At 71.8% G+C, this 115343-nt stretch carries 99 protein-coding genes and 1 pseudogene (2 of these 100 running past the window's edge); 50 read left to right on the forward strand and 50 right to left on the reverse strand.

Annotation, left to right across the window (positions count from 1 at the left end; genetic code table 11):
- Positions 1–58 carry the 5' end (the start) of a helix-turn-helix domain-containing protein gene (locus tag RLT59_RS25570; RefSeq protein ID WP_311305561.1) on the reverse strand. It extends 1178 nt beyond the left edge of the window, so only the first 58 of its 1236 coding nucleotides appear in the window; its start codon is at positions 56–58; the stop codon falls past the left edge of the window.
- A gap of 1077 nt (positions 59–1135) precedes the next feature.
- Between RLT59_RS25570 and RLT59_RS25575 the strand changes: the two genes are divergently transcribed.
- Complete coding sequence (locus tag RLT59_RS25575; RefSeq protein WP_311305562.1) at positions 1136–1657, forward strand: universal stress protein; 522 nt, start codon at positions 1136–1138, stop codon at positions 1655–1657.
- Between the two features lie 282 nt (positions 1658–1939).
- On the opposite strand, the gene glmS is transcribed toward RLT59_RS25575, so the two are convergent.
- Together glmS and RLT59_RS25585 are read right to left on the reverse strand one after the other, a co-directional pair.
- Positions 1940–3769 (reverse strand): glutamine--fructose-6-phosphate transaminase (isomerizing), encoded by a 1830-nt coding sequence (gene glmS, locus RLT59_RS25580; RefSeq protein WP_311305563.1) that lies wholly within the window; start codon positions 3767–3769, stop codon positions 1940–1942.
- 91 nt (positions 3770–3860) lie between these two features.
- Complete coding sequence (locus RLT59_RS25585) at positions 3861–4136, reverse strand: hypothetical protein (RefSeq protein WP_311305564.1); 276 nt, start codon at positions 4134–4136, stop codon at positions 3861–3863.
- Positions 4137–4483: 347 nt separating this feature from the next.
- Here RLT59_RS25585 and RLT59_RS25590 point away from each other — a divergent pair, with 347 nt between their 5' ends.
- Complete coding sequence (locus tag RLT59_RS25590) at positions 4484–6142, forward strand: beta-N-acetylhexosaminidase (RefSeq protein WP_311305565.1); 1659 nt, start codon at positions 4484–4486, stop codon at positions 6140–6142.
- Positions 6143–6242: 100 nt separating this feature from the next.
- Here the strand turns inward: RLT59_RS25590 and RLT59_RS25595 are convergent, their stop codons facing one another.
- The 4 genes from RLT59_RS25595 to RLT59_RS25610 all read right to left on the reverse strand — a co-directional run bounded on the left by RLT59_RS25595 (position 6243) and on the right by RLT59_RS25610 (position 9289).
- Positions 6243–7238 (reverse strand): ABC transporter substrate-binding protein, encoded by a 996-nt coding sequence (locus RLT59_RS25595; protein WP_311307854.1) that lies wholly within the window; start codon positions 7236–7238, stop codon positions 6243–6245.
- A gap of 204 nt (positions 7239–7442) precedes the next feature.
- On the reverse strand, positions 7443–8084 hold the full coding sequence (locus RLT59_RS25600) for a GNAT family N-acetyltransferase (RefSeq protein ID WP_311305566.1): 642 nt from the start codon (positions 8082–8084) through the stop codon (positions 7443–7445).
- Between the two features lie 82 nt (positions 8085–8166).
- A complete protein-coding gene (locus RLT59_RS25605) occupies positions 8167–8835 on the reverse strand; it encodes a YdcF family protein (protein ID WP_311305567.1) in 669 nt (222 codons plus the stop codon).
- A 37-nt stretch (positions 8836–8872) separates the two neighbouring features.
- Positions 8873–9289, reverse strand: coding sequence for an NUDIX hydrolase (locus RLT59_RS25610; protein WP_311305568.1), 417 nt, complete (start codon positions 9287–9289; stop codon positions 8873–8875).
- A gap of 145 nt (positions 9290–9434) precedes the next feature.
- Between RLT59_RS25610 and RLT59_RS39430 the strand changes: the two genes are divergently transcribed.
- On the forward strand, positions 9435–10133 hold the full coding sequence (locus tag RLT59_RS39430; RefSeq protein ID WP_399126967.1) for a GntR family transcriptional regulator: 699 nt from the start codon (positions 9435–9437) through the stop codon (positions 10131–10133).
- On the opposite strand, the gene RLT59_RS25620 is transcribed toward RLT59_RS39430, so the two are convergent.
- The gene (locus RLT59_RS25620) at positions 10015–11181 is read right to left on the reverse strand and encodes an acyl-CoA dehydrogenase family protein (protein WP_311305569.1); all 1167 of its coding nucleotides are present in this window, start codon (positions 11179–11181) and stop codon (positions 10015–10017) included. The genes RLT59_RS39430 and RLT59_RS25620 overlap by 119 nt on opposite strands.
- A gap of 152 nt (positions 11182–11333) precedes the next feature.
- Between RLT59_RS25620 and RLT59_RS25625 the strand changes: the two genes are divergently transcribed.
- Positions 11334–12557 (forward strand): RNA-guided endonuclease InsQ/TnpB family protein, encoded by a 1224-nt coding sequence (locus RLT59_RS25625; RefSeq protein WP_311305570.1) that lies wholly within the window; start codon positions 11334–11336, stop codon positions 12555–12557.
- A gap of 35 nt (positions 12558–12592) precedes the next feature.
- Here the strand turns inward: RLT59_RS25625 and RLT59_RS25630 are convergent, their stop codons facing one another.
- From RLT59_RS25630 to RLT59_RS25640, 3 genes are read right to left on the reverse strand one after another with little or no spacing between them, the layout of a single operon-like run.
- Positions 12593–13552, reverse strand: a complete 960-nt coding sequence (locus RLT59_RS25630; protein WP_311305571.1) for a hydroxymethylglutaryl-CoA lyase — start codon at positions 13550–13552, stop codon at positions 12593–12595.
- A complete protein-coding gene (locus RLT59_RS25635; RefSeq protein ID WP_311305572.1) occupies positions 13549–15636 on the reverse strand; it encodes an ATP-binding protein in 2088 nt (695 codons plus the stop codon). The genes RLT59_RS25630 and RLT59_RS25635 overlap by 4 nt, the downstream gene beginning before the upstream one ends.
- A 7-nt stretch (positions 15637–15643) precedes the next feature.
- Complete coding sequence (locus RLT59_RS25640; protein ID WP_311305573.1) at positions 15644–17266, reverse strand: carboxyl transferase domain-containing protein; 1623 nt, start codon at positions 17264–17266, stop codon at positions 15644–15646.
- A 96-nt stretch (positions 17267–17362) separates the two neighbouring features.
- Between RLT59_RS25640 and RLT59_RS25645 the strand changes: the two genes are divergently transcribed.
- The 5 genes and pseudogenes from RLT59_RS25645 to RLT59_RS25660 all read left to right on the forward strand — a co-directional run bounded on the left by RLT59_RS25645 (position 17363) and on the right by RLT59_RS25660 (position 21094).
- The gene (locus RLT59_RS25645; RefSeq protein WP_311305574.1) at positions 17363–18088 is read left to right on the forward strand and encodes an SACE_7040 family transcriptional regulator; all 726 of its coding nucleotides are present in this window, start codon (positions 17363–17365) and stop codon (positions 18086–18088) included.
- 141 nt (positions 18089–18229) lie between these two features.
- Positions 18230–18889, forward strand: a complete 660-nt coding sequence (locus RLT59_RS39435; protein WP_399126080.1) for a glycosyltransferase family 2 protein — start codon at positions 18230–18232, stop codon at positions 18887–18889.
- 50 nt (positions 18890–18939) lie between these two features.
- Complete coding sequence (locus tag RLT59_RS39440; RefSeq protein WP_399126082.1) at positions 18940–19665, forward strand: GtrA family protein; 726 nt, start codon at positions 18940–18942, stop codon at positions 19663–19665.
- A 314-nt stretch (positions 19666–19979) separates the two neighbouring features.
- Positions 19980–20894 (forward strand): annotated as a pseudogene (locus tag RLT59_RS25655) (DUF6056 family protein); the annotation flags it as partial.
- A gap of 14 nt (positions 20895–20908) precedes the next feature.
- The gene (locus RLT59_RS25660; RefSeq protein ID WP_311305575.1) at positions 20909–21094 is read left to right on the forward strand and encodes a hypothetical protein; all 186 of its coding nucleotides are present in this window, start codon (positions 20909–20911) and stop codon (positions 21092–21094) included.
- Here RLT59_RS25660 and RLT59_RS25665 read toward each other — a convergent pair.
- Positions 21054–24008: an acyltransferase family protein gene (locus tag RLT59_RS25665; RefSeq protein WP_311305576.1), complete on the reverse strand. Its 2955-nt coding sequence runs from the start codon at positions 24006–24008 to the stop codon at positions 21054–21056. The two genes, RLT59_RS25660 and RLT59_RS25665, sit on opposite strands and share 41 nt — an antisense overlap.
- A 13-nt stretch (positions 24009–24021) precedes the next feature.
- Positions 24022–25695, reverse strand: a complete 1674-nt coding sequence (locus RLT59_RS25670; RefSeq protein ID WP_311305577.1) for a glycosyltransferase family 2 protein — start codon at positions 25693–25695, stop codon at positions 24022–24024.
- Between the two features lie 352 nt (positions 25696–26047).
- Here RLT59_RS25670 and RLT59_RS25675 point away from each other — a divergent pair, with 352 nt between their 5' ends.
- Positions 26048–26827, forward strand: a complete 780-nt coding sequence (locus RLT59_RS25675) for a phosphatase (protein WP_311305578.1) — start codon at positions 26048–26050, stop codon at positions 26825–26827.
- 17 nt (positions 26828–26844) lie between these two features.
- Here RLT59_RS25675 and RLT59_RS25680 read toward each other — a convergent pair whose 3' ends face one another.
- The 4 genes from RLT59_RS25680 to RLT59_RS25695 all read right to left on the reverse strand — a co-directional run bounded on the left by RLT59_RS25680 (position 26845) and on the right by RLT59_RS25695 (position 30956).
- On the reverse strand, positions 26845–27885 hold the full coding sequence (locus tag RLT59_RS25680) for a cation diffusion facilitator family transporter (RefSeq protein ID WP_311305579.1): 1041 nt from the start codon (positions 27883–27885) through the stop codon (positions 26845–26847).
- 81 nt (positions 27886–27966) lie between these two features.
- Positions 27967–28854, reverse strand: a complete 888-nt coding sequence (locus RLT59_RS25685) for an acyl-CoA thioesterase (RefSeq protein ID WP_311305580.1) — start codon at positions 28852–28854, stop codon at positions 27967–27969.
- An 18-nt stretch (positions 28855–28872) separates the two neighbouring features.
- Positions 28873–30030 (reverse strand): acyl-CoA dehydrogenase family protein, encoded by a 1158-nt coding sequence (locus tag RLT59_RS25690; RefSeq protein WP_311305581.1) that lies wholly within the window; start codon positions 30028–30030, stop codon positions 28873–28875.
- Positions 30031–30206: 176 nt separating this feature from the next.
- Positions 30207–30956 (reverse strand): TetR/AcrR family transcriptional regulator, encoded by a 750-nt coding sequence (locus tag RLT59_RS25695; protein WP_311305582.1) that lies wholly within the window; start codon positions 30954–30956, stop codon positions 30207–30209.
- A 126-nt stretch (positions 30957–31082) separates the two neighbouring features.
- On the opposite strand from RLT59_RS25695, the gene RLT59_RS25700 reads away from it, so the two are divergent.
- Entirely contained in the window at positions 31083–31679 is a 597-nt protein-coding gene (locus RLT59_RS25700) for an NADPH-dependent FMN reductase (RefSeq protein WP_311305583.1), read from the forward strand.
- A 125-nt stretch (positions 31680–31804) separates the two neighbouring features.
- Complete coding sequence (locus tag RLT59_RS25705; protein ID WP_311307855.1) at positions 31805–33013, forward strand: MDR family MFS transporter; 1209 nt, start codon at positions 31805–31807, stop codon at positions 33011–33013.
- Between the two features lie 109 nt (positions 33014–33122).
- Here the strand turns inward: RLT59_RS25705 and RLT59_RS25710 are convergent, their stop codons facing one another.
- Positions 33123–34577: a PucR family transcriptional regulator ligand-binding domain-containing protein gene (locus RLT59_RS25710; RefSeq protein ID WP_311305584.1), complete on the reverse strand. Its 1455-nt coding sequence runs from the start codon at positions 34575–34577 to the stop codon at positions 33123–33125.
- Between the two features lie 133 nt (positions 34578–34710).
- Here RLT59_RS25710 and RLT59_RS25715 point away from each other — a divergent pair, with 133 nt between their 5' ends.
- Complete coding sequence (locus tag RLT59_RS25715; protein WP_311305585.1) at positions 34711–36186, forward strand: sodium:solute symporter family protein; 1476 nt, start codon at positions 34711–34713, stop codon at positions 36184–36186.
- A 6-nt stretch (positions 36187–36192) separates the two neighbouring features.
- On the opposite strand, the gene RLT59_RS25720 is transcribed toward RLT59_RS25715, so the two are convergent.
- Together RLT59_RS25720 and RLT59_RS25725 are read right to left on the reverse strand one after the other, a co-directional pair.
- On the reverse strand, positions 36193–36435 hold the full coding sequence (locus RLT59_RS25720; RefSeq protein ID WP_311305586.1) for a hypothetical protein: 243 nt from the start codon (positions 36433–36435) through the stop codon (positions 36193–36195).
- The gene (locus tag RLT59_RS25725) at positions 36404–36859 is read right to left on the reverse strand and encodes a TMEM175 family protein (protein WP_311305587.1); all 456 of its coding nucleotides are present in this window, start codon (positions 36857–36859) and stop codon (positions 36404–36406) included. The genes RLT59_RS25720 and RLT59_RS25725 overlap by 32 nt, the downstream gene beginning before the upstream one ends.
- A 317-nt stretch (positions 36860–37176) precedes the next feature.
- On the opposite strand from RLT59_RS25725, the gene speB reads away from it, so the two are divergent.
- The 3 genes from speB to RLT59_RS25740 all read left to right on the forward strand — a co-directional run bounded on the left by speB (position 37177) and on the right by RLT59_RS25740 (position 40819).
- Positions 37177–38145 carry an agmatinase gene (gene speB / locus RLT59_RS25730; RefSeq protein WP_311305588.1) on the forward strand — a complete coding sequence of 323 codons (969 nt, stop codon included), beginning with the start codon at positions 37177–37179 and terminating at the stop codon, positions 38143–38145.
- Entirely contained in the window at positions 38142–39827 is a 1686-nt protein-coding gene (locus tag RLT59_RS25735; protein ID WP_311305589.1) for a thiamine pyrophosphate-binding protein, read from the forward strand. Before speB ends, RLT59_RS25735 begins: the two co-directional genes overlap by 4 nt.
- Before the next feature lie 104 nt (positions 39828–39931).
- Positions 39932–40819: a serine hydrolase gene (locus RLT59_RS25740; RefSeq protein WP_311305590.1), complete on the forward strand. Its 888-nt coding sequence runs from the start codon at positions 39932–39934 to the stop codon at positions 40817–40819.
- Positions 40820–40831: 12 nt separating this feature from the next.
- Here RLT59_RS25740 and RLT59_RS25745 read toward each other — a convergent pair whose 3' ends face one another.
- On the reverse strand, positions 40832–41479 hold the full coding sequence (locus tag RLT59_RS25745) for a TetR/AcrR family transcriptional regulator (RefSeq protein WP_311307856.1): 648 nt from the start codon (positions 41477–41479) through the stop codon (positions 40832–40834).
- Positions 41480–41658: 179 nt separating this feature from the next.
- On the opposite strand from RLT59_RS25745, the gene RLT59_RS25750 reads away from it, so the two are divergent.
- From RLT59_RS25750 to RLT59_RS25765, 4 genes are all read left to right on the forward strand, one after another.
- Positions 41659–43116 (forward strand): MFS transporter, encoded by a 1458-nt coding sequence (locus RLT59_RS25750; RefSeq protein ID WP_311305591.1) that lies wholly within the window; start codon positions 41659–41661, stop codon positions 43114–43116.
- A gap of 137 nt (positions 43117–43253) precedes the next feature.
- Entirely contained in the window at positions 43254–46994 is a 3741-nt protein-coding gene (locus RLT59_RS25755; protein ID WP_311305592.1) for an ABC transporter ATP-binding protein, read from the forward strand.
- A gap of 502 nt (positions 46995–47496) precedes the next feature.
- Entirely contained in the window at positions 47497–47913 is a 417-nt protein-coding gene (locus RLT59_RS25760) for a hypothetical protein (RefSeq protein WP_311305593.1), read from the forward strand.
- Between the two features lie 100 nt (positions 47914–48013).
- Positions 48014–49489 carry a S28 family serine protease gene (locus RLT59_RS25765; RefSeq protein WP_311305594.1) on the forward strand — a complete coding sequence of 492 codons (1476 nt, stop codon included), beginning with the start codon at positions 48014–48016 and terminating at the stop codon, positions 49487–49489.
- Positions 49490–49544: 55 nt separating this feature from the next.
- On the opposite strand, the gene RLT59_RS25770 is transcribed toward RLT59_RS25765, so the two are convergent.
- On the reverse strand, positions 49545–51404 hold the full coding sequence (locus RLT59_RS25770; RefSeq protein WP_311305595.1) for a glycoside hydrolase family 3 protein: 1860 nt from the start codon (positions 51402–51404) through the stop codon (positions 49545–49547).
- A gap of 150 nt (positions 51405–51554) precedes the next feature.
- A complete protein-coding gene (locus RLT59_RS25775) occupies positions 51555–52463 on the reverse strand; it encodes a LysR family transcriptional regulator (protein ID WP_311305596.1) in 909 nt (302 codons plus the stop codon).
- A gap of 117 nt (positions 52464–52580) precedes the next feature.
- Here RLT59_RS25775 and RLT59_RS25780 point away from each other — a divergent pair, with 117 nt between their 5' ends.
- Positions 52581–53495 (forward strand): EamA family transporter, encoded by a 915-nt coding sequence (locus RLT59_RS25780; RefSeq protein ID WP_311305597.1) that lies wholly within the window; start codon positions 52581–52583, stop codon positions 53493–53495.
- Between the two features lie 5 nt (positions 53496–53500).
- Here RLT59_RS25780 and RLT59_RS25785 read toward each other — a convergent pair whose 3' ends face one another.
- The 7 genes from RLT59_RS25785 to RLT59_RS25815 form a co-directional block, all read right to left on the reverse strand.
- Positions 53501–54289: a sugar phosphate isomerase/epimerase family protein gene (locus RLT59_RS25785; RefSeq protein ID WP_311305598.1), complete on the reverse strand. Its 789-nt coding sequence runs from the start codon at positions 54287–54289 to the stop codon at positions 53501–53503.
- A 49-nt stretch (positions 54290–54338) separates the two neighbouring features.
- The gene (locus RLT59_RS25790) at positions 54339–54944 is read right to left on the reverse strand and encodes a GAF domain-containing protein (protein ID WP_311305599.1); all 606 of its coding nucleotides are present in this window, start codon (positions 54942–54944) and stop codon (positions 54339–54341) included.
- On the reverse strand, positions 54928–55803 hold the full coding sequence (locus RLT59_RS25795) for a S8 family peptidase (protein ID WP_311305600.1): 876 nt from the start codon (positions 55801–55803) through the stop codon (positions 54928–54930). Before RLT59_RS25795 ends, RLT59_RS25790 begins: the two co-directional genes overlap by 17 nt.
- Before the next feature lie 3 nt (positions 55804–55806).
- On the reverse strand, positions 55807–59004 hold the full coding sequence (locus tag RLT59_RS25800) for an adenylate/guanylate cyclase domain-containing protein (protein ID WP_311305601.1): 3198 nt from the start codon (positions 59002–59004) through the stop codon (positions 55807–55809).
- Between the two features lie 108 nt (positions 59005–59112).
- Entirely contained in the window at positions 59113–59313 is a 201-nt protein-coding gene (locus tag RLT59_RS25805; protein ID WP_311305602.1) for an aroma-sacti cluster domain-containing protein, read from the reverse strand.
- The gene (locus tag RLT59_RS25810) at positions 59310–60029 is read right to left on the reverse strand and encodes an iron-containing redox enzyme family protein (RefSeq protein ID WP_311307857.1); all 720 of its coding nucleotides are present in this window, start codon (positions 60027–60029) and stop codon (positions 59310–59312) included. Before RLT59_RS25810 ends, RLT59_RS25805 begins: the two co-directional genes overlap by 4 nt.
- A gap of 68 nt (positions 60030–60097) precedes the next feature.
- Complete coding sequence (locus RLT59_RS25815; RefSeq protein WP_311305603.1) at positions 60098–61204, reverse strand: radical SAM protein; 1107 nt, start codon at positions 61202–61204, stop codon at positions 60098–60100.
- Between the two features lie 351 nt (positions 61205–61555).
- Here RLT59_RS25815 and RLT59_RS25820 point away from each other — a divergent pair, with 351 nt between their 5' ends.
- The 3 genes from RLT59_RS25820 to lanKC all read left to right on the forward strand — a co-directional run bounded on the left by RLT59_RS25820 (position 61556) and on the right by lanKC (position 65730).
- Positions 61556–61714 carry a hypothetical protein gene (locus RLT59_RS25820; RefSeq protein ID WP_311305604.1) on the forward strand — a complete coding sequence of 53 codons (159 nt, stop codon included), beginning with the start codon at positions 61556–61558 and terminating at the stop codon, positions 61712–61714.
- A 161-nt stretch (positions 61715–61875) separates the two neighbouring features.
- Positions 61876–63141, forward strand: coding sequence for an MFS transporter (locus RLT59_RS25825; RefSeq protein ID WP_311305605.1), 1266 nt, complete (start codon positions 61876–61878; stop codon positions 63139–63141).
- A 24-nt stretch (positions 63142–63165) separates the two neighbouring features.
- The gene (gene lanKC / locus RLT59_RS25830) at positions 63166–65730 is read left to right on the forward strand and encodes a class III lanthionine synthetase LanKC (RefSeq protein ID WP_311305606.1); all 2565 of its coding nucleotides are present in this window, start codon (positions 63166–63168) and stop codon (positions 65728–65730) included.
- Between the two features lie 88 nt (positions 65731–65818).
- Here the strand turns inward: lanKC and RLT59_RS25835 are convergent, their stop codons facing one another.
- The 5 genes from RLT59_RS25835 to RLT59_RS25855 form a co-directional block, all read right to left on the reverse strand.
- Entirely contained in the window at positions 65819–67738 is a 1920-nt protein-coding gene (locus tag RLT59_RS25835) for an AfsR/SARP family transcriptional regulator (RefSeq protein ID WP_311305607.1), read from the reverse strand.
- 267 nt (positions 67739–68005) lie between these two features.
- Positions 68006–70924: a helix-turn-helix transcriptional regulator gene (locus RLT59_RS25840; RefSeq protein WP_311305608.1), complete on the reverse strand. Its 2919-nt coding sequence runs from the start codon at positions 70922–70924 to the stop codon at positions 68006–68008.
- A gap of 70 nt (positions 70925–70994) precedes the next feature.
- On the reverse strand, positions 70995–71192 hold the full coding sequence (locus RLT59_RS25845; protein WP_311305609.1) for a hypothetical protein: 198 nt from the start codon (positions 71190–71192) through the stop codon (positions 70995–70997).
- Positions 71193–71290: 98 nt separating this feature from the next.
- Entirely contained in the window at positions 71291–74317 is a 3027-nt protein-coding gene (locus RLT59_RS25850; protein ID WP_399126095.1) for a type 2 lanthipeptide synthetase LanM family protein, read from the reverse strand.
- A 109-nt stretch (positions 74318–74426) separates the two neighbouring features.
- A complete protein-coding gene (locus RLT59_RS25855) occupies positions 74427–75539 on the reverse strand; it encodes a LacI family DNA-binding transcriptional regulator (RefSeq protein ID WP_311305610.1) in 1113 nt (370 codons plus the stop codon).
- A gap of 129 nt (positions 75540–75668) precedes the next feature.
- Here RLT59_RS25855 and RLT59_RS25860 point away from each other — a divergent pair, with 129 nt between their 5' ends.
- The 7 genes from RLT59_RS25860 to RLT59_RS25890 all read left to right on the forward strand — a co-directional run bounded on the left by RLT59_RS25860 (position 75669) and on the right by RLT59_RS25890 (position 82423).
- Positions 75669–76820 carry a Gfo/Idh/MocA family protein gene (locus RLT59_RS25860; RefSeq protein WP_311305611.1) on the forward strand — a complete coding sequence of 384 codons (1152 nt, stop codon included), beginning with the start codon at positions 75669–75671 and terminating at the stop codon, positions 76818–76820.
- Positions 76817–77962 (forward strand): dihydrodipicolinate synthase family protein, encoded by a 1146-nt coding sequence (locus tag RLT59_RS25865; protein ID WP_311305612.1) that lies wholly within the window; start codon positions 76817–76819, stop codon positions 77960–77962. The genes RLT59_RS25860 and RLT59_RS25865 overlap by 4 nt, the downstream gene beginning before the upstream one ends.
- Positions 77959–78786, forward strand: coding sequence for a sugar phosphate isomerase/epimerase family protein (locus RLT59_RS25870; protein WP_311305613.1), 828 nt, complete (start codon positions 77959–77961; stop codon positions 78784–78786). Before RLT59_RS25865 ends, RLT59_RS25870 begins: the two co-directional genes overlap by 4 nt.
- 276 nt (positions 78787–79062) lie before the next feature.
- Positions 79063–80538 (forward strand): glycoside hydrolase family 76 protein, encoded by a 1476-nt coding sequence (locus tag RLT59_RS25875; protein WP_311305614.1) that lies wholly within the window; start codon positions 79063–79065, stop codon positions 80536–80538.
- A 50-nt stretch (positions 80539–80588) separates the two neighbouring features.
- Positions 80589–81374, forward strand: a complete 786-nt coding sequence (locus RLT59_RS25880) for an NPP1 family protein (RefSeq protein WP_311305615.1) — start codon at positions 80589–80591, stop codon at positions 81372–81374.
- A gap of 103 nt (positions 81375–81477) precedes the next feature.
- Positions 81478–82035 carry an AAA family ATPase gene (locus RLT59_RS25885; RefSeq protein WP_311307858.1) on the forward strand — a complete coding sequence of 186 codons (558 nt, stop codon included), beginning with the start codon at positions 81478–81480 and terminating at the stop codon, positions 82033–82035.
- 130 nt (positions 82036–82165) lie between these two features.
- Positions 82166–82423: a hypothetical protein gene (locus tag RLT59_RS25890; protein WP_311305616.1), complete on the forward strand. Its 258-nt coding sequence runs from the start codon at positions 82166–82168 to the stop codon at positions 82421–82423.
- A gap of 59 nt (positions 82424–82482) precedes the next feature.
- Here the strand turns inward: RLT59_RS25890 and RLT59_RS25895 are convergent, their stop codons facing one another.
- Positions 82483–82707, reverse strand: a complete 225-nt coding sequence (locus RLT59_RS25895; protein ID WP_311305617.1) for a DUF397 domain-containing protein — start codon at positions 82705–82707, stop codon at positions 82483–82485.
- The gene (locus tag RLT59_RS25900; protein ID WP_311305618.1) at positions 82694–83518 is read right to left on the reverse strand and encodes a helix-turn-helix domain-containing protein; all 825 of its coding nucleotides are present in this window, start codon (positions 83516–83518) and stop codon (positions 82694–82696) included. The genes RLT59_RS25895 and RLT59_RS25900 overlap by 14 nt, the downstream gene beginning before the upstream one ends.
- Positions 83519–83709: 191 nt before the next feature.
- Here RLT59_RS25900 and RLT59_RS25905 point away from each other — a divergent pair, with 191 nt between their 5' ends.
- The 3 genes from RLT59_RS25905 (at position 83710) to RLT59_RS25915 (ending at position 85157) form a co-directional block, all read left to right on the forward strand.
- Positions 83710–84033 (forward strand): hypothetical protein, encoded by a 324-nt coding sequence (locus RLT59_RS25905; RefSeq protein WP_311305619.1) that lies wholly within the window; start codon positions 83710–83712, stop codon positions 84031–84033.
- Positions 84030–84398: a hypothetical protein gene (locus RLT59_RS25910; RefSeq protein WP_311305620.1), complete on the forward strand. Its 369-nt coding sequence runs from the start codon at positions 84030–84032 to the stop codon at positions 84396–84398. The genes RLT59_RS25905 and RLT59_RS25910 overlap by 4 nt, the downstream gene beginning before the upstream one ends.
- A 99-nt stretch (positions 84399–84497) precedes the next feature.
- Complete coding sequence (locus tag RLT59_RS25915) at positions 84498–85157, forward strand: hypothetical protein (protein WP_311305621.1); 660 nt, start codon at positions 84498–84500, stop codon at positions 85155–85157.
- Positions 85158–85633: 476 nt separating this feature from the next.
- Here the strand turns inward: RLT59_RS25915 and RLT59_RS25920 are convergent, their stop codons facing one another.
- Positions 85634–86179, reverse strand: coding sequence for a hypothetical protein (locus RLT59_RS25920; RefSeq protein ID WP_311305622.1), 546 nt, complete (start codon positions 86177–86179; stop codon positions 85634–85636).
- Positions 86176–86322 carry a hypothetical protein gene (locus RLT59_RS25925; RefSeq protein WP_311305623.1) on the reverse strand — a complete coding sequence of 49 codons (147 nt, stop codon included), beginning with the start codon at positions 86320–86322 and terminating at the stop codon, positions 86176–86178. Before RLT59_RS25925 ends, RLT59_RS25920 begins: the two co-directional genes overlap by 4 nt.
- Between RLT59_RS25925 and RLT59_RS25930 the strand changes: the two genes are divergently transcribed.
- Positions 86321–88648 (forward strand): SF1B family DNA helicase RecD2, encoded by a 2328-nt coding sequence (locus RLT59_RS25930; RefSeq protein ID WP_311305624.1) that lies wholly within the window; start codon positions 86321–86323, stop codon positions 88646–88648. The two genes, RLT59_RS25925 and RLT59_RS25930, sit on opposite strands and share 2 nt — an antisense overlap.
- 129 nt (positions 88649–88777) lie before the next feature.
- Positions 88778–90067, forward strand: coding sequence for a citrate synthase (locus RLT59_RS25935; protein ID WP_311305625.1), 1290 nt, complete (start codon positions 88778–88780; stop codon positions 90065–90067).
- A gap of 517 nt (positions 90068–90584) precedes the next feature.
- On the opposite strand, the gene RLT59_RS25940 is transcribed toward RLT59_RS25935, so the two are convergent.
- From RLT59_RS25940 to RLT59_RS25950, 3 genes are all read right to left on the reverse strand, one after another.
- Entirely contained in the window at positions 90585–92957 is a 2373-nt protein-coding gene (locus RLT59_RS25940; RefSeq protein WP_311305626.1) for a heavy metal translocating P-type ATPase, read from the reverse strand.
- 111 nt (positions 92958–93068) lie between these two features.
- The gene (locus RLT59_RS25945; RefSeq protein ID WP_311305627.1) at positions 93069–93377 is read right to left on the reverse strand and encodes a heavy-metal-associated domain-containing protein; all 309 of its coding nucleotides are present in this window, start codon (positions 93375–93377) and stop codon (positions 93069–93071) included.
- A gap of 139 nt (positions 93378–93516) precedes the next feature.
- Entirely contained in the window at positions 93517–93714 is a 198-nt protein-coding gene (locus RLT59_RS25950) for a helix-turn-helix transcriptional regulator (RefSeq protein WP_311305628.1), read from the reverse strand.
- Positions 93715–93974: 260 nt separating this feature from the next.
- On the opposite strand from RLT59_RS25950, the gene RLT59_RS25955 reads away from it, so the two are divergent.
- Both RLT59_RS25955 and RLT59_RS25960 read left to right on the forward strand, forming a co-directional pair.
- Positions 93975–94340 (forward strand): hypothetical protein, encoded by a 366-nt coding sequence (locus tag RLT59_RS25955; protein ID WP_311305629.1) that lies wholly within the window; start codon positions 93975–93977, stop codon positions 94338–94340.
- Between the two features lie 160 nt (positions 94341–94500).
- Entirely contained in the window at positions 94501–95307 is an 807-nt protein-coding gene (locus RLT59_RS25960) for a DUF3626 domain-containing protein (RefSeq protein WP_311307859.1), read from the forward strand.
- 24 nt (positions 95308–95331) lie between these two features.
- Here RLT59_RS25960 and RLT59_RS25965 read toward each other — a convergent pair whose 3' ends face one another.
- Positions 95332–96270, reverse strand: a complete 939-nt coding sequence (locus RLT59_RS25965; protein ID WP_311305630.1) for a sugar phosphate isomerase/epimerase family protein — start codon at positions 96268–96270, stop codon at positions 95332–95334.
- Positions 96271–96417: 147 nt separating this feature from the next.
- Here RLT59_RS25965 and iolC point away from each other — a divergent pair, with 147 nt between their 5' ends.
- The 5 genes from iolC to mmsA are packed head-to-tail and all read left to right on the forward strand — an operon-like array spanning position 96418 to position 102737.
- Entirely contained in the window at positions 96418–97524 is a 1107-nt protein-coding gene (gene iolC / locus RLT59_RS25970) for a 5-dehydro-2-deoxygluconokinase (protein ID WP_311305631.1), read from the forward strand.
- Positions 97521–98438: a Cgl0159 family (beta/alpha)8-fold protein gene (locus RLT59_RS25975; protein ID WP_311305632.1), complete on the forward strand. Its 918-nt coding sequence runs from the start codon at positions 97521–97523 to the stop codon at positions 98436–98438. Before iolC ends, RLT59_RS25975 begins: the two co-directional genes overlap by 4 nt.
- A 2-nt stretch (positions 98439–98440) precedes the next feature.
- On the forward strand, positions 98441–99352 hold the full coding sequence (gene iolB, locus RLT59_RS25980; RefSeq protein WP_311305633.1) for a 5-deoxy-glucuronate isomerase: 912 nt from the start codon (positions 98441–98443) through the stop codon (positions 99350–99352).
- Positions 99349–101226, forward strand: coding sequence for a 3D-(3,5/4)-trihydroxycyclohexane-1,2-dione acylhydrolase (decyclizing) (gene iolD, locus RLT59_RS25985; RefSeq protein ID WP_311305634.1), 1878 nt, complete (start codon positions 99349–99351; stop codon positions 101224–101226). Before iolB ends, iolD begins: the two co-directional genes overlap by 4 nt.
- Positions 101227–101237: 11 nt before the next feature.
- Positions 101238–102737 carry a CoA-acylating methylmalonate-semialdehyde dehydrogenase gene (gene mmsA / locus RLT59_RS25990; protein WP_311305635.1) on the forward strand — a complete coding sequence of 500 codons (1500 nt, stop codon included), beginning with the start codon at positions 101238–101240 and terminating at the stop codon, positions 102735–102737.
- Positions 102738–102821: 84 nt separating this feature from the next.
- On the opposite strand, the gene RLT59_RS25995 is transcribed toward mmsA, so the two are convergent.
- Positions 102822–103454: a VC0807 family protein gene (locus RLT59_RS25995; protein ID WP_311305636.1), complete on the reverse strand. Its 633-nt coding sequence runs from the start codon at positions 103452–103454 to the stop codon at positions 102822–102824.
- A gap of 223 nt (positions 103455–103677) precedes the next feature.
- On the opposite strand from RLT59_RS25995, the gene RLT59_RS26000 reads away from it, so the two are divergent.
- The 5 genes from RLT59_RS26000 (at position 103678) to RLT59_RS26020 (ending at position 109466) form a co-directional block, all read left to right on the forward strand.
- Complete coding sequence (locus RLT59_RS26000; RefSeq protein WP_311305637.1) at positions 103678–104283, forward strand: DUF4291 domain-containing protein; 606 nt, start codon at positions 103678–103680, stop codon at positions 104281–104283.
- A 50-nt stretch (positions 104284–104333) separates the two neighbouring features.
- On the forward strand, positions 104334–105110 hold the full coding sequence (locus tag RLT59_RS26005; protein WP_311305638.1) for an alpha/beta fold hydrolase: 777 nt from the start codon (positions 104334–104336) through the stop codon (positions 105108–105110).
- 220 nt (positions 105111–105330) lie between these two features.
- A complete protein-coding gene (locus RLT59_RS26010) occupies positions 105331–107901 on the forward strand; it encodes an alpha/beta fold hydrolase (RefSeq protein WP_399126971.1) in 2571 nt (856 codons plus the stop codon).
- On the forward strand, positions 107898–108776 hold the full coding sequence (locus RLT59_RS26015; RefSeq protein ID WP_311305640.1) for an ABC transporter permease: 879 nt from the start codon (positions 107898–107900) through the stop codon (positions 108774–108776). The genes RLT59_RS26010 and RLT59_RS26015 overlap by 4 nt, the downstream gene beginning before the upstream one ends.
- A 168-nt stretch (positions 108777–108944) precedes the next feature.
- A complete protein-coding gene (locus tag RLT59_RS26020; RefSeq protein ID WP_311305641.1) occupies positions 108945–109466 on the forward strand; it encodes an anthrone oxygenase family protein in 522 nt (173 codons plus the stop codon).
- On the opposite strand, the gene RLT59_RS26025 is transcribed toward RLT59_RS26020, so the two are convergent.
- Positions 109450–110331 carry a helix-turn-helix transcriptional regulator gene (locus tag RLT59_RS26025; protein WP_311305642.1) on the reverse strand — a complete coding sequence of 294 codons (882 nt, stop codon included), beginning with the start codon at positions 110329–110331 and terminating at the stop codon, positions 109450–109452. The genes RLT59_RS26020 and RLT59_RS26025 overlap by 17 nt on opposite strands.
- Positions 110332–110515: 184 nt before the next feature.
- Between RLT59_RS26025 and RLT59_RS26030 the strand changes: the two genes are divergently transcribed.
- Positions 110516–111310 (forward strand): SDR family oxidoreductase, encoded by a 795-nt coding sequence (locus RLT59_RS26030; RefSeq protein ID WP_311305643.1) that lies wholly within the window; start codon positions 110516–110518, stop codon positions 111308–111310.
- 64 nt (positions 111311–111374) lie between these two features.
- On the opposite strand, the gene RLT59_RS26035 is transcribed toward RLT59_RS26030, so the two are convergent.
- The gene (locus RLT59_RS26035; RefSeq protein ID WP_311305644.1) at positions 111375–111614 is read right to left on the reverse strand and encodes a hypothetical protein; all 240 of its coding nucleotides are present in this window, start codon (positions 111612–111614) and stop codon (positions 111375–111377) included.
- 96 nt (positions 111615–111710) lie between these two features.
- Here RLT59_RS26035 and RLT59_RS26040 point away from each other — a divergent pair, with 96 nt between their 5' ends.
- Complete coding sequence (locus RLT59_RS26040) at positions 111711–112004, forward strand: hypothetical protein (RefSeq protein WP_311305645.1); 294 nt, start codon at positions 111711–111713, stop codon at positions 112002–112004.
- Between the two features lie 252 nt (positions 112005–112256).
- On the opposite strand, the gene RLT59_RS26045 is transcribed toward RLT59_RS26040, so the two are convergent.
- The 4 genes in view from RLT59_RS26045 to RLT59_RS26060 are tightly spaced (at most 40 nt apart) and all read right to left on the reverse strand, a layout consistent with a single transcriptional unit that may run on beyond the window.
- Positions 112257–112571: an L-rhamnose mutarotase gene (locus RLT59_RS26045; RefSeq protein WP_311305646.1), complete on the reverse strand. Its 315-nt coding sequence runs from the start codon at positions 112569–112571 to the stop codon at positions 112257–112259.
- Positions 112572–112604: 33 nt separating this feature from the next.
- Entirely contained in the window at positions 112605–113690 is a 1086-nt protein-coding gene (gene rhaS, locus RLT59_RS26050; protein ID WP_311305647.1) for a rhamnose ABC transporter substrate-binding protein, read from the reverse strand.
- Between the two features lie 40 nt (positions 113691–113730).
- A complete protein-coding gene (locus RLT59_RS26055; protein WP_311305648.1) occupies positions 113731–114783 on the reverse strand; it encodes an ABC transporter permease in 1053 nt (350 codons plus the stop codon).
- A protein-coding gene (locus RLT59_RS26060; RefSeq protein ID WP_311305649.1) for an ABC transporter permease crosses the window boundary here: on the reverse strand, positions 114767–115343 show its 3' portion. 479 nt of this gene lie beyond the right edge of the window; the window shows 577 of its 1056 coding nt (coding positions 480–1056); its start codon lies off the right edge, out of view; the stop codon is at positions 114767–114769. The genes RLT59_RS26055 and RLT59_RS26060 overlap by 17 nt, the downstream gene beginning before the upstream one ends.

Consider the following 115343-nt stretch of genomic DNA (forward strand, 5'->3'; position numbering starts at 1 on the left):
GCCGGCGCCCGCTCAGCTTCCGTACAGCCTCCGTTGCGGTGGCGGAGTCCTGGCTCATGACGCTAAGCCCCCCTCGGTGTTCGCGTCTTCCTGGTCCTTACGGGCCTGTCGCACCTGCACTTGTCCCCTCGGTCGTGCACGAGTCCCCAGCCTTCGACACCCAAGATCGAATCTACTGCGTCCCGTGGTGCCGTCGTGACAAGTTCACCAACCGGCTTTATGTCGACAAGGCAACCTGGCGGGAAGCATTCGATCACGAAGCGTTTCACTCGTGAGTCGTGCAGGGAAGTGCGCCTGGCGTTCATGGCCCGTCCCCGTTGGGTGGAAGCGTACCGCGCGGTCTCCTTCTGCCTGCTGGCAAGGGGGTTGATCGGCCATTTCGGCAAGGGATTGGCTGAGGAGTGAAGTTGGCTGAAAACATACGGTCGCGTGTGCGGAAATCATTCGTTCAACCGGCGCACGCCCCGTAGGGGCGGCCGCCTCCATGCGCCCCCTCGGCCGGTCCGGAGGGGGTGGGCGGTGCCGTTGGGGGTGCCCGGATGCCGATCCGGGGGGTGTGCGGGCGCGCCGGCTGTGCGGCGGGTTCCGGACGGGCGGGGCCGGACGTCTCCGGACGCGGCATCGCCTCCCGGTCCGCCGGGCGGCGCGGAGGTCGGTACCGAGCGGTCGGACGCCCCGCCGACACCCCGACGGCATTCCGCCGACACCCCGACGAGTCCTCGACGGCATCCCGAGGAGCCCTCGACCGCACCCCGACGCCGGATCGACGGCGACCCGACATCCGGCGTCAGGTGTCAGGCGTCCGGCGTCCAGGCAGGCAGGCAGGCGTCCGTCCGGCGTCCGTCCGGTCCGCCGGTCGCCGATCGTGGCCTCCTGGCTCCCGCGACGTCGGTGTACGGCGCAACCGGCATTGCCATACGGGGCGGTCTCGGGCATGCTCCGTGAAACGTCGCGCGCGCTTTGCGCGGGTCTGGGCCGTGGAGGAGTGGCGCCGTACCCTTGGGGGTAAGGGGTTGGGAAGATGATTCCCGGACACCGCCACACCGCCCACTGACGCAGCTCTCACACAGCTCTGACGCAGCTCCCCAAGTCGCTAGTCGCTCTCCTCACGAGGACTCTCTTCGCCGAGACACCGATGGCCGGTCACGAAATCCCTGAACCCGCGGACCGCAAGCAGGTAGCCGACCCCGAGTCGGGCCCGCAGGCGGTCGAAGAAACACGTCATTCCTGCGATCCCGCGTTCCGGCACGGGGTCGTCGTCGGCTTCGACGGCTCGACCTCCAGCGAACGAGCCCTCGCCTACGCCATCGGCATGGCCCGAAGATCAGGCTCCGGCCTGATCATCGTCCATGTCGCCAACCGGCTGCCGACCACCGTCTGGGCAGGCTGCGAGCCGCCCGTCTTCGTCGATGTGCCCGATCACCGGACCGAGGTCCTCGGCCTGGAGCTCGCCTGCGCGGACTACCTCACCGAGGTCTCGTGGGTGCTCGTCGAGCGCGGCGGGGACATCTGCCACGAGCTGGAGGAGGTCGGCCGCGAGTACTCGGCCGACGCGATCGTGGTGGGCTCGACCCAGGGCATCGTCGGCCGGATCTTCGGCTCCGTGGCGGGTCGGCTGGCGCGGCGCGCACAGCGCCCGGTCGTCGTCATCCCGTAGCGGTCCCGGCTCTCCCGCTCCCTCGCTCGCTCGTTCGAGTGCACCCGTCGGCCGTCCGACCGTCCTCCGGGCTTTCCGGGCGGCCGGTCTCGTTCCGGACGCCCGGCCCGGCTCATGGCGTCAACTCGACTACCAAAACAGGGGGGTGAAACAAACCGCCAAGCCGAAAAAGTGGATTGTGCGGTTGTGAGGGGTGCATAAGAGCCGCTGGGAAAAGGTGCGATTGCATGCGAACGGGGCCGCCCCCGGCCGGGGCGGCCCCTGCCGGGGGCGGCGGCGCGGCTACTCGACGGTGACGGACTTCGCCAGGTTGCGCGGCTTGTCGATGTCCCGGCCCATGGCCAGCGCCGTGTGGTAGGCGAAGAGCTGGAGCGGGATGCCCATCAGGATCGGGTCCAGCTCGTTCTCGTTCTTCGGTACGACGATGGTGTGGTCGGCCTTGTCCTGCGCCTGGTGCGCGATGGCGAGGATGCGGCCGCTGCGGGCCTTGATCTCCTCCATCGCGGCGCGGTTCTTCTCCAGCAGGTCGTCGTCCGGCACGATCGCCACGGTCGGCATCGCGGGCTCGATCAGCGCGAGCGGCCCGTGCTTCAGCTCGGAGGCCGGGTAAGCCTCCGCGTGGATGTACGAGACCTCCTTGAGCTTCAGCGAGGCCTCGCGGGCGACGGGGTAGCCGCGCACCCGGCCGATGAACATCATCGACTTCGCGTCCGCGTACTCCGCGGCCAGCTTCTTGATCTCGTCCTCGGTCTCCAGGATCTCGCTGATCTGGGCGGGCAGCCTGCGCAGGCCCTCGATGATCCGCTTGCCGTCGGCGACCGACAGGTCCCGGATGCGTCCCAGGTGCAGGGCGAGCAGCGCGAACGCGACGACGGTGTTGGTGAAGCACTTCGTCGAGACGACACACACCTCGGGACCGGCGTGCACGTACGTACCGCCGTCCGCCTCCCGGGCGATCGCGGAACCCACCACGTTGACCACCCCGAGCACCCGCGCGCCTTTGCGCTTGAGCTCCTGGACGGCCGCCAGCACGTCGTACGTCTCGCCCGACTGGGAGACCGCGACGTACAGCGTGTCCGGGTCCACCACCGGGTTGCGGTAGCGGAACTCGGAGGCCGGCTCGGCGTCCGCGGGGATGCGGGCGAGCTCCTCGATCAGCTGGGCGCCGATCTGGCCCGCGTGGTACGAGGTGCCGCAGCCGAGGATCTTGATCCGGCGGACCCCGCGCGCCTCACGGGCGTCCAGGTTGAGACCGCCCAGGTGCACGGTGGCGAACCGGTCGTCGATCCGGCCGCGCAGCACCCGGTCGACGGCCTCTGCCTGCTCCGAGATCTCCTTGTGCATGTACGTGTCGTGGCCGCCCATGTCGTACGACTCGGCCTCCCACTCCACGGTGGTCGGCGTGGCCGTCGTGGTCGAGCCCTCCGTCGTGTACGTACGGAAGTCGTCGGCCTTGAGGGTGGCCATCTCGCCGTCGTCGAGGGTGACGACCTGGCGGGTGTGGGTGACCAGGGCGGCGACGTCGGAGGCGACGAACATCTCCTTCTCGCCGATGCCGAGGACGACCGGGGAGCCGTTGCGGGCGACGACGATGCGGTCGTTGAAGTCGGCGTGCATCACGGCGATGCCGTACGTGCCCTCGATCGAGCGCAGCGCCTCGCGGACCTTCTCCTCCAGGGTGTCCGCCTCCGAGCGGGCGATCAGGTGGACCAGCACCTCGGTGTCGGTCTCGGAGAGGAAGACGACGCCCTCCGCTTCGAGCCGGGGGCGCAGTTCGGAGGCGTTGTCGATGATCCCGTTGTGGACGACGGCCACCTTGCCGGCGGCGTCCAGGTGCGGGTGGGCGTTCTCGTCGCTCGGGGCGCCGTGGGTGGCCCAGCGGGTGTGGGCGATGCCGGTGGTGCCGGTGAACCGCTTGGGGACCCGGGCCTCCAGCTCGCGGACCCGGCCCTTGGCCTTGACCATCTTCAGCGTGGCGGGCTTCCCGGCCGCCGGCTTGCCGGTGATCACGATGCCCGCGGAGTCGTAACCCCGGTACTCCAGCCGCTGTAGTCCCTCCAGCAGCAGCGGAGCCACGTCACGCTTTCCGATATAACCGACGATTCCGCACATGGCGTCCCTGCCCCTCCGTCAATCCATCGACGTACAAGTAGACGTACACACAAGACGTGCACGTAAGTGGTTGCCCGGCACCGGGCAGGTCTCAGCCGTAGACGATGCGGCGCAGCTGGCGGAGCGACAGCTCCGGCGGTGCGACCGCCCGGTGCGGCAGTTCGGCCGCGATCCGTTCGAAGATCTCCGCGTTGACCAGGCCACCGGACTGCAGTTCGCGGTGGCGGCGGCGGACGAAGTCCTCGGCCGTCTCGTCGAAGTACGCCAGCACGTCGAGGATCACCCGGGAGGCCTCGCCGCGCTGGAGCGCGGTGCTGCGCACCAGGTGGTCAATGAGGTCGTCGTACGACGAGCGGCGTTCAAGCACTCGTCGATACTGCGATGGAAGGGGCTCCAGCGCAACAATTCTGCCCGATATCGGGCAGGGCTTGGGGTGAATGGCTCCGATTCCGTGATCGGTGGAGGTGTCCGGTGCCTCCAGCCGGTCCGCTGTGACACCCGCTCGTCCGTGTGACGGACGGGGCCGCCGGGATGAATTCGGCTATAAGCCGCGGGACGTCGGCCACGTTCCGGCACGGGCAACGCGGGGAAGTGGTCTACACCTTGACCATCCATTGGGTAAGCGGTACGCATGGCGACGGTTCGGTTGGTCAGGAGACCCGCAGATGTGACCCCGCAGAAGCAGATGTGACCCCGTAGAAAGGGACCCGGCTTGTGAGACTGCACACCGCGCGACGCAGTGCTCTTCCCCGTGCTCTACCCCGTCTCCTCGGCTCGCTGCTGCTCATCGGCGCGGCCGGTGTCTCCACCGCGTGCGCGGCGCCCACGGCGTCCGCGGCGGGCAGCGAGGCGGTCCTGGCGCCGAGACCCCTCGGCCAGCTCGTGCCCGTTCCCGCCTCCGTGCGACCGGGCGGCTCCCCGTACTCCCTGAACGACGGCACCCGGATCCGGGTCGGCGGCTCGTCCGGCGAGGCCCGCAGGATCGGCGAGTACCTGGCGGGCGTGCTGCGTCCGTCCACGGGTTACGCTCTGCCGGTCACCACCAAGGACGGCGCCGACGGCATTCGGCTCCGGCTCGGCTCCAGCGACGGCAAGCTGGGCGCGGAGGGGTACACCCTGACCTCCGGGCGGGGCTCCGTCACCATCACCGCCCGGAAGCCGGCAGGGCTCTTCCACGGCGTCCAGACGCTGCGTCAGCTGCTGCCGGCCCGGATCGAGTCGGACAGCCGCCAGAAGGGCCCCTGGAGCGTCGCGGGCGGCAGTGTGACCGACACGCCGCGCTACGGCTACCGGGGCGCGATGCTCGACGTCTCGCGGCACTTCTTCTCGGTCACCGAGGTCAAGCGGTACATCGACCAGCTCGCGCTGTACAAGATCAACACGTTCCATCTGCACCTCTCCGACGACCAGGGCTGGCGGATCGCCATCGACTCCTGGCCGAAGCTGGCCACGTACGGCGGCTCGACGGAGGTCGGCGGCGGGACCGGCGGCTACTACACCAAGGCCCAGTACAAGGAGATCGTGAACTACGCGGCCTCCCGCTACCTGGAGGTGGTGCCGGAGATCGACATGCCGAGCCACACCAACGCGGCTCTCGCCTCGTACGCCGAGCTGAACTGCGACGGTGTCGCGCCGCCGCTCTACACGGGCATCGAGGTCGGCTTCAGCTCGCTGTGCGCGGGCAAGGACGTCACGTACGACTTCATCGACGACGTCATCGGCGAAGTGGCCGCGCTGACCCCCGGCAGGTACCTCCACATCGGCGGTGACGAGGCGCATTCCACCAGCCACGAGGACTACGCCAAGATCATGAACCACGCGCAGGCCACCGTCGGCAAGTACGGCAGGACCGTGATGGGCTGGCACCAGATCACCGGGGCCACGCCGGTCAAGGGCGCGGTCGCCCAGTACTGGGGCTACGACAAGACGTCCGCCGCGGACCGGCAGCAAGTGGTGGACGCCGCGAAGAAGGGCACCAGGCTGGTGCTGTCCCCGGCGGACCGGGTGTACCTGGACATGAAGTACAACGACCAGACCGTACTGGGCCTGAAGTGGGCCGGTCTGGTCGAGGTCCAGCGCTCCTACGACTGGGACCCGGCGACGTATCTCGCCGGTGCTCCGGCGGACGCGGTGCTGGGCGTCGAGGCGCCGATCTGGGCGGAGACCCTGACGGACAGCGACGACATCGACGCGATGGCGTTCCCCCGGCTGCCCGGGGCGGCGGAGCTGGGCTGGTCCCCGGCGGCGACGCACGACTGGGACACGTACAAGCTGCGGCTGGCGGCGCTCGGGCCGCGGTTCACGGCGATGGGGATCGACTACTACCGGTCGCCGCAGGTGCCGTGGCCGGCGGAGTCGGCTTCGGCGGGCTGACACGAGGTGACCGACCGTCCGGCGGTGGAGGTGCTGTCCTCCACCGCCGGACGGGCGAAACCCGCACCCCCGTTGTCGACCGGAGTGCCCGATTCCGGGGTCAGGCGGCCTTCTTGGTGACCTTCTTCGCGTCCTCGATGGCCTTCGCGAGGTCTTCGAGGATCGGCGCGCACTTGTCGTAGCTGTAGATCGGCTCGGTGGTGCGCGGGACGACCTGGCCGGCCTTGACGGCGGGCAGCTGGGTCCAGGTGGGCTTGGAGGCCAGGGCGTCGGGCTGCAGGGCCGAGGACCGGTTGTCCATCATGATGATGTCGGCCTCGTACTTGCCGACGTTCTCCCAGCTCAGCTCCTCGAAGAAGCCCGCCTTGTTCACCTTCGGCTCGACGAACTTCACGCCCAGCTCCTGGAAGTACAGGGTGTCCGCGGAGGTCTTGGCGAGCGAGACGTAGAACAGGTCCTGGCTGGCCGAGCCGACCATCACCTTGATGTCCGGCTTGGACTTCACGGCGGCGCGCAGCCGGGCCGCGGCCTTCTCGAAGCGGGCCTTGGCGTCCGTGACCGCCTTCGCCTTGAGGTCGGCGCCGAGCGACGCGGCGAGGTCCTCGTGGCGCTGGATGGCCTTCGGGATGGTGGTCTGGGCGGCCCACAGGGCGACGCTCGGGGCCAGCTTCAGGATCTTGTCCTTGGACTGGTCCGGTACGTACCAGAGGGCGTCCTTCTCCCACATCGCGGTGACCAGCAGCTCCGGGCCGAGCGCCGCGTACTTCTCGACGTTGAACTCGCCCCAGACGTTGCCGAGGATCTCGACCTTGCTGACGTCCAGGTCGCCGGCCTGCACATCGGCCTTGCCGTCCTTGGTCTTCGTCGGGCCGAAGACGGCCTTGACCTCGACGCCGTAGTCGTGGAGCGCGGCGGCGACCCCGGTGAAGGCGACGATGTTCTTCGGGACCGACTTGGCCTCGGCGGTCTTCCCCCGGTCGTCCTTGAAGCTCCACGGCCCGGCGTCGGCGCTCTTGGAGCCGCCGGAGCCGCCTTCCTTCCCGTCGCTGTCGCCACAGGCGGCGAGGACGGCGCCGAGACCTACGGCGCCGCCCATGGCCAGCAGGCCACGGCGGGTGGGGTGGGACGGTCGGGCAGTGCGCATGACAGGTTCCACTTTCGTACGGGCCGGGGACCGGCCTTGAACCGGTCCGGAGGAAGGTTAGCCTAACCTTCTGGGCATTCCGGCCCTGCCCGGGGCTCCGCCCCGGCGGCCCGACCGGCGGCTTCCCCGGCCGCAGCCCCCGCCCCCCCGCCGCTCTCACCCGCCGAACTCCGCACGGCACCCGTCGAGCCCCTCCACCGTGACGTCGACGGCGCGGCGCTCCTCCCACCGCTCGCGCTCCAGCCGCAGCTGTTGCAGCGTCACGGGGGCGCCGCGCAGAGCGGCGGTCTCCAGCCCGTCCGGGAGGTAGCCGAGCCGCCGCGAGACACCGAGCGAGCGCGGGTTGTCCGTCATCGCGGCCGAGACCGCCGTACGGGCCCCGAGACCGGCGAAGGCGAGATGGAGCGCGGCGGCCCGCATCTCGGTGCCGATGCCCCGCCCCTGGTACGCGAGCCCCAGCCAGGACCCGGTGCTCACCTCACCGGTCACCGCGAAGTCCGTCGCCATCACGTCCTGCCGCCCGACCACCCGGCCCTCGTGCAGCACCGCGAGGCTCAACGACCAGTCCCGCTCCGACCAGTTGGCGACGGAGGCCAGCACGTGCTGGAACACCGCCCGGCCGCGCCCTGCGGGTGAGCCGTCGGTCCAGGGAACGGTGAACGGCATGGTGTCCGGGGCGTGCACCCCGTCGGCGGCGACCGAGGCCAGCTCGTCCAGCAGCTCCAGGTCCGGGAGGCGGAGCTCCAGTCGGGGAGTGCGGATGCGGAGCCCGTACAGGGGCCAGTGCTGCGGCTTCATGGACGAACATTGCCGGGGCGGGGCGGTTGGTGTCGAACGGTTTGCGGTGCGAGCGGGAGTCGCCCGGCCGGCCGGTGCGGCTTCAGCGGCGGGCGCCGTCCCCGTCCGCGACGAGCCGGCTCGTGAACCCCGCCAGGCGCAGACGCTCGTAGGCGGCCGCCACCGCATCGGGAACGGGATCGCGGACCATGAAGCCCTGGGCGGGGTAGATCATCAGGCGCTGCAACGCGCCGACCAGCATGTCGATGACCATGCGGTCGTCCTGGATGGAGGCCAGGTACTCCTCGAACGTGGTCGGTTCCGACGCGCTCACGAACTCGACGCCCGGCCACAGCTTGCGTGCCGTGGCGTTGGCGCGCCGTTCCTCGTACGGCTTGCTGATCAGCAGCACGGACGAGAGGTCCACACCGGCCTCTTCGAGCAGGACCCGGGAGAAGCGGATGTTCTCGCCCGTGTTGCGGGCGCGTGGTTCGGTGAGCACGGCGCTGTCGGGGACGCCGAGTTCGAGTGCCCGCTCCCGGTAGTGCACGGCTTCGCCCCGGGGCATGCGCGCACGCGTGGTGCGGCTGCTCGCGCCCGTGAAGACGATGAGGGGCGCCATGCCGCGCCGGTAGAGGCTGACCGCCGCATCGGCCACCCCCAGGTCATGACTCCCGAGACCGATTGCCACCGAGCAGGGGCGGGGATCGTGGTGCATGATGTGGTAGTTCCACAACCGCCGGGCATCCGACCGCGCCTGCGTGGAGATCACTGTGACTCGCCTCCGGTTCGCATCGAGTCCCGGCCGGCTACTTGAGCCGATGTCCGTCGTGCACGCGCACAGGCGGTGCGGTGCTGTCGAGTGCGTCGAGTACGCGCACGGCGTACGCCTCGACCATTCGGCTCCGGACTTCCTCGCGAGTGAACCAGCGAACCTCGGACGTCTCGGCCGAGGTCTGCTCCGCGCCGCCGATCGGCCGGCACAGGAAGACCAGCGCCACGATCGCGCGCTCCATGTTCTTGTACACACCGCTCAGGCGCACGGGGTCGACCTTCACCCCGGTCTCCTCCACCACTTCCCGGCAGACGCCGTCCTCCGGCCGTTCGTCGAGCTCCAGCACGCCACCCGGAGCCTCCCAGGCTCCGTTGTCGGCCCGGCGGATCACCAGTACGCGGCCGTCCTCGCGGACGACGACGCCGGCTACGGAGACCGAGTGAAGCGACATGCGGATACCTTCCTGGGTAGCGTACTTATGCAGAGGAGCATAGGAGGGAAGGAAAAGCATGGCGACCACGGCGCCCAGGGACTCCGGCAAGCCCCGGTACCTGCGGATTGCCGACGATCTGGCACAGCAGATCAGGGCTGGGGCGATGGCGCCGGGGGACAAGGTGCCCAGCGAATCGGTGCTGATGGCCCGCTATGCGGTTTCGCAGGGAACAGCGCGCAAGGCGGTAGCCGAACTGCGGCCGATGGGTCTGATCGATACGCATCACGGCAAGGGTTCGTTCGTGAAGAGTCGGCCGCCGGTGCTTCGTAAGTCCTCGGACCGGTTCCGGCGTTCGCACCGCAGGGCGGGTAAAGCCGCATACCTTGCCGAATCCGAACAGGCGGGCAGAGCCCCTGCGGTAGCGGTCCTCTTCATCGGCCCGGTGGAAGCACCCGGTGATATTTCGGATCGGCTGGGCCTGGCCCCGGGGAGTCAGGTCCTTGCGCGCCGTCGTCTGTATCTCAGCGACAGGACGCCCACGGAGGTGGCGGTCTCCTATCTGCCGTGGGACCTCGCGAAGGACATTCCGGAACTGTTCGCTGGCCGCCGTGCGAGTGCGGGCACTCGCTGTGCCCCGACTACGTGCTTCCGGAGGGCGAGGAGTGAAGGTCCGGCCGGGGCTTCCGGGCTCCGGGCGGGGCGAGCCCGGGGCTGCCCCGGCCGGAGCCCGGAAGCCCCCCGTCTCAGCCCGGCAACCCCAGCTCCCGTGCGATCAGCATGCGCTGGACCTCGCTGGTGCCCTCGCCGATCTCCAGGATCTTGGAGTCGCGCCACATCCGGGCCACCGGGTACTCGTTCATGAAGCCGTAGCCGCCGTGGATCTGGGTCGCCTCGCGGGCGTTGTCCACCGCGACGGTCGAGGAGTACAGCTTGGCGATCGCCGCCTCCTTCTTGAACGGCTCGTCCGCCAGCAGCCGGGAGGCCGCGTCGCGCCAGCCGATGCGGGCCATGTGTGCCCGCATCTCCATGTCCGCGATCTTGAACTGGATCGCCTGGTTGGCGCCGATCGGCTTTCCGAAGGCGTGCCGCTCTGCGGCGTACTTCACCGACTCGTCCACACAGCCCTGCGCGAGGCCCGTGGACAGGGCCGCGATGGCGATCCGGCCCTCGTCCAGGATCCGCAGGAACTGCGCGTAGCCGCGGCCCTCCTCGCCCAGGAGGTTCGCCGCCGGGACGCGGACGTCGGTGAAGGACAGCTCGCGGGTGTCCGAGGCGTTCCAGCCGACCTTGGAGTAGGGGGCGGCGACCGTGAAGCCGGGGGTGCCGGACGGGACGATGATCGCGGAGATGCGGGGGCGGCCGTCCTCCTTGCGGCCCGTCACCGCCGTCACCGTGACCAGCTCGGTGATGTCCGTGCCCGAGTTCGTGATGAAGCACTTGGAGCCGTTGATCACCCACTCGTCTCTGGACTCGTCCAGCACCGCCGTCGTCCGGGTGCCGCCCGCGTCGGAGCCCCCGTCCGGCTCGGTCAGGCCGAACGCGCCGAGCGCCTCGCCCGCGCAGAGCCTCGGCAGCCACTGCCGCTTCTGCTCCTCCGTACCGAAGCGGAACACCGGCATCGCACCGAGTGAGACCCCGGCCTCCAGGGTGATCGCCACCGAGGAGTCGACCCGGGCCAGCTCCTCCAGGGCGATCCCGAGCGCGAGGTAGTCGCCGCCCATCCCGCCGTACTCCTCCGGGAACGGCAGCCCGAACAGGCCCATCCGCCCCATCTCCCGCACGATCTCGTACGGGAACTCATGGCGCTCGTAGAAGTCACCGATCTTCGGAGCGACCACGTCGTGCGCGAACTCCTCGACGGTGCGGCGCAGTTCCTCGTGCTCGGCGGTCAGCCGGTGGTCCAGGGACATGGATTTCACCTTGATTCTCGCAGGATCCCCGCACTTCAGGGCGGGGAGGAATGGGTCCTCGGTGCGGAGCAGCGAAGTGGCGGAGTTCGCTGCACATTGGTCTTGAACTGCACTTTCTTTCGTTGTCAGTGAGGGCTGTTAGGTTGCGAACCATGGCGACGAAAGCAGCGGCAGGGCAGGGGGCCGGACGTGCCCGGCGCACCTACCGGTTGCGTGTGTCGTCGACCGCACGGGCGGGTCTTGATGCGGAGTGGGCGCGGTGTAGGTGGGTGTGGAACGAGTGCGTGGCCATGTCCCGCAAGGTTCACGCCGCAAACCGTGACGCGGCTGACAAGACGACGTGCGGTCCTGGGCAGCTCGATAAGCTGCTGACCGAGGCCCGGCGGTCGATGGCATGGCTGCGGGAGGGGGCGAGCGTTCCGCAGCAGCAAACCATCCGAGACTTCGCCACGTCCCGCGCCAAGGCGGTCAAGGACATCAGGGCGAGGGCGCCGGTGCGGCGGCGGGCCGGGATGCCCCGGATGAAGCGCAAGCGGGATGCGCTGCTCACGCTGAACTACACCCAGCGCGGATTCCGTCTCAAGGACGGCCGCCTGCACCTCGCGGGCGGCGTCGTCCTGACGGTCGTCTGGTCCCGCGAGTTGCCGTCCCTGCCTTCCTCGGTGCGTGTGTACCGGGACAGTCCGGGGCACTGGTACGCGTCGTTCGTCGTTGCCACCGAGACCCAGCCGTTTCCTGCAACAGGGCGTGCGCTCGGCGTGGACTGGGGCGTCAAGGAGACCGCCACCACTACATCCGACGCCCACGACCTCCCTCACCCTGAACACGGGAAGAACGCGGCGCGGAAGCTGGGGCGCTATCAGCGGATGATGGCCCGTCGCCGCCCCGTGCACGGACAGGCCGCATCCAAGGGATACCGCAACGCCCGTCGGCAGGCCGTGAAGCTGCACAAGAAGGTTGCCCGGCAGCGGCAGGACACCGCCCGCAAGTGGGCCAAGTCCGTGGTCCGCGATCACGACGCCGTCGCTGTAGAGGACTTCCGCCCGAAGTTCCTGGCGAAGACCACCATGGCCCGCAAGGCCGCCGACGCCGCGATCGGCGCCACCAAGACAGCTCTCATCGAAATGGGCCGTAAGCACGCCCGGGACATCCGACTCGTGCATCCGGCGCACACCACCATGGACTGCGCGTCGTGCGGTGCAAGAACCAAGCACGCACTTCCCCTTTCGGAACGTACCTACACCTGCACCGCGTGCGGAGTCGTATCCCCCAGGGACAAGAACTCCGCATGCGTGATGCTGGTCCGGGCTGGTCTCAACCCGGCTGGTGCTGATCGTGTAAGAGCCGGCGGACCGCTGGTCCCCGGGCCGACGTGAGCCAGGAATCCCCGCCCTTCGGGGCGGGGAGGATGTCAATGCTCCTTGTGGGACAGGGCGCGGACGGTGCGGGACGGGCTGGGTCGGCCCAGTTGTTCGGCGAGCCACACGCTGGTGGCGGTGAGCGCGTCGAGGTCGACCCCGGTTTCGATGCCGAGGCCGTCGAGCATCCACACGAGATCCTCGGTGGCGAGGTTTCCGGTCGCGCTCTTCGCGTACGGGCAGCCGCCGAGGCCGCCCGCGGAGGCGTCCACGGTGGTGACGCCGTGCCGGAGGGCGGCCAGGGTGTTGGACAGGGCCTGCCCGTAGGTGTCGTGGAAGTGCACCCCGATCGTGTCCGTGGGCACCCCCGCCACGTTCAGCGCGGACAGCAGCGCCCGTACGTGGCCCGGCGTCGCGACGCCGATGGTGTCCCCGAGCGACAGCTCGTCGCAGCCGAGGTCCAGCAGCGCCCTGGCCACCCGGACGACCTGGGGGACCGGTACGGCTCCCTCCCACGGGTCACCGAAGCACATCGACAGGTAGCCGCGCACATGCACCCGGTCCGCCTTGGCGCGGGCCACGACGGGCTCGAACATGGCGAGCGACTCGTCGACGGTGCGGTTGAGGTTGCGGGCCGCGAACGTCTCCGTCGCGGAGCCGAAGACGGCGATCCGGCGGGCGCCGAGCGCGAGTGCACGGTCCAGCCCCCGTTCGTTCGGCACCAGGACGGGAAGTGCCACGTCGCCCACGTCCGCGATGTCGCCGAGGAGGGGGAAGAGATTCTCGGCGTCGGCCAGTTGGGGTACCCACTTGGGGTGGACGAAGCTCGTCGCCTCGATCGTGGAGAGCCCGGCGACCGCGAGCCGGCGGATGAACTCCGCCTTCACCTCGGTCGGCACGACGCCCTTCTCGTTCTGGAGTCCGTCGCGGGCGCCGACCTCGTGGATCCTGATCCGGGCGGGCAGGCCCGGATCGGGGACGGTCATCGGCAGGGCGCGGGTGGTCGTCGTCATGCTTCCTCCCCGGTGGCGGCCACGGGGGTGACCACGGCCAGTACCTGGTCCATGGCGACCGTGGTTCCGGCCGTGACGTCGAGTTCGGTGACGGTGCCGGCGTGCGGGGCCGAGATGACGTGCTCCATCTTCATCGCCTCCACCACCAGCAGGCTCTGCCCGGCCGCGACCTCGTCCCCGACGGCCACCTTCACCACCGTGACGGTGCCGGGCATCGGTGCGGCCAGGGTGTCGGCCCCGGAGCGGGCGGCGCCGGTCAGCGACGCCTCCACCGGGTCGTGGTCCCGGACGTGCCAGGTGTCGCCGTCCCGGCCGAGCCAGTGGCCCTCGGTGGAGGCGGCGTACGCGAACGAGTGGGTCACGCCCGCGAGTTCGAGCGTGATCCGGCCTCCGGTCACCGTCAGCGTCCTGGCCGTCTCCGCGCTGCCGGGCAGCGGGCCCAGCGGGCCGCAGCTGCCCGAGTCGGGGGCCGGCGGTCGCGCGCCCTCACCGATGTGGCCGAAGGTCAGTTCGGTGGCCCCGCCGCGCGGGCGCAGGCCCACCTGCACGGGTTCGTGGCCGGGGATGTGGAAGTGGTGCGGCGTCCGCGCCGGGGTGCCGCCCAGGCGCCAGCCGTCCCCGGCCGAGAACGGGTCGGCCCAGGTGCGCGGGCCGGGGGCGGGTGCGGGGGAGTGCTGCCGCAGCAGCGCGGCGGCCGCGTACACCTCCTCCGGCACCCCGTCCGGCACCAGCGTGTCCACCTCGCGCTCCACCAGGCCGGTGTCGAGGTCGCCCGCCACCACCGCCGGGTGGCCGAGGAGGCGGCGCAGGAAGCCCGCGTTGGTCGGGACACCCAGCACCACCGTGTCCGCGAGCGCCGCCCGCAGCCGGCGCAGGGCGGTGGCCCGGTCGGGGCCGTACGCGATCACCTTCGACAGCATCGGGTCGTACAGGCTGCCGACCTCGCCGCCCTCGACGAGCCCCGAGTCCGTCCGCACCCCGCCGCCCCGCGGCTCGTCCAGCGCCAGCACCGTGCCGCCCGAGGGCAGGAAGCCGCGGGCCGGGTCCTCTGCGCAGACCCGGGCCTCGACCGCGTGCCCGGTGAGGGTGACGTCCTGCTGTGCGTACGGGAGCCGCTCGCCCGAGGCGACACGCAGCTGCCACTCCACCAGGTCGAGGCCGGTGATCAGCTCGGTCACCGGGTGCTCCACCTGGAGGCGGGTGTTCATCTCCATGAAGCAGTACGCGGCCGGGTCGCCGCCCGGCACGATGAACTCCACCGTGCCCGCGCCGACATAGCCGCAGGAGCGGGCGGCCCGCACGGCCGCCTCGCCCATCGCCGCCCGGGTGGCCTCGTCGAGCAGGACGGAGGGCGCCTCCTCGATGATCTTCTGGTGGCGGCGCTGGAGCGAGCACTCGCGCTCCCCGAGGTGCACGACGTTGCCGTGCCCGTCCGCCAGGACCTGGATCTCGATGTGGCGCGGCCGGTCGATCCACCGCTCCACGAGCAGGGTGTCGTCCCCGAAGGAGGCGCGGGCCTCGCGCCGGGCCGCCGCGATCTCCTCGGTGAGCAGCGTCGCGTCGTGGACCAGCCGCATGCCCTTGCCGCCGCCGCCCGCCGAGGGCTTCAGCAGCACCGGCATGCCGATCTCGCGTGCCGCGTCGGCCAGTTGGCCGTCGGTCAGGGCGCTTCCGGTGGAGCCGGGGACGACCGGGACGCCGGCCGCCGTGACCGTCTCCTTGGCCCGGATCTTGTCGCCCATCAGAGCGATGGCGGCGGCGGGCGGCCCGATGAAGACCAGGCCCGCGTCTGCGCACGCCTGGGCGAAGCCCGCGTTCTCCGCGAGGAAGCCGTAGCCGGGGTGGACGGCCTGCGCGCCGGAGCGGCGGGCGGCCTCCAGCAGCCGGTCCACGCTCAGGTAGCTCTCGGACGCCGGGGCGGGGCCGATCCGTACCGCCGTATCCGCCTCCCGCACGTGCCGGGCGTCCGCGTCGGCGTCGCTGAAGACGGCGACCGAGCGCACCCCGAGCTCGCGCAGCGTCCGGATGACCCGGACCGCGATCTCGCCGCGGTTGGCGACGAGGACAGTGTCGAACATGGTCATCTCTTCCTCACATCCGGAAGACGCCGAAACCGGGCTGCGTCTGATCCTTCTGGCCCAGCGGGGCGTTGGCGCAGGCGGTCAGGGCGAGCCCCAGCACCTGCCGGGTCTCCATCGGGTCGATCACACCGTCGTCCCAGAGCCGGGCGGTGGCGTAGTACGCGTTGCCCTGGGTCTCGTACTGCTCGCGGATCGGGGCCTTGAAGGACTCCTCGTCCTCGGCGCTCCAGTCGTCGCCCAGCTGGTCGCGCTTGACCGTGGCGAGGACGGACGCGGCCTGCTCGCCGCCCATGACCGAGATCTTGGCGTTGGGCCACATCCAAAGGAACCGGGGGCTGTAGGCCCGGCCGCACATCGAGTAGTTGCCCGCGCCGTAGGAGCCGCCGACCACCACGGTCAGCTTCGGGACCCGGGTGCAGGCGACGGCGGTGACCATCTTCGCGCCGTGCTTGGCGATGCCGCCGGCCTCGTAGTCGCGGCCGACCATGAAGCCGGAGATGTTCTGGAGGAAGACGAGGGGGATGCCGCGCTGGTCGCACAGCTCGATGAAGTGCGCGCCCTTCTGGGCGGACTCGGAGAACAGGATGCCGTTGTTGGCGACGATCCCGACCGGGTGGCCGTGGATGTGCGCGAAGCCGGTGATCAGCGTCGTCCCGTACTCGGCCTTGAACTCCGCGAACCGCGAGCCGTCGACGACCCGGGCGATCACCTCCCGTACGTCGTACGGGGTGCGGGAGTCGACCGGGACGGCCCCGTACAGACCGGCGGGGTCCACCTTCGGCTCGTCGGCCGGCTGGACGGACCAGGGCAGCGCGCCCCGGTCCGGCAGGGTGGCCACGATGTTCCGGACGATCCGCAGCGCGTGCGCGTCGTCCTCCGCGAGGTGGTCGGTGACCCCGGACGTACGGGAGTGGACCTCGCCGCCGCCCAGCTCCTCCGCCGTCACGACCTCGCCGGTCGCCGCCTTCACCAGCGGGGGCCCGCCCAGGAAGATCGTGCCCTGGTTCCGGACGATCACGGCCTCGTCGCTCATCGCGGGGACGTACGCGCCGCCGGCCGTGCAGGAGCCGAGCACCGCGGCGATCTGCGGAATCCCGGCCCCTGACATCCGGGCCTGGTTGTAGAAGATCCGCCCGAAGTGGTCCCGGTCCGGGAACACCTCGTCCTGCATCGGCAGGAAGGCGCCGCCCGAATCCACCAGGTAGAGGCAGGGCAGCCGGTTCTCCAGCGCCACCTCCTGGGCCCGCAGGTGCTTCTTCACGGTCATCGGGTAGTACGTGCCGCCCTTGACGGTCGCGTCATTGGCGACGATCACGCACTCCCGGCCGCTGACCCGGCCGATTCCGGCGATCACCCCGGCGGCGGGCGCCGCGCCCCCGTACAGCCCCTCGGCCGCCAGCGGGGCCAGCTCAAGGAAGGGTGAGCCCGGATCGAGCAGGGTGTCCACCCGCTCCCGGGGCAGCAGCTTGCCGCGCGCCACATGCCGGGCGCGGGCCTTCTCACCCCCGCCGAGCCTGGCCGTGGCGAGCCGCTTGCGCAGCTCGTCGGTGAGCGCGTGATGCGCCGCCTCGTTGGCCTGCCAGGCCTCGGAGGCGGGATCGGCCGCGCTCGCCAGCACCGGTGCCTGCTGCATCCTGTCGAGCCCCCTTGCCCGTACCGCTGTGTTAGTGAGCGTTAACGTCAGCCACAGGTTAACGACCGCTAACGCGCCTGTCTAGAATGATTGGTCATGAGCACCCATGCCGCCGCCCGCGTCGCGGCTCCCACCCGCCGTGAGCAGATCCTCAAGGAGGCCGCGCGCCTCTTTGCCGAGCGCGGCTTCCACGGTGTCGGCGTCGACGAGATAGGCGCCGCCGTCGGTATCAGCGGCCCCGGCCTCTACCGCCACTTCCCCGGCAAGGACGCGATGCTCGCCGAACTGCTGGTCGGCATCAGTGAGCGGCTGCTGGCCGGCGGGGAGCTGCGCGTCTCCGAGGACGCCGCCTCCCACGACGGTTCGCACGAGGCGCTGCTGGACGCGCTCATCGCGGGCCACATCGACTTCGCCCTCGACGACCGCCCCCTGATCACCCTCCACGACCGGGAGCTGGACCGGCTGCGGGACGCCGACCGCAAGCGGGTGCGCCGGCTCCAGCGGCAGTACGTCGAGGTGTGGGTCGGCGTCGTCCGCGGCCTCTACCCGGACCTCCCCGAGCACGAGGCGCGCGCCGCCGTGCACGCCGTCTTCGGCCTGCTGAACTCCACCCCGCACCTGGGTCCTGTGCGGAGTTCCAGCGCGGGAGAAGGAGCGGTGCCAGACGCCGCGACGCCGCGGGGGGACTCCGCGCAGGACCTGAGCCGCCCCGGCGCGCTGCCCGACCGTACGGACACCGCGGCGCTGCTGCACCGGCTGGCCCGGGGCGCCTTCGACGCGGCGGGCGGGGCGCTGCCGTCGCGCGGCGATATCCCGGAATAGGCCGCCGGAAAGCGTGACCCGGGCCCGCCGGTCGCGAATCCGTGCCGACTTTTCCCCACGACTCCCATTCGTCTGAGTTGTTTCTGCCGGGTGCGGACATAGGCTTCGGAGCGGTCGGGTCCGCGCCTGATGGGGAATTGAATGAAAAACTGCCAGGTATCGATCGTCGTCCCCTGTTATAACGAGGAAGAGGCCGTCACGGCGTTTCACCGCGCACTGGTCACCGTCCTCGAACCGACCGGGAAGAGTTTCGAGGTCTGCTATGTCGACGACGGCAGCGAGGATCTCACCCGTGCCGAACTGATCCGCCTGGCAGCCGTCGACGAACGGGTCCGGTACACCGCCTTCAGCCGTAATTTCGGCAAGGAGGCCGCCATGCTCGCCGGACTCCGCATGTCCTGCGGGGACTCGGTGGTGCTCATGGACGCCGACCTCCAGCACCCGCCCGAACTCCTGCCCCGCATGATGGAGTTGAGCCGGCACGGATACGACCAGGTGATCGCCAGGCGCGACCGCGAGGGCGAGGGGCTCCTGCGCTCGTACGCGAGCCGTTGCTACTACCGCGCCACGGGGCACTTCATGGACGTCTCTGTGGTCGACGGCGAGGGTGATTTCCGGCTGCTGTCCCGCCGTGCGGTCGACAGCGTCCTCGCGCTCCCCGAGTCCAACCGGTTCTCCAAGGGGATCTTCTCCTGGATCGGCTTCGACACCACCAGCTTCACCTACCACAACGCCCAGCGGGTGGCCGGCGCTCGAAGTGGGGCAGGAGGCGGCTGCTCAACTACGGCATCGACGGACTGATCTCGTTCAACAACCGCCCCCTGCGCCTCGCCGTCTACGCCGGGCTCCCCATGGCCCTGGCCGCGACGGGCTACGCCCTGTGGATCATCGTGGAGGTGGCCCGGCACGGGGTGGGGGTCCCCGGATGCGCCTCCCTGCTCACCGCCGTCGTGGCGCTCGGCGGGATCCAGCTGGCCACGCTCGGCATCGTCGGTGAGTACGTCGGCCGGATCTACTGCGAGACGAAGAACCGCCCGCACTACCTGATCCGGGAGACCAGCGAACAGCCCGCCCCCGCCGCCCCCGCCGCACCGGAGCGGCCGTTACGGGTGAGAGGCGGCGGCGCGAGCGCCTTCGGCAGCGGACGTTCACGGACCGTGCGCCAGTTCATCACCTTCGCCATGATCGGCGTCGTCGATACCGCGGTCCATCTGAGCGTCTACGCGACACTCAACCACTGGATTCCCTATCTGACCGCCCATGTCATCGGCTATTGCGTCAGCATTGTCGGTTCCTTCCTGCTCAACTCCTACATCACCTGCCGGACGAGTCCGACGTGGCGGGCCTTCGTCCGCTTTCCGCTGTCGAGCCTCGTCAATCTCGTCCTTTCCGGGGCGCTGCTCCATGTCGGAGTGAGCCATCTGGGCATGGGAAAGAACATCGCCGCGCTGACCGCCGGAATTCTCGCCACCCCGTTCTCCTTCCTGATCGCGCGGTGGGCCATCACCTCCGGCGCGGCCGTCTCCCGGCAGCCGGAACCGATGCCCGGCGGCCGCACCGGCCGCCCCGGCGACTGACCCCGCACACAGCGCGCGCTCCACGGCCCCGTACACAGCGGCACCGCACGAAGGGAACCGGCACATCCATGACCGCGGAACCACCGGGAACGGCGGACACCCCACCCGCGACACCGAAGCCCCGGCTGCCGCTCTGGGCGGCCGTGCTCACCGTGTTCCCGCTGGCCCTGCTCGCCGCGTCCTTCTGGATCGGCCGGCTGGTGCGGCCGGCCGGCGACGACTGGTGCTTCCTGCCCGTCCTGCGCGACGACGGCGTCTCCGGCATGATCGGGAAGTTCTACCTGGACGACAACGGGCGCGTCGCCAACGCCCTGATGGTCGCGCTCTACGGGGCCGGCGGCGTGCCGGGCCACCAGTGGTACGCCACCCTCAGCGGACTGCTGATCCTCGCAGTGCTGTGGGCTCTGATCCCGGCCGCACTGCACAGCGCCGGGCGGACCGCGCCGCGCGGAGTGCCGCTGCTGCGGGCCCGGTCGCGCCGGGGGCGGATCCTCGCGCCGGGCGTCGCCGCCGTGGCCGGGCTGTTCATCGGGACCCTCTCGGAGGGGACGTCGATCGTCGCGGGCGTCCTGCTCTGCACCGCGCTGCTGCTCAGCCTCCGGTCGCGGCCGGGACCCGGCCGCGACCGCACCCGGCTCTGGTGCGGCGTCGCGCTGGCCGCCCTGGTGGCGGGGCTGGCCATCATCTACACCTCGCCGGGCTCCCGGCACCGCCGGGAACGGTTCGGCACCGGCGCCACGTCCGTCGTCGACACCGGATCGCTGACCGACGCGCTACGGACCTACGGCGACATCCTGGGGACCGTCCTCACCACCTGGACCTACCTCGGCGCGCTCGCCGTCGGCGTCCTGCTGGGCCTGCTGCTGCGCCGGAGCGGCCCGGACGCCGACGGGCCCCTGCGCGGGCGGCCGCTGCTCCCGGCCCTGGCGGCGGTGGCGGCGTTCCTGGTGTCCGGGTACCTCTGCACGCTCGTCACCCTCCCGGCCTTCGAGCACAACATGATGTCGTACGGCACCCGCACCTGGAACGACTACCTCTTCCTGCTCGTGCTGCTCCTCGCCGGACTCGGTGCCCTGGCCGGCGCCGCCCTGCGCACCCGCGCGCGGGGCAGCGCCGCCGTTCCCCTCGTCACGGGAGCGGCGGCACTGCTCTGCGCGGCGGTCTGCGTGGGGCTGTTCGTGCCGCTGACGGACCTGGCCCACGACATGGATGTACGGGCCCGGCACTGGGACCGGCAGGACCGGTGGCTGCGCCAGGAGGCGGCGGGGGCGCGGAGGTCCTGCCGTACGCATCCGCCTCCGTGGGGCAGATGCGCGACCCGTTCGGGAACCACGGGCGCAGCGCCTGGCCGGCCGTCTGCACGGCGCGGTACTACCACCTGGAGCGGATCACCTACTCGACCCGGCCGGTCCCCGCGCCGACACGCTGACCTCCGCCACCCGCATCGGGTGATCGGGCTCCGTCGCGGGGCCCGGCGCGGCGCCGTCGGCGGCCGGCAGCGCCCCGCCCATCGCCACGTTCAGGATCAGGAACTGGCCCCGCGTCACCGCCCGCTCCCAGGTGGCCGCGTCCATGGCGGACGCCTTGACCCGGTGGTAGACCCGGCCGTCCAGATACCAGCGGACCTCCCGCGCGCCGGGCGCGGTGTCGACCTCCACGGCGTACGAGTGGAACGCGCCTCGGCAGCCGGAGCACTTCTGGCGGGGCGAGCTGAGCCCCCTCGGCTCCTCGCACGGACCGCCGTCCAGGGTGCCGCAGTGCATGGTGCCGAAGACGGCGTCCCGGCCGTTGACGGACTCCATCACGTCGAGCTCGCCGATGCCGGGCCAGCCCGTGTACCCGTCGCGCAGCCCGGCGCCCAGGGTCCAGAAGGCCGGCCAGTAGCCGCCCGCCGCCGGGCCCGTGACGTCCGGCAGGGCGATCGACGCCTCGATCCGCAGGACGCCCCCGGGCGGCGGGGCGAAATCGGAGCGCCGGGACTCGATACGGCCCGAGTACCAGCGGCCCTCGCGCCGGGTGGGCACGATCTCCAGCGCCCCCTTTCCGTCGAGGCGGACGTTGTCCGTGGAGTCCGTCATCGTCTCGGTCTCCCCGGTGCCCCACCGCGGGGCCGGGCAGCCCGGATAGCAGGTGCCCCGGTCGTACCTCCAGCGGGACGTGGCCGGGCGGCTGCCCGCGGGGCCGTCGAACTCCTCGTGCAGCAGCCGGGTCCAGCCGCCCGCCGCCGGTGCGCCGGCCCCCATGAGCAGCCGTTCGAGGCGGGGGGCCAGCACCACGGCCGCGGCATCGGTCAGATGGGCGTCGTCCCGGTAGAGCAGGATCCGGTCCAGGACCGCCGGGCAGACGGGCCGCGCGGCCGGGCACAGCACCGAGTTCACCTCCACGGTCCGCACCCCGGGCAGCGCGCCGGCCGCCGCCCCGCGCGCCAGCGGGTCGGGCCACCGCGCCTTCCGGGCGTCGAAGGCGCAGGCCGCCGGGTCCGTGAGGTGCCCCGAGACGCACGCCGGGACATCGGTACCCGGCACCGGGGTGTCCTCGATGTAGACCACCGGAACCCCGAGCGCGCGCAGCGGCTTCAGGGTCTTCTCCCAGCCCCTGAGCAGCAGCCGCTGGTCATCGGTGTACCGGTTCAGCGAGCCGATGACTATCAGCTCGGGCTTCGGCCCCTCGCGGAGCCGGGCCAGGCTGTCGGCCCGCCAGCTGTCGCACTCGTGGTACGTACGCCCCAACTGCGGGTTGACCACCGAGATTTCGGGCAGCGGGCAGCCCTGCTTCACCAGCTCCTGGAGTGCCCAGCCGCGCTTGGCCGCGAGACTGAGCAGCGGCGAGAACCACTGCCCGGCGTGCGAGTCACCGAGCAGGACGACCCGGTGCGCGCTGTCCGCCGCCCCGAACAGGCAGGGCGGGCTGCTCGTCACGGGTGGCGCCACCTCGCACGCCCCGTCCGGCGGGAAGCTCTGGCGGGCCTGCACGGGGCTCGGCACCACGGGCCCGCCGGTGAGCGGTGTGCCGGTCCGGGCCAGCAGCGTGGGGCCGGCGGCCGCTCCCGGCGGCAGCCCCTTCACGTCGACCGGCGCGGCCGGGCCCAGCAGACGCAGCGTGGTGGTGCCCACGACCAGCGCCAGGACCACCGGCATGACCACGGCGGCGAGCCCCAGCGACAGCCCCCGCCGGGGCAGTTCGAAGAGCGTGCGGCTGTGCCTCAGCGGCCGCTCCACCCAGCGCGCGGTCGCCGCGGCCGGCAGCACGCAGGCCAGCGTCAGAGCCGTCCTCGCGGGCCAGCCGAGGTGACCGAAGCGGGCCTCGGCCAGGACGAGCACCGGCCAGTGCCAGAGGTACAGGGTGTACGAGAGCCGGCCGACCGCCCCGGGGGCCCGCATCGTCAGCAGCCGCCCGACCCCGGCCTCCTTCTCCGGTCGCCGCCCCGGGGTGCCGGACAGGATGACGGCGGCCGTGGCCAGGGTCGGGACGAGCGCCGCGTATCCGGGGTACGGCGTCGAGGCGTCGTAGCGCAGTACGCACCACACGAGCGCCGCCGCCCCCGCCCACCCGCACAGCAGCCGCAGCGCGCGCGGCCCGCGCAGCAGGTGCCACGGCAGCAGCGCCAGCAGCGCGCCCGTACCGAACTGCCAGACGCGCGAGGGCGTTCCGAGGTACGCCAGGGAGACGGAGTCACCCGTCCAGCCCAGCGAGAGGACGAAGCTGCCGAGCGTCAGCAGGGCGGTGAGGGCGAGCGCCGCCGGCCGCAGCGCACGTCCCCGGCGGGCCGCACGCGCGGCGAGGACCGCGAGCAGGGCCAGCAGCGGGGCCCAGCACAGATAGAACTGCTCCTCCACCGCGAGCGACCAGAAGTGCAGCAGCGGGCTCTCGTCCTGCCCGGCGGCGAGATAGTCGGTCCGCTGCTGGACGAACCGCCAGTTGGCCACGGACAGGGCCGCCGCCACCACGTCGTTCTCCAGGTCCGTGCGGCGCAGCGGGACGGCCAGCCACGCCCCGGCCACCGCGACGGCGACCAGCACCACGGCGGCCGAGGGCAGCAGCCGGCGGGCCCGGCGCGCGAAGAACTCGCCCAGCCGGATCCGGCCGGTGGTGACGGCCTCCCGCACCAGCAGCCCGGTGATCAGGTAGCCGGATATGACGAAGAAGACGTCCACGCCGACGAAGCCGCCGGCCAGGGCGGGCACGGACGCGTGGAAGGCGAGGACCGACAGGACGGCGAAGGCGCGCAGCCCCTCGATATCGGGACGGAACGCGGGCCGGCCGGGGCCCGTGCCGCCGGGCGGCGGAGCGGGGGCGGCGCCGCTGCTCAGGGCCCGGGGGGCGGAAGGGGCGAGGGTGGGCATCGTTCGAGGCCTTTCAGCTCAGCCAGGGCAGCATCGGATCGACCCAGCCGGACGCGAGCAGGGCGGTGAGCAGGAGCGTGACCGTCACGGCCAGCGTTTCGGGCCAGCGTCTGGGCAGTACGGAGCGGCCGCGCCGCCGGGCCGGTGCGATCTCTCTGGCGGTGGCAGCGGGGCGTAGCTCCCGCACCAGGTCCCTGATCAGGGGCACGTTGATCTGGAGCTGCACCAGCAGATAGAGGCCGAGCCCCCAGTTGGGCTCCCAGCCGTTGCGGGCGACGGCCAGGGCGAGGCCGCCCGCCGCCGCCCCGGTGGAGCAGCAGAGCCAGCCGAGCGAGACGAGGACCACCCGTCGCGCCATCGTGCCCGGTTTCCCGCCGCCTGCCCCGGTGGGCACCCACGCCGCGCTGTGGCCGCGCAGGGTGTGCAGGAACGCGGCCCCGGCGGCGACGCTCATGAGGACGTTGGCCCGGATCACCTCGATCCGCCAGCGGGTCCGGCTGATCCGGGGCAGCAGCACGTGCCACAGCCACAGCGGCGCGAGCAGCGGCAGCACGTGCCAGGGCCGGATGTCGTCCGGGTACCAGAACATCATCACCAGCGGCGGCAGCGGGGCCGCGAAGGTGTTCACCACCGTCGTCAGATAGCCGACGACGCCCTCGTGGAAGCAGAGCCGCATCCGCCACGGGGCTCCGATCCGCTTCAGGACCGGGGTCCCGGTCAGATGCAGGTTGCCCATCGCCCAGCGGTACTGCTGGTTGAGGTAGGAGGCCAGGTTGTCCGGCGAGGTGCCCTTGGCCACCAGCACCGGCACGTACAGGGTCCGGAACCCCTGCTCGTACAGGGCGAGTCCGGTGTACAGGTCCTCGCTGTGGTCGAGCTGGGCGAAGCCGCCGGCCAGATCGATGGCGCTGCGCCGGTAGACCGCGTTGCTGCCGCAGCAGATGGCCGCGTCGCTCGCGTCCCGGGACGGCTGGATCCAGCGGAAGAACCACTCCTGGGCCGATCCGGCGGCGCGCTGGATCCACTCCATCGTTCCGTCGGTGTCGAAGCACTGCGGACTCTGCACGATGCCGACACCCGGGTCGGCCAGGTAGGGCACGAGGTGGCGCAGGAAGTCCGGCCGGGGCGCGAAGTCGGCGTCCAGGATGGCGATGTACTCCGCGCCGCTCAGGGTGAGCGCGTGGTTGAGGTTGCCCGCCTTCTTCAGCTTCCCCCGGTCGGGCCGTACGACGTAGCGGTAGCCGAACCGGGCCGCCAGCGCGGCCACCTCGGGGCTGTCCGCGTCGTCCAGCACCCAGACGGTCAGCGCGCCGGGCCAGTCCAGGTCCGTGACGGCCCGGTAGGCGTTCTCCAGGACCGGGAGCGGTTCCCCGCAGGTCGGCAGGTAGAGGTCGACGCCCGGCAGCTCGGCCGGGGCCCAGGCGTGCACGAGCACTTCGTGCGAGCGCCTGGTGAGCCGGCGCTGGCGCAGGCTGTTGACGGAGGAGAGCGCCAGGGCGACGACGTTCAGGGAGAGCACCGCGAGAAAGGCCCACAGGGCGGGGGTGCGCAGGGCGAAGGTGAGCATGGTCGCCGCCGTGAGCACGAAGGCGAGCGAGGAGCTGATGAGTACCCAGCGGCGCTGCGGCCCGAAGTACCAGTAGAGCTCTTCGTCGGACGGAGGTTGAGGTAAGTGATGCACGGTCATAAAGCCCCCACAGCTGTGCATGTCCCGGTATCGGGGGACCCACCCTAGCGCCAAAGGTATAGACCACTTGCTCATGATCGAAGAGTGAGACGTCGGTCCGGCGCGGAGGGGGGCCGTGAAACTTCCGGGAGTGGTCTGGACCTATTTCATGATCCCGCCCGGATGGAGCGGAAAGCTCCAGGTCACGCATGGGTTAACAGTCACCCGACATCCCGGGAGGGCCGTGCGGAGGCTGCGGAACGGCGCTCCCGGCGGGCTGTTAGCCCCCTGCGGGCGGCGCGATACCCCCTGTCGGCGGCGTGATGCTTCATGCGAACGGCACACTGCGCACACCTGACGGCACAATGGGTTCATGCCGATACCCAGCCGCGCCGCCCTCGTCGAACAACTCGTCCGTACGCGTATAGCCGGAGACGTCGCCACCCCCCGCGACAACAACCTCTCCCACTACCGCAAGCTAGCCAACGGCGACCGCCACTACTGGCTGGGCCTGGAGCTGGGCGACCGGTGGCGCGACGAGCAGGACGTGCTGGCTGTGATGGCCGAGCGGTGCGGGGTCAGTGACGACCCGGAGCACCGGTTCGGGCAGGACACCATCGACCCCGAGCTCACCGTCGCCGCCCTGGACCGGGCGGCGGCCAGGCTGCGCAAGGCGGCCGACGGCTCGGAGCGGGTGCTGTTCGCCACCGGTCACCCGGGCGGGCTCCTGGACGTCCACCGGCAGACGGCGGCCGCCCTGCGGGCCGCGGGCTGCGAGATCGTCCGGATCCCCTCCGGGCTGATGGCGGACGAGGGCATGGTCTTCCAGTTCGCCGACGTCGCCGTCCAGGAGCGCGGCGCGACGCTCTGGCACACCCACTCCCCGGCCCCGATGGCGGCGATCCTGGACGGACTGGAGCGTGAGGGGCGCCCCATGCCCGACCTGGTCGTCGCCGACCACGGCTGGGCCGGATGCGCGGCGCAGCGCGGGCTCGATGCCATCGGCTACGCGGACTGCAACGACCCGGCGCTGTTCCTGGGGGAGGCCGAGGGCACCCTCCAGGTGGCCGTCCCGCTGGACGACCACGTGCTGGACCCGCGGTTCTACGACCCGATGACGGAGTACCTGCTGGACGCGGCCGGACTGCTCTGACGGTCCGACGGCGGAGCTCAGTCCTCCTCCAGGCGGTCGGTGAACAGCCCCCCGCCGTCCCCGTTGCCTTCCCCGTCGCCGGGCCCGACCACCGGATTCCCCCCGGCGGTACGGGCCCGGCGGCGCTGTGCCGCCCCCGGTGTCGGGTCCAGATAGACGCGCCGGATCGACGGATACCGCTCCCGCAACTGCTGCTCCGCCTCCTCACAGGCCCACTCCACCTGCTCGGCACTGGCCACGTCCCGGAAGTCGACCTTCGCGGCGACCAGGATCTCGGTCGGCCCCTGGATGAGGGTGGTCAGCTCCAGCACCTCGATGATGTGCGGCACCGAGAGCAGTTCCTCCCGCATCCCGGTCCGCATCGACTGCGGGACCGGACGACCGATCAGCAGCTGGGCGTTCGAACGGCCGAGCACCCAGGCCACGTACACGAGCAGTACACCGATCAGTACCGACGCGACCCCGTCCCACACACCCGAGCCGGACAGCTGACCGCCGAGCAGTCCGCCCGCGGCCAGCAGCAGTCCGGCCAGGGCCGCCGAGTCCTCCATCACCACGGCCTTGACCGCGGTGTCGGGCGTGCGGCGGAAGTAGCGGGCCGGGGCGGCTCCCAGCCGGGCCGCCTCGCCGCGCACCTGGCGCAGCCCGGTACGCAACGAGAAGCCCTCCAGCAGGAAGGCGATGGCGAGCACGATGTACGAGACGAGCGGATCGCCGAGGTCCTCGCCCGCGACCAGGGTGTGCACACCGTCGTAGATCGAGAAGACCGCGCCGCCGACGAAGGTGGCGACGGAGGCGAGCATCGCCCAGATGTACCGTTCGGGGCCGTACCCCAAGGGGTGTTCCTCGTCGGCGGGCTTCTCGCTGCGCTTGAGCGCGGTGAGCAGCAGCACCTCGGTGACGGTGTCGGCGACCGAGTGCGCCGCCTCGGAGAGCATCGCGCTCGATCCGCTGATCAGCCCCGCGACGGCCTTCGCCACGGCGATGCCGAGGTTGGCCAACGCGGCGACGATGACCGTGAACGTGGACTCCCCACCCGCTGATTTCTCGTCACTCATGGTGGGGAGTATGTCCGCAGCCGGGCCGGGCATGTCCGACGCACGGCCGTGCGGCCGGTTCAGGACCTCCCGGGGGACCGTTCAGTCCTTCCGGGGGACCCGGATGACGCCCTCCTGGATGACGGTGATCGCGAGGCGGCCGTCCTGTGTGTAGATACGGGCCTGGCCCAGCCCGCGCCCGCCGGACGCGGACGGCGACTCCTGGTCGTACAGCAGCCATTCGTCGGCCCGGAACGGCCGGTGGAACCACATCGCGTGGTCCAGGCTCGCGCCCACCACGTCACCGACCGCCCAGCCGCCGCGCCCGTGGGCCAGGAGCACCGAGTCGAGCAGCGTCATGTCGGAGACGTACGTGGCCATGCAGACGTGCAGCAGCGGATCGTCCGCCAGCTTGCCGTTGGTGCGGAACCACACCTGCGAGCGGGGCTCGCGCGACTCCCCGACGGTGCCGAACGGCGGGGCGTCCACGTACCGCAGGTCGACCGCGGCCCGCGCCTCGATCAGCCGGTCCACGACACCGGGGCCGCTGAACCGGTCCGCGTAGCGCGGCAGCATCTCGGCGGCCGTGGGCAGCGTCTCCGGGTCCGGCGCGACCGGCATGGCCGCCTGGTGCTCCAGGCCCGCCTCGTACGTCTGGAAGGACGCGGAGAGGTGGAAGATCGGCTGCCCGTGCTGGACGGCGACGACCCGCCGGGTGGTGAAGGAGCGCCCGTCCCGGATGCGGTCGACGCTGTAGACGATCGGCGCGCCGGGGTCGCCCGCCCGCAGGAAGTACGAGTGCAGCGAGTGGGCGCTCCGGTCGGCGGGGACGGTGCGGCCCGCGGCGACCAGCGCCTGGGCCGCGACCTGTCCGCCGAAGACCCGGGGCACGAGCGCCGAACGGCTCGTGCCCCGGAAGATGTCCCGCTCGATCTGTTCCAGGTCGAGCAGCTGGAGCAGATCGTGCAGGGGGTCGTGTGCGGTGCTCATGGAGAGAACGTAGCCGCTCTACAGGCCCATGGACTTGGCGATGATCGACTTCATGACCTCGCTGGTGCCGCCGTAGATCCGGTTGACCCGGTTGTCCGCGTACAGGCGGGCGATCGGGTACTCGTTCATGAAGCCGTAGCCGCCGTGCAGCTGGAGGCAGCGGTCGATCACGCGGTGCGCGACCTCGGTGCAGAACAGCTTCGCGGAGGCGGCCTCCGCGGCGGTCAGCTCACCGGCGTCCAGCGCCTCCAGCGCGCGGTCGGCGACGGCCTGGGCCGCGTCCACCTCGGCCTGGCAGGCGGCCAGCTCGAACTTGGTGTTCTGGAACGAGGCGACGGTCTTGCCGAAGACGGTGCGGTCGAGCACGTACTCCTTGGCGAACCGGACGGCCGCCGCGGCCTGTGCGTACGCCCCGAAGGCGATGCCCCAGCGCTCAGAGGCCAGGTTGGTGCCGAGGTAGCCGAAGCCCTTGTTCTCCTCACCGAGGAGGTCCTCTGCGGGGACCTTGACGTCGACGAACGCCAGCTCCGCGGTGTCGGAGACCTTCAGGCCCAGCTTGTCGAGCTTGCGGCCGACCGAGTAGCCCTCGGACTTGGTGTCGACGGCGAACAGCGAGATGCCGAAGCGGCGGTCGTCCTCGCGCGGGGCGGAGGTGCGGGCACAGACGATGACCCGGTCGGCGTGCACACCGCCGGTGATGAAGGTCTTGGCGCCGTTGAGGACGTAGTGCGTGCCGTCCTCGGAGAGCTTGGCGGTGGTCTTCATGCCCGCGATGTCGGAACCGGTGCCCGGCTCGGTCATCGCGAGGGCCCACATCTCCTCGCCGGTGGTGAACTTCGGCAGCCAGCGCTTCTTCTGCTCGCCGGTGGCGAGCATCTTGATGTAGGGCAGGCCGAGCAGCGTGTGCACCCCGGAGCCGCCGAAGGACACGCCCGCGCGGGCGGTCTCCTCGTAGATGACGGCCTCGTACTTGTGCGAGTCGATGCCCGCGCCGTCGTACTCCTCGTCCACGTTGATCCCGAAGACGCCCAGCTCGCCGAGCTTGAGGTAGAAGTCGCGCGGCGCCTGGCCGGCCGCGAACCACTCGTCGTACACCGGCACGACCTCGGCCGCGATGAAGGCGCGGATGGTCTCCCGGAACGCCTCGTGGTCCTCGTTGAATACCGTACGGCGCACGGGGTGCCTCCCTGGTCGGCTTCGCTCGGCTCGGCTAAGCGCTTGCTCAGCCCTGGTTAGAAGTTACCCGGCGGTCACCGGCACTGTCCAGGGTGATGCTGAGCACGCCGACGGAGAGTGCGCCGCCCGCCCGCCCTGGGCCCGCCCCGCTGCTTACTCGCCGTTCGCGGGTCTCCTCAGATGCCGAGCCGGGCGGCGATCCCGTCCAGCACGCAGTCCAGGCCCCTCTCGAACGCCCAGGTGGCGTCGTCCTTGCGGGTCGCCCGCAGTCCGTAGCGCCGGTAGGTGGGATAGCGCCCGGTGTCCATCAGGTACTTCATCTGCGGCGCGAGACCCATTCGCGTCTCGTCGCCGGACGACCAGCCCGCGGACTCCGTCCACTCCCGCAGGGCCACCTCCGACTGGCCGGCGCCATGGGCGAAGGCGCTCACAGTGCGGAAGGCGACCATCATCGAGTCCTCGTCGAGGCCGAGCCCGTCGAGTGCCGACAGCTGCCGTTCCGCGATGGCCAGCCGGCCGGGAGTGAGTGCGAAGAGATGGGTCGGCAGCTGCCCGACCCAGGGGTGCCGCAGCATCATGTCCCGGGTCAGCAGACCGAAGGTGCGCAGCACCTCGCGCCATTCGGTGACCGCGTCCGGGATCCGCATCTCCGCGGTCACCCGCTCGGACATCAGGGCCCACAGGTCGTCCTTGCCGGAGACGTGGCGGTAGGCGGCCATGGGGGCGACGCCCAGTTCCGTGGCGAGCCTGCGCATGGTGACGGCGGCGAGGCCCTCCGCGTCCGCGATCTCCACGGCGACGGCCCCGATCCGCTCCAGGGTCAGCGAGGCCCGGGGTGCGGCCGCCTGCTGCTCCAGCCGCTGCCAGAGGGAGGTGTCCGGCCCGACTGCGGCGCCCTTGCCGCTGTCCTTCTTCCGGCCGGCCACGGACGGGCTCCTCTCGACGGGGTCGTCAGCGTACAACGTATCCGGCAGCAGACAGCGTGCACATCGATGGATACGTTGTACGCACATCAATACGTTGTACGCATTCGCTGCCTCCAGGGGGTACCCATGCCCAGCACCCGCCCGCAGCTCCGCGTCGCCGTCGTCGTCGGCAGCACCCGCGAGGGCCGCTTCGCACCCTTCGTCACCCAGTGGCTGAACGGGCACCTGTCCCGGCGCGACGACATGACGGCGGATGTCGTCGACCTCACCGAGACCCCGCTGCCCACGGTCATGCCCGCGTTCGGACAGCCCCCGGCGCCGGGTACGGAAGAGGCCCTAGCCCTGGTGTCACCGCGCCTCGCGGCGGCCGACGCGTTCGTCTTCGTCACCCCGGAGTACAACCACAGCTTTCCCGCGTCGCTGAAGAACGCCATCGACTGGCACAACGAGCAGTGGCACGCCAAGCCGGTCGCCTTCGTCTCGTACGGCGGCCTCTCCGGCGGACTGCGCGCCGTCGAACAGCTCCGCGTCGTCATGGCCGAGCTCAACGCCACGACCATCCGCAACACCGTCAGCTTCCACAACGCCTACGGCCGGTTCGGTGAGGACGGTGCCGTCGACGACTCCGCGGTCGACGCGGCGGCCAAGGCCCTGCTGGACCAGCTCGCCTGGTGGGGGCATGCCCTGCGGGACGCCAGGTCCATCCGCCCGTACGCGGCCTGACCTCACCTCACATCGCCCGGGGGCACTCATGAGCGAGCGAGCGCACGAACGACACGAACACCGCACGGACGCCGGACACCGGACGGCCACCCGCCGACGACGGGAGCGGCCCGTCGAAGCTGGTCCTGTTCGGACTCCTCCTCGGGCTGATGCTCGGTCTGCTCGACGGCACGATCGTGGGCACCGCCCTGCCGACGATCGTCGGTGACCTGGGCGGTCTCGACCACCTGTCCTGGGTGGTGACGGCCTATCTGCTCACCGCCTCCGTCTCCACCCCCATCTGGGGCAAACTCGGTGACCTGTACGGGCGCAAAGGCAGCTTCATCTGCTCGATCACGGTGTTCCTCGCGGGCTCCGTGCTCTCCGGGTTCGCCCAGGACATGGACCAGCTCATCGCCTTCCGCGCCGCCCAGGGGCTCGGTGCGGGCGGCCTCATGGTCGGCGCCGTCTCCATCATCGGCGTCATGCTGCCGCCCTCCCAGGCCGGCCGCTCGCAGGCGATGATCGGGGCCTTGATGCCCGTCGCCCTGGTGGGCGGCCCGCTGCTCGGCGGCTTCCTCACCGACCAGCTGAACTGGCGCTGGGTCTTCTACGTCAACATCCCCCTCGGTGCGGTCGCCCTGCTCGTCATCGGCCTCCGCCTGAACCTGCGCACCGAGCGGATCAGGGCGCGGATCGACTACGCGGGGGCCGGACTGCTCTGCGCCGCCATGGTGGGGGCATTCACCTATCTGCCGCAGTACATGCAGTTCGTACGCGGGGCGTCCGCGACGGCCAGCGGCATGCTGCTGCTCCCCCTGATGGCGGGGATGTTCGGCGCGCAGCTCCTGGCCGGGCGGCTCCTCGCGGGCGGCGGCCGCTACCGCCCGTACCCCATCGCCGGCGGCGCGCTGACGGCCGCGGGCGCGCTCGTCCTGCTGACGACGGCCACCGGTACCCCCACGGCGCTGACCTCCGCGCTGACCCTCGTGCTGGGCATCGGCCTGGGCCTGCTGGTGCAGAGCACCCTGCTCGTCACCATCAACAGCGCCACACCGCGCGACATGGGCGCCGCCACGGGAACGGCCACCCTCGTCCGTACGATCGGCAGCTCACTGGGCATCGCGGTGCTCGGCGCCGTCTACACGAGCCGGCTCCACGCGGACGGCATCCCCGAGGGCGGCACAGCCTGGACACCGGAGGCGGTACGCGGGATGCCGGACGAGATCCGGAACACGGTGCGGACAGCGGTCACCGAAGGCCTGCACGGGGTGCTCCTGGGTACCGTCCTGCTGGGCGCCGTGATCTTCCTGGCGGCCTGGCTGATGCGGGAGGTTCCGTTGCGGAAGGAGTGACCGGCGGAGGGGAGGGGCCCGGATCCCGACGCGGTCGGACCCGGGCCCACCGTGCGCCGGCGTCCCGCCGGAACCGGCCTCCGCCGCGCCTCCGCATCCGCGCCGCCGGTCACCTCTGCCGGAGCGCGAACCACAGCTCCGTCCGTACGTCCATGTCGTCCAGGTCCGCCCCCAGCAGCACCGCGCACCGCCCGATGCGCTGGCGGACCGTGTTGCGGTGGACGCGGAGGGCGGTCGCCGTGCGGTCCCAGCTGCCGTGCAGACTCAGCCAGCAGCGCAGCGTCTCGGCGAGGGGTTCGGTGAGCGGGGCCAGCAGGGCGCGGGCATGGGCCTGGGCGGCTTCCCGGGGGACCAGGGCGGCGAGGCGGGTGACCGGCGCGTCCACCGCCAGCGGGGTGCGGGTCGCCTCCGCGCGGCCGAGGGCGCGTGCGGCCTGGGCGTCGGCCGTGTCCAGTGCGGTGATCGCGGCGGGGGCGGAGGCGCCGAGGGTCCAGCCGGGCTGGGGGGTGAGCCGGTCGTCGCCGGGCACCAGCACCCGTACGGCGGCGCCGCCCCGGCCCGCGTCGACCAGCGCGGAGCCCAGGGCCGCGCCGAGCGCCCCGGCCGTGAGCGGGTCCACCGGGTCGCCGCCGCCCCGGCGCGCGTGCACCACCGTCCACCGCTCCGCGCCGCCCAGGAGCGGGGCGACGGCCGCCGGGTCCGCGCCCAGCAGCAGCCTGACCAGCGCGGCGGAGCGGCCGGCGGCGTCGGCGCCCTGGTGCGGGGCGGCCAGCAGGGAGAGCAGGACGACCGCGACCCCCGCGAGGGTGTGGTCGCCCGCCTCGCGCCGGTCCGTCGCCAGGGTCAGGACGAGGCCCTGCCCGCCGCCCAGCGCGTACGCGGCGAGATGGGTGGTGCCCAGGGTGTCGGTGGCCGAGGCGGGCGCGGGGCGTACGACCGGCGCGACGACCCGGGAGAGCCGGGTGAGCGCGGCCCGCACCTCGGCGGCCGGGGTCCGGCCGGCCGCGTGCAGTTCCTCGCCCTCGGCCGTGAGCAGTACCGCCCGCCCCTCCAGCTGGACGGCCAGCTGGTGCAGCACGGCCGGCACCGGATCGGTCCTGGCCGCCGCTGTCGCCAGGGCCTGCTGGGCGCGCGTCACCCGGCGCAGCTCGCGCACCCGGGCCTGGGCCATCAGCTGCCACACCGCGCGGGCGATCGCCGTGAACGGGGTCTCGGGCGGCACCTCGATCAGCGGCAGCCCGTACCGTTCGCACGCCGCGATCAGCTCCGCGGGCACCGTGTCGTGCACCGGCCGCACTCCGAAGCCGAGCGCCGCCGCCCCCGCCTCCACCAGCCGTGACACATAGATGTCCGGGTCCGTGAGCAGCACCCCGGCGCTCAGCAGCAGCTCACCGCCGAGCAGATACGGATACGGGTCGGCCATCTCGGAGGTGTGCACCCACAGCAGCTCCGCCTCCGCGGGCCCCGCGATCCGGCGCAGCCCGAGCCCCTCCCTGGCCAGCAGCTCGGTCAGCGGGATGGGCGGGGTCGGCGGGGCGGCCGGTGCGGCGGGGGATTCCGGCATGGAGGGTTCATCCGTTCGGTGCGTCGAGAATGGATGAAACGTACACTTCAGCGCCGTTCCCCGGCCACCTACCGTCTTCACCACGCCCGGACCGCAAACCCCGGACCTTGCGCAACGAGACGGAGGGAAGCCCATGGCAGTCGACTACGCCGTGATCGTCGTCTATCTGGCCGGCATGCTCGCCATGGGCTGGTGGGGCATGCGCCGCGCCAAGTCCAAGAGCGAGTTCCTGGTGGCGGGCCGCCGGCTCGGCCCCTGGATGTACTCCGGCACCATGGCCGCCATCGTCCTCGGCGGCGCCTCCACGATCGGCGGGGTCGGCCTCGGCTACCAGTACGGACTCTCCGGCGCCTGGATGGTCTTCACCATCGGACTCGGGCTGCTCGCCCTCTCCGTGTTCTTCTCCGCCCGCATCGCGCGGCTGAAGGTCTACACCGTCTCCGAGATGCTCGACCTGCGCTACGGCGGCCGGGCCGGGCTCATCTCCGGCATCGTCATGTGGGCGTACACGCTGATGCTCGCGGTCACCTCGACCATCGCGTACGCCACCATCTTCGACGTCCTCTTCGACATGAACCGGACCGTCGCGATCATCCTCGGCGGCACCATCGTCGTCGCGTACTCGACGCTCGGCGGCATGTGGTCGATCACGCTCACGGACATGGTCCAGTTCGTCGTCAAGACCATCGGGGTGCTGCTGCTCCTGCTGCCCATCGCGGTGATCAAGGCGGGCGGCTTCGGCGAGATGAAGGCCAAGCTGCCCACCGAGTACTTCGACCCGCTGGGCATCGGCGGCGAGACGATCTTCACGTACGTGCTGATCTACACCTTCGGCATGCTGATCGGCCAGGACATCTGGCAGCGGGTGTTCACCGCTCGCAGCGACCGCGTGGCCCGGCTGGGAGGGACGGTCGCCGGTACGTACTGCCTGGTGTACGCGGTCGCGGGTGCGGTCATCGGTACGGCGGCCAAGGTCATGTACCCGCAGCTGCCCACCGCGGACGCCGCCTTCGCGACCATCGTCAAGGACGAACTCCCGGTGGGCGTACGCGGACTCGTCCTGGCCGCCGCGCTCGCCGCGGTGATGTCCACCTCCTCCGGCGCGCTGATCGCCTGCGCGACGGTGGCCAACAACGACATCTGGTCCCGGTTCGAGGGCGCGGTCACCCGGAGCGGGGACAGCGCGGAACACGACGAGGTGAAGGGCAACCGCGCCTTCATCCTGATCATGGGCATCGCGGTGATCCTCATCGCCATCGCGCTGAACAACGTGGTCGAGGCCCTGACCGTCGCCTACAACCTGCTCGTCGGCGGACTGCTGGTGCCGATCCTCGGCGGTCTGCTGTGGCGCAGGGGCACGGCGGCCGGGGCGCTGGCCGCCGTGGCGGTGGGCGGCCTCGCGGTGATCGGCCTGATGGCGGGGTACGGAATCCTCGCGAACGAGCCGGTCTACTACGGGCTGCTGGCCTCGCTCGCCGTCTACGTCATTGTTTCGCTGGCCACGAAGCCGACGGACGCGGCGGTCCTGACCGCCTGGCGCGAGCGGCTGGCGGGGCGCGGCGGGGAGCCGGAGCCGGGCGAGCGCGTGGCGGAAGTGGCGGCGGGCTGACCCGGGTCAGCCGTCCTCGCGCCGTCCGCCCTCGCCGTGCGGGGCCGGGCGGCGGGCGCGCAGCCGGGTGACGAGCGTTCCGCCGTACCCCGCGGCCGGCGGCGCGAGGAACCAGAGGAGATAGGCGTAGGAGAACTCCCACGCGAGGCCGAGGCTCAGGGTGAACCAGAGGGCCACCGCCCAGGAGGCGTTGGCGTGCCGCCGGGCCCGAGCCACGTCACCGATGACGAGACCGGCGTCGGCCGACACCTCCTTCAGCGCGACCTCGCAGAAGCAGGATGCCCGCCATCGTGCCGGCGAACAGGGTCTGCGCCATCGGATTGGTGATCGCGGAACCGATGACGGCCGTCGGGAAGGGCAGGAACGCCACCAGCAGCAGGAACGGCGCGTGCCAGAAGGCGAAGGTCTTCGACAGCACGCGGATCCGGTCCATCAGCTGGTGATGGCGGCGCCAGACCGACCAGAGCAGGGCGAACGACAGCGCGAACGCGAGGTAGGAGCTCCGCTGGTCCACCAGGAAACGGCCCAGCGAACGGGCCGACACCAGTTCCGCCTTGTCCGGGCGCTCCAGCTCGACAGCCAGCAGCGTCATGGCGATGGCGAAGATCGCGTCCGTGAAGAAGTTCAGCCGCTCCGTCGAGAGGCCGGGCTCCGGCCGCGCGTCATCGCTCATCCGAACTCCCGGTGGTCATGATCGTGGCCCGATCCTAGGGAGCGCCGGACCATGCGTTGCCGAGCTCGCCGGAGTGCGCCCCGCACACAAGCCGAATGTCGGCAGTGACGAACCCGCGTATGGATATTTCATCCTTTCCGATCAGTGAAGATGGATGAAGCGAACACTTCAGGCGGGCTTCCCCGCCGCCTACCGTCATCCACGGACCCGTGCAGACCGAAGAAGCAACCCGAAGCAGACCGAAGAAGCAGCGCGTTGCCGCAGGAATCACAGGAATCACAGGAATCACAGGCATCACAGGAAAGGCCACCCACCCCATGAGCAGCACCGAAACGCCGCGCGGCCCCGTCGACTCCTCCCGCGTCCCCCGGTACGCCGGGCCCGCGACGTTCGCCCGGCTGCCCCGCCTCGACGAGGTCGGGACGACGGACGTCGCCGTCGTCGGGGTGCCCTTCGACACCGGGGTCTCCTACCGGCCCGGTGCCCGCTTCGGCGGCAACGCGATCCGGGAGGCCTCGCGGCTGCTGCGTCCGTACAACCCGGCCCAGGACGCCTCCCCGTTCGCCCTCGCGCAGGTCGCGGACGCCGGTGACATCGCGGCCAACCCGTTCAACATCAGCGAGGCCGTCGAGACGATCGAGGCCGCGGCCGACGATCTGCTCTCCACCGGCGCCCGCCTGATGACGCTCGGCGGCGACCACACCATCGCGCTGCCGCTGCTGCGCTCCGTCGCCAAGAAGCACGGCCCCGTCGCGCTGCTCCACTTCGACGCGCACCTGGACACCTGGGACACCTACTTCGGCGCCGAGTACACCCACGGCACCCCGTTCCGCCGGGCCGTAGAGGAGGGCATCCTCGACACCTCCGCGCTCTCCCACGTCGGCACCCGAGGCCCGCTGTACGGCAAGCAGGACCTCACCGACGACGCCAAGATGGGCTTCGGGATCGTGACCTCCGCCGACGTCATGCGGCGCGGCGTCGACGAGATCGCCGACCAGCTCCGGCAGCGCATCGGTGACCGCCCGCTCTACATCTCCATCGACATCGACGTCCTCGACCCGGCGCACGCCCCCGGCACCGGCACCCCGGAGGCCGGTGGCCTCACCTCCCGCGAGCTGCTCGAAATCGTGCGTGGGCTCTCCTCCTGCAACCTGGTCTCCGCCGACCTGGTCGAGGTCGCCCCCGCGTACGATCACGCCGAGATCACCTCCGTCGCCGCCTCCCACACCGCGTACGAGCTGACGACGATCATGACCCGCCAGATTGCAGAGGCACGGACGAAGTGAGCCACGACCACCACGACGAGCGTCCCGAGCTCACCCCCGAGCAGATCGCCGCCGCGCTGAAACCCCCGCCAGGACGCAACGGCGGCGACCTCGTCGTCGAGACCCTCCAGGGCCTCGGCGCGACCACCGTCTTCGGGCTGCCCGGACAGCACGCGCTCGGCATGTTCGACGCGCTGCGCCGCTCCTCCCTCGGCTACATCGGCCTGCGCGTCGAGAACAACGCGGGCTTCGCCGCCGACGCCTACGGCCGCGTCACCGGCGAGGTCGCCCCGCTCCTGCTGTCCACCGGCCCCGGCGCGCTCACCTCGCTCGCCGCGCTCCAGGAGGCGGCCGCGGCCTCCGCCCCCGTGCTCGCGATCTCCAGCCAGATCCCGGCGGCGGGACTCGGCGGCGGCCGCCACGGCTACCTGCACGAACTGCGCGACCAGAAGGCGTCGTTCCGCGACATCGTGAAGTCCGTGCACACCGCGCGTACGGCCTCGCAGATCCCGTCCGCGATCGCGGCCGCCTGGGAGTCCGCGCTGACGGCCCCGCACGGACCGGTCTGGGTCGAGATCCCGCAGGACGTGCTCCTCGCCGGGACGACGCTGCCCGTCGTCACCGCGATGGACGCGACCCCGCGCGAGGTGCACGCCCGGCCCGAACTCATCGCGGTCGCCGCCCACCTGCTGTCGAACGCCGAGCGGCCCGCGATCATCGCGGGCGGCGGAGTCGTACGCTCCGACGCCTCCGGCAAGCTGCGCGCCCTCGCGGAGAAGATCAGCGCCCCGGTCGTCACCACCTTCGGGGGCAAGGGCGCCTTCCCGTGGGAGCACCCGCTCTCGCTCCAGTCCTGGCTGGAGGACCGGCACACGACGGACTTCCTGGAGGACGCCGACGTCCTGCTGGTCGTCGGCTCCGGACTCGGTGAACTCTCCTCGAACTACTACACGTTCGCCCCGCGCGGCCGGGTCGTCCAGATCGAGGCCGACGCCGGGAAGCTGGAGTCCAACCACCCGGCGCTCGGCATCCACGCGGATGCCAGGGACGCCCTGGCAGAGCTCCTCGAAGCGGTCACCCCGCGCGAGGAGCCGACCGCCGCAGAGCGCGTCCGGGAGGTGCTCGGCCGGGTACGGGACAGGATCGACGCCCAGGAACGCACCCTGGAGCAGCACCTCCTCGGCGAGATCCGGTCGGCCCTGCCCGACACGTCCCCCAGCTTCTGGGACATGACGATCCTCGCCTACTGGGCCTGGTCCGCCTTCGACGCCCGCCACCCCAACACCATGCACTCCGCCCAGGGCGCGGGCGGCCTCGGCTACGGACTCCCGGCGGCCATCGGCGCGGCCGCCGCCGACCGCACCAAGCCCGTCCTCGCGGTCTCCGGTGACGGCGGCGCGATGTACTCCCTCGCGGAGCTGGCCACGGCCCGCCAGTACGACCTCCCGGTCACCTGGCTGATCGTGGACGACGGCGGGTACGGCATCCTGCGGGAGTACATGACCGACGCGTTCGGTGAGACCACCGGCACCGAGCTGTCCCGCCCGGACTTCGTCGCCCTGGCCGAGTCCTTCGGCGTCCCGGCGGTCCGGACGAGCCCGGAGACGCTCGCCGCCGACCTGGCCAAGTCCTTCGCGCAGCCGGGCCCCTCGGTCGTGGTGCTCCCGGCCCTGCTCAGGATGTTCGAGCCGACGCACCTCTGAGGAAGCCGAACCTCTGAGGAGGCCGCGCCTCTTCTGAGGAGGCCGAACGCGACGCGCCCGGGACCGTAACGGCTCCAGGCGCGTCGCGTTGATCCGGGCACACCATGACCGCATTCCGCGTATCTTGCCGTGCCCGGCCCGCTGCCGCGCTGGCCGTCACCGTGCTCGCCGCCGTCGCGCTCGGCGCGGCGCCCGCCACCGCGACGACGCCCGCGGTGAGCTGCGCCTCCGGCAGGCCCGGACTCGCCGCCAGGCTGTCGAAGGACATCACCGCGGCGCTCAAGGGGCGCGGTTCGACCACCGCGTTGGCGCTCCACGACCGGACCACCGGCACCACGTGCGCGCTGCGGTCCACGTCCACGTACGACTCCGCCAGCGTCGTGAAGGCGACCGTGCTGGCCGCGCTGCTCCGGGACAGCGCCACGCACCACCGCCACCTGACGCGGCGCGAGAGCGACCTCAGCACCGCCATGATCACCAAGTCCGACAACGACGCCACCACCAGCCTGTGGAAGCAGCTCGGTGCCACCAAGGTCAGGGCCTTCCTGAAGGCGGCCGGGATGACGCACACGACACCCGGGTCCGGCGGCTACTGGGGGCTCACGCAGATCACCGCGCAGGACGAGCAGCGGCTGCCGGCCCTGCTCACCACGGAGAACCCGGTGCTCAGCGACAGGGCCCGCGCCTACGAGCTGGGGCTGATGGGCAAGGTCGTCTCCTCGCAACGCTGGGGAACACCCGCCGGGGTCCCCGCCTCCGCCACCGTCCAGCTCAAGAACGGCTGGCTCCGGCGGGCCACCCACGGCTGGCGGGTGCACAGCATCGGCGCCTTCACGGGCCGGGGCCACGACTACGCGCTCTCGGTGCTCACCCAGGACAACAGGACGATGAACGACGGCGTCGACACCATCCAGGCGGTGGCGCGGGCCGTGCACAAGGACCTGAACGCGCGCTACGCGAGCCACCTGGACGCCGCCGCGCTGAACCGCTGAGCCAGTGAGCAGTCAGACCCCGGCCTGGAGGCGCAGGCCCGACAGCGTCAGCTCCAGCCCGGCGAGGAACTGCTCCTTGTCGTCGTGCCCGTCGAACTCGTCGACGATGTCGTGCAGGAACGGGTACTTCCCGGCGTCGAGCGTGCGCCACGTCGCGGCGTAGCGGCCGAGGAACTCCTCACGGCCCACGAGTCCGTCGACCACCTCCTGGGGAGGCTCCTGCCCCATGTCGGCGGCGTTGGCGACCACGACGCCCACGATCGCCGTCACGGCGTGGAACCGCTGCCGGGGCGTCAGGCCGAGCCGGAGCGTCTGCTGCCCCAGCTCCTCGTAGAGCCGCAACGCGTTGCCCTCGACGTCGATGTTCCGCATGAAGTGCGCACCCAGCCACGGCCGGTCCACGACCGCGTCGAACAGGGTGACGGCCATCACGCGCAGGTCGTCGATCGGGTCGCCGCTGCTGCGCTGCCGCTCGACGGTCGTCAGCACCCCGCCGAGCACATGGTCGATGGCGCGGTCGAGCAGATCGTCCTTGCCCGAGACGTACCAGTAGATGCTGCCGACGCCCGTGCCGAGCCGGGCCGCGAGGGCGCGGAGGGTCAGCGCCGGCTCGCCCGCCTCGTCGAGCAGGGCCACGGCCGCCGAGAGAACGGCCTCGATGGAGTGCGATCCACGCTGACGTCCTCGGGAAGGGCGATCGGCGGGTCGTGGTCGCGGGCCTGTCATGTCACCCATCCAATCACAGCTTGCGCATTTATCGAACTACGTTCTATGGTCGAACCGCGTTCTATTGTAGAACGTCGTTCGATACTCGGAGTCGTTCCGGAAGGAGGCCCGTCATGACCACCACCGCCGCCGCGCCCAGCGCGCCACGCACCTATCCGTCCCTGCGCGCCGCATGGATACCCCTGGCCGCGCTCTGTCTGGCCTTCTTCGTCGAAATGGTCGACAACACCCTGCTCTCGATCGCGCTGCCCACGATCGGCCGGGACCTCGACAGCGGCACGACCGCGCTGCAGTGGGTCACCGGCGCCTACTCGCTGACGTTCGGCGGCCTGCTGCTGACAGCGGGCTCCATGGCCGACCGGCTCGGCCGCCGACGGGTGCTGCTGGTCGGCCTCGCGGTGTTCGGCCTGCTCAGCCTGGGCGTCGCTGCCGTCTCCACCGCGGGGCAGCTCATCACCCTGCGGGCCGGCCTCGGCATCGCGGCCGCCGCCATGGCCCCCATCACCAACTCGCTGGTCTTCCGGCTCTTCGAGGACAAGGCGCTGCGGATGCGCGCCATGACCCTGATGATCATCGTGGGCATGTCCGGCTTCGTCCTCGGCCCGCTGCTGGGCGGCACCGCCCTCGCCCATGTGCGGTGGCAGTGGCTGCTGCTCGTCAACGCCCCGATCGCCCTGATCGCGGCCATCGGCGTCCGCCTCGGCGTCCCGGCCGACCGGCCGCAGGACCTGACCCGCGACAAGCTGGACCTGCCGGGCGCCGTCCTGAGCGTCGCCACCATCGGCCTCGCCTGCTACTCGCTGACCAGCGGCGTCGAGCACGGCTGGCTCTCCGCGGCCACCCTCGCCTCGCTCCTCGGCGCCCTCGTCGCGGGTCCGGCCTTCGTGTGGCACGAGCGCCGCAGCGCGGCGCCGACGCTGGACCTGCGCCTCTTCTCCAACGGCACCGTACGGGGCGCCGCCATCGCCCAGATCGGCACGGCCGTCGCGATGGCCGCCGTGATGTTCGGCCTGATCCTCCACTTCCAGTACGCCTACGGGTGGAGCCCCGTACGGGCCGGACTGGCGAACCTGCCGCTCATCGTGACCATGATCCTCGCGACCCCGCTGTCCGAATGGCTCGCGGCACGGTTCGGCCACCGCGTCGCCTGCCTGGTCGGCGCCGCCTGCCTGGCCGGTTCGCTGGCCGGACTGTCCTGGGGCGTCGACCACGGGTACGGCGTCATAGCGCTCTGCATGGTCGTGATGACCATCGGGCTGCGCACCGTCATGACGATCTGCGCCATCGCGCTCGTCGACGCGATGCCGTCCAACCGCACCTCGATCGGAACGGCGCTCAACGACACCGCCCAGGAGGTCGGCAGCAGCATCGGCACCGCCGTGGTCGGCACCCTGATCGCCGTACTGGTCACCACCCGGCTGCCCGCCGGCACCTGGAGCGACGCCCTGGTGGCGTCGTTCTTCCACGGCGAGCGGATCACCTACGCGATACTCGCGGCCGTCGTCGGCCTGATCGCGGCCGGAGGCGCACTCTCCCTCACCAACTCCCGCGTCACCGAGGAAGCGCACTGAGACGACAGGCTCGGGTCCTCGGGTCCTCGGGTCCTCGGGTCCTAGGCCGCAGGGCGGGTATTTGTTGCGGAGGGATGAAATCCGCCACCCGCCCTGTTGGTGCCTTCCGGAAGAGCAGGTCGGACGGGAGGCACCGGGTGACGGACGCAGGGGAGACAGACGACGGGCAGCGGCCCCGGGGCTGGGCGCGCAGGCTGAGCGGTTACGCCTGGCGGTACCGGCGCAACGTGCTGCTGTCGCTCGGCTCGTCGCTCGCCGGAATGGCGGTGATGGCCCTGGTCCCGCTGATCACCAAGGTGATCATCGACGATGTGGTCGGCAACCACACCCGTTCCCTGGCCGTCTGGACCGGACTGCTGATCGGGGCCGCCGCACTCGTGTACGTCTCCACGTACATCCGCCGCTACTACGGCGGCCGGCTCGCCCTGGACGTCCAGCACGACCTGCGGACCGAGATCTACGGGACGATCACCCGCCTCGACGGGAAGCGGCAGGACGAGCTGTCCACCGGACAGGTCGTCGGGCGCGCCACCAGCGACCTCCAGCTGATCCAGGGGCTGCTGTTCATGCTCCCGATGACCATCGGGAACGTGCTGCTCTTCCTGCTCTCCCTGGTCATCATGGCGTCGCTCTCGCCACTGCTGACCCTCGTCGCCGTGGCCGTCGCCCCAGCCCTCTGGTACATCGCCCGCCGCTCCCGCACCCGGCTCTTCCCCGCCACCTGGTACGCCCAGTCGCAGGCCGCGGCCGTGGCCGGAGTCGTCGACGGGACCGTCTCCGGCGTCCGCGTCGTCAAGGGCTTCGGGCAGGAGGACCAGGAGACCGGCAAGCTGCGCGAGGTCGGACGCCGGCTCTTCGCCGGGCGGCTGCGCACCATCCGGCTGAACTCCCGCTACACCCCCGCCCTCCAGGCCGTCCCCGCGCTCGGCCAGGTCGCCATGCTGGCCCTCGGCGGCTGGCTCGCCACCCGGGGCGAGATCACCCTCGGCACGTTCGTCGCGTTCTCCACCTACCTCGCCCAGCTCGTCGGCCCGGTCCGGATGCTCGCCATGGTCCTCACCGTGGGACAGCAGGCCCGCGCCGGAGTGGAACGCGTACTCGAACTCATCGACACCGAGCCGACGATGCGGGACGGCACCAAGCAGCTCCCCACCGACGCACGGGCCGGCGTCGAGTTCGAGGACGTCCGGTTCGGCTACGACGAGGACCGCCCCGTCCTCGACGGCTTCTCGCTCACCGTCGAACCCGGCGAGACCGTCGCCGTCGTCGGCGCGTCCGGCAGCGGCAAGTCCACCGTCTCGATGCTCCTGCCGCGCTTCTACGACGTGACGCACGGCGCGGTCCTGGTCGGCGGCCACGACGTCCGCGAGCTCACCCTCGACTCGCTGCGGGCCGCCATCGGCCTCGTACCGGAGGACAGCTTCCTGTTCTCCGACACCATCCGCGCCAACATCGCCTACGGGCTCCCGGACGCCACCGACGAGCAGATCGAACGGGCCGCCCGCGCCGCCCAGGCCCACCGGTTCATCTCCGAACTGCCCAAGGCGTACGAGACCGAGGTCGGCGAGCACGGCCTGATGCTCTCCGGCGGCCAGCGCCAGCGCGTCGCGCTCGCCCGCGCCATCCTCACCGACCCCCGGCTCCTCCTCCTGGACGACGCCACCTCCGCCGTCGACGCCCGGGTCGAGCACGAGATCCACGAGGCGCTGCGCGGCGCGATGGCGGGCCGCACGACGCTGCTGATCGCCCACCGCCGCTCCACCCTCAACCTCGCGGACCGGATCGCCGTCCTGGAGAACGGCCGGCTCGCGGACATCGGCACGCACGAGGAGCTGGAGCGCCGCTCCGCGCTCTACCGGCGGCTGCTCACCGACCCGGACGAGCTGGGCTCCACCTCGCCCGGACACCGGCCGGCCCGCCCCGCCGCGGAGCCGGAGGACGACCGCGCCCTCCAGGAGGAGCTGGACGCCGAATTCGACGCGGAGCGCGGCATCACCCCCCAGCTGTGGGTGCGCAAGGAGGAGGTCAGGGGGACCGACGCGGCCGGTACGCCCGCCACCCCCGAGCTCCTCGCCCAGGTCGACGCCCTGCCCCCGGCGACCGACACCCCGGACGTCGACGAGGCCCGTGCCGTGCACCCGGAGGAGTCGTACGGGCTCCGCCGGCTGCTGCGCGGCTTCGGGCTTCCGCTGCTGGTCAGCCTCGCGCTGGTGGCCGTGGACGCCGGAGCCGGGCTTCTCCTGCCGGTGCTGATCAGGAACGGCATCGACGAGGGCGTCACCCAGCTGGCGCTCGGCGCGGTCTGGGCGGCCTCCGCCCTCGGCCTCGCCGTCGTGCTGGTGCAGTGGGCGGCCCAGATCGGTGAGACCCGGATGACGGGCCGCACCGGCGAGCGGGTGCTCTACTCACTGCGGCTGAAGATCTTCGCCCAGCTTCAGCGCCTCGGCCTGGACTACTACGAGCGCGAGCTGACCGGCCGGATCATGACCCGGATGACGACGGACGTGGACGCGCTGTCCACGTTCCTGCAGACCGGACTGGTCACGGCCTTCGTCTCCGTCGTCACCTTCTTCGGGATCATGGTCGCGCTGCTGGTCCTGGACGTCGAACTGGCCCTGGTGGTCTTCGCGACCCTGCCGGTGCTGATCATCGGCACGGTCTTCTTCCGCCGCAGCAGCGTCAAGGCGTACGAGCTGGCCCGTGAACGCATCAGCGCCGTCAACGCCGACCTCCAGGAGTCCGTCTCCGGGCTCCGGATCGTGCAGGCCTTCCGCCGCGAGCGGGACGGGGCCGCGCGGTTCGCCGGGCGCAGCGACTACTACCGCGAGGCCCGGGTCCGGGGCCAGTGGCTGATCTCGGTCTACTTCCCGTTCGTCCAGCTGCTGTCGTCGGTGGCCGCGGCGGCGGTGCTGATCGTCGGCGCGGGACGGGTCGACAACGGCACGCTCACCACGGGCGCCCTCGTCGCCTACCTGCTCTACATCGATCTGTTCTTCGCCCCCGTGCAGCAGCTGTCCCAGGTCTTCGACGGCTACCAGCAGGCCACCGTCTCGCTCGGCCGGATTCAGGAGCTGCTCCAGGAGCCGACGTCCACCGCGGACCGGGACGAACCGCTGGACGTGCTGTCGCTGCGCGGCGAGATCGCGTTCGAGGACGTGTCGTTCGCGTACACCGGGGAGGAGGCCGCGCTCACCGGGGTCGACCTGCGGATCCCGGCCGGCCAGACGGTCGCGTTCGTCGGTGAGACCGGCGCGGGCAAGTCCACCCTGGTCAAGCTCGTCGCCCGGTTCTACGACCCGACGTCCGGCCGGGTCACGGCGGACGGCACCGATCTGCGCCACCTCGGGCTCACCGCGTACCGGCACCGGCTCGGGGTCGTCCCGCAGGAGGCGTACCTCTTCGCGGGCACGGTCCGCGACGCCATCGCGTACGGGCGGCCGGAGGCCACCGACGCGCAGGTGGAGGCGGCGTCCAGGGCGGTCGGCGCGCACGACATGATCGCCACCCTGGACGGCGGCTATCTGCACGAGGTCGCGGAGCGGGGCCGCAACCTCTCCGCCGGACAGCGGCAGCTGGTCGCGCTGGCCCGCGCCGAACTCGTCGACCCGGACATCCTGCTGCTCGACGAGGCCACCGCCTCCCTCGACCTGGCCAGCGAGGCGCTGGTGAACCAGGCGACGGACCGGCTGGCCGGCCGCCGCACCACCCTGGTCGTCGCCCACCGGCTGACCACCGCCGCCCGCGCCGACCGGGTCGTGGTGATGGACCACGGCCGGGTCGTCGAGGACGGCACGCACGACGAACTCCTCGCCCTGGACGGGAAGTACGCCGTGCTGTGGCGCACCTTCATAGGGGAGGACGAGCCCGCCGGGGTGTGACCGTCACCCCGGTGGGGCGGGGTGCGGGCGTCGCGCCACGCGTGGGCTGCCCCGGTCCGGGGCTGAGGGTTCTGTCCTCGATCGCTGGACGGGCTTGTTTGCTGCGGGTTCTTTGCGTCGCGAGGTCGCCTGCCCCGGTGGGTGGGGCCCGGGGTCCCTCCGGGGCGTCTCCTCAGACGACGAACGTTTCCAGTTCCACGCAGAGGACCCCGGTTTCCGTTCGTCGTCCTGCGGGGACTCCCCTGCACGCCCCCGGACCACCCCGCCGTGCGTTCGCGCCCCGGAGGGGCCCCGCCCCTACTCACAAGCGCGGGCGCACCCAACGGGAAGCCCGCACCAAACCAAGCCCGTCCGGCGTTTGAGGACGGAACCCCGCGCCCCGGGCCGGGGCAACCGCAACCGCAACCGCCGAAGGCAGCCCCCGCGTCATAAGCACACATGCACGTATGCGCTCATGTGTCGGATAGATGTGCGCGTGTTCGACAAGGCGATGGAGTTGCCGGTGACCAGAGGGACCGAGAGACACGGTGGGCGTACGGGGCGCGGAGCCCCGTACCGCCTGCTCGCCCTGGCGCTGACGACCGCCCTCGGGCTCGTCGTCGGCGGGGTGGAGGCGGGCAGCGCCGATGCCGCGTCGGTCTGCGCCGGACGCCCCGCGAAGACCCTGAAGTTCGGCACGGGCGAACTGCGCGTCTACCGGACCCGCTCCTATGCCTGCGCCCTCGCGGTCGCCGTCAAGCCCGGCGCGCGCCGCAAGATGTCCGTACAGATCCAGCCGCGCGGCGGCCGTCCCGTCGTCGACAAGGGCAACTTCACGCAGCAGGCCGGTCCGGTGACGGTCCACGCCCTGAACCGGTGCGTCCGGGCGTCCGGCACCGTCTCGGGGAAGACGGGCACCACGGACTGGATCCTGTGCTGACCGGGTGATTTGTCGGGGCCCGGCGGCAATGAGGTCTGGCGGCACCGGTGTTGCCCCGCTAGGTTCACGTGGTCTGTTGTGAACCAAGGGGAGGGTGAGAATGCGCAAGGCTCTCAGAGGTGTCCTGTCGCTCGCGATGCTCATCGGCACAGTGAGCGCGACAGGTGCCTCCGCCGGGGCGGCCACCGCCGCCGAACCGGCCGCGCTCCGTTCCGCCGTCGGTCACACCGGTACGAGTACGGACATCAAGGACCGCATCCTGGCCATCCCGGGAATGAGCCTGATCGAGGAGAAGCCCTACCCGGGCTACCGCTACTTCGTCCTCGACTACACCCAGCCGGTCGACCACCGGCACCCGTCCAAGGGAACGTTCAAGCAGCGGATCACCCTGCTGCACAAGGACACCTCCCGACCGACGGTGTTCTTCACCAGCGGGTACAACGTCTCAACCAACCCGAGCCGCTCCGAGCCGACCCGGATCGTGGACGGCAACCAGGTCTCGCTGGAGTACCGGTTCTTCACCCCGTCCCGCCCGTCGCCCGCCGACTGGTCCAAGCTCGACATCCAGCAGGCCGCCGCCGACCAGCACCGGGTCTTCACCGCGCTGAAGAAGATCTACTCGAAGAACTGGCTGACCACCGGCGGTTCCAAGGGCGGCATGACGGCCACGTACTACGAGCGCTACTACCCGAAGGACATGGACGGCGTCGTCGCGTACGTCGCGCCCAACGACGTGGTCGACAAGGAGGACTCGACGTACGACCGCTTCCTGGCCTCCGTCGGGACCAAGGAGTGCCGCGACAAGCTGAACGGCGTGCAGCGCCAGGCGCTCATCCGCCGGGAGCCGCTGGAGAAGAAGTACCGGAAGTACGCCGCAGAGAACGGCTACACCTTCAACACCGTCGGCTCGCTCGACAAGACGTACGAGGCCGTCGTCATGGACTACGTCTGGGCGTTCTGGCAGTACAGCCTGCTCGCCGACTGCGACTCCCTCCCGGCGGACGCCAAGTCCGCCACCGACCAGGCGATCTGGGACTCCGTCGACTCGATCTCCGGCTTCTCCGCCTACGCCGACCAGGGCCTGGAGACGTACACGCCGTACTACTACCAGGCGGGCACCCAGCTCGGTTCGCCCGACATCAAGCAGCCCTGGCTCGGCAAGCTGAGCCGCTACGGCTACCAGCCGCCGCGCACCTTCGTGCCGCGCTCCATCCCGATGAGGTTCCAGCCCGGGGTGATGCGCGACATCGACAACTGGGTGAAGCACCACGCCGATCACATGCTGTACGTGTACGGGGAGAACGACCCCTACGGCGCGGAGCGCTTCCGGCTCGGCGCCGGCGCCCGTGACAGCCACGTCTTCACCGTGCCCGGCGGCAACCACGGGGCGTCCGTCGCGGGTCTCGTCCCGGCCGAGAACGCCACGGCCACCGCCGCCATCCTGCGCTGGGCGGGCGTCGCCCCGGCCGCCGTCCAGGCGGACCCGGCCAAGGCGAAGCCGCTTGCGAAGTTCGACGCGGTGCTCGACAAGCGGGACCTGACGACCGAGCACCGGCTCGGCCACCGGCGCCCGTGACGTCACCGTGCCGGCGGCCGCAGCGGCCGCCGGCACGGTGACGTCACGGGATCTTCTAGTACGACAGCCCGTAGCCCACCGGGTACAGCACCCGCGACGGGTCGTCCGCGCGCTGGACCGGCACCGGCAGGGCGCCACGCGGTTCGGCGCGGCCCGCGATCACCCGGGCCGCCGCCCGCAGTTCGACGTCCGTCCAGGAGTACGCGGCCAGGCTCGCCGCGTGCCCCGTACCGCCCAGCTGGGCGATGTCGTACGGATTGCGGATCGCGAGCGTGATCACCGGCACGCCGGTCGCGGCCAGCGCGCTCACCAGGGTCCGCTGCGAGCTGGTCGCCGTGACGTTGTACGTGCCCACCACCACCGCGTCCTTGCCCCGCGCGGCCGCCACCGCCGCGTCGATGTCCGCCTGGGCGGGCGCGGTGCCGGTGGACAGGGCGGTGGCCGCGTACCCCAGCTCCTTGAACTCCGCGGCCAGGGTGGCGGTCGGCGGTCCCGTCGTGCCGGACGGGGAGGCCGGGTCGGCCCCCACCACCAGCAGCTCGCGGTGCGAACGGCGCGACAGCGGCAGCAGCTTGCCCTCGTTGGCCAGCAGCGTGGTGGTGTGCTCCGCGATCCGGTCGGCGGCGGCCAGGTGCGACCGGGTGCCGACCGTACGGTCCACGCCCCGGCGGCTGACGAACGGGTCCTCGAACAGCCCGAGCTTCGTCTTCAGCCGCAGGATGCGCAGGATCGATTCCTCGATCCGGGCCTCACTGACCTCGCCGCTCTTCACGGCCGCCAGCAGGGCGTTCCAGGAGACGCCGAGGTCCGGCGGGTTGAGCAGCTGGTCGACGCCCGCCTGCACGGCGAGCACCGGCACGCGCTCGTCGCCGTACTTGGTCCGCACGCCCTCCATGCCGAGCGAGTCGGTGACCACGACGCCGTCGTAACCCAGCTCCTCGCGCAGGATTCCGGTGAGGATGGGCCGGGACAGGGTCGCCGGGTCCTCGGCCGGGTCGAGCGCGGGCACCACGATGTGCGCGGTCATGATCGAGTCGATACCGGCGGCGATGGCGGCCCGGAACGGCGGCCGGTCCAGCTCGGCCCACTGCTCGCGGGTGTGGGTGATGACCGGCAGGCCGGTGTGGCTGTCGGTGCTGGTGTCGCCGTGGCCGGGGAAGTGCTTGGCCGTGGAGGCGATCCCGGCGCTCTGGTACCCCTTCACCTGGGCCGCGACCATCCCGGCCACCGACTGCGGGTCCGAGCCGAAGGAGCGCACCCCGATCACCGGGTTGGCCGGGTTGACGTTGACGTCCGCGTCCGGGGCGTAGTTCTGGCAGATGCCGATCGCGGCCAGCTCGGCGCCCGCGATCCGCCCGGCCTCGCGGGCGTCGGAGCGCGAACGGCCCGCGCCCAGCGCCATCGCGCCCGGCATCAGCGTGGCGGGCTCACCGACCCGGCAGACGATGCCGTGCTCCTGGTCGGTGGAGATGAGGAGCGGGAGGGAGCTGGGTCCCGCCAGCCCGGCGCGCTGGATGCCGTTGGAGAGATCCGCGATCTGGTGCGGGTCACGGGTGTTGTGCGCCCAGGTGAAGTAGATGATCCCGCCGACGTGGTACTTGGCGATCATCTCCGCCGCGGTGCGCACGCCGATCTCGGCGAGGTTGGCGTCGATGTCGGCCTGGTCGGGGTCGGTGGCGGAGTGGCCGTAGACCCGCATGACGAACAGCTGGCCGACCTTCTCCTCCAGGCTCATCCGGGCGATGATCCGCTTCAGCCGCCGGGTGGTGGCTGCGGAGTTGTGGCTGCCGCCGGAGGAGTTCGGGGCGGCGACGGCGCCGGGGGCGACCGCCGTGCCCGTCGCCGCGACGACTGCGGTGGCGGCGGTGGCGGCGGTGGCGGTGAGGAGGGTGCGTCTGGAGGGGCGGTGGTGCACGTGAGCTCCTTCGGCCGTACTCGGTGACGAGATGATGGTGAAAGAAACTTCCAGGGATCACGGTTATCCGGAAAATAACTGCCGGTCAAGAGCGCGGACCGTTTGAGCGCGTCCCCGCCGGACACCGCCGCGCTCCAAAACCGGCCGCCGCTACCGCGGCCCCACGTCCGCGCCGTGCGCCTGGAGCGCCGAGACGGCCGCCGTGATCGCCGGGCGGCGGGCCGCCTCCGTGCGCCACAGCGCGTACAGCCGGCGCACCGGAACCGGCTCGATCCGCACCGCCACCACTCCGTCCGGCAACGGCCCGCGCCCCAGCCGGGGCATCAACGCGACCCCGAGACCGGCGGCGAGCAGGGCCAGTTGGGTGTGGTTCTCCTCGGCCTGGTGCCGGATGTCCGGCTCGTAGCCCGCCGTCCGCAGCGTCCGTACGAGCCAGTCGTGGCAGACCGTCCCGGGCGGCTGGCAGATCCACCGCTCCCGCGCCAGCTCCTCGCGCCGCACCCCGTCCCGGCCCGCCAGCCGGTGACCCGCGGGCACCAGCAGATCGCAGCGGTCCTCCCCGATCACCGCCTGCGCCACGCCCTCCGGGGCGGGCAGCGGCGCGATGTCCCAGTCGTGCGCGACGGCCAGGTCGATCACGCCCTTGGCCACCAGGTCGACCGAGAGGTGCGGATCGACCTCGGTCATCCGCACGTCCAGGGCCGGGTGCTCGCGGTCCAGCTCCGCCAGCACCCCGGGCAGCAGCCCACGTGCCGCCGAGGCGAACGCGCCGATCGACAGCCGCCCCGTCGGCAGCCCCCTGCGCTCCTCCAGCGTCGTCTCCGCTCGCTCCACGATCGCCAGCAACTGCTGGGCGGCGGCGGCCAGATGGAGCGCCTCCTCGGTGAGCGCGACCCCGCGTCCACGGCGCTCCAGCAGTGTCGTACGGGTCTCCCGCTCCAGCTTGGTGATCTGCTGTGAGACCGCCGACGGGGTGTAGCCGAGCGCGGCGGCGGCGCCCCCGACGGAACCGTGGACGGAAATGGCGTGCAGCGCGCGCAGCCGGGAGAGATCGAGCACCGGGGCCTCCTGGAACCATCGATGTGTCGGCGCCATTCAATTCATTAGCGATACTCAATTTCACCATGAAGAAATCCGCGCTGGTGCTAAATGGTCGATGCGGGTGATCCTCGGGACATGCGTCCCCTCCACATCGCCCTGGCCGCCCTTGTGACAGCCGTCTGGGGTGTCAACTTCGTCGTCATCGAGCTGGGCCTCGCCCACTTCCCGCCGCTGCTCTTCTCCGCCCTGCGCTTCCTGGTCGCGGCGCTGCCCGCGGTCTTCTTCGTCGGCCGCCCGAAGGTCGCCTGGAAGTGGGTGGTGGGGGTGGGCCTTGCCCTCGGGATGGCCAAGTTCGGGCTGCTGTTCATCGGCATGGACCGGGGGATGGGCGCCGGGCTCTCCTCCCTGGTCCTCCAGGTCCAGGCCGTCTTCACCGCCCTGTTCGCGGCGCTCGCGCTGGGCGAACGGCCGGGGCGGGTACGGGTGCTGGGGATGGGCGTGGCCCTCGCCGGCATCGGGGTCGCCGCGGTCGACGAAGGGGCGGGCGGGCCGGTGTTGGCCTTCGTCCTGGTGATCGCGGCGGCGGCCTGCTGGGGCGTCTCCAACGTGCTGACCCGCAAGGCCGCCCCGCCCGACGCCCTCAACTTCATGGTCTGGGTCTCCACCGTCCCGGTGCTGCCGCTGCTCGGGCTCTCGCTCCTCTTCGAGGGCCCGCACCGCGATACGGAGGCACTGGCCGCGCTCGACTGGAGCGGCGCCGGAATCATCGTCTACGTCGCCTGGATCACCACGGTGTTCGGCTTCGGGGCCTGGGGCTTCCTGCTGAGCCGGTACCCGGCGTCCTCCGTGGCCCCGTTCACCCTGCTGGTGCCCGTCTTCGGGATGTCCTCGGCCGCCCTGCTGCTCGACGAGTCGGTGAGCCCGCTGCGGTGGTGCGCGGCGGCGCTGCTGGTCGGCGGGGTGGCCCTGACCTCGCTCGCGGGGGCGCGGCGGCCCCGCCCCGCCACCCAGGCACGGCCGCCGGAGTCGCAGGTCGCGGGAGTTGCCTGACCGCTCTACTGCTTCGGCGCGCCCAGCCGCAGCAGGTGCTCGCGCCCCGCGCTCAGCAGCCCCGGCAGCTCCGCCGCCCCCGGGTGCCAGCGCTTCTCGTACTCCCAGCAGACCCAGCTGTCCGCGTCCAGGGTGTCCAGGCAGGCCCGCAGCGGCAGCACCCCGGCGCCCAGGGCGAGGGGCTCGGTGTCCTCGGCGGAGGCGATGTCCTTCACCTGGACGTAGCCCAGGTGCGGGGCCAGCACCGCATGGCTCGCGACCGGTTCCTCACCGGCCAGCCAGGTGTGCATGATGTCCCACAGCGCACCGATGCTCCCGTGCCCCACCGTTCCCACCACCCGGGCCACGGCGGCTCCCGCGCGGTGCGAGTCGTGGGTCTCCAGCAGGATGCGTACGCCCATGTCCGCGGCGTACGGAGCGGCGGCGGCCAGCCTGCGGGCGGCGGTCGCGTCGGCCGTCTCCTGGTCCTGGTCGCCGCCGCCGGGGAAGACCCGGACATTGCGCGCGCCCAGGTCCCGGGCCAGCTCCACCAGGCCGGCGAGCTCGTCGAGCACCGGCTGGTCCTCGCCCTCGGAGGCAGCCCGGACATAGCCGGCCACGGTCAGGATCTCGATCCCGCCCCGCTTGAACTCCTCGACCACATCAGCGCGTTCCAGCATCGAGAGCCCGGGGTGCACCGGCTCCTCCGGGTGGGCGCGCAGCTCCACCCCCTGGTAGCCGTGCTCGGCGGCCAGCCGGACGACCTCGGGTATCGGCAGCCCCGGCACCCCGAGGGTGGAGAAAGCGAGCTTCACGTGCGTGTCCTTCCGTCGTCTGCACCGGACGTGGCTCGCGGAGCCCGGTTCAGTAGGGCTCCCGGAGCAACTGCTCCAGGTTACCCAGCAGTCTCAGCGCGTCCGCCCGCTGCCGCGGCCCCAGCCGCTCCGCCACCTCCCGCCGTGCGCGGTCGGCCGGTGAGAACGACACCACGCGCAGCGCCGCGGCCGCCTGCCGGGCGAACATCGCGAGCAGGTCCAGCTCCCGCATCTCGGTGCGGGCGCGCGGGGACGGATCGAGCACCTCCAGGACGCCGAGCACCCGGCCGTCACTGATCAGCGGCGCCGCCATCAGCGCGCTGGGCACGAACTCGGTGGACTCGGCGAGCGACCGGTCGAAGGAGGGGGTGACGCTGAGGTCGTCCACCACCATCGGCTCCCCGGAGGTCGCCACCCAGCCCGCGATCCCCCGCCCGGCCGGGAACCGGCGGCCCACCAGGAACTCCTCGCCCTGACCGGAGACCGCCTGGAAGACCAGCTCGTCGGTCTCCTCGTCCAGCAGGAAGACCGAGCTGGCCGCCGCGCCGAAGATCGCACGGGCCACGTCGACGACGGACTGGAGAAGCTCGTGCCGGGGCGATCTCGCCGGCGGCACCGTTCCCGCGGCGGACGCTGGTTCAGTTCTCGGAGTCATCACAAACCTCTCCTGCCGGGATAGAAAGCCGCGGGCCGAACCGCACGTTGGCCGCGGAGAGATAGAGGGCGTTCTTGAGCTGAAAGGCCGTCATCCTCGGATGCGCCGAGAGGAGACGCGCGCACAGCCCGCTGATGTACGGGGTCGCGAAACTGTTCCCGGTGGTACGTATCGAGGTGCCGCCCAGCCAGGGAACCGTCACGTTCTGGCCGGGGGCGAAGAACTCCACCGGCGGATCGGGGTTGTAGAGGTGCATGTCCGGACTCTCTTCCTGGTGGCTGCCCACGGAGATCACCGACGCGAACCGCCACGGATAGCTCTCCACCGGCGAGTTGTGCGCGGAGGCGACGACGACCGTCCGGTTGAAATAGGCGTGGTCGGCCAGCGCGTGCAGTTCCTCCGCGAACCGGGCGCGGGTGGTGGACAGCGACAGGTTCACCACGTCGAAGCCCTGCTCGACCGCCCACCGCAGCCCGGCGAGCAGGACGTCCCCGGTGCCGGAGAACCGCTCGCCCAGCACCCGGACGCTGTGCAGTTCGCACTCCGGTGCCGTCCGGCGGATGATGCCCGCGCACGCGGTGCCGTGACCGCAGGAGTCCCCGGTACTGGTCGCCCTGACCTCGGTCCCGCCCGTCTCCGGGTCCTTGACGACCACCCAGGACCCGTCGACCGGGCCCACCCCCGGGTGGTCGCGCTCGACCCCCGAGTCCACCACGCAGACCCGTACCCCCCGCCCGGTGCCCGGTACGGCCGCGCCGTCACCCGGTCCGGGACCGGGGTCCGCGAGGACCGCCACGTCCTCGGGGCCGCGCCCGCGCAGACTCCACGTCAGCCCCGGTGTCGTGTCCGTGGTAGCCATCCGTCAGCTCATCTCCGTCGTGGCGGCCGCCGGTCCGGCGACGAGCCGGGCGGCCCACCGCTCACCCGGCAGATGTCCTTTCTCCGCGAACCGGTCCCGAGCCTCCCGCGCCGCCGCCGTCGCACCCGCCTGATCGCCCAGCAGCGCCAGCGTCCGTGCCTGGTCCAGCGACGCGGTGGCCCGCACCAGCGGGGAGTCGGTCAGCAGGGAGTCCCGTACGGCCCGCTCCGCGTGCCGCAGCGCCGCGGCCGCGTCACCGGCCCCCGCGGCCAGCCGAGCCCGCAGACCCGCCAGGTCCACCCGGTCCGCGTGCGGCAGCGACTCCGGCGCCCCGACCGCGTCGAGACACGGACCGGCGCCCTTCGGCCGGCCCTCGTCGAGCAGCAGCCGGGCCGTCTCCAGCCCGATGGCCGGACGCATGGACCGGGCGCCCGAGTGCGCGGCCGCCCGGTCGGCCCGCACGAGCAGGTCCAGCGCCGGTCCGGTGTGCCCGAGCAGCGTCTCGACCGTCGCCCGGAACACCGGCAGGAAGACCTCGGCCTCCGCGTACCCCAGCTCCTGTGCGAGCCGTTCCGCCTCCGCCAGGCACTCCCCGGCCCGGTCCGCCCTGCCGTTGAGCGCGTAGAGCACGGCCAGCGGGCAGTTCAGCGTGGTCCGTACGGCCGGCCGCCCGGCGCCGTGCGCGGCGAGGAGGTCCCGGCAGCGGGCCACCGCGACCGGCACCGGCTCGGGGCCGCGCCACAGTGAGATCCCGATGGCTCCGAGCGCCGCCGCGCGCTCCGGTTCCGCCTCGGCCCGCACCGCGTGGTCCAGGGCCAGCGTCAGGTCGCGGTCCGCCTCCTCGTGCCGCCCGGCCAGCTGCAACTGCTGGGCGAGCCGCAGCCGGGCCCGTGCCTGTCCGACGGAGTCCCCGGCGGACTCGAACAGCGGCAGCACCGAGCGGGCCGTGGCCGACACGTTCACCGCGGCCGGGTCGAGCACCGCCAGCGCGAGCCGGGCGTGCGCGGCCTCGACCGGGGCGGTCCTGATGGCCAGGACCTGCCGCAGCAGGCGCTCCCCGTCCTCCGGACGGCCGAGTGCCAGCCGAACCTCGCCGAGCCGGCGCAACGCGGGCGCCGCGGCCGGGTCGCCGTGCGGATGCAGATCCACAGCCCGTTCCAACAGGCCCTGCGCCCAGTGCAGATCGGAACGGGACAGGGCCTGCGCACCGGCCGCGGCGAGCGCGGCGGCGGCCCGGCCCCGCAGGGCGGCGGCCCGGTCGTCGGCGAGGCCGAGTTCGGCGCGGTACCGGTAGGCCCGTTCCAGATGCCCGCCCACCGCCGCCTCGCCGGCCGCCGTCACACTGGGCAGCTCCGACGCCCAGGCGTGCCGGTCGGCCTTGGACCGCTTGGACAGCGAGGCGTACGCGACCTCCTGGACCAGACCGCTGCTGAACCGGTGCCGGCCCGCGCCCGGATCGCCGCCGGGCGTGGTCTCGACCAGCCGGCGGCGGCGCAGCTGGGCCAGCGCCCGCACCACCCGGCCGCGGTCGTCGTCCGGCTCGTCGTCCGGAGTGGCCTGGCCTGGCCGGGCCGGGTCCTCCGTCTCGCGCACCGCCCGCGTCAGCCGGACGAGTTCCGGCGCGGTGAAGTCCCGGCCGACGACGGCGGCCAGATCCAGGGTGCTGCGTTCGGTGCGCTCCAGCGCGCCGATCCGGGCGCCGAGCAGCGCCTGAAGGGTCGGCGGCACCGCCGCGCCCTCCTCGGCCTGCGCGCCGGACGGGTCAGGACCGGCCGGTACCAGGAGCTGTTCCAGGTAGAGCGGGTTCCCCTCGGCACGGTCGTACAGGTCTCCGTCGATCCGGGCGGTCCGCGTGCCTGGTCCGGTCAGCTCGCGGACCAGCAGGTCCGCCTCTGCGCGCGGCAGCCCGGTCAGCGGCAGGATCTGCGGGGGGCGGGCGGCGGGGTCCGCGGCGGACGAGGGCCCGTCGGGACGGCCCGGACACACGATGAGCACCCCCGCCAGGCCGAGCGGTCCGGCCAGCCGGTTCACCGTCCGCACCAGCAGCGGTTCGGCCCAGTGCCAGTCGTCCAGGACCAGCAGCGCCGGGGGACGGCCCGTCGTCCGGGCCAGCACGGTGATCAGCGCGGCGCACATGTCCTCGAACGGGGCGTTGGGCGTGCCGTCACGCAGCAGCCCGTCACGCAGCAGCGCCCACGCGTCCGCCACCGAGGCCCCGGCCCGCCCGGACGCCGCGTCGAGGGCCTCGCGCGCCGCGGGGGTCTCCAGTACGTCCCGGACCGCGTCGGCCAGGGGCGTCAGGGTGCCGTGGTCGCCGTAGCTGCGGCAGCGCCCGGTGCCGACGACCGGCCCGCCCCGATCGGCGAGCCCGGCCAGCCACTCGCGCGCCAGCCGGGTTTTGCCGACCCCGGCGTCGCCGACCAGGCGCACCAGTCCCGGGCCCGCCCCGCGCACCGTCCGGTCCAGCGCCTCGTCCAGCACCGCCTTCTCCGCGGCGCGGCCGATGAACGGCACGTCGAAACGGCGCAGCAGCTCCGGGTCGTCGGCGCCGAGCGCGATCAGCCGGTAGGCGTGCACGCTGTCGCTCTTGCCCTTCAGCCGCAGAGGGCCGGTCCCCTCCACGACGACGGTCGGCCCGGCGGCCTCCACCGTCTGCGGGCCGATCAGGATTTCGCCGGGCGCCGCGTTCTGTTCCAGCCGGGCCGCCACGTTCACGGTCTCGCCCGAGACCAGCGCCTGCCGAGTGCTGGCATCGGAACTCGCTACCACCTGACCGGTGTTGACACCGATCCGAATACTGAGCCGGATACCCAGGGAGGCCTGGAGCTCGGTGTTCAGGTCCGCCAGCGCCTCGCGCATGCCGAGCGCCGCCGAGAGCGCCCGCCGGGCATCGTCCTCCCGCATCACCGGCACCCCGAACACCGCCATCACGGCATCGCCGATGAACTTCTCCGGAGTGCCGCCGCGGGCCTCGATCTGCTCGCTCATCGCCGCGAAATAGCGCAGCGTCACGGTGCGCAGGGTCTCCGGGTCCAGCGCACCGGACAGCGCCGTGGAGCCCACCAGATCGCAGAAGACGGCGGTGACCAGCTTGCGTTCGTCCTCCGGCGCCGCCGCGACGGACGCCGGGCAGGGGGTGCCGCAGGCCGGGCAGAACCGTGCGGCGGTGGGCAGTTCGTGCCGGCACGAGATGCAGTTCATCAGCGCTTCCTCTCTGCTTGGTCCGGCCGGAGCGGTGAGCCGGGTCACGGGGGAGCAGGCCCGCCGCGCGGCGAGGTCGCCACGGGCGGGCCTTCACGGACACGGCCCTCAGAACAGGGCGCCGCCCGCGATCTCGCCGTGTGCCTGCACCTCGGGTCCGACGTCGTCCAGCCGGCTCTTGATGTCGAGCAGCAGCGTCAGTTCCTCGGGTGCGAGACCGGTCAGGACCTGCCGCTGTTCCTCGGTGAGCAGATCGACGGCGAACCCGGCGCCGTACAGCACGGCAAGCCGGTCCGGTGGTTCGTTCATACCTGGCCTCCTGTCGGGACGGACCGCCCCGCTCCCCGCACCGGCGGCGCCGGTCCGGTGCGCCCGAGCCGGACGAACAACTGGGTGAGCGCGTCCGTGGTGTGCAGGGCGCTCACGGCGACGGCCGCCTCGTGGCCCCGCGAGAGCGGCAACCGGTCGAGCAGTGCGTACAGTTCGCCGACGTGGCCGTCGTCGAGCCGCGCGTGTTCGTGCACGGTGCGGAAGGCCGGGGCGGGCAGCCCGGTCAGCCGGGCCAGCCGGGGGGCCAGTCCGGAGGCCGGGGCGTGCCCCTCCAGGACGGCGATGTAGCCGAGCAGCGCCACCGGGTGGTGGTGCTCGATCCAGTAGTACTGGGCGCCGGCCAGGGAGGCGACGAGCGGAGGCGGCACCGGGTCCAGCGCGGCCCGCGGGCCGCTGCCCGCCGCGGTCAGGTCGTCGAGCAGCCAGGAGTCGTGTTCCGCCTCCTCCCGGATGTGGTCGTGCAGGTACGCGGCCAGCGGCGCGCCCAGCGGATCGCCGTGCCGCGCCATCGACGCGGCCCGTTGTGCGGCCCGTTCCATCAGTGGTACGGAGGCACGGATGACCGTGTGCATCGCGCACAGGTACGCCCGGTAGCGGGGCAGCAGCCCCTCGGCCCGCCACAGCACGGCCGTCGAGGCGCGCAACGCCGGTTCGGCGAGGGCGAGTTTGACCCGCAGCCGCTCGGAGGCCGGCAGCCCGCGCTCCCGCCGTCCGGCGTCGGACGGTGCCGCCCCGGCCGGGCCCGGGGTCTGTCCGGCGGCGGTCACGGTCCGGTGCCTTCCGGTACCGGACGTGGGCCGCGCGCCGGGTCCGGCGTCGCCACCAGGTCCGCGTACGGGGCGCATCCGTGGCGTCGTACCAGGGCCACCGGTCCGTCGTCGTGCTGGCGGCGGGCCGAGGTCAGGTCGAGCAGCGCGCCCGCGGCGCCGCCCGCCACCGCGTCGGCCGCCGCCACCACCTCCGGCCGGTCGCTCAGCCCGCGGCAGTCCCCGCAGTAGGAGCCGGCCGGTGTGGCCGGCGACCAGCGCGCCCGCAGGTGGGCCGGGCCCACCGTGCGCACGAGCCGCAGCAGTGGTGAGCGGAGCGTACCCGCGCGCACGGCGGCCCAGCCGTCCTCGGCGACATGGCCGAGCCGCAGATGGGGCGGGGCCGGGCGGCGGTCCACCGTGTCCTGGTTGCAGCAGGCCAGGACCGTGCCGTCGAAGGCGACCACCGGCCAGGCGGCCATGGCGCACGGCAGTGCGCCCTCGCCGTCCGGCGCGGTACGGGCGGGGCGGGCCCAGGCCGCGGCCCGGCCGAACGGCCGCACCTCGTTGACCAGGGCCGGCACCGTGCCGCCGAACGTCCGGTGGATGTCCGCGGTGACATCCGCGAGGTAGTCGTCCTCGGGCCCGGTCCCGGTGAGATGGAAGCTGACCGCCACCCCCAGCTCGCGGATCTCCCGCACGGCCCTGAACACATCGGCCCGCGGCACCTCCCGCTCGTGGGGCAGGTCGAGGCTGGCGGAGAAGTGGTCGAGCGTGCCCACCGCCCGCCGTATCGCGGGCGGAAGCGTGCCGGAGCGGGCGAAGAACATGCCGCTGAGCAGCGCCGTGCGGGTGCCGGACTCCCGCGCGGAGCGGGCGAGCGAGGCCACCAGGCCCGGCCGCAGCAGGGGTTCGCCACCGGTCAGCATCATCACCTCGGGCCGGTCGTCCGGGGTGAACGAGGAGACGAACCGCCGGAGGTCGTCCGCCCCGGGCTCCTCCCGCACATCCGGCGCGGAGCCGGTGGAACAGTGGGCGCAGCGCAGCGGACAGCGCCGGGTCAGAGTGATCAGCACTCCGGCGGCCGGAACCGGCCGCAGTCCGATGAGTTCGGCGAGCTCCATTCGGCCGTCTCCTCCGGGCGTAGTGGGGTGCGGCGCGCGGCCGCGATGCGCGAACACAGCGTCCGTCCGCACGGTTCGGCACCGGTCCGCGACCGGTTCGCCACCGGTATGGCCGCAGGCCGGACGGCCCGCGCCGGGCCGCCCACGGGCCCGGCGGACGCACCGGCGGCCGTGTCACCCCCCGCTGAACTGCCCCGATACCGGGGCCATACCGGCGCCGAGCCGTTTGCCAGGCCCGGCCTCCTAACTTTCTGGTCAGCGGAAGGCACCCGCCGGCCGCAACCGGAAGGAACGGGCTCAGCCCGGACCGGCCGGAGAACGACCCAGACAGACGAGTGGACGGAGACCACCATGTCCGAGAACACGAAGCCCGCCGCCGACGACAACAACGAGACCCCCGAGGTCGAGGCGCACTCCGTGCTGGACCTCCAGGAGACCGCCGGTGTGCACGAGCGCTCGCTGGACGGCAACTGCGTCAGCACCGTGAGCCTCGTCCTGTCGGAGCAGTAAGGACTGACGACCGGGCCGCGGCGCCACCTCCGGGAAGTACCCCTTCCCCGTGGCGCCCGGCCGGCCGAAACGGGGCGGCTCCGTGACCACGGGGACCGCCCCGCCTCGATTTCCCGGGCCGCTGTCCGGGCCCTGTCCCCGCCCACCGACCGGAGCCGACGATGGCCACCGCCCTTCGAACCAACCGGGACTTCCGACTGCTCTGGATGAGCGGCCTGTTCGCCGTCCTCGGTACCCAGATGACCGCACTGGCACTGCCGCTGCTCGTACTGCGCGAGACCGGATCGGCCGTTCAGGCCGGAGCGATCGGCACGGTGTCCGTCGCCGCGGTCCTGATCACCATGCTGCCCGGCGGGGTGATGGCCGACCGGGTGGAGCGCCGCAGGCTGATGCGCCTGTGCGACGTGGGCAGCTTCTGCGTCGTCAGCGCCCTGGTCGTGGCCGTGTGGACCGGCCATGTCCCGCTGATCCTGGTGCTGCTCGTCGCGGGCGCGGGCGCCGTCATCGGCAGCTTCTACGGTCCCGCCGTCTTCGGGCTGATGCGCAGCGTCGTGCCCGCCGACGAGATGGGGACCGCGACCGCCCGTCTCCAGGCCCGCACGGCCACCGCACGGCTGGTGGGGCCGCTCATCGGGGGCGGGCTGTTCAGCCTGCACCCCGTCCTGCCGTTCCTCGCCGAGGCCGTCGGGCTGCTGCTGTCCACGCTCTGCGTGGCCCTGGTACGGACCCGCTCCAGGGCGGAGTCCAAGGCCGGTTCCGTGTTCAGCCGGGCCGAGCTGACCGCCGGGGTGTCCTTCCTGTGGAAGCTGCCCTACCTGCGGACCGTGCTCCTCGTCTTCGGGCTCGGCATGAACTTCGCCTTCGGCGCCATGACCTTCACCGCGCTGACCGTGTTCTCCAGCGGCGGGAGGTCAGGTCTCGGCGGCGGCACCGTCGTCTCCTTCATCTCGGTTGGGGCCCTCGCCGGCGCGCTCCTCGCCCCCCGGCTGCGCCCCGAACGCCGGACCTGGGCGCTCACCGCCGCCACCTGCTGGTTCTGTGTGGTCACCGCCCTCGCGCTGGCCTGGATCAGGGTCCCGCTGTTCGCCGGGCTGCTCTGCGCCGCCTGCATGTGCCTGTCCACGGTCGCCAGCATCGGCTTCCTGTCCACCCTGCTGACCGTCACCCCGGGCGACCGGGTCGGCCGGGTGCAGAGCGCCGCCGGGTTCCTCTCCTCACTGGTCCAGCCGTTCGGGCCGCTGGCCGGGGGCGCGCTCCTGACCGCCTTCGGCAGCCGCACCGCCTTCGGGTCGATCGCCGCGGTCCTCGCCGTGTCCGCCGCCGTCGTCACGTTCGCCCCGTCCGCCCGGCCCGCCCCGCCGCCGGACGAGACCGCCGCAGACGAGCCCCTCGCGGACCGTACCGGGGCCGGCAGCCCCCGCCCCTGATCACGAGCACCCAGGAGGTATGCCGTGCCCGGCATCCAGGAGACCCAGCTGTACTGCATCGCCGACCGCCGCTACTACGAGACCCCGGCCCGGCTGCCCGACGAGGACACCCGCTACCCGCTCGACCGCGCCGAACCGCCCGAGGGCTGGCGGCGCGGCCGGGGCGGGCTGTGGACCGCACTCCACCCCGACTCCGCCGAACTCCCCGAACAGGGCTGGAAGATCCACATCTCCACCGTGGCCGCGGACGCCGAGCGCACCCTCGCCGACACCGCCCGGATCTGCCTGGAGCAGGGGGTCCCGTTCAAGTTCCTGCGCAGCGAGCGCGCCCTGCGGCTGATGTCGGCCAAGTACATGAACCGGTCCGGCGCGGGGAAGTTCCTCACCCTCTACCCCGCCGACGAGCCCGCGTTCCTGCGACTGCTCGACGCCCTGACGCGGGCCCTGGACGGGCGCAGCGGACCGTACATCCTGAGCGACCTGCGGATCGGGAACTCTCCTGTCCACGTCCGCTACGGCGCGTTCGTCGAGCTCTGGTGCCAGGACACCGACGGGACCAGGGTCCGCGCGATGCGCCACCCTTCCGGGGAACTCGTCCCCGACACCAGGGGCGTGGTCTTCCGGATTCCGGACTGGGTGACCGTTCCCGAACAGCTGCGCCCCCACCTCGCCGCCCGTGCCGCCGCCCGCGACGACGGCTTCCCCTACGTCGTCACCAAGGCGCTCCAGTTCTCCAATGCTGGCGGCATCTACCTCGCCGAGCACCGCACCACCGGGCAGCGGGTGGTGCTGCGCGAGGCCCGGCCGCACTGCGGTCTCGACCCCGCCGGGCACGACGCCGTCACCCGGCTGCACCGGGAGCACCGGGCCCTGACCCGGCTCGCCGGACTCGACTGCGTGCCCGAGGTGTACGGCGTCCGCACGGTCTGGGAACACCACTTCCTGATCGAGGAGTACATCGAGGGCACCACCCTGTTCGACGAGATCGTCGACCGCTTCGTGCTGGTGCGCGGTGAGCGCACTCCCGCCGAACTCGACGCCTACTCCCGGTGGGCCGAGTCCGTCACAGCCGGGCTCGGCCGCACCCTCGACCGGATCCACGCCCGCGGGCTGCGGTTCGCGGACGTGCACCCCGCCAACGTCATCCTGCGCCCTGACGGCAGGGTGGTCCTGATCGACTTCGAGTACGCCACAGACCTCGACGACGAGGACACCCCGCTGGCGGGCGCCCCAGGCCTCCAGGCTCCGCTCGGCACCGGGGGAGCCGAGGCGGACGACTACGCGCTCTGGGCGATCTGGCTGCACATCCTGATGCCGCTGATGGAGGTGTCCGAGCACGACCGGGGCAAGGTGCTCAGCATCGAACGCTGGGCCCGCGCCCGCTACCGGCTGGGCCCCGACGCGGGACCGCCCCGCCCGGCCACCCTCTCCCGGGGGCTCCCCGCGGACAGCGGCGAACCGATGGTGGACCTGCTGCTGCGGGGCCCGGAGCCCGACTGGTCCGGCATCCGGGAACGGCTCCTGGCCGGCATCCACGCCGACGCCACCCCGGACCGCACCGACCGGCTCTTCCCCGGCGACCTGGCCGGCTTCGCCACCGGCGGCATCTGCGCCGCGCACGGAGCCGCCGGGGTGCTGTACGCCCTGCACCGCGTCGGCGCCCCGGTCCCCGCCGAGTACGTCGACTGGCTGGCCCGGACCGCCCTGCGCCGCGACCCGGACGCCCCCGGCGGGCTGTTCGACGGACTGCCCGGCGTCGCGCTGGTGCTGGCCCGGCTCGGCCGCCGCGAGGAGGGCCGCGAACTCCTCGACCGGGCACTCCGGGCAGCCGCCCCCGCCTCGGCCGACCTGCTCACGGGCACCGCGGGAACGGCGCTGGCGGCCCTCCGCCTCGCCACGGACGGTGCCGGACCGCCCGACCGGGAACTGCTCGACCGGGCCCTGCGCACCGCCTGGGAACTCGACGCGCTGGTCCGGGGCGAAGCCACCGGCGGCCCGCTCGCCCCGCCCTCTGCGGGACTGCTGCGCGGCTTCACCGGGGCCGCGCTGCTCCAGCTCGAACTGCACGCGCTCACCGGTGAGGAGTGGCTGCTCGACGCCGCCGGGGCGACGCTCGCCCGCGAGGCGGAGCACTGCGTGACCATGCCGGGCGGCAGCGTGCAGGTAAAGGACGGCCAACGCCACTTCCTCTACCTGGACCAGGGCAGCGGCGGCGTCGCCCTGGTGGCCCAGCGCTACCTCGCCCACCGGGAGGCCCCCGCGCTCGCCGCGCTGCTGCCCGGCGTCCGGCAGGGGTGCCTCCTGGAGTTCATCCGCGAACCCGGGCTCTTCACCGGCCGTTCCGGACTCGTGGCCACCGCCCACCAGTTGTCCGGCGGCCGGCCCGACGCCGAGGTGCTGGACTCCGTGCGCAACCTCTCCTGGCACCTGGTCGCCGAACAGGACCGGCTGCTGGTGCCCGGGGCGCGGCTGCGCCGCTTCTCCGCCGATCTCGCGACCGGGGCGGCGGGCGTGCTGCTCGCCCTGCATACGCTGTCGGCCACGCCGGAAGAACGGCCGGACCTGCTGGACGTACTCACCCTGGGGTGACCCAGGACCCACGGGCACGGCGACACCATGTGAATAGGGCACTTCCCGACCCCGGAAGTGCCCTATTCACATGTGCGGGGCGCGGCGGCTACGCGCTCGTCGCGCCGATCACCGTGGCCACGTCCGCCGGCACCGCTGTGCGGTGCGCCGCCGTCCCCTCGACGGCCGCCGCTGCCGGAACGGCACTCAGCTCGCGGGCGAACAGGCCTACCAGGCGGGGCAGTTCGTACAGCACGGAGTGGGCGGTGACCTCGCCGCTGGGGGAGGTCACCGCCCCCGCGTCGATCAGCGCCTCCACCGTCCGCAGCGCCTGCCGTTCGTCGCAGCCGAGCGCCGCCGTCGCCTCCGGCAGGGTGAACAGCCCCTCGCGGACCGAGGAGGCCAGCCGGGTCAGCGCCAGCCCGCTCCCCGCGGAGAGGTCCTGCCAGCCCGACATCAGCCGGGCGCGCACCGAGATGTCACCGGCCACCAGTTCGTCCAGCGCCCCGGCCGGATCGGCCAGCCGTTCCGCGTACTCGGCCAGCGGCAGATGGCGCAGTACCGCCAGCCGCATCCCGCTCACCCGTACCGCCAGCGGAAGGAGTCCGCAGGCGTCGGCGATCCGCAGGGCGGCGGACCGGTCCAGACCCACCCGCCCCGCTCCGATCAGCCGCCCCAGCAGCTCCAGCGCCTCGGCCGGGGCCAGCGGCGGCAGCGCGATCCGGTGCACGGGCGACAGCCCGGCCAGTTGTTTCCGCGCGGTCAGTACGAAGGAACTGCTGCCGGTGCCCGGCAGCAGGGCCCGCACAGCCGCCTCGTCCGGTACGTCGTCGAGCACGACCAGCGAGCGGTGCCCGGCCAGCCAGTGCCGCCAGTGCTCCGCGTCCGCCATCGGCTCCGCTCCGTGCGGACCGCCGGTCAGCCGGGCCAGCTCGCCGAGGACGGACAAGGCGGGGCGCACCACCCCTTGTTCGTCGCGGACCCGGATGTGGATCCGGCCGTCCGGGTACCGGTCCGCCAGCAGGTGCGCCGCCTGTACCGCCAGGGCGGTCTTCCCCGCTCCGGCGGCCCCGGTGACCGCCACCACCCGGCCGTTCGCCCCGCCCAGCACGTCGAGCAGCTCCCGCAGCTGTTCGCCGCGGCCGGTGAAGTCGGAGACCACCGCGGGCAGTACCGCCCGCAGGGCGGGTGCCCGGGGCGCGGCCGCCGCCGCGCGGGGGCGGTCCGCGCCATCCCTGCCGGTCAGCATCGCGCGTTGCCGGGCAACGATGGCGGCTCCGGGCTCCAGCCCCAACTCCCGTGCCAGCAGCTGACGGTAGTCGTCGTACACGGCCAGCGCCTCGGCCCTGCGGCCGGTCCGGTGCAGCGCGTCCATCCACGCGGCCAGGACGCGCTCGCGCAACGGATGCCGTTCGGCCAGGTCCCGCAGCCCGTCCACCACCGCGGACGCCCGGCCCAGCGAGATCTCCGTCTCGGCCCAGTCCTCGTGCACGGTCAGACACCGGGCCTCCAGCCGCTCCGCCTCCGCGGCCACCTCGGGCGAGTCGCGCAGATCGTGCAGCGGCGGCCCCTGGCGCAGGTCCAGGGCCCTGCGCAGCAGGCCGGCGGCGGCGCGCGGATCGCCGTCGTCGGCGGCCCGCCGGCCCGCCGCGGCCAGGGACCGGAAGCGGAGGGTGTCCAGCTCGGCCGGGCCGATCCGCAGCAGGTAGCCGCCGTAGGAGTGCACCAGCCGTTCCCGGCCGCCGTCCGGCCCGTCGGGACACCGGGTGCCGAGCAGTGTCCGGACCGAACTGACGTACACCTGGAGGTTCTTGCGTGCCGTCCTGGGCGGCGCGTCCGGCCACACCGCGTCGGTGAGGACGTCCACCGGCACCGGTGTGTTGGGGCGGCTGAGCAGCATGGCCAGGACCAGCCGCTGTTTGCGCGGCCCGAGTGACAGCGGCCGCCCGTCGGCCCATCCGGAGAGCGGGCCGAGCAGCGAGAGGCTCAGCACGCCGGGTGCGGGCGTGCCAGTGGGGGGTCTGGTCATGGACGAGCCTCCGAAGCACCGGGGGACGGGGGTGGCGGTCTGCCGGTCGCACCCTTGGATCGTCCGCCGGGGACGGCGCCCCCGCATCGGTGCCGGGCCCGCATGTTCCGTGCCGGGACCCGACCAGATCCGCTCCGCACCCCCATGTTGGGAACCCCGGCCCCGTACCCCGCCCGCGCGGGCCCCCACCTGCGCGTGTCCATGCGCCCGGAAGCGCTGCGGGCGGCCGTGGGGAGTCGATGGGGCAGCGGGAAGGACCGACGCGCGTCAGTCGGGCTCCACCGCGTACTCGGCGGCGAAGTCGCACAGAGCGGAGCGGTCCTGACGGCCCGTCTTGCTGAGCAGACTCGCCATGTGCTTCTCGACCGTGCGCGGCGAGATGGAGAGCCGCCGGGCGATCTGCTGGTTGCCGGGCCGCTCCACCAGCAGGACGAAGACCTCGTACTCGCGCGGCGTCACGCCGCTCGTCCGCAGCGGGGCCGGGATGCGGTCCCAGCCGCCCCGGTGCTGTCCGACGCTGGCGCCCGCCTGCCGCAGCGCCGCCCGGCAGGCAGCGGCGACCGGCTGGATACCCGCCCCGTAGAAGTACTCCTCCGACGTCCGCAGCCAGCTCACCGGCTCGCCCCAGCCCTCGGCGAGCGCCGCGCCGGCGGTCAGCCGCAGTCCCAGGTGGCGGGCGAGCGGGAAGGCGGCGGCGTCGGCGAACGCGGAGCCGACCGACCGGGCGGCCGCCGTCGAATCGCCCTCCCGGCCATGCAGGACGCCCTCGGCCAGCCGCAGGAACAACTGGTTCCAGGCCAGGTCGGCGCCGGGGCTCTCCAGCGCGGCGGAGAGCTCCGCCCGGCCGTCCTGCCCGTCGAGGACCCGCAGCAGCGGGCGCAGCCCGTAGCGGCCGCTCAGATAGAAGAAGCTGGGGTGTTCGCGTTCCCAGGCCAGCGAGTCGTCCAGGTCGGCCAGCGCGCGCCCGCGGTCCTCCTCCAGCAGTGCCGCGAAGGCCCGGCACAGGCCCAGTTGCAGTGGTACGAGCAAGGACTCCTCGCCGCCCGCCCGGCGGAACCGGACCAGCGCCCGGTCCAGCTCCCGTCTTCGGCCCCGGTGCGCCGCGAGGGCCGCCGAGGCCAACAGCAGATACCGGTGCGCGCCCAGATTGCGGACCCGTGCGCTGGCGGCCACCGACCGCTCGATGATCTCGTGCGCCTCGTCCCAGGCGCCGCGCATCACCGCGTTCATGGCGAGCAGCCCGTCCACGGTCTGCGTCGGCACCAGCGCGCCGAGCGAGAGCGCGGCGGTCCTGGCCGTCTCCAGCCGGGCGGGGTCACCGGTCCGCATGAACGTATTGGCACCGAGCCGCACCAGCGCCTCCACCCGCCACACCGGCAGGGCGTGCTGTTCGGACACGGCGAGCATCCGCTCCAGACAGGCGTCGGCCTCGTCGAAGCCGCGCTCCCGCGACAGCAGGGCCAGTAACTGCCAGGCCTGGCAGGCGACCACGGGGAGGTGGCGCTCCTCCGCGACGGCGGCGGCCCGTCGTGCCGCGTTCTGCGCGGACCGCTGCTGTACGCGCGGTACCTGGCCGGGCAGCAGGGCCAGATGGCCCTCCACCACGTCGAGCGCGGCCTCTTGTCCGGGACGGACGGCCGTACCGAGCAGGCTCCGCGCGGTCCGGATCTGGTCGGCCGCCTCGTCCGCGCGCTCCGCCATCACGGCCGCCCAGGCGATCCGGACATGGGTCTCGCCGCGCTGTTCCGCGGCCTCCGACCGGGGTGGCACCGGGGGCAGTTCTGCGGCCAGTGCCAGGGCCGTGTCGAGTTCGCCGGCCTCGGCCCGAGCGACGGCGAGCGCCTCGGTGATGCCCCTCAGATCGCCCGCGTGGGCCAGCGAGCGGGCCCTTTCCAGCAGGATGACGGCCGAGCCGGACGCCCCCGCGGTGAGCATCCGCCGGCCGACCGCGGCGAACTGCCGGGCGGCGCCGTGACGATCGCCCCCGGCCAGTTGCAGGGTCGCCATCAACTGTAGCTGTTCGTCGCCCAGTTCTTCGATCACCGCAGCCAGTGAGGCAGCCGCCCGGCGGGCGGTCGCGGCCCGTTCCGCCGGGGCCAGCGAGGCCACCAGCGCCTCGGCGGTCAGCGCGTGCCGGAAGGTGTACCGGTCGGGGTTGGCACCGTCAGGGGCGATGATGCTCGCCTCGACGGCGGAGCGCAGATGGCTGAAGAGCGTGCGGTCGTCGAACCCGGTGACGGTCTGCAGCACGGTGACCGAGAACTGACTGCCCAGCGTGGCCGCGCACAGGAGTAACTCACGTACCGGTTCGTCGAACCGGTCGAGCCGTCGTGACCAGCTGCGCACCACTCCGGTGGGCACCGCCGCGTCCGGGTTCCCGTACGCCTGCCACTGGTCGCCGGTGCGCCGCAGCTGACCGGAGTCGAGCAGGTCGGCGAGCAGGATCTCGATCAGGTACGGATTGCCGCCCGCCCGGTCGACCAGCCGCTCGTGGGTGGCCTGCGGAACCTCGTCCGGTGTGGTCTCAAGACACGACGCGGTCATCCCCCGCACCTCGGCGGCGCTGAGCGGTGCCAACTCCCGCACGGTGGCGACCTGCCTGCGCTCCGCGGAGCGCACCAGATCCAGCGCGACACCGGGTTCCGGCCGCAGCGTGCCCAGCAGCAGCACCGGCACGTCCGCCACGTTGTCGATGATGTACTCCACCACCGCCATCGTCTCGGTGTCGGAGTCGTGCAGGTCCTCCAGCAGGATCACGCAGCCGTGCTCCTGCCCGAGCACCGACAGCAGCCGCAGCAGCGCCTCCGCCAGTTCGACGACCGTCTCCGGGTAGCCGGGGGAGGAGCCCTGACGCCACTCCGGCACCAGCCGGGCCAGCGCCGGGCGGTACGGGTCCAGCTCCGGGTCCGTGGGTGTGCCGGCCGCCCGGAACCGTGAGGACAGCGCCTCGACCAGTGGCCGGAACGGTACGACGAGGCCGGTCGAGGTGGCTCTGCCGCGCAGCACCGGCATGTCCCGCTCGTACGCGCGGTACGCGCACTCCCCGGCCAGCCGGGACTTGCCGATGCCGGCGTCCCCGACGAAGAAGATCGCACGCCCCGAACTCCGCGAAGCGGTGTCCAGGGCGCTGCTCAGCAGACCGGTCTCGGCGGCTCGACCGGTCATCACCGACGAAGTGGCACGCATGGGCGCAGGTTACTTGAGCGGAACCCCGCCGGGTAGTAGGCCAATTCGCTTCAGAGGAAGTCGACTTGGCTCAGAACGGTGCGGTCATCGTGGTGAACGGCAGATCCAGCGTGTATCCGGTGTTCCCGTCCGCGGCGCTGAGGATTCTGCTGCGCAGCCCGAGTCTGCCGGCCGCCCCCAGGGCGATCTGTCCGGCGGGGTGCTCGGCGGCGGAGCTGTCCGTGAGGTCGGTGGTCAGGAAGGCTGCCGAAGCGTCGTTTCTCTGCATGGTTTCTGCCTCTTCTCGGGGGAGGTTCCGGTGCGGTGTGCCGAGCGTGGTGCGTCTGTGTGCGCTGGTGGTACGGGAGAATCAGAGGGTGCGGCCGGTCAGGCGAGCAGCAGCAGTGACGGCACCCGGTCGGGGAAGCCCGCCCGCAGCAGCCCGTGCCCGATCCCGGCGAGTCCGGTCAGCAGCCCCGGATGGGGGACCAGCCCCGGTGTCCCGCAGCGCGGTCCGGCCCGGTCGGCCGCCGCGAGCAGGGCCCCGGCCCGCTCCACCCACCGGGTGCGGGTGACCAACGGCTCTGCCCGGCCCAGGAGTTCGAGGACCCCGAGTTCTCCGTGGCACAGGCTGTCGTCGAGCGGCGGCTCGCTCCGCGCGATGTCCGCCACCGCCTCGCGTGCCCAGGCGGACAGCAGCGGATCGGCGCGGGCGGCCGCACTGTCCAGCACGGCCAGGGCCACGCCCGTCCGGCCCCGGCACCAGGAGACCCCGGCGTCCACGGTGCCGGTCGCGGACCGCAGGGCCGCGAGCCCCGGGGCGCGGTACGGCTCGCCGCCGCCCGCCTCCGCGAAGCGCAGCAGGGCCCAGCCGATTCCGGCGGCCCCGTCGGCGAATCCCGCGGTGTCCGGCAGCGGTGCCTCGCGCAGCAGCCCGGCGCTGTGCTCCGCCCGCCGCCACACATCGGCCCGTCCGGTGGCCCGGTACCCGGCGAGCAGGCTGACCAGCCCGCCGGCCGTGCCCCCGCGGACCCCGTGCTCGCTCTCCGCGACGGCCGCCGCACCCGTCAACCGCAGGGCCGGCACCACCAGTTCGCGCAGGCGGCGGTCATCGAGCGTCTCCGCGACCTGGATCAGCGCGTAGGCGATCCCGCCGAGCCCGGCGAACGCGCCTGAGCCCACCGGCCCCAGGTCGTCCGGACGCGCGTGCAGCACCTCCAGCAGTCCGGCCAGGGGAGCCAGCGCGTCCCGGGCCGCCGCGGCGTAGCGGTCCGCCCCGGTGAGCGAGGCGAGCTGGGCCAGGAACTGCGCCGTACCGGTGTAGCCGCTCGCCAGGTCGGCGGCCATCGGCCCCAGCCGCCAGTAGCGCTCCCCGAGCAGCTCCAGGCCGATCCAATTCAGCCGGGTGGGTCCGGAGTACGCCTGCGACACCAGCTCGTCGCCGACCGACCTGGCCGCTGCGAGCAGGTGTTCCGGCTCCGGCGCGGTAGCGGCCGTACGGGCCCGGCGCGGCCCTGTTCCGCCCGCGTGGGCGGGCTCGCGCGAGGTGGTCACCATCGCGGCGCAGATGATCCGTTCCTGGTCCTGGCGGTCCACCGTGTCCAGGCCCGCCAGCTTCTCCCGGACCAGGGAGAGTCCGGTCCGGGCGAGCGGCCCGGACAGCAGCCGGCCGGCCCCGCTCCACAGGTCGGTGCGCTCGGGCAGGGCCGTGAACAGGGGCACGTCCCCCGACCACAGCTGGGCGACTTCCTCCTCCAGCAGGCCGGGCAGGGCGGCGGGACCCATGACATCGGTCCCCAGCAGCGCCAGCACCTCGTGCCGCGCGGCGGCGTCCTTCATCAGGTCCGGGTGCGTGGACTCGTCCAGGAGCGAGGTGTAGACCCAGGTCGGCCGGGCCACCACGCGCACCTCGTCGTGCGCGAACCGCTCCAGCAGCCCGCCGGGACGCAGGAGTTCGGCGCGGGCCTCCTTGACCGCGGTGTACCCGGCGCTGAACCCCTCGCACAGCGGGCCGACGAAGGCGGACGGATCGGCGGGCGCCCCGTCCAGCCGGGGCCGGTTCGCGGACTCCCCGAACCGGGCCGTCCGGCGCACCAGCCGCATCCGGTCGGTCCCCGCGTCCGCCCAGTCGGCACTGCGCACCGGCGAGGAGGCGGCCTGCCCGCCGCCGATCCCGGACATGTCGAGTGCCGTGTCGTCCCCGACGAGCAACTGAGGCAGCAGACCGACCCGGTGCACAGAGCTGTGCAGGGCGCGGGCCGCCGGATCGTCCGATGCCGAGGCGGGCAGCGGCGGGTGGAACAGCGTCTCGACGTCGACGAGCACCGGGTGCTCCCCGTCGGCGATCAGGTTCTCGTAGTGCAGGTCGGTTCCGTCCAGCACGTGCAGCAGGGCAAGCAGCGCGCCCTGGCGCTGGTAGAAGGACTCGATCTGGCCGGCCGAGCGGCAGGGCCGTGTCGAGGCGAACTCCACCCAGCCGTAGGACCCCCGGTCCAGCAGGGCGAGCGTGCGGAGTCCGGGAGTGCCGGGCAGCGCGTTGAACCAGTTGACGAGCTCGTTGAAGTGCCGGTGGACGGCGAGCGGCCGCGGCTTGTAGACCAGCCGGGAACCGTCGTCGAAGCGGAGCAGCATCACGGTCCGCCCGCCCCGGTGGCTGTCCCCGGCGCCGGGCTCCACGCCCATCAGCCGGGCACCCCGCACGCTGTCCGCCGCCGGGCCCGAAGCGTCACGGCCCCTCGGCAGCACCGGCCGGTCCGCCGCGAACCGGACGAGCATCTCGGACAGTGCCGCGGCGGCGTCGAGCGCGGTCCGCGCCAGGATCCGGGCCAGCACGGGGTAGCCGGTGAGGAGCGCGGCCAGTCCCGGCCGAGCGCCGGTCAGCCGCAGGAAGTCCGTGAAGCGGCCCGCGGAGTCCTCCCCGTCGAGCCGCCCGGCGCGCCGCGCCACGTGCAGTTCCAGGACGAGGGTGCGGGCGGCGAGCCGGGCGAGCCGCCGGGCCAGGTGCCGCTCGAAGTCGTTCCGTACGGTGTCCAGGTCGGCGCAGCGACCCACCCGCTCGGGCAGGGCGTCCAGCATCCGCACCGCCGCGCGGGCGGTGAGCGGGGCGAGGACGCGGGCGAAACCGCGCAGTCCCGGATGCCCGTCCGCGCCGGCCCCGCCCTCGACGTCCGCCTTCTCGGGGGCGGTGGAGATCACGTCCTCGACGAACTCCACCCAGTCGGGGGTCCCGGTGGGCGACGGTTCGAAGGCCAGTGCCGGATGCCACCAGGGGCCGTCGGACCGGGAAGGGCCGGGCGCCGGATGCGTGGCGCCCGGGAGGCCCGCGGCCCTATGCGGGGCCGACGTACGTGCGGTGGGGCCGGCCGGGGAGGAGACGCGCACCCGTTCGCGGCTGCCCGGATCGTTCTCCGCCATCGCACCTCCTCGGTCCGGCGCCGGCACCACCGGTCCGCCATGACCCATACTCCCGGCGGGGCGGACCGCAGGCATGGGGGCACCGCCCCCATCTTTCTGCCCCTGGCGCTCACCCCAACCGTGGTACCGCCGTGGAGCCCCGCACCATCAGCTCCGCCGGGATCGTCGCGATGCCGCCGGGCGGCGGGGCCTCCTTGCCCATCGCCAGCCGGCCCGCCCGCGCCCCCGCCTCGAAGAGCGGCAGCCGTACGGTCGTCAGGGCCGGGACCACGTCCACCGAGAACGGCAGATCGTCGAAGCCGGCCACCGAGATGTCCTCGGGAATGCGCAGGCCGCGGTCGCGGATCGCCGCGGCGGCACCCAGTGCCACCGTGTCGTTCGCGGCGACGACGGCCGTGATCCCCGGTTCGCGGCGCAGGAGTTCGACGGTGGCGTCGTAGCCGGAGCGGCGGTCGTAGGAGCCGTGCACGGTGAGGCGCTCCCCGGCACGGGAACCCCCGCCCCTGGCCGCAGCAGCACCGCCGTCCCCGTCTTCGTACAGCCCCGCCGCCCTCATCGCCTCGCGGTGGCCCTCCAGGCGGTGGCGGGTCGTGGTCCGCTCCAGCGGTCCCGCCGCGTAGCCGATGCTCCGGTGGCCCAGCGAGATCAGGTGCTCGGTGAGCCGCCGGCCGCCGCCCCGGTTGTCGAAGGCGAGCGCGGCCAGGACCGATTCGCCGTCCGGCAGCGGGGGCCGCCCGCACAGGACCACCCTGGTCCCGGCGTCCGCGAGCTTCGCCAGCTTCGCGGACATCGCGGCCCGGTGCGCCGGGTCCTCCACCGCGCCGCCGGTGAGGACGACGGCGGCGGCGCGCTGGCGCTGGAGCAGGGTCAGGTAGGTGAGCTCGCGTTCCGGGGAGCCGCCGGTGTTGCAGACGATCGCGAGCTTCTCGCCGCCCGCCCGGCCGGAACCGTCGCCCGGACCGCCGATCTCCGACTGCGCGGCGCCCGCCATGATCCCGAAGAACGGGTCCGCGATGTCGTTGACCAGGATGCCGATCAGGTCGGAGGTGGCGGCCGCGAGTGAGCTGGCGGGCCCGTTCAGCACGTAGTCCAGGTCGTCCACCGCACGCAGGACCCGCTCCCGAGTGGACGCGGCCACCGGGTAGTTGCCGTTCAGCACACGGGACACCGTGGCCGGTGACACCCGGGCGCGAGCCGCCACGTCCGCCAGGGTGACTGTCATCGAGATTCCTCCGGGGGAGTGATGAGGGGAGAGGTCCAATCGGTGGGCCCCTCTTGTCCGGGCCGCTGTCGGCAGGCTAGCGTCACCCACGATAGAAAGCGCTTGCTGCGAGTGTATGGAGGAACTTTCGTGACACGCAGGACAGTGCGCATCGCCATGAACGGCGTCACGGGTCGCATGGGATACCGGCAGCACCTGGTGCGCTCGGTCCTCGCGATCAGGGAGCAGGGCGGCCTCGACCTCGGCAACGGCGACGTGCTCTGGCCCGAGCCGGTCCTCGTCGGCCGCCGGGCCCACGCCCTGGAGGCGCTTGCCGAGCAGCACGGCCTCACCGAGTGGTCGACCGACCTCGACGCGGTGCTCGCGGACGAGACGATCGACATCTACTTCGACGCCCAGGTCACCTCGGCACGCGTCGAGGCGATCAAGAAGGCCATCGCGGCGGGCAAGCACATCTACACCGAGAAGCCCACCGCCACCGACGTCGAGGGCGCCCTGGAGCTGGCCCGGCTCGCCCGGGACGCCGGCATCAAGCACGGCGTCGTCCAGGACAAGATCTTCCTGCCGGGCCTGCTGAAGCTGAAGCGGCTGATCGACGGCGGCTTCTTCGGGGAGATCCTCTCCGTGCGCGGCGAGTTCGGCTACTGGGTCTTCGAGGGCGACTGGCAGGAGGCCCAGCGCCCGTCCTGGAACTACCGCGCGGAGGACGGCGGCGGCATCGTCGTCGACATGTTCCCGCACTGGGAGTACGTGCTCCACGAGCTGTTCGGCCGGGTCACCACCGTCCAGGCGCACGTCCAGACGCACATCCCCCAGCGCTGGGACGAGCACGGCAAGCCGTACGCCGCGACCGCCGACGACGCCGCGTACGGCATCTTCCAGCTGGAGAGCGGCGCCGTCGCGCAGATCAACTCCTCCTGGACGGTGCGCGTCAACCGCGACGAGCTGGTCGAGTTCCAGGTCGACGGCACCCACGGCTCCGCCGTCGCGGGGCTGCGCAACTGCCGCGTCCAGCACCGCTCGGCCACCCCCAAGCCGGTGTGGAACCCCGACCTCCCGGCCACCGAGTCCTTCCGCGACCAGTGGCAGGAAGTCCCCGACAACACGGTCTTCGACAACGGCTTCAAGGCCCAGTGGGAGCTGTTCCTGCGCCACATCGTGCTGGACGAGCCCTACACCTGGGACCTGATGGCGGGTGCGCGCGGCGTCCAGCTCGCGGAGCTCGGCCTCAAGTCCTCGGCGGACGGCCGTCGCTTCGACGTCCCGGAGCTGAGCCTGTGACCATCCACCTCCCGCAGGGGCCGTACGAGCCCTGCACCACCCCCCTCGACCTCGCGCCCGGCGGGGCACCCCTGGCCTCCCGTACGGTCTTCTCGGCCGCCCACGTCGTGGCCGACCCGTACGCGGACGTCAGCCCCGACTCCCCGGCCGCCGTCGACTGGGACGCCACCCTCGCCTTCCGCCGCCACCTCTGGTCGCACGGCCTCGGCGTCGCGGAGGCCATGGACACCGCGCAGCGCGGCATGGGCCTGGACTGGGCCGGTGCCGCCGAGCTGATCCGCCGCTCGGCGGCGGAGGCCAGGTCCGTCGGCGGCGCGATCGCCTGCGGCGTCGGCACCGACCAGCTCCCGCCCGGCCCCGCCTCGCTGGCCGAGGTCCGGTCCGCGTACGAGGAACAGCTCGCCCTGGTCGAGGAGAGCGGGGCGCAGGCCATCCTGATGGCCTCGCGCGCCCTCGCGGCGGCGGCGAAGGGCCCGCAGGACTACCTGGAGACGTACGCCCATCTGCTGCGCCAGGCCACCGAACCGGTCGTGCTGCACTGGCTCGGCCCGATGTTCGACCCCGCGCTGGAGGGCTACTGGGGCTCCGCCGACCTCGACCGGGCCACCGAGACCTTCCTCCAGGTCATCGCGGAACACCCCGACAAGGTCGACGGCATCAAGATCTCCCTCCTCGACGCGGAGCGCGAGATCGACGTCCGCCGCCGGCTGCCGGGCGGGGTGCGGTGCTACACCGGGGACGACTTCAACTACCCCGAGCTGATCGCCGGCGACGACCGGGGCTTCAGCCACGCGCTGCTCGGCATCTTCGACCCGCTCGGCCCGCTGGCCGCGCACGCGGTCCGGGTCCTGGACACCGGCGACATCAAGGGATTCCGCGAACTCCTGGACCCGACGGTCGAGCTGTCCCGCCACCTCTTCCGGTCGCCGACCCGCTACTACAAGACGGGCGTGGTGTTCCTCGCCTGGCTGGCCGGTCACCAGGACCACTTCACGATGGTGGGCGGCCTCCAGTCGGCCCGCTCGCTGCCGCATCTGGCGAAGGCGTACGAACTGGCCGACCGGCTGGGCCTGTTCCCCGATCCGGAACTGGCGGAGTCCCGGATGCGCGCGCTCCTCACGGTCAACGGAGGCACCCGATGAGCGATGGTCGTCTCTCCATCAACCAGGAGACCATCAAGCAGTGGTCGCTGCCGGAGCTGACCGAGGGCTGTGTGAAGGCGGGCATCGACAAGGTCGGCCTGTGGCGAGCCCCCGTCCAGGAGTACGGCGTGGAGGCGACGGCCCGCCTCCTCTCCGACGCGGGCCTGTCCGTCACCAGCCTCTGCCGGGGCGGTTTCCTCACCGCCCTCGACCCGGCCGAGCGCACCCGCGCCCTGGACGACAACCGCGCGGCGCTCGACGAGGCGGCGGGCCTCTCCACGGACACCCTGGTGCTGGTCTCCGGCGGCCTCCCGGCCGGATCCAAGGACCTCTACGGCGCCCGCGAGCGCATCGCGGACGCCCTGGGTGAGCTGGCCCCGTACGCGGCCGAGCGCGGCGTGCGCCTGGCGATCGAACCGCTGCACCCGATGTTCGCCTCCGACCGCTGCGTGGTCTCCACCCTGTCCCAGGCCCTGGACCTCGCGGAACGCTTCCCGGCGGACCAGGTCGGGGTCGTCGTCGACACGTACCACCTCTGGTGGGACGACCAGGCACCGGCCCAAATCGCCCGCGCGGGCGCGGGCGGCCGCATCCACTCCTTCCAGCTCGCCGACTGGATCACCCCGCTCCCGGCGGGCGTGCTGGTCGGCCGGGGCCAACTGGGCGACGGCTGCGTGGACTTCCGCGCCTTCCGTACGGCGGTCGAGGCCACCGGATTCGACGGCCCGATCGAGGTGGAGATCTTCAACGAGGAGCTGTGGGCCCGCGACGGCTCGGAGGTCCTGGCGGAGGTCGCCGCCCGGTACGTGGAGCACGCCTGCTGAACGGGCGCCCGGGGCCCTGCCGCGCGGCCGGGCCCCGGGCGATTCGGACCTGCCGTCAGGTGCGGAGGGGCGGCAGTCGGGGCGTGCCCCGGCGAGGGCCTGCGGCGGGCATGGGCCCTTGGGCCCCCCGGGCCCAAATTCCGGGCCCATAGACGTTGTTGACCTGCACTTTTGTCAGCCGATGCCGCTCCGTGCCCTTGACGCGGAGTCGGCGGGACCGGTTCTCTGGCGCCGAGCCACCCCCCACCCCTCATCGGACCCGCCGGAGGACTCCCGATGCTCCTCGTCCCCTCTCGCCGCCGCGCGAGAAACACCCTGCTGTCCTCGTCCCTCGCCGCCGTGCTGGCTTTCGGCGCGCTCTCCGTCGCCGGGCAGGCCGGTGCCTCGGCCGCCACGCAGCTCTGCAACAAGTACTGCGATGCCCGAGACCCCGCGAACGCCGCCGGCGACCGGGTCCCCGTCACCGCCTCCCTCTACGGGCGCTCCATCGCCCTTCACCTCTCCGACAACGATGTCATGGGCTGGGCCTCCATCGACAAGGGCTCGGCGGGCGACCAGGTCTGGCTGGACCGCTCCTTCGACGGCGGACGCACCTGGTCCTCCGGCAGCAAGCTCGGCACCACCGCCGTCCCCTCCGGCCGGACCGGCTGGCGCTCGCAGATGTACAACGTCGACGACTGGAACACAGGCGGCATCGGAGCCCTCCGCGCCTGCGGCAAGGCCGGCGACCGGGCGGAGATCTCCTGCACCGGCTGGGCCCGTGTCGACTGGAACGCCGGCAGCCGGAGCACGGCGGCGGCGACCGCCCTGATGATGAACTACAACCGCGGCTCGGGGAAGTTCGCCGGCTGGTGGACCTCGGCCACCGCGCTCACCTCGGTGATCGACAACATCCGGATCAGCCACATGCCGAGCTACAAGTACGCCATCTCCACCACGTACGAGAAGCTCATCGGCGCGGAGGGCGGCGACTTCACCAACTCCTATCTGGATGACACCGGCTGGTGGGGCCTGGCCTGGGTCGCGGCGTACGACCTGACCGGCGAGAAGCGCTACCTGGACACCGCCCGCAAGGACGCCGACCACATGGCCTCCTACTGGACGTCCAAGTGCGGCGGCGGGGTGCAGTGGGCGACCGACAAGGCCTACAAGAACGCCATCACCAACGAGCTGTACATCCAGCTCAGCGCCGCGCTGCACAACCGGATCGGCGGTGACACCGCCTACCTCCAGCGCGCGAAGGACGGGTGGAACTGGTTCAAGGGCAGCGGCCTGATCAACTCCGGCAACACGGTCAACGACGGCCTGAAGGACGACTGCTCCAACAACGGCGACACGACCTGGACGTACAACCAGGGCGTGATCCTCGCCGGCCTGGCCGAACTCAACCGGGCCACCGGCGACGCGTCGTACCTGGACAGCGCCCGCACCCTGGCCGACACCTCCACCTCCTCCGGCTACCTCAACCCGGGCGGCACGCTCCACGAGCCGTACGAGCCGGACGGGACAGGGTGCACGTCGAACGGCGACTCGTTCAAGGGGGCCTACGCCAGGGGGCTCGGACTCCTCAACAAGGCCCTCCCGGACCACCCGTACAGCGCCTATCTGGACCGCCAGGCGGACACCGCGTACGCCAAGAACCGCAACAGCCTGGACCAGTACGGCCCCCACTGGGCCGGCCCCCGCAAGGACCTGGGCAACGGCTGCCAGCACAGCGCGCTCGACCTGCTGAACGCGGCCCAGGACAGCTGACGTCCTGCCTGCCCCCTCCACCCCCCCCACGCACGCCCGAAGGAATCACCATGCCCGACATACGACCTGCCCGGCGAGGACACACCCTGCGCCGCGGCCTGACCGTCACCTTGTCCGCCCTCACCCTGGTCCTGGGCGGCGCCGCCCTGGCCCACGCGGCGCCGCCGCCGGCCCTCCCCGGCAACGCGGACGAGCTGGACCGCACATTCCAGCCCGCCGTGGACTACGACAAGGACGGCTGCTACGCCACCTCCGCCATCGGCCCCGACGGCACGATCAACCCCGGCCTCAAGCTGGGCGGCGCGGTGAACGGCAACTGCCGTGACCTGTCCGACCTGCAGAGCAGCAACACCTATTCCCGCTCCAAGTGCGACAACGGCTGGTGCGCCGTCCTCTACACGTACTACTTCGAGAAGGACCAGGTGGCGGACGGTGGCCTCTTCGGCGGCCACCGGCACGACTGGGAACACGTCGTGGTGTGGGTCCACGACAACAAGGCGGAGTACGTGGCGACTTCGGCGCACGGAGGCTTCAAGGTCCACAAGGCGGCCGACGTTCCCTTCGACGGCACGCACCCCAAGGTCGTCTACCACAAGGACGGGGCCAGCACCCACTGCTTCCGCAAGGCCACCGCCAAGGACGAACCCCCGGAGAACCACCTCGGCGTCTGGCACTACGCCCCTCTGGTCGGCTGGAACGGCTACCCGGAGGGCCTGCGCGAGAAGCTGGTGTCGGCGGACTTCGGCAAGGCGACGATCGGCATCAGGGACGACCGCTTCGTCGACCAGCTGACGAAGGCGCTGCCTGAGGGCGTGCCGTTCAACCCGGGGAGCTGAGCGGGCCGGGACACAAGTACCCGCTCCGCCTGGGGCAGGGACCGGCTCGTCCTGCCGGCTCCTGCCCCATTCCGCCACTTCCGGGGCTTTCCGCCTCAAGCAGATTCACGATGCCTTCGGCGACGAAGCGTTCAGCGGAGACGACGGCGAGGGCGGCCCCAGCCTTCTCCGCGTACCCGGTGTTGTCATCATCGATGAGATCGACGCTCACCTCCATGTCTCCTGGCAGCGCCGCATCGGCCCCTGGCTGACCGAACACTTCCCCAACATCCAGTTCATCGTGACGACCCACAGCCCCTACATCTGCCAAGCGGCCGATCCGGGCGGTCTGATCCGTCTGCCGGGCGTGGAAGAGGACGCGGCACCCGAAGTCGTCCCGGAGGACCTGTACGAACGCGTGGTCTACGGCAGCGGTGACGACGCGGTCCTCTCCGACCTCTTCGGGCTCGACACGCCGTACTCCGAGCAGGCCGAGCGCCGCCGTGCGGAGTTCGTGGCGCTGGAGTCTCTGGTGTACGAGGGGGACACCTCCCCGGCAACGATTGAGCGCTATAAGAAGCTCAAGGAACTGCTCACCAGCTCACCAGCCGCGCGGGTCCACGAGATGTCCGCCCAACTCCACCGCCTCTCCGAAGAGATCGGGGACGGCGAGGCGGAGTGATCCGGCTGGAACGGGCTCCGCTGCCCCCGGACACGGCGGCGCACCTCACTACGTACACCGAGCAGACCGTCGAGGCAGACCGCAGGGTGACGCCTGCATAGCCGTGTTCGGGCTCAACGACCGTGGCGTTTTGGTCGATGGACGCAGAACAGCGTACGGAACCGCCAAACAGTCGGTGGAGCTGTGGCGCATCGCCACCGACAAGGGGCAGCACGGCAGGGCGGCGGAGATCGTCCGGGTGGCCTGGAACCGTCCGCTCGCGGACGTGCTGGTGGCGATGTTCCACCAAGCCCCGCATCGCGCAGCGGAGTTGTTCCTCGGCGAGGAGGAGACCCTGGGGCTGCTGCGCGACCGGGACCTGCGAGCGGAGTTCCTGTCCCGCACGTGAAAGCGGCTCGGCGGCCCCGGCCGAGTCACGCTGGCGGGACCGCCCCATGCAGGGTCCGATCAGGCGGAGAGACGCTCGTTCTTGAGCGCGGTGACGAACGAGGACCAGCCGTCTGCGGAGAAGACCACGGCCGGACCGTCGGCGGCCTTGCTGTCGCGGACGGGGACGGTGGCGTGGCCGCGGGCGACCTCAAGGCACTCGCCCTGATTCCCGCCGCTGTAGGTGGACTTGAACCAGCCCGTGAGGGTGGACGCGTCCGCGATGCTCCGCCTACTGCTGACCATGTTCGTGCTCCTCCGCTGCGGCCCGCACACGGGCCACCGACTCCTGGTGCGACAACGCATCGCCCAGAGCGAGATCGTAGGCCGTGCGACTGAACGCCACCAAGCGTGGATCATCCATCAGGTTGCCTGTCTGGAAGGCTTCGACGTACGCCACCGGCGCGGAATCGGAGAAGCTCATCAGTGTCAGCAGGCTCTGCTGAAGAGAGTGAGCTCCGGCCTCGAACGGCAGCACGTGCAGTCGCAGCCGTCCTGCTGCGGCAAGATCCGCGATCTTCCGCAGCTGCGCGGCCATCACCTGTGAGCCACCGACCCGCCGCCGCAGCACGGCCTCGTCCAGTAGCGTCCACACCACTGGATTCAACGGGCCGTCGAGTACGCGGGCACGTTCCGTTCGAATGACGACCTCCTTGTCAATATCCTCCTTGCGGTGGTTGGGGCGGTACGCCTCGAACAGGGCACGCGCGTAGTCGTCCGTCTGCAACAGGCCAGGCACAAGTGTCAATGCGAACTGCTGGATGAGAACCGCCTGCTGTTCCAGCTCCGCCACGGCCGCGAAGTTTTCGTCGTACTTCGTCTCCAGGTCCTCCAGCCACCGCTCGAAGAACCCGTCCGTCCCCAGCGCCTGGTCGATCCGCCGCGCATCCTCCGGACTGGGCAGCCGCCGCCCCGCCTCGTAGTGGCTGATGAGAGTCGGTGAGCAGACCACCATCTCGCTCAGGGCCTCCTGCGTCAGCCCCGCTGCCACACGCCGTAACCGCAGCTCCTCGCCGTACTTCTGCCTCGGCGTGCGCGGCCCCTGCTTCGTGCCCATGTGCTCCAACTCCCCGTCTTGACGGACGCGCTGTCATCCCCGACCCCCTGGCAGCGTAGCGACGAACGACCCCACTCTGTGATGAGTTCGCTACGGAAAGAAGCGGAGACCTCGAACGAGGAATCCGAGAGACCCCCGCGACCGACGCAACCGGTCCGGGGGCATGGTCACCCCCCAGAAAGCAGGCTGACATGAAGCACGCTATCGCCCGGCTGCTGAAGCCGGTACGGCTCTTGCTGGTCTCCGTACGGCGTCGACGGCACCCGCTCGACCCGTACGCCTACGTCTACCCCTACTCCTGTGCCTACGTCGGCGGGCCGACGGCCTACCGCACCGGCGAGCGCCCTCCGCGTGGCGAGGACAGTCCGTTGGTGCGCCCGTACTTCGTGGCGCACGAGCGTCAGGTGGCCGAGCGGCGCGCCGCCGAGGCGAGGCGGCTGCGCATCCGTCGCGAGGGACTGAGGGTCGCCGTGCGCGGCCTGCACCTCGGCCACGTGGGCGGAGTGTCGGCATGAGGACGAGCAATGAACACGCCGACTGCGCCGAGGCCCCCGCGATGCGGCTGTTGCCGTGGACGGGCGAGGGCGGGAAGCCCTGCTACGTCTTGGGCGACGGCACCGGCTACGTGTCGCGCACGGCCGACAACGTGGAATGCGTCCAACTCGGCATGGCGGACGAACTCCTCGGCCACGCCGCCGACCTGCTGGCCGACGGGGAAGTCACCGGGCCGCAGATCCGCTTCCTCGCCGGCAGGCTGACCGAGTCGCTGGGGCAGGTCCTGCGTGTCGCGCAGAGCCGTGGTTCACGACTCGATGCGGCACTTCCGGACCGGTTCGAGGAACGTCCTGCGGAGCATGAACCGGACGCAGACGCTCCGTGAGCCGGCAATCGGCTTGACGAGTCCCCCTGCTGTCGCCAAACCTGTTGACGCGGTTCAGCACCGACGGATGAGGTTTTCCGACAGTACGGGGGCTCCAGGATGGCCATTCCCAGGCCGACCACCAGCCAGTTCGAGGCATTCACCACGAACATGGCCTATGCGCGCAAGATGGTGGACGCGGGGCGCTATCTTGCGCCCTTCCAGCCGGCGACGGTGGACGTGGACGACTTCTACCGCGCGGCCTGGGTGCAGGCGGTGGCGGCCATCGACCACTGGTTCCACGAGGAGCTGTACCGTCGCGTGGCCGAACTGGCCGCCATGGACAGCCCCGACATGCCGCAGCGGCTCCGGAACTACGAGATTCCGCTCCACCGGGTCGAAGCGGTGCGGCGTGGTGACATCGAGCTGGCCGAGGCCGTCGTCGAGCATGTCAAGGATCAGTGGGCCAACGCCTCGCTCCAGAACCCGGGGAAGATCTCCGAAGCGCTGAAGATGGTCACCGACGCGAACATCTGGCAGGGCGCGGCCAAGCAGATCAGTACGTGGCACGGCAACCGCACCACGTACACCGAGAAGACGCTCAAGAAGCAGTACGTCGCCATCACGGACCGTCGCAACAGAATCGCGCACGACGCGGACCTGACGGACGGCGATCTCAAGCAGCGGCGTCCCATCACCGAGCACGACGTCACGGACGCGATCAACTGGATCGACCGCATCGCCCTGGCCGTGGCGTCCGTACTCGACGCGGCGGAGTAGAGCGCAGGGCCGCCTCGACCGCGTCCCCGGTCCGGCCGGCACCCCGAGGACGGGAGCCCGGGGCCGGCAGTTCCGACGGCGGCCGAGACCGACGGCAAGCTGCACATCGTGGTGCCTGCGCAGCGGTCACGGAGCACCCGGCCCGAGGGAAGCGTGAAGGAGGCCCAGGAGCCTGCGCGAGGCCCGCGAGGCAAAGAAGTTGCCCGGTCGTGCAACCGTTCCGCGCCCTGCCGGGCCGTATCCAGCGTCGCCACCCCGGTCAGCCCCGGCTCCACCTCGGGCGGGGGTGCCTCCTCGGTGGCGGTGACCGTCTCGCCGGCGAACCGCCGCGCGCCCTCCGCATCCGTGTCCAGCAGCCCGGCGACCTCATGGAGCCCGTCGTCGCCCAGCTCGTTCAGAACGTCCTTCCGCGCGGATTCATCGCTCGTACGAAGAGCGCTACGACGCACGCCCGATGTCGGCATTCCCGCCGCACATCAGCCGTCCTGGCCGTCGAAGGCCCGGTACCCGGGGACGTACTCGAACGGCTCCCGCAGCGTGCGCGTCCGCTCCCGCCGGGCCTCCCGGAAGTGGCTGACCCAGGTGATCGTGTTCGCCACCACCGACACGGCCACGATGAAGAAGTAGATCCCCGCCGGGTGCCACACCGAGCCGAGCGAGGAGTAGGCCCAGCCGCCGGCTGCGAGGACGGTGTCGCCGGTGCCGGCCGACAAGGAGTGGATCGTGCCGGAGCCGCTGCTCCCGTCGGCGAACTGCCACCACCCCTGGCAGGACGAGGCCGGGCCCGTGATGCCGCCGCCCTTGACGCACGGCCCTTCGCCGACGACCGTCGCGGACCTCCCCGCGAACAGCACGTACAGGGCCGAACGGAAGGGCAGCGCCAGGACGGCGCAGATCGCCAGGGGAGCCCCGAAGATCACCAGCCACTCCTGGACGGTCGGCCGATTCGGCGGCGCCTCGGGGAGCACCTCCGCACTCTCGTCCGGGCCGTCGTTGTCCGCGCCTTCGTCGTCCGTACTCATACCGTCGCCCCCACTACCGCGTCGTCGTGGTTCACTCCGTTGCCCTTTCCGACGGCGGGGCGGGCACCGCCGGTTCCCGCGAGGGCGTCGGGCCGGCCGGCGGACGGCGCGATGTCGGCGCCGCCCGGTACCGTCACGGGCATGTCCTCCACGCCTTCCACGTCCTCCACACCGAACCTGGCCGTCCTGGAAGGCGTGCTCGAACGGATCACGTACGCCAACGAGGAGAACGGGTACACGGTCGCGCGCGTCGACACCGGGCGCGGGAGCAACGACCTGCTGACCGTCGTCGGCTCGCTGCTCGGGGCGCAGCCCGGTGAGTCGCTGCGGATGGAAGGGCGTTGGAGCTCGCACTCCCAGTACGGCAAGCAGTTCACCGTCGAGAACTACACGACGATCCTGCCGGCCACGATCCAGGGCATCCGGCGCTATCTCGGCTCCGGGCTGATCAAGGGCATCGGCCCCGTCATGGCCGACCGGATCACCACCCACTTCGGCGTCGACACCCTCGACATCATCGAGCAGCAGCCGAAGAGGCTCGTGGAGGTCCCCGGCCTCGGTCCGAAGCGGACGAAGATGATCGCCGCCGCCTGGGAGGAGCAGAAGGCGATCAAGGAGGTCATGGTCTTCCTCCAGGGCGTCGGTGTCTCGACCTCGATCGCCGTCCGCATCTACAAGAAGTACGAGGACGCCTCGATCTCCGTCGTGAAGAACCAGCCCTACCGGCTGGCCGCCGACGTCTGGGGCATCGGCTTCCTCACCGCCGACAAGATCGCCCAGGCGGTCGGCATCCCGCACGACAGCCCGGAACGGGTCAAGGCCGGGCTCCAGTACGCGCTGTCGCAGTCCACGGACCAGGGCCACTGCTTCCTGCCCGAGGAGCGGCTGATCGCGGACGCGGTGAAGCTGCTCCAGGTGGACACCGGGCTTGTCATCGAGTGCCTCGCCGAACTGGCCGAGGACCCGGAGGGCGTCGTACGGGAGAAGGTGCCCTCGCCCGAGGGCGGCGAGCCGGTCACCGCCGTCTATCTGGTGCCCTTCCACCGGGCCGAGATCGCGCTCGCCGCCCAGGTGCGGCGGCTGCTGCGGACGCCGGAGGAGCGGATGCCGGCCTTCGGGGGCGTGGACTGGGACAAGGCCCTGAAGTGGCTCGCGGGCCGCACCGGCGCGACCCTGGCGCCGGAGCAGGAGGCCGCCGTGCGCCTCGCGCTCAGCCGGAAGGTCGCCGTGCTGACGGGCGGGCCGGGCTGCGGGAAGTCGTTCACCGTCCGGTCCATCGTGGAGCTGGCGCGCGCCAAGAAGGCCAAGGTGGTGCTGGCCGCGCCGACCGGGCGGGCGGCCAAGCGGCTCTCCGAGCTGACGGGGGCCGAGGCCTCCACCGTGCACCGGCTGCTCGAACTGAAACCGGGCGGCGACGCGGCGTACGACCGGGACCGCCCGCTGGACGCCGATCTGGTCGTCGTGGACGAGGCGTCGATGCTCGATCTGCTGCTCGCCAACAAGCTCGTCAAGGCGGTGGCACCCGGTGCCCATCTGCTGCTCGTCGGGGACGTGGACCAGCTGCCGTCGGTCGGCGCGGGGGAGGTGCTGCGGGATCTGCTGGCCGACGGCGGGCCCGTCCCGGCGGTCCGGCTGACCACCATCTTCCGCCAGGCCCAGCAGTCCGGCGTCGTCACCAACGCCCACCGGATCAACTCCGGTATCCCGCCGCTCACCCAGGGGCTCAGCGACTTCTTCCTCTTCGTGGCGGACGAGACGGAGGACGCCGGGGTGCTCGCGGTGGACGTGGCGGCCCGCCGTATCCCGGCCAAGTTCGGACTGAACCCGCGCCGCGACGTCCAGGTGCTGGCCCCGATGCACCGTGGCCCGGCCGGTGCGGGCCATCTCAACGGTCTGCTCCAGCAGGCGATCACGCCCGGCCGCCCGGATCTGCCCGAGAAGCGGTTCGGCGGCCGGGTGTTCCGGGTGGGCGACAAGGTCACCCAGATCCGCAACAACTACGACAAGGGCGAGAACGGCGTCTTCAACGGCACCGTCGGCGTGGTCACCGCCCTCGACGTCGACGAGCAGAAGCTGACCGTGCTCACGGACGAGGACGAGGAGATCGGCTACGACTTCGACGAGCTCGACGAGCTGGCGCACGCGTACGCCATGACGATCCACCGCTCCCAGGGCAGCGAGTACCCGGCAGTCGTCATCCCCGTGACGAAGAGCGCCTGGATGATGCTCCAGCGGAACCTGCTCTACACGGCTGTGACGCGGGCGAAGAAGCTCGTCGTCCTGGTCGGCTCGCGGCAGGCGATCGGGCAGGCGGTCCGCACGGTTTCCGCAGGCAGGCGTTGCACAGCGCTGGATTACCGGCTGCGGGGAGGTGTGGAAGGAGGATCTGCCGAAAAAATGATCGATCAAATCGGTGGGAAACATCACGGAGGTCTTCCGGAACCGCAGCCAAGGGGGCAGGATGAATAAGTTCGCGGCACTCAGTGCCGCGAGTAGGTCCAATGGACGACCCCGAGTGCACTCTCCTGAGCCAAATGGGGGAGGGTGGAGACAGTCAGGGAACCTCGAAGAAGAGGCACTACGTCGGTGAGGGATGACGTGAGCGACAACTCTGTAGTACTGCGGTACGGCGATGACGAGTACACCTACCCGGTGATCGACAGCACCGTCGGCGACAAGGGCTTCGACATCGGGAAGCTCCGGGCGAACACCGGCCTGGTGACGCTGGACAGCGGATACGGCAACACCGCTGCCTATAAATCCGCCATCACCTACCTCGATGGCGAGCAGGGCATCCTGCGGTACCGCGGCTTCCCGATCGAGCAGCTCGCCGAGCAATCGACGTTCCTCGAAGTCGCGTACACGCTCATCAACGGTGAGCTTCCGAAGGTCGACGAGCTGTCGACCTTCAAGAACGAGATCACCCAGCACACGCTGCTGCACGAGGACGTCAAGCGGTTCTTCGACGGCTTCCCGCGCGACGCCCACCCGATGGCCATGCTGTCCTCGGTCGTCAGCGCGCTGTCCACGTTCTACCAGGACAGCCACAACCCGTTCGACGAGGAGCAGCGTCACCTCTCGACGATCCGGCTGCTGGCCAAGCTGCCGACCATCGCGGCGTACGCGTACAAGAAGTCGATCGGCCACCCGTTCGTCTACCCGCGCAACGACCTCGGTTACGTCGAGAACTTCCTGCGCATGACCTTCTCGGTCCCGGCCCAGGAGTACGTGCCGGACCCGGTCGTCGTCTCGGCGCTGGAGAAGCTGCTCATCCTGCACGCGGACCACGAGCAGAACTGTTCGACCTCCACCGTGCGTCTGGTCGGCTCCTCGCAGGCGAACATGTTCGCCTCGATCTCCGCCGGTATCTCGGCGCTGTGGGGCCCCCTGCACGGTGGCGCCAACCAGTCCGTGCTGGAGATGCTGGAAGGCATCCAGGCCAACGGCGGCGATGTCGACTCCTTCATCCGCAAGGTGAAGAACAAGGAGGACGGCGTCCGCCTGATGGGCTTCGGCCACCGGGTGTACAAGTCCTTCGACCCGCGCGCCAAGATCATCAAGGCCGCGGCCCACGATGTGCTGTCCTCGCTCGGCAAGTCCGACGAGCTGCTCGACATCGCGCTCAAGCTGGAGGAGCACGCGCTCTCCGACGAGTACTTCGTCTCGCGCAACCTCTACCCCAACGTGGACTTCTACACCGGTCTGATCTACCGGGCCATGGGCTTCCCGAGCGAGATGTTCACGGTGCTCTTCGCGATCGGCCGGCTGCCGGGCTGGATCGCCCAGTGGCACGAGATGATCAAGGAGCCGGGTTCCCGCATCGGCCGCCCGCGCCAGATCTACACCGGCGAGGTCCTGCGCGACTTCGTTCCGGTCGAGGGCCGCTGAGCCCCGGACCACCCCTGCCTCACCCCCGGCCCTCCCGGCCGGTTGCCTTCGCCCCGACTGCCGCGCTTTCGCACAGAGCGCGGTGTCCGGGGCGATTTGCTTTCCCGGGCCGGGCGGGACGCGGCGCGGGCCGGGCCGGACATGCGAGAAGCGCCCCACCGTCGATCCCCCCACGGGCCGACAGCGAGGCGCTTCCCATATCCCGGAGCGGATTCCCCCCACGGGATCCGGCCGGGCGTTCAGTGGGAGCCGAAGCTCCTGGGTTCCTCGGATGCTGCGTGTCCTGCGCATACCTCTTGTACAGCCTGCCTGCCGGCGGTCTGCCGGGGTACGTACCGACGGGAGGGCCGCTCAAAGCTCCCCGGTGCACGTGCCCCGGCCAACGCTTGCCCGGAGCGTCCCCCAAGACTCTCCGTCGGACGTCCCCCAAGACATCCTTTGGCATCGCACTCTTAGACTCGCGAACCCACCGAATGGTTACCTCTGAATCGGTGTGATCTAGATCTCTTTGTGGGCGTTACGTGAAGGACCTCAAGCGCAGGCTGTTCGTTACGACGAAGACTGATGAGAACGCCATCGCCGCTCCTGCGATCATAGGGTTGAGCAGGCCAAACGCCGCAAGGGGTAGAGCGGCAACGTTGTAACCGAATGCCCAGAAAAGGTTGCCCCTGATGGTGGCAAGGGTACGCCGGGAGAGCCGGATGGCATCGGCGGCCACCTTGAGATCTCCACGAACCAGGGTCAGATCGCTCGCCTCGATCGCCGCGTCTGTGCCGGTTCCCATCGCCAGACCGAGATCGGCGGTGGCCAGTGCGGCGGCGTCGTTGACCCCGTCCCCGACCATCGCGACCGCACGTCCCTCGGCCTGCAACCGCTCGATGACGTGCGCCTTTTCCTCGGGAAGCACCTCGGCCCTCACCTCGTCGATCCCGACCGCACGGGCCACGGACTGAGCCACCGCCCGGTTGTCGCCGGTCAGCAGGATCGGTGTCAGGCCGAGTGCGCGCAGGTCCGCGACGGCCGCCGCGCTGGATTCCTTGACCGTGTCGGCGACTTCGAGGACGCCCCGCGCCTCACCGTCCCAGGCGACCGCGACCGCCGTACGTCCTTGCGCGGCCGCTTCCGTCAGAGCCGCGATCAGCACATCCGGAAGGTCGATTCCGGCTTCGGTGAGCAGCCGGGGGCGGCCGACGAGCACCTTGTGGCCCTCGACGACGCCCTGGACGCCGAGGCCGGGGATGTTGCTGAAGTTCTCGGGGGTGGGGAGGGGAGTGGTGGTGCGTTCGGTGGCTCCGGTGGCGACGGCCTGGGCGATGGGGTGTTCGGAGGCGTGTTCCAGGGCTCCGGCGAGGCGCAGGATGTCGGTTTCTGTGGTGTCGGGGGTGGTGTGGACGGACTGGAGGGTCATTTTGCCGGTGGTGACGGTGCCGGTCTTGTCGAGGACGATGGTGTCGACGCGGCGGGTGGTCTCCAGGACTTCGGGGCCCTTGATGAGGATGCCGAGCTGGGCGCCGCGTCCGGTGCCGACCATGAGGGCGGTCGGGGTGGCGAGGCCGAGGGCGCAGGGGCAGGCGATGATCAGTACGGCGACGGCGGCGGTGAAGGCGGCCGTCACGTCGTCCGTCGCCAGCAGCCAGGCGATCAGGGTGGCCAGGGCGATCAGCATGACCACGGGGACGAACACCGCCGAGATCCGGTCCGCGAGCCGCTGCACCTCGGCCTTGCCGTTCTGCGCGTCCTCCACCAGCTTCGCCATCCGGGCCAGCTGGGTGTCGGCGCCGACCCTGGTGGCCTCGACGACGAGCCGGCCGGAGACGTTCACGGTGGCGCCGGTGACGGAGTCCCCGGCCACCACGTCGACCGGGACGGACTCGCCGGTGAGCATGGACGCGTCCACCGCGGAAGTGCCCTCGACGACCGTGCCGTCGGTGGCGACCTTCTCGCCGGGCCGGACCACGAAGCGGTCCCCGACCGTGAGCCGGTCGACCGGGACGCGTACCTCGGTGCCGTCGCGCAGCACCGCGACGTCCTTGGCGCCCAGGTGCATCAGGGCCCGCAGCGCGGAACCGGCCTTCCGCTTGGACTTCGCCTCCAGGTAGCGGCCCAGCAGGATGAACGTGACGACTCCGGCGGCCACCTCCAGATAGATCGTGGAGGGGCCCTCCGTGCGCGAGACCGTGAAGTCGAAGCCGTGCCGCATGCCGGGCATTCCGGCGTCGCCGAGGAACAGCGCCCAGAGCGACCAGCCGAAGGCGGCGAGGGTGCCGACCGAGACGAGGGTGTCCATGGTGGCCGCGCCGTGCCGGAGGTTGGTCCAGGTCGCCCGGTGGAAGGGCAGCCCGCCCCAGACGACGACGGGGGCGGCCAGGGTGAGCGAGAGCCACTGCCAGTTGTCGAACTGGAGGGCCGGGATCATCGCGAGCAGGACGACGGGCACGGCGAGGACGGCCGACACGACGAGCCGCTGACGCAGCGAGGCGAGGGCGGTGCCGGGCTCGGGGACGGGGGCGGGATCGGGAGCGGTGCCGGGGTCAGCTGTCTCCGGCTTCTCGGGTGTCGGTGCTGTGTCTTGGCTCGGAGGGGCTGGTGCCGGTGCTGGTGCCGGTGTGGGCGTTGCTGCTGGTGCCTTGGCCGGGGCGGCGCGGTGGAGCGGTTCCGCCGTGTAGCCCGTCTTCCGGACGGTCGCGATCAGATCCGCGACGCCGGTCCCGGGTCCGTAGTGGACCCGGGCCTTCTCGGTGGCGTAGTTGACGGTGGCGGTGACCCCGTCCATCCGGTTCAGCTTCTTCTCGACGCGGGCCGCGCAGGAGGCGCAGGTCATCCCGCCGATCATGAACTCGGCCTCCGAGCTCTCCGCTGCCGGGGCTTCGGTCTCTGTCGCGCTGTGCATGTCCGAACTCCTGAAACGCCGACCGGGCCGTACCCCACCAGTATCTGCTGGTCGGTCCGGCCCGGCGGCGAGGGGGTGATGCGGTGGAGTGGAAGGTGGGGGTTCCGGCGGTCAGGCCTGGCCGGTGAGCTCGTAACCGGCCTCGTCGACGGCGGCGCGTACGGCCTCCTCGTCCAGCGGGGCCCCGGAGGTCACCGTCACCTGGCCGGTGGACGCCACCGCCTTCACCGAGGTGACGCCCTCGATTCCGGAGATCTCCTCCGAAACGGCGCCCTCGCAGTGTCCGCAGGTCATGCCGGTGACCTGGTAGACCGTGGTCACGCCGCCCTGCTTCGCGTCGGCGCTCGCGCCGTCGTGGCAGGAGCCGCTGGGGGAGCAGCAGGAGCCGGTCGCCTGGGGGAGCTGGGTCTCGGCGGTCATCGTTTTCTCCTCTTCGACGGGCACACATGGGCGTGGAGACAGGCGCCCGGGAGGGTTCCGGGAAGGCCGGTGCGCCTCCACACGCACCACACTATACCCCTAGGGGGTATGAATGCGAGCGGCGCGCGTGCGGGGCGGGTCAGTCGCGGCGGCTCCGGTGGCCAGGGCGGGTGGTGACCCAGGTGCGGATGGTGTCCGCGTACCAGTACGGTCTGCCGTCCTCCACGTGATCCGGCGGCGGAAGGAGACCGCGTTTCCGGTAGGAGCGGACGGTGTCCGGCTGCACCCGGATGTGAGCGGCGATGTCCTTGTAGGACCAGAGTCTTCTGTCCGTCATTCGCTGACACCTCTCTGGATCACTCAGGCTGTGTCCGGGTGAACGAGCGCGACCGGAAGCGGGCAGGGGCTGTCGAGCGCCTGTGACGAAAGACCCGCGCAATGGAGATATGTGTGACGGGGGAGTGACCTCTGTGACGGAAGGGGCGCAAAGGGGCAAACGCGCTCTGCATGCCTGCGAGGCCGCGCGCCTCGGCCTCCGCAGCTCAGATGTGCCTCAACTGCGGTGATACCGAGACGGACTCCGGGCACGATCGTTCCATGACTGGTTTCGGGAAGCAGAACATGGCCGTACTCGTACTGCGCGAGGCGGACGACATCACCACCGTGCTCCGGCAGGCTCTGGACACCGCACCCGCAGAGGAACGCCCCGGCCTGGAAAGGGCGATGGCCCTCGCCGCCGAGGCCGGTGCGGTGCCGGACGCGGAGCTGCGCGGCCGCTGGGCGCTCCGCAGGATGGCATCGACCGGGTACGAGGGCCCGCCGCGCACCGTTGCCGCGGTCAAGGCCCTGCGCACGGCCGAGCGGAGCCTGAGCCTGCTCCAGGCGGTGAACCTGTCGAAGGACGCGGAGGCCGTCGCGACGGCGACGCAGGACGGCCGGGCGGCGGAGCCGGACGCCAGGTGAACCGGAGGCAGGCGCGCGCCGCGTTAAGGGGAGGCAGAGGTCGGCCGCGCTGCGCGAGACTGCGCCCGTGACCGCAGACTCCCCGCCCTCGTACCCGATCCCCTCCCTCCCCCTCGGCTCCTCTCCTCCGGGGCCGGCGCAGGCGCGTGCCCTGAGCCATGTGGCCTCCCTCTCCTCCGGGCAGCCGCTGGACCGCTCCGTACCGCTCACGCTGAACTTCCACCCGGACCGGGCGGCGGGCGGCCGCACCGTCCTGGCCGCGCTCGCCCGGGACGGCGTCTACCGTTCGCAGTTCGTCACCGGCACCAGCAACGGCGGGCTGACGGCCCATCCGGGCGGCGACCGGTGGCGCTGGGAGAGCCGGATCTTCGGCGGCGCGTACGACAGGGTGCCGGGCGAGCAGCGGCCGGTGTACGGGGCGTTGAACTTCCGGCGCCAGGAGACCGGGGCGGCGCCACGCTTCGGCTCGGCGCACTTCAGGCTGACCGCGCAGGCGCTGGAGCGGGCCACCTTCTGCTACCCGGACAGCGCCGCCGAGCCCTCGGACTTCGGCGTCGCCGGCCGGATGAGCCTCATCGAACTCGCGGAGTCCGACAGCCGGGACGCGCTCGACGACTACATCGAGGCGCAGGTGCACGGCCCGGTCCTGCTCGACCGCCATCCGGAGGCGCTGGTCCTCGCCCCGAGCTTCCGGGGCTCCGCCGTCGAGGAGGCAGCGCGACGGCTGCCCTGCCCCACGGAGTGGCACGGCGGGTTCCGCCTGACCGTGGCGGAGCTGCGCCGCCACCCGGACTACCGGGGGCAGGAGTTCGTCGATCTCGGCGTGGAGATCTCCCGGGGCGGGCTGCTCGATCCCCGGATCATCGGGGAGGCCGCCCGCTCCGGCCGCTACGCCGCGCAGTCGCTGAAGAAGGTCTGGCACTGCCTGGCCCGGTTCGGCGCCCCGGCCCGCGCCGAATCAGTCTGACCGCCCGAGCCCGGAGCGCGCCGTTCAGACGGGTCGGACGGCCTGCCCCGAGCCGCCGCCGCAGGAGCGCAGGAAATCCCGGGTACGGCGGGCGATCGGGAACGGCGCGTCGGGCTCGCACGGGTACATGTCCTGCTCGACGATCGCGAACAGGTCGACGTCCAGCCGACGCGCGGCGTCCAGCACCGGCGCCAGGGCGGGCACCCCGCCCGGCGGCTCGCACATCACCCCGCGCGCCACGGCGGGCCCGAACGGCACCTCGTCCGCCACCACTTCGGCCAGGACCTCCGGGTCGACCTGCTTGAGGTGCAGATAGCCGATCCGTTCACCGTAGGTCTCGATCAGCTTGACGCTGTCGCCGCCGCAGTAGGCGTAGTGCCCGGTGTCGAGGCAGAGCGAGACCAGCGAGGGATCGGTGGCGTCGAGGAAGCGGCTGACGTTCTCCTCGCTGTCGATATGGGTGTCGGCATGCGGGTGGACGACGATCCGCAGACCGAAACGGTCCCGCACCTCGCGCCCCAGCCGCTCCGTCTGGGTGGTGAGGTCGCTCCACTGCTCCGCGGTGAGGGTGCGGTCCTCCAGCACCTCGCCCGTCTTGTCGTCGCGCCAGAACGACGGGATGACCACGAGATGGTCCGCACCCATCGCCCGGGTGAGCTCCGCGATGTCCGCGACATGCGCCCAGGTCCGTTCCCAGACGCCCGGACCGTGGTGCAATCCGGTGAAAACGGTGCCTGCGGAAACGCTCAGCCCTCGGCTGCGGGTCTCGTCGGTGAGCCGGGCCGGATCGGTCGGGAGATAGCCGTACGGGCCCAGCTCGATCCACTCGTACCCGGCGGTGGAGACCTCGTCGAGGAAGCGCTGCCAGGGCACCTGCCGCGGATCGTCGGGGAACCACACCCCCCAGGAGTCGGGCGCGGAGCCGATACGGATGCGGGCCGGAGAGGGTGCGGAGGTGGTCATGCGCTCCAGCCTCCGCGCCCGGGGAGAGGGGTGTCAAGCATTAGTCCGTATGTCCGGACCAATCATTGACAGCATTCGGGGGAGGAGTTAGACCGGGGGCGACAGTTGCGTCCGCCAGCTGCCGCACGGGTCGTCGAAGGGACACAGATGCCTGAGCCGTACGACGTGATCACCATGGGACGGATCGGAGTGGATCTCTACCCCCTGCAGACGGGCCTGCCGCTGGCCCGGGTGGACGCCTTCGGGAAGTTCCTCGGCGGTTCGCCCACCAACGTCGCCGTCGCGGCGGCGCGGCTGGGCAGGCGCAGTGCGGTGGTGACCCGGACGGGGCGGGACGCGTTCGGGGAGTACCTCCACCAGCAGCTCGGGGAGTTCGGGGTGGACGACCGGTGGGTGACGGCCGTCGATGAGTACCCGACCCCGGTCACCTTCTGCGAGATCTTCCCGCCCGACGACTTCCCCCTCTACTTCTACCGCGTGCCCAAGGCCCCGGACCTGGAGATCCACCCCTCGGAACTGGACCTGGAGGCCGTCGCGTCCGCCCGGGTCTTCTGGATGACCGGCACCGGACTCTGCGCCGAACCCAGCTGCTCCGCGACGCTCGCCGCGCTGCGGGCCAGGAACCGTTCGGGCATCACGGTCTTCGACCTCGACTGGCGCCCCATGTTCTGGGACGCTCCGGCAGAGACGCCGCAGGACGCCACGGCGGAGACCCCGCAGGACGCCGCACCCGGCGGCCCGCCCGGCGGCCCGCCCGGCGGCCCGCCCCACCCCGCCGCCTCCGCCCGCTACCGCGAGGCCCTCGCCCACGCGACCGTCGCCGTGGGCAACCTCGACGAGTGCGAGATCGCGACCGGCGAGCGCGAACCGTACGCCGCCGCACGCGCCCTGCTGGCCGCCGGGGTCGAGCTGGCCGTCGTGAAGCAGGGGCCGGGAGGCGTCCTCGCGGTCAACCGCGACGGCACGGTGGCCGATGTCCCGCCGCTCCCGGTCGAGGTGGTCAACGGCCTCGGCGCCGGGGACGCGTTCGGCGGCGCGCTCTGCCACGGCCTGCTCGCCGGCTGGGACACCGCCCGCATCATGCGGTACGCCAACGCGGCGGGCGCCATCGTCGCCTCCAGACTCGCCTGCTCCTCCGCGATGCCGTTCCCGCACGAGGTCGAGGCGGCCCTCGCCGCAGGCTCCGTCACCGCGACGGACCCACACCCCGCGCCCGCCACTCCCGCGCCCACCGGATCCGGAGCGGCGTCATGACCGCCCCGGCCGCTTCGGTCTCCGACCTCGTCCACCTGCGCGTGCACCACCCGGAAGCCGTCGCGGAGGCCGCCGCGCGGCGGCGCAGGCGGCCGCTGGTCGGCAGCGGCGGGCGGCTGATGGTCATCGCCGCCGACCATCCGGCCCGTGGCTCGCTCGCCGTCGGGGAGCGGGAACTCGCCATGGCCAACCGGTTCGAACTGCTGGACCGGCTCTGCCTGGCGCTCTCCAGACCCGGCGTCGACGGAGTCCTCGCCACCGCCGACATCCTCGACGACCTGCTGCTCCTGGGCGCGCTGGAGGACAAGGTCGTCATCGGCTCGATGAACCGGGGCGGCCTGGCCGGCGCCGCCTTCGAGCTGGACGACCGGTTCACCGGGCACCGCCCGGAGGACCTCGCCCGGCTCGGCTTCGACGCGGGCAAGCTGCTGCTGCGGATCGACTACGACGACCCCGGCTCCCTCGACACGATGCACACCACCGCCCGAGCGATCGACGCCATGGTCGCGTACCGGCTGCCGGTCTTCGTCGAACCGTTCCTCTGCCGCCGCACCGGCGGCAAGGTCCGCAACGACCTGAGCGCCGCCGCGGTGAGCACCTCCATCGCGATCGCCTCCGGGCTCGCCGGCACCTCCGCGTACACCTGGCTCAAGGTCCCGGTCACCGAGAAGCCCGAGGACATGGCGCGGGTCATGGAGAGCTCCACACTGCCCGCTGTGCTGCTCGGCGGCGAGGTGGGCGAGGACCAGGACGGCGCGTACGAGAGGTGGCGCACCGCGCTGCGGCTGCCGACCGTCCGGGGCCTTGTGGTGGGGCGGTCGCTGCTCTACCCGTCGGACGGGGACGTGGGCGCCGCGGTCGACACGGCCGTATCGCTGCTCGAACCGGGCGCGACGGGCAGGGAAGGAACATGAGGATGCATCGAGAACCGCGCGAACGACCGTACGAAGGACCGCACGGAGAACCGAGGTACCACCTGCCGGCCGGGAGCGCGGCGCGCGGACCCTACGCCCTCGACATCAGCCCTGAGCAGGCCGGCTGGGAGCGGTCGAGCCTGCGTGTGGTGGAGCTCGAACCGGGAGGTGTTCACACACTTGTCACCGGAGAGAGCGAGTGGATCGTGCTGCCGTTGACGGGTGCCTGTACGGTGCACGTCTCAGATGAGATCTTTGAACTGCTGGGCCGGAAAAGCGTGTTCAGCGGGGTATCCGACTTCGCGTACGTACCGCGTGACGCCCACGCACAGATCGCCTCCGGCGCAGGGGGCCGCTTCGCCCTGGCAGGAGCGAAGTGCGAGCGACGACTCCCCGCTCGCTACGGTCCCGCGCCGGAGGTACCCGTCGAGCTGCGCGGCTCCGGCACCTGCTCCCGGCAGGTCAACAACTTCGCCGCCGCCGACACCTTCGACTGCGACCGGCTGATCGCGGTCGAGGTCCTCACCCCGGGCGGCAACTGGTCCTCCTACCCGCCGCACAAGCACGACGAGGACCGCCCCGGCGAGGAGTGCGTGCTCGAAGAGATCTACTACTTCGAGGTGGCGGACGACGGCCTCGGCTACCACCGGGTCTCCCCGTCCCGCCCCGGCGGTACGGACGTACTGGCCGAGGTCCGCAGCGGCGACGCGGTCCTGATCCCGGACGGCTGGCACGGCCCGTCCATCGCCGCGCCCGGCCGCACGCTGTACTACCTCAACGTGATGGCGGGCCCCGGCGACGAGCGGCAGTGGCTGATCCGCGACCACCCCGAGCACGGCTGGATCCGCGACACCTGGCCGTCCGAGTCCATGGACCCCAGGCTCCCGTTCTACGGACCGGAGGATCACGCATGAGTTCCCGTCGCCTCACCACCGCCCAGGCGCTGGTGGACTTCCTCGCCGCGCAGTACACCGAACGCGACGGCGTGCACCACCGGCTGATCGGCGCCACCTGGGGCATCTTCGGCCACGGCAACGTCGCCGGCGTCGGCCAGGCGCTCCTGGAGGCCGGGGACGCCATGCCCTACCTCCAGGGCCGCAACGAGCAGGCCATGGTGCACGCCGCCGTCGGATACGCCCGCCGGTCCGGCCGGCTCTCCGCGCACGCCGTCACCACCTCCATCGGTCCGGGCGCCACCAATCTCGTCACCGGGGCGGCCCTGGCCACCATCAACCACCTCCCGGTCCTGCTGCTGCCCGGCGACACCTTCGCGACCCGCCCCGCGGAGCCCGTGCTCCAGCAGCTGGAGGTCCCGGGCCAGGGCGACATCTCGGTCAACGACTGCCTGCGCCCCGTCTCCCGCTACTTCGACCGGATCAACCGCCCCGAGGCGCTGATCCCGGCCGCGCTCCGGGCCGTGCGGGTCCTCACAGACCCGGCGGAGACCGGTGCCGTCACCCTCGCACTGCCGCAGGACGTCCAGGCCGAGGCGTACGACTGGCCGGAGGAGTTCTTCGCGACCCGCGTCTGGCACGTACGCAGACCGGCCCCAGACCCGCAGGAGCTCGACCGGGCGGCAGCGGCGGTGCGCGCCGCCCGACGGCCACTGGTCGTGGCGGGCGGCGGGGTCCACCACAGCGCCGCGGAGGAGGCCCTTGCCGCGTTCGCCGCCGCCACCGCGATCCCCGTCGCCACCACCCAGGCGGGCAAGGGCTCCCTGCGCCACGACCACCCCGCGGACGTCGGCGGCATCGGCCACACCGGCACCGCGACCGCCGACGAACTGGCGCGCAGCGCCGACCTGGTGATCGGGGTCGGCACCCGCTACTCCGACTTCACCACCGCGTCCGCCACCCTCTTCGCCGACCCGGACGTCCGCTTCCTCAACCTCAACATCACCGGCTTCGACGCCCACAAGCTCGGCGCGCTCCCGCTCGTGGCCGACGCCCGCACCGCACTCGAAGCCCTGACCGAGGCCCTGGCGGGCGAACACCGCGCGGACCCCGCGTACGAGAGCGAGTACACCGGAGCCAAGGCCGCCTGGGAGAAGCGCGTCGACGCCGCCTACGCCACCCCGGACCCGGCCGCCCGCCCCACCCAGGCCCAGGTCCTCGGCCTCCTGGACGAACTGGTCACCGACGACGACATCCTGATCAACGCGGCCGGTTCGCTCCCCGGTGACCTGCACAAACTCTGGCGGACCCGGTCACCGCACCAGTACCACGTCGAGTACGGCTACTCCTGCATGGGATACGAGATCCCCGCGGCGATCGGCGTCCAGCTGGCCGCCCCCGGCTCCCCGGTCTGGGCGCTCGTCGGTGACGGCACGTACCTGATGAACCCCACCGAGATCGTCACCGCCGTCCAGCAGAGCCTGCCCGTCAAACTGGTCGTCCTGCAGAACCACGGGTACGCGTCGATCGGCGGCCTCTCCGAGTCCGTCGGCGCCGAACGCTTCGGCACGGCCTACCGCCACCGCGCCGCCGACGGCGGCTTCACCGGACCGCCGCTCCCCGTCGATCTCGCGGCGAACGCTGCCTCGCTCGGGATGCGGGTGCTGCGGGCCGGCACCGTCCGTGAACTGCGGGAAGCCCTCGCGGTGGCGCGGGCGGAGGACCGTCCCACTTGTGTCTACGTCGAGACCGAAACGGCAGACACAGTGTCGGGGCCCCCTCCGGCACAGGCGTGGTGGGATGTTCCCGTGGCCGAGACGGCCACTCGCCCGTCGGCGGCAAGAGCCCGGGAAGAGTACGAACGTCACGTCACCGACCGACGCAGCCACCTCTGAAGGAGTCACGAATGAAGACCGTCAACCACTGGATCGGTGGCAAGACCGTCGAGGGCGCGTCGGGCAACTACGGCCCGGTCACCGACCCGGCCACCGGAGCCGTCACCACCCAGGTCGCGCTGGCCTCCCCGGACGAGGTCGACGCCGCGGTGGCCGCCGCGAAGGACGCGTACGCGACGTGGGGCACCTCCTCGCTGTCCGCCCGCACCGCGATCCTGTTCCGCTACCGCGCGCTGCTGGACGCCCACCGGGACGAGATCGCCGCGCTGATCACCGCCGAGCACGGCAAGGTGCACTCCGACGCGCTGGGCGAGGTGGCCCGCGGACTGGAGATCGTCGAGCTGGCCTGCGGCATCACCACGCAGCTCAAGGGCGAGCTGTCGACGCAGGTGTCCACCCGGGTCGACGTCTCCTCGATCCGCCAGTCGATCGGTGTCGTCGCCGGCATCACCCCGTTCAACTTCCCGGCCATGGTGCCGATGTGGATGTTCCCGCTCGCCATCGCCTGCGGCAACACGTTCGTCCTCAAGCCCAGCGAGAAGGACCCCTCGGCCGCCAATCTCCTCGCCGAGCTGGTCTCCGAGGCCGGTCTGCCGGACGGCGTCCTGAACGTCCTGCACGGTGACAAGGTCGCCGTCGACGGCCTGCTGAACCACCCGGACGTCTCCGTCGTCTCGTTCGTCGGGTCCACCCCGATCGCCCGCTACATCCACGCCACGGCCTCCGCCAACGGCAAGCGCGTCCAGGCGCTCGGCGGTGCGAAGAACCACATGCTGGTCCTGCCCGACGCGGACCTCGACGCCGCCGCCGACGCCGCCGTCTCCGCCGCGTACGGCTCGGCCGGTGAGCGCTGCATGGCGATCTCCGCGGTCGTCGCCGTCGGCGCGGTCGCGGACGACCTCGTCGCCCGGATCAAGGACCGCGCCGAGAAGATCAAGATCGGCCCCGGCAACGACCCGGCGTCCGAGATGGGCCCGCTGATCACCGCCGCCCACCGCGACAAGGTCGCCTCCTACGTGACCGGCGCGGCCGCCCAGGGCGCCGACGTCGTCCTGGACGGCACCGGGCACACGGTCGAGGGCTTCGAGGACGGCCACTGGATCGGCCTCTCCCTCCTCGACAACGTCTCCACCGACTCGGACGCCTACCGGGACGAGATCTTCGGCCCGGTCCTGTGCGTGCTGCGCGTCGACACGTACGAGGAGGGCGTCGCGCTGATGAACGCCTCGCCGTACGGCAACGGCACCGCGATCTTCACCCGCGACGGCGGCGCCGCCCGCCGCTTCCAGCTGGAGATCGAGGCGGGCATGGTCGGCATCAACGTCCCGATCCCGGTCCCGGTGGGCTACCACTCCTTCGGCGGCTGGAAGGACTCGCTCTTCGGCGACCACCACATCTACGGCAACGACGGCGTGCACTTCTACACCCGGGGCAAGGTCACCACCACCCGCTGGCCGGACCCGGCCGACGCCCCGGCCGGCGTCGACCTGGGCTTCCCCAGCAACCACTGACCGCGCCCACCTGAACCGCAACCCGCACGCAACCGCAGGGCCGCTCCCCCGGGAGGCGGCCCTGCGGTGGTTCCTGAGCGGCCCTCAGCGCTCCGCGCCGGCCGCCTCCTCGATCATCCGCTCCATCGGAACGACCGCCGTCCGCCCCGAGACGACGAACGCGACCACCATCGCGGCGATCAGGACGACCTGGCCGCCCCACACCATCGTCTCGACCGGCACGGTGTACGCGCCCACGGCCCGCACCGCGCACTCGCCCAGCAGCGCCACACCCCACACCACGGAGAACCGCGCCTCCACCCGCCGGAACGCGTCGTCCGAGCCGGTGGAGAGCCGCTCCCAGGCAGCGGACCTGGCCGCCTCGCCCCGGGTCAGCCACGGCCGCAGCCCGGCCGACATCATCGGCCGCCCCCGCAGCGCGGACACCAGGACCACCAGACCGATCGTGCTGCTCACCCCGCTGTCCTTGAGCAGCATCAGCCGGGGGTCGCCCGCCACCAGGCTCAGCAGCAGCCCGACCGCGTTGACCGCCACCATCAGCGCCGCGAGGGCGTTGAGCCGCCGCTCCCGCGCCACGCCCCAGACCGTCCGCACCGCCGGCACCACACTGCTCCAGGCCAGCGCCCCGAACGTGCCCAGGCCCGCGGCCTTCAGCACGTAGTACGAGACGAGCGGCACCGCCACGTCCACGAGCAGCGGCGCCAGGCTCTCCAGCATCGCCTTGCGCGGCGAGAACGCGACAGCGCCCTCGCGGCCTCCGCTCCGATACGTACAGACTGGCTTCCGGGCCCGGGTGCGCGGCAGAGCCGGGTGTCCTGACCTCCGTATGACGAATGTCAGTGTCCGTGGATGACACGGACGCGGGAACACGGTCCGGCGCCGCTCCCGGCCACCGGAAAACCCGTTCGCCCCGCTCGCACCGCCGTGTTGGGATGTCCGGATGACCCGACCGGCCGAACCGACCCCGCGGCAGCACGAGATACGCGCGCTCCACACCGGGACCACCCTCACCGTCTACCAGGCGTACGCCCCGTCCCTCGGCCTCCCCGCCGCCCGCGACGGCCGCTTCCCGCCGGCCTGGAAGCGCGATCGCATGACGTGGATCAAGCCCAGCTTCCTGTGGATGATGTACCGCTGCGGTTGGGCCCTGAAGGAGGGTCAGGAGACCGTACTCGCCGTCGAGATCACCCGCGAGGGCTTCGACTGGGCGCTCGCGAACGCCGAACTCTCGCACTACGAACCGGGCGTGCACCCCGACCACGCGAGCTGGCAGCGCGCCCTGCGCAGCGCCCCGGCACGCGTCCAGTGGGACCCGGAGCGCGATCTGCACCTGAACCGGCTCCCGTACCGCTCCCTCCAACTCGGTCTCTCGGGTGAGGCGGCGCGGCGTTACGCGGACGAGTGGACGGTGTCCGTCCGCGATGTGACCCCGCTGGCCCGTCGGATCCATGAGCTGGTCCGGGAGGGTGCGGACGAGGAGGCGGCCCGGCTGCTGCCGGGGGAGACGCCGTACACCGCTGCCGGGCGGGTGCCCCGGCTACGGTGACAGCTCGGAGCCAGTCCATCCACTGATCTCGATGTGAACGGGGGCAGACAGTGCGCAACGCCGTTGTGACGCCCGAAGGCGACCGGATTCGCTGGGTCGAGCTGCCGGGGCGGGAACCGGCCCGCGTCTATGTGCACGGGCTGGGGGCCAGTTCCCCCGCCTACTTCACGGAGACCGCCGTCCATCCGCTGCTGGCCGGCCGACGTTCCCTGCTGATCGACCTGCTGGGCCACGGCATCAGCGACCGGCCGACCGGCTTCGGCTACACGCTGGAAGCACACGCGGACGCGCTTGCCGAGGCGCTGACAGCCGCAGGTGTCACCGGGACGGAGCTGGTCGCGCACAGCATGGGCGGCTCCGTGGCCATCGTCCTGGCCGTCCGGCACCCCCGGCTGGTCTCCCGGCTGGTCCTGGTCGACGCCAATCTCGACCCGGCCCCGCCCGCCCGCCTCTCCGGAGGCAGCGCTGACATCGCCTCCTACTCCGAGCAGGAGTTCCTGGCGGGCGGTTGGGAGGAGATCCGCGACCGGGCCGGTGCCCACTGGTGGTCCACGATGCGGCTGGCCGGCCGCGAGGCCCTGTACCGCAGCGCGGTGCACCTCGCCCAGGGCACGGTCCCCACGATGCGTGAGCTCCTGGTGGGGCTGAGGATTCCCCGCACCTTCCTGCTGCCGGAGGGCGACCGGCTCCCGGGCGCCGACGCCCTCACCGCTGCCGGGGTGTCCGTGGTCGCGATCCCGGACTGCGGACACAACATCATGCTCGACAACCCGGAGGCCTTCGCGAGCGCCACCGCAGAGGCGCTCACGGAGCGGGGCCGGGTCTGACCGGTACGGGCGCGCGTCACGCCCGTACCGCGAGCGCAGTACGCCGGGCAACGCCGTACGCCCTGAGGAGGCCGGGTACCTCCCCCTGGCGGCTGCCCGGACGCCGTGGCGGCCCGCATAGGCTCGACGCATGGAGATCCCTCACGCCCGTACGTACCGGTGGCGACGCCTGCTGCCCCGTGCCCGAGGCCGGTGGGCGGCCGGCATCGCCGCGTTCGTCGTGCTGGCCGGTGCGGGCACCTGGACCGCCGTGGCCGACGACAGCGCGCCCGCCGTGCACCGCCAGGACCGGATGATGCGCATCGACGGGGTGTCCATCGATACCTCGTACTTCACCACCGGAGGCTCGGAGCGCAGGCCCGCCGTGCTCATCGGCCACGGCTTCGGCCGCTCCAAGGACAACTCCCGGTCCCAGGCGCAGCAACTGGCCCGCGACGGGTACGCCGTGCTGACCTGGTCCGCCCGGGGCTTCGGCAAGTCCGGCGGGAAGACCTCCCTCAACGCACCCGGCGCAGAGGTGAAGGACGTCTCCCGGCTGATCGACTGGCTGGCCCGACAGCCCGAAGTACGGCTCGACGCCCCGGGCGACCCCAGGGTCGGGGTCACGGGCGCCTCCTACGGCGGGGCGATCTCACTGCTGGCCGCCGGGTACGACCGGCGGGTCGACGCCATCGCCCCGGAGATGACGTACTGGAACCTCGCGGACGCGCTGTTCCCCGACGGGGTGTTCAAGAAGCTCTGGGCCGGGATCTTCCTGACCACCGGCGGCGGCTGCGACAACCTGGAGAAGCAGCTCTGCGCGATGTACCAGCGGGTCGCCGTCAGCGGGAAGCCGGACGCCGCCGCCCGCGCGACGCTCACCGAGCGGTCACCGAGCGCCGTGGCCGACCGCATCAAGGTGCCCGCGCTGATCATGCAGGGACAGGCCGACTCGCTCTTCCCGCTCGGCGAGGCCGACGCCATGGCCAAGGCCATCAAGGCCAACGGCGCGCCCGTCTCAGTCGACTGGGTCGCCGGCGGACACGACGGCGGCGACAAGGAGGCCCACCGGGTACGGCAACGGGTCACCAGCTGGTTCGACCGCTACCTCAAGGACGACAAGGGCACCGACACCGGACCGGCGTTCCGCGTCACCCGGACCGGAGGCATCGACTCCACCGACGGCGCCGCCCTCACCCGGGGCGCGAGCGGCGATACCTACCCCGGACTGCACAGCGGCGGCGAACCGGTCGAACTGCGCGGCGGCACCCAGACGTTCAACAACCCCGCCGGAGCCGGCCCGCCCGCCATCTCCGCCGTTCCCGGCCTCGGCGGCGGCCTCGCCCAGCTGTCCAACTTCGGCGGCGGGCTCTCCGTCGACCTCCCCGGACAGAACGCCCGCTTCGAATCCGCCCCGCTGAATACCGCGCGCCGCTTCACCGGCTCACCGACCGTCCGCGTGAACGTGAAGGCGGGCAAGGGCGACGCGGTGCTGTTCGGCAAGGTGTACGACGTATCGCCGGACGGCAAGCAGCAGGCGCTGCCCTCCCAGCTCGTCACCCCCTACCGGATCACCCCGGACCAGCAGGGCAAGCCCCTCACGCTGGACCTGCCCGCCGTGGACCACGAATTCGACTCCGGACACCGGCTGCGGCTCGTCCTGGCCGCCACCGACCTCGGCTACGCCTCCCCGACCGCGCCGACCACGTACACCGTCTCCCTCGACAGCCCGCTCACCATCCCCACCGTGCCCGGCCTCACGACCGCCTCCGCCGGGCTGCCCCGGTGGACCTGGGCGCTCCCGGCCGCCGCCGTACTGATCGCCGCCGCCCTGCTGCTCACCACGCGGCGCCGGACCACCACCCCCGCCCCGGACCCCGAGCTCACCGACGTACCGCTCCAGATCACCGGCCTGTCGAAGAAGTACGCCAAATCCGCCGACCGGTACGCCGTCCGCGAGCTGTCCTTCCGCGTCGAGAAGGGCCAGGTGCTCGGGCTCCTCGGCCCCAACGGCGCGGGCAAGACCACCACGCTGCGCATGCTGATGGGGCTCATCACCCCCGACGACGGAGAGATCCGGGTCTTCGGGCGGGCCATCCGGCCCGGAGCGCCCGTCCTGTCCCGGGTCGGAGCCTTCGTCGAGGGGGCCGGATTCCTGCCGCACCTGTCCGGGCGCGCCAACCTGGAGCTGTACTGGCAGGCCACCGGGCGCCCCGCCGCCGACTCCCGCATCGAAGAGGCCCTGGAGATCGCCGGGCTCGGTGACGCGCTGGCCCGCGCGGTCCGCACGTACTCGCAGGGCATGCGGCAGCGGCTCGCCATCGCCCAGGCCATGCTGGGCATGCCGGACCTCCTCATCCTCGACGAGCCGACCAACGGCCTCGACCCGCCCCAGATCCGCGAGATGCGGGACGTGATGATCCGGTACGCGGCCGGCGGCCGGACCGTCATCGTCTCCAGCCACCTCCTCTCCGAGGTCGAACAGTCCTGCACCCACCTGGTGGTCATGGACCGGGGCCGGCTCGTCCAGGCCGGCCCGGTCGCGGAGATCACCGGCTCCGGCGACATGCTGCTCGTCAGCACGGCGGACCGGCTCACCGAACCCCTGGTGGAGAAGATCGCCGCACTCCCGGGCCTCGCCTCCGCCGTCCGCACGGACGACGGACACGGGCTCCTGGTCCGGCTCGACGGGGCGACGTCCTCGCAGCTGATCGCGGAACTGGTCCGCCTGGACGTCCCGTTGACCGGCGTCGGACCGCACCGCCGCCTGGAGGACGCGTTCCTCACCCTGATCTCCGGAGGCTCCGCATGAGTACCGCAGCCGAAGTCACCGAAGCACCGGAAGCGCCCGGTTACCGCGCCCGGCACACCCTCCCGCTGCGGGTGGAGGCCGCCCGGCAGCTGCGCAGGCGGCGCACCCTGCTGATGGGCGGAGTGCTGGCCGCCCTGCCGTTCATCCTGATCATCGCGTTCGCGATCGGCGGTACCCCGGACGGCGGGCCCGGCGGCGGCAGCCGGCTCACCTTGATGGACACCGCGACCCAGTCCGCCGCGAACTTCGCCGCGACCGCTCTGTTCGTCTCGGCCGGCTTCCTGCTCGTGGTCCCGGTCGCGCTGTTCTGTGGCGACACCGTCGCCTCGGAGGCCAGCTGGTCCTCGCTGCGCTACCTGCTGGCGGCGCCCGTGCCCAGGGCCCGGCTGCTGTGGAGCAAGCTCGTCGTGGCGCTCGGCTTCAGCCTGGCCGCGATGGTGCTGCTGCCGCTCGTCGCGCTGGCCGCCGGAGCCGCCGCGTACGGCTGGGGGCCGCTCGAACTGCCCACCGGGGGCGCGCTCGCGACCGGGGACACCGTGCCCAGGCTCGCGCTCGTCGTCGCGTTCATCTTCGTCTCCCAACTCGTCACCGCCGGGCTGGCGTTCTGGCTGTCGACCAGGACGGACGCCCCGCTGGGCGCGGTCGGCGGCGCGGTCGGGCTGACCATCGTCGGCAACGTCCTGGACGCCGTCACCGCGCTCGGCTCCTGGCGTGACTTCCTGCCCGCGCACTGGCAGTTCGCCTGGGCGGACGCACTCCAGCCCGAGCTGGAGTGGGGCGGCATGGTGAAGGGCGCCTCGGTCTCGGTGGCGTACGCGCTGGTCCTGTTCGCGCTCGCCTTCCGGGGGTTCAGCCGCAAGGACATCGTGTCCTGAACCCCGCCGGGGCGACACCGCGGCGGACGCGGGTGGGGGACGGGTCGGCGGGGGCCGGTCCGCCCCCCACCCAGGGCCGGTCCGGTCCCGGCCCCGGCAGCGGACCTTCGGTCGCACGGGCATGCGAATTCAGGCTGTGCGGCCGGGGCCGCTGCGCCATGATGAGCCATGGCCTCCTTGTTCCTCGCCCTCGCCGTGACCACGACCGGCCTGTACGCGGGATTCCCGCTGACGTTCCTGGTCGTCGTCATGCCCGGCCTCGCGGCCCTGCCGGACGACGGATTCACGGCCGCGATGCGCCGGATCAACGAGAAGGTCCCCGGACCCGGGTTTCTGATCGTCTTCCTCGGCGTGATCGTCTTTCCCGCCGTCACGCTCGTCGCCGGGACCCACGACTGGGAATGGCCGCTGGTGGCCGGGGCGCTGGCCTGCTCCGTCGTCTCCCATGTGGTCACGATCGCGGGCAACATCCCGCTCAACAAGGCGCTCGCCGCAGCGGAACCGGTCTCCGAACCGGTGTCCGCGCCCGCCTCGGTGCCGGTACCGGCCGCAGCGGCACCGGGCGAGGTCGGCGCGAAGGCCGACAGCGTGGCCCGTACCGCGTTCGAGGCTCGCTGGAACATCCTTCACCAGGTCCGGACCGCGCTCTCGCTCGCCGCGTTCATCCTGCTGATCATTGCCGCCAACTAGTGTTCCGAAGCCGGCTGCCCAGAAGATCGAGTGCCTGGCGTTCGGGTGAGTCGGGCTCGGGTGAGTAGACGGTGATACGGAGCCCGGGGTCAGCGGGCAGGTCGAGGGCTTCGTAGGGCAGGGCCAGGTCCCCGACGAGCGGGTGGTGGAGTCGCTTCACGCCGGAGTGGTGGAACCTCACGTCGTGCCGAGCCCAACGCCGGGCGAACTCGCCGCTCTTCGTGGAGAGCTCGCCGATCAGGTCCATCAGGCCCTTGTCCTGCGGCGAGCGGCCGGTCTCGGTGCGCAGCAGGGCGACCGAGTCGTTGGCGGCCTTCTCCCGATCGGGCCAGAAATCGGCAGAACCAGGATCGAGGAACAGGAACCGCGCGGTGTTGACCGGACCACGTTGCGCGAACAGCGGAGAATCGTAGACCGGGGCATACAGAGCCTGGCCGAGAGGGTTGGCGGCGAGGATGTCGAACCGCCCGTTGCGGATGTAGGCCGGCTGGTCGGTCATCGCGTCGAGCACCCGCAGCACCACCGGTCGGATCCGCCCCGTCGCAGTGGGCGGCCGGCGCTCCGACGCGGTGGCGCGGGCCAGGTCGTAGAGGTGGGCCCGCTCGGCACCGTCGAGCTGAAGTGCGTGGCACAAGGAGTCCAGTACCGAGTCCGAGGCGCCCCGCAAGTTCCCGCGCTCAAGACGGATGTAGTAGTCGACGCTCATCCCGGCCAGCAGTGCCACCTCCTCCCGGCGCAACCCGGTCACACGTCGATTGCCACCGAAGACGGGCAGCCCTGCCCGCTGGGGGGTGAGCCGGGCGCGACGGGTGCTGAGGAACTCCCGCACCTCGTCGGCCTGCTCATGCCTCTTGCTGTCGGTCACTTCACCCACCGTAGGTCGTGCGGCGGTGTGCTGGGAGGTACTGCCGTTACCCGGAAGAGCAGTGACTCCCACCCGCGCACGAATACGGGTTCCATGCGGTGACACGGCAGGCCGGAGCACCCTCACACCGAGATGCTGAACACCCCGGCGCACCATCCCGTACGACCGACCAGTAAGGCGTCAAGTGCTAGACAACCAATTCACAACGCACGAAGAACTCTTCGATCTGAGCGGAAAGCGCGCGCTCGTCACCGGTGGCACCAGAGGCATCGGGATGATGATCGCGCGTGGCCTTCTCCACGCGGGCGCCCGCGTGGTCATCAGCTCACGCAACGCGGAAGCGTGCGCTCAGGCGCAGGAACGGCTGTCCGAATTCGGTGAAGTGCAGGCCATCCCCGCCGACCTGTCCCGCCACGACGAGTGCCGGCGGCTGTCCGGCCTCGTCGCCGCCGACTCGGAACGTCTCGACATCCTCGTCAACAACGCGGGCGCGATGTGGGACGAGCCGCTGGAGACGTTCCCGGACGCGGCCTGGGACACGGTCGTCGACCTCAACCTGAAGTCGCCGTTCTGGCTGGTCCAGGCGCTGCTGCCCGCACTTCGCAGGGCGGGCACCGCCGACGATCCCGCACGGATCATCAACATCGGCAGCATCGCCGCCATCCACATCCCCCAGCGGCCCAACTACTCGTACTCCAGCAGCAAGGCCGCACTGCATCAACTCACCAGAGTGCTCGCCAAGGAGCTGGGACCGCAGCACGTCAGCGTGAACGCCGTGGCGCCGGGGCCGTTTCCGTCGACGATGATGGCGGCGACCCTCGATGAGCTCGGCGAGGCGATCGCGGCGTCGGCCCCACTGCGCCGGATCGGCCGCGACGACGACATGGCAGGTGTCGCCGTGTTCCTCGCCGGCCGGGCAGGCGCCTACCTCACGGGCGCCGTGATCCCCGTCGACGGCGGCATCGCCACAACCGCGTAGGACAGACTCGGTGTCATGGATTTCGCAGGCCGCGATTCCGGCAGCCGACCGGCGATCGAGGAGATCATCCGCCGGACTCCGGGGGCGCCCAGCCAGGGCCCGGACGCTCGGCGAGCCGCTGGGTGTAGCCGTACATCCCGTGTACGCCGGTGAAGGCACCGACCAGGGCCAGGCACGAGGACAACGCGTCCGGTCCCACGCCGCGTTCGGCCAGGACCAGAGCGAGGAGGGTCGCCGCGGCCATGGCCAGCGCGTACCCGTGCACGTCGGGGCGGTACAGGGAGGCGCGCGGAGCACGGCGCACGCTTCGGGGTGCCGTGGGGTGGGAGTGCTCCGGCGCGTACGCCGCTTCCGCGACATGGCGGTCGGTGGCCCCCCCCAGACCACGTAGCCGTCATCGGTGACCAGCGCGGCGCCCATCTGCTCCACCGGATCGCCCCAGGAGCCACCGGCCGCCGCCCAGCACAGCCAGCCCTCCCGGCCCTCCAGGACAGCGGCCGACTCCAGGTCCAGCCACGGGAAGTACGCGCTTTCCTCCTGCGCGGTCCGCAGCGCGATCTGCCGGTCCTCCGCCACCACCATCAGCCGCCGCGACGCACTCCAGCGTCCGTCGCCCTCACCGACCCACACGGCCGGCCCCACCCGCACCCGGCGGGCCGCGACCTCCCCGGCGGCGGCGTCGCGGTGCCGGTGACGCGGCACCACCAGGTCGCCCGTCTCAGCCGCACGGGCTTGTGTCTGTGTGCCACCGTTCCCCCTTCGGGCCTCTCGGCCCGGTGACGCGTGCCGCGGCGCTCCCGTAGTCAATTCGCCCGGATCCTAAGCCGGTTTGAGACATGGGCGAACAAGGCTCTGAAGGGTGAATGTACGGACATCGGTGACGGGGTTTGTCCGGACGGACAGTGGGCCCGGACCCCCTGGGGAGTCCGGGCCCACGGCACCTGGCTCACGCCAGGTGGAAGACCTCGACGAGGGGCACCATCGCGTCGTCCGCCGCTTCCGGCTGCTCGAAGAAGTCCGCCATGTCCCGCTGCCACCGCTCGTTCACCTCGGTGGCGGCCATGGCCTCGCGCGCCGCGTCGAAGTCCTCCGTCTCCAGATAGCCGACGAGCAGCCCGTCCTCGCGCAGGAAGAGCGAGTAGTTGTGCCAGCCCGCCTCCGACAGCGCGGCGAGCATGTCGGGCCAGACCGAGGCGTGGCGCTCGCGGTACGCGGCGATCCGGTCCTCGCGTACGTTCAGCAGGAAGCAGACACGCTGCATGAGAAGGCCTCCCCGTGCCGGTTGAGCGGCCGCTCAGAAGTCGAACTTGTCGATGTTCTTCTTGTCGAAGACGGTCGGCTTGCCGAGGATGACCTCGCCGTCCTTGCCGATCGTGTACTCACCGAGCTTGCCCGCCTTGAACTTCTCGCCCTCCGCGCCGGTGATCTGACCCGACGCCAGTGCCGCGGCGGCGTACGAACCGAGGTACCCGAGCTCCTCCGGGTTCCACAGCGAGAACTGCTCGACGGTGTCGTCCTTGACGTACTTGCGCATCTGGTTCGGCGTGCCCAGGCCGTTCAGCACGACCTTGCCCTTGTACGAGGAGTCGCTCAGGTAGCGGGCGGCGGCCGCGATACCGACCGTGGTGGGCGAGATGATGCCCTTCAGGTCGGGGTAGGCCTGCATCAGGCCCTGGGTCTGCTGAAACGACTTCTGGTCCGCGTCGTCCCCGTACGCCACCTTCACCAGCTTCATGTCCTTGTACTTGGGCAGCTTCAGCTCGTCCTTCATGAACTCGATCCAGGTGTTCTGGTTGGTCGCGTTCTGGGTGGCCGAGAGGATCGCGATCTTGCCCTTGTAGCCGATCTGCTCACCGAGGTGCTGTACCAGGCTGCGGCCGATCTCCTCGGAGCTCGCCTGGTTGATGAAGAGCTGGCGGCAGTCCTTCGCCGTGTCGGAGTCGTACGCCACGACCTTGATGTTCTTCTTCATGGCCTGCTTCAGCGGGCCGCACACCGCGTTCGGGTCGTTGGCGGCGACCAGGATCGCGTCCTGGCGCTGCTGGATCAGCGTGTTGATGTAGCTGACCTGGGAGGAGGCGTTGGCGTCGGAAGGGCCGACCTCCTTGCCCGTGCCGCCGTACTCCTTGGCCGCCTCGATCCCCGCGTCGTCGACGATCTTCTCGTACGGGTTGTTGATCTGCTTGGGCAGGAAGGCGAGCTTCAGCCCCTTCTTCAGCGCCGCGCCGGGATCGGCCTTCGCCGTGGCCCCGGTCTTCGTGGACTCCTTGTCGGAACTGTCCTTCGTGGTGCCGGAACAGGCGCTGAGGGCGAGGGCGAGCGAGAGCGCGCCCGTGGCGATGGCGACGGCGCGACGACCGGAGGCGGTGCGGAGCATCATGGCGGCGGTGTGCCTTTCGAGGAGGGTGGGACGGGAAGGGTTACGGGCGGAGGCCGGCGGCGCGCCGGTGGCGTCGTTCGACCACGGCCGCGATGACGCGTGGGGTGAGGACGGACGCCACGAGCAGCAGACCGGTCACGATGACCTGCACCTCGTTGGCGATGTCGTTGAGGGTCAGCAGGTTCTTCAGGACGCCGATGAGCAGCACCCCGGCGACCGCGCCGAACAGCGTGCCCTTTCCGCCGTCGAAGTCGATGCCGCCGAGCAGCACGGAAGCGATCACGAGCATCTCGAAGCCGAGCCCGTTGTCGGCGCGGGCACTTCCGTAGCGGAGGGTGAAGACGATCCCCGCGAAGGCGGAGAACAGCCCGGTGACGACGAACAGCAGCAGCTTGATCCGCTTGACCCGGATGCCCGCGAAGTACGCGGCCTCCTCCTGCGCCCCGATCGCGAACAGCGAACGCCCCAGGCCGGTCGCGTGCAGCACGATCGCGGTGACCACGGCGAGCACGATGAACAGCAGGACGGGATACGTGAGGAAGGTGCCGGGCACCGTGGTGGTGTCGACGGCCCAGTCCGCGTACGTCTGCGGGAAGTCCGTCACCGCGTCGCTGCCGAGCGCCACGGAGGCCAGCCCCCGGTAGAGCGCGAGCGTGCCGATCGTGACGGCCAGCGAGGGCAGCCCCACCTTGGTGACGAGCCAGCCGTTGAGCAGCCCTCCGGCGACGCCCACCAGCAGCACCACCGGCACGATCGTCTCGAACGCCCAGCCCGCGTTCCACAGCGCACCGGTCAGCGCGCTGCCCAGGCCGAGCATCGAGGCGACCGACAGGTCGACCTGTCCGGCGACCACCAGAAGGGTCATCGGCAGCGCGATGAGGGCGACCTCGACGATGTCGTTGAACGCGAACGCGAGGTTCTCGCCGGAGCCGAAGCCGTCGGTGGTGGAGAGCCCCGCGACGACCACCGCCACCAGCAGTGCCCCGACCGCGGTGTCCCAGCGCAGCGCCAGTCCACGCAGCGAACCCTTCGTCGTGGCGGGACCCTTCGGGGCGGCGGGCACCGCCTTCTCGGTCTCAGGCGCCATTGCCATGCCGGGCGCTCCTCTTCCTCAGTGCGGCGGTCATCCGCAGGTTCACGATTCGGTCGACGCTGATGGCCAGGAGCAGCAGCGCGCCGGTGATGGCGCCCTGCCAGAACGAGTCGACCTTCAGGACCACCAGCACGCTGCCGATGGTGGTGAGCAGCAGGGCGCCCAGCGCGGCGCCCCAGACCGTGCCCGTGCCGCCGGTGATGGCGACGCCGCCGACGACGACGGCGCTCACGACGGTCAGCTCCCAGCCGTGCGCGTTGTCCGCGACGACCGTGCCGAACCGGGCCAGCCACAGCGTTCCGGCGAAACCGGCGACGGCCCCCGAGAAGGCGTACGCGGCCAGGATCCGGCGCCGGATCGGCACCCCGGCGAGCACCGCGGCCTCCGGGCTCGACCCGATCGCGTACAGCTCGCGCCCCGAGCGGTAGCCGCGCAGGAAGTACGCGGTCGCCGCGAGCAGCACCACGGTGATCAGCGGCAGATACGGCACGCCCAGCAGGGATCCGCTGCCGAGGCCCAGGATCTGGTCGGGGACCTCGGCAGCGCCGATCTGGTCGCCC

The sequence above is a fragment of the Streptomyces sp. ITFR-6 genome (genome assembly GCF_031844725.1).
In the GTDB taxonomy this organism is placed as follows: domain Bacteria; phylum Actinomycetota; class Actinomycetes; order Streptomycetales; family Streptomycetaceae; genus Streptomyces.

Bases quoted from the DNA above. Each gene is read 5' to 3' on its own strand.
- RLT59_RS25575 (WP_311305562.1), top strand. From the start codon at position 1,136: ATGGCCGGTCACGAAATCCCTGAACCCGCGGACCGCAAGCAGGTAGCC.
- glmS (WP_311305563.1), bottom strand. From the start codon at position 3,769: ATGTGCGGAATCGTCGGTTATATCGGAAAGCGTGACGTGGCTCCGCTG.
- RLT59_RS25595 (WP_311307854.1), bottom strand. From the start codon at position 7,238: ATGGGCGGCGCCGTAGGTCTCGGCGCCGTCCTCGCCGCCTGTGGCGAC.
- RLT59_RS25600 (WP_311305566.1), bottom strand. From the start codon at position 8,084: ATGAAGCCGCAGCACTGGCCCCTGTACGGGCTCCGCATCCGCACTCCC.
- RLT59_RS25610 (WP_311305568.1), bottom strand. From the start codon at position 9,289: ATGTCGCTTCACTCGGTCTCCGTAGCCGGCGTCGTCGTCCGCGAGGAC.
- RLT59_RS39430 (WP_399126967.1), top strand. From the start codon at position 9,435: ATGGCGCCGGGGGACAAGGTGCCCAGCGAATCGGTGCTGATGGCCCGC.
- RLT59_RS25620 (WP_311305569.1), bottom strand. From the start codon at position 11,181: ATGTCCCTGGACCACCGGCTGACCGCCGAGCACGAGGAACTGCGCCGC.
- RLT59_RS25625 (WP_311305570.1), top strand. From the start codon at position 11,334: ATGGCGACGAAAGCAGCGGCAGGGCAGGGGGCCGGACGTGCCCGGCGC.
- RLT59_RS25630 (WP_311305571.1), bottom strand. From the start codon at position 13,552: ATGACGACGACCACCCGCGCCCTGCCGATGACCGTCCCCGATCCGGGC.
- RLT59_RS25635 (WP_311305572.1), bottom strand. From the start codon at position 15,636: ATGACCATGTTCGACACTGTCCTCGTCGCCAACCGCGGCGAGATCGCG.
- RLT59_RS25640 (WP_311305573.1), bottom strand. From the start codon at position 17,266: ATGCAGCAGGCACCGGTGCTGGCGAGCGCGGCCGATCCCGCCTCCGAG.
- RLT59_RS25645 (WP_311305574.1), top strand. From the start codon at position 17,363: ATGAGCACCCATGCCGCCGCCCGCGTCGCGGCTCCCACCCGCCGTGAG.
- RLT59_RS39435 (WP_399126080.1), top strand. From the start codon at position 18,230: ATGAAAAACTGCCAGGTATCGATCGTCGTCCCCTGTTATAACGAGGAA.
- RLT59_RS39440 (WP_399126082.1), top strand. From the start codon at position 18,940: ATGGCCCTGGCCGCGACGGGCTACGCCCTGTGGATCATCGTGGAGGTG.
- RLT59_RS25665 (WP_311305576.1), bottom strand. From the start codon at position 24,008: ATGCCCACCCTCGCCCCTTCCGCCCCCCGGGCCCTGAGCAGCGGCGCC.
- RLT59_RS25670 (WP_311305577.1), bottom strand. From the start codon at position 25,695: ATGACCGTGCATCACTTACCTCAACCTCCGTCCGACGAAGAGCTCTAC.
- RLT59_RS25675 (WP_311305578.1), top strand. From the start codon at position 26,048: ATGCCGATACCCAGCCGCGCCGCCCTCGTCGAACAACTCGTCCGTACG.
- RLT59_RS25680 (WP_311305579.1), bottom strand. From the start codon at position 27,885: ATGAGTGACGAGAAATCAGCGGGTGGGGAGTCCACGTTCACGGTCATC.
- RLT59_RS25685 (WP_311305580.1), bottom strand. From the start codon at position 28,854: ATGAGCACCGCACACGACCCCCTGCACGATCTGCTCCAGCTGCTCGAC.
- RLT59_RS25700 (WP_311305583.1), top strand. From the start codon at position 31,083: ATGCCCAGCACCCGCCCGCAGCTCCGCGTCGCCGTCGTCGTCGGCAGC.
- RLT59_RS25710 (WP_311305584.1), bottom strand. From the start codon at position 34,577: ATGCCGGAATCCCCCGCCGCACCGGCCGCCCCGCCGACCCCGCCCATC.
- RLT59_RS25715 (WP_311305585.1), top strand. From the start codon at position 34,711: ATGGCAGTCGACTACGCCGTGATCGTCGTCTATCTGGCCGGCATGCTC.
- RLT59_RS25725 (WP_311305587.1), bottom strand. From the start codon at position 36,859: ATGAGCGATGACGCGCGGCCGGAGCCCGGCCTCTCGACGGAGCGGCTG.
- speB (WP_311305588.1), top strand. From the start codon at position 37,177: ATGAGCAGCACCGAAACGCCGCGCGGCCCCGTCGACTCCTCCCGCGTC.
- RLT59_RS25740 (WP_311305590.1), top strand. From the start codon at position 39,932: ATGACCGCATTCCGCGTATCTTGCCGTGCCCGGCCCGCTGCCGCGCTG.
- RLT59_RS25750 (WP_311305591.1), top strand. From the start codon at position 41,659: ATGACCACCACCGCCGCCGCGCCCAGCGCGCCACGCACCTATCCGTCC.
- RLT59_RS25765 (WP_311305594.1), top strand. From the start codon at position 48,014: ATGCGCAAGGCTCTCAGAGGTGTCCTGTCGCTCGCGATGCTCATCGGC.
- RLT59_RS25780 (WP_311305597.1), top strand. From the start codon at position 52,581: ATGCGTCCCCTCCACATCGCCCTGGCCGCCCTTGTGACAGCCGTCTGG.
- RLT59_RS25790 (WP_311305599.1), bottom strand. From the start codon at position 54,944: ATGACTCCGAGAACTGAACCAGCGTCCGCCGCGGGAACGGTGCCGCCG.
- RLT59_RS25795 (WP_311305600.1), bottom strand. From the start codon at position 55,803: ATGGCTACCACGGACACGACACCGGGGCTGACGTGGAGTCTGCGCGGG.
- RLT59_RS25800 (WP_311305601.1), bottom strand. From the start codon at position 59,004: ATGAACTGCATCTCGTGCCGGCACGAACTGCCCACCGCCGCACGGTTC.
- RLT59_RS25805 (WP_311305602.1), bottom strand. From the start codon at position 59,313: ATGAACGAACCACCGGACCGGCTTGCCGTGCTGTACGGCGCCGGGTTC.
- RLT59_RS25815 (WP_311305603.1), bottom strand. From the start codon at position 61,204: ATGGAGCTCGCCGAACTCATCGGACTGCGGCCGGTTCCGGCCGCCGGA.
- RLT59_RS25820 (WP_311305604.1), top strand. From the start codon at position 61,556: ATGTCCGAGAACACGAAGCCCGCCGCCGACGACAACAACGAGACCCCC.
- RLT59_RS25825 (WP_311305605.1), top strand. From the start codon at position 61,876: ATGGCCACCGCCCTTCGAACCAACCGGGACTTCCGACTGCTCTGGATG.
- RLT59_RS25835 (WP_311305607.1), bottom strand. From the start codon at position 67,738: ATGACCAGACCCCCCACTGGCACGCCCGCACCCGGCGTGCTGAGCCTC.
- RLT59_RS25840 (WP_311305608.1), bottom strand. From the start codon at position 70,924: ATGCGTGCCACTTCGTCGGTGATGACCGGTCGAGCCGCCGAGACCGGT.
- RLT59_RS25845 (WP_311305609.1), bottom strand. From the start codon at position 71,192: ATGCAGAGAAACGACGCTTCGGCAGCCTTCCTGACCACCGACCTCACG.
- RLT59_RS25850 (WP_399126095.1), bottom strand. From the start codon at position 74,317: ATGGCGGAGAACGATCCGGGCAGCCGCGAACGGGTGCGCGTCTCCTCC.
- RLT59_RS25855 (WP_311305610.1), bottom strand. From the start codon at position 75,539: ATGACAGTCACCCTGGCGGACGTGGCGGCTCGCGCCCGGGTGTCACCG.
- RLT59_RS25870 (WP_311305613.1), top strand. From the start codon at position 77,959: ATGAGCGATGGTCGTCTCTCCATCAACCAGGAGACCATCAAGCAGTGG.
- RLT59_RS25875 (WP_311305614.1), top strand. From the start codon at position 79,063: ATGCTCCTCGTCCCCTCTCGCCGCCGCGCGAGAAACACCCTGCTGTCC.
- RLT59_RS25880 (WP_311305615.1), top strand. From the start codon at position 80,589: ATGCCCGACATACGACCTGCCCGGCGAGGACACACCCTGCGCCGCGGC.
- RLT59_RS25895 (WP_311305617.1), bottom strand. From the start codon at position 82,707: ATGGTCAGCAGTAGGCGGAGCATCGCGGACGCGTCCACCCTCACGGGC.
- RLT59_RS25900 (WP_311305618.1), bottom strand. From the start codon at position 83,518: ATGGGCACGAAGCAGGGGCCGCGCACGCCGAGGCAGAAGTACGGCGAG.
- RLT59_RS25905 (WP_311305619.1), top strand. From the start codon at position 83,710: ATGAAGCACGCTATCGCCCGGCTGCTGAAGCCGGTACGGCTCTTGCTG.
- RLT59_RS25910 (WP_311305620.1), top strand. From the start codon at position 84,030: ATGAGGACGAGCAATGAACACGCCGACTGCGCCGAGGCCCCCGCGATG.
- RLT59_RS25915 (WP_311305621.1), top strand. From the start codon at position 84,498: ATGGCCATTCCCAGGCCGACCACCAGCCAGTTCGAGGCATTCACCACG.
- RLT59_RS25920 (WP_311305622.1), bottom strand. From the start codon at position 86,179: ATGAGTACGGACGACGAAGGCGCGGACAACGACGGCCCGGACGAGAGT.
- RLT59_RS25930 (WP_311305624.1), top strand. From the start codon at position 86,321: ATGTCCTCCACGCCTTCCACGTCCTCCACACCGAACCTGGCCGTCCTG.
- RLT59_RS25925 (WP_311305623.1), bottom strand. From the start codon at position 86,322: ATGCCCGTGACGGTACCGGGCGGCGCCGACATCGCGCCGTCCGCCGGC.
- RLT59_RS25940 (WP_311305626.1), bottom strand. From the start codon at position 92,957: ATGCACAGCGCGACAGAGACCGAAGCCCCGGCAGCGGAGAGCTCGGAG.
- RLT59_RS25945 (WP_311305627.1), bottom strand. From the start codon at position 93,377: ATGACCGCCGAGACCCAGCTCCCCCAGGCGACCGGCTCCTGCTGCTCC.
- RLT59_RS25950 (WP_311305628.1), bottom strand. From the start codon at position 93,714: ATGACGGACAGAAGACTCTGGTCCTACAAGGACATCGCCGCTCACATC.
- RLT59_RS25955 (WP_311305629.1), top strand. From the start codon at position 93,975: ATGACTGGTTTCGGGAAGCAGAACATGGCCGTACTCGTACTGCGCGAG.
- RLT59_RS25965 (WP_311305630.1), bottom strand. From the start codon at position 96,270: ATGACCACCTCCGCACCCTCTCCGGCCCGCATCCGTATCGGCTCCGCG.
- iolC (WP_311305631.1), top strand. From the start codon at position 96,418: ATGCCTGAGCCGTACGACGTGATCACCATGGGACGGATCGGAGTGGAT.
- RLT59_RS25975 (WP_311305632.1), top strand. From the start codon at position 97,521: ATGACCGCCCCGGCCGCTTCGGTCTCCGACCTCGTCCACCTGCGCGTG.
- iolB (WP_311305633.1), top strand. From the start codon at position 98,441: ATGCATCGAGAACCGCGCGAACGACCGTACGAAGGACCGCACGGAGAA.
- iolD (WP_311305634.1), top strand. From the start codon at position 99,349: ATGAGTTCCCGTCGCCTCACCACCGCCCAGGCGCTGGTGGACTTCCTC.
- mmsA (WP_311305635.1), top strand. From the start codon at position 101,238: ATGAAGACCGTCAACCACTGGATCGGTGGCAAGACCGTCGAGGGCGCG.
- RLT59_RS25995 (WP_311305636.1), bottom strand. From the start codon at position 103,454: ATGCTGGAGAGCCTGGCGCCGCTGCTCGTGGACGTGGCGGTGCCGCTC.
- RLT59_RS26000 (WP_311305637.1), top strand. From the start codon at position 103,678: ATGACCCGACCGGCCGAACCGACCCCGCGGCAGCACGAGATACGCGCG.
- RLT59_RS26015 (WP_311305640.1), top strand. From the start codon at position 107,898: ATGAGTACCGCAGCCGAAGTCACCGAAGCACCGGAAGCGCCCGGTTAC.
- RLT59_RS26020 (WP_311305641.1), top strand. From the start codon at position 108,945: ATGGCCTCCTTGTTCCTCGCCCTCGCCGTGACCACGACCGGCCTGTAC.
- RLT59_RS26045 (WP_311305646.1), bottom strand. From the start codon at position 112,571: ATGCAGCGTGTCTGCTTCCTGCTGAACGTACGCGAGGACCGGATCGCC.
- rhaS (WP_311305647.1), bottom strand. From the start codon at position 113,690: ATGATGCTCCGCACCGCCTCCGGTCGTCGCGCCGTCGCCATCGCCACG.
- RLT59_RS26055 (WP_311305648.1), bottom strand. From the start codon at position 114,783: ATGGCAATGGCGCCTGAGACCGAGAAGGCGGTGCCCGCCGCCCCGAAG.